Annotated in this window: 84 protein-coding genes, 2 tRNA genes, 2 pseudogenes and 1 other annotated feature (1 of these 89 running past the window's edge); of the genes and pseudogenes, 38 read left to right on the top strand and 50 right to left on the bottom strand. The window is 41.1% G+C overall.

Annotated elements, in window-relative coordinates; translation table 11 throughout:
• On the top strand, positions 1-588 hold the 3' portion of the coding sequence (gene purN / locus H6G86_RS15820; RefSeq protein WP_242064834.1) for a phosphoribosylglycinamide formyltransferase. It extends 135 nt beyond the left edge of the window; the window shows 588 of its 723 coding nt (coding positions 136-723); its start codon lies off the left edge, out of view; the stop codon is at positions 586-588.
• Positions 589-749: 161 nt separating this feature from the next.
• Here purN and H6G86_RS15815 read toward each other — a convergent pair whose 3' ends face one another.
• The 3 genes from H6G86_RS15815 to H6G86_RS15805 form a co-directional block, all read right to left on the bottom strand.
• Positions 750-2,168: an aldehyde dehydrogenase family protein gene (locus H6G86_RS15815; protein ID WP_190935120.1), complete on the bottom strand. Its 1,419-nt coding sequence runs from the start codon at positions 2,166-2,168 to the stop codon at positions 750-752.
• Between the two features lie 103 nt (positions 2,169-2,271).
• Complete coding sequence (locus tag H6G86_RS15810) at positions 2,272-3,315, bottom strand: nitrilase-related carbon-nitrogen hydrolase (protein ID WP_190935119.1); 1,044 nt, start codon at positions 3,313-3,315, stop codon at positions 2,272-2,274.
• A 25-nt stretch (positions 3,316-3,340) separates the two neighbouring features.
• Positions 3,341-4,102, bottom strand: a complete 762-nt coding sequence (locus H6G86_RS15805; protein WP_190935118.1) for a red chlorophyll catabolite reductase — start codon at positions 4,100-4,102, stop codon at positions 3,341-3,343.
• A gap of 178 nt (positions 4,103-4,280) precedes the next feature.
• On the opposite strand from H6G86_RS15805, the gene H6G86_RS15800 reads away from it, so the two are divergent.
• Positions 4,281-5,219: an NmrA/HSCARG family protein gene (locus tag H6G86_RS15800; RefSeq protein ID WP_190935117.1), complete on the top strand. Its 939-nt coding sequence runs from the start codon at positions 4,281-4,283 to the stop codon at positions 5,217-5,219.
• A gap of 32 nt (positions 5,220-5,251) precedes the next feature.
• Here the strand turns inward: H6G86_RS15800 and H6G86_RS15795 are convergent, their stop codons facing one another.
• Positions 5,252-6,028 carry a red chlorophyll catabolite reductase gene (locus H6G86_RS15795; protein ID WP_190935116.1) on the bottom strand — a complete coding sequence of 259 codons (777 nt, stop codon included), beginning with the start codon at positions 6,026-6,028 and terminating at the stop codon, positions 5,252-5,254.
• 590 nt (positions 6,029-6,618) lie between these two features.
• Between H6G86_RS15795 and H6G86_RS15790 the strand changes: the two genes are divergently transcribed.
• Positions 6,619-8,223 carry a sensor histidine kinase gene (locus tag H6G86_RS15790; RefSeq protein ID WP_190935115.1) on the top strand — a complete coding sequence of 535 codons (1,605 nt, stop codon included), beginning with the start codon at positions 6,619-6,621 and terminating at the stop codon, positions 8,221-8,223.
• 559 nt (positions 8,224-8,782) lie between these two features.
• On the opposite strand, the gene pbpC is transcribed toward H6G86_RS15790, so the two are convergent.
• Positions 8,783-11,167, bottom strand: a complete 2,385-nt coding sequence (gene pbpC / locus H6G86_RS15785; protein ID WP_190935114.1) for a penicillin-binding protein 1C — start codon at positions 11,165-11,167, stop codon at positions 8,783-8,785.
• 490 nt (positions 11,168-11,657) lie between these two features.
• Here pbpC and H6G86_RS15780 point away from each other — a divergent pair, with 490 nt between their 5' ends.
• Entirely contained in the window at positions 11,658-17,336 is a 5,679-nt protein-coding gene (locus H6G86_RS15780; RefSeq protein ID WP_190935152.1) for an alpha-2-macroglobulin family protein, read from the top strand.
• Positions 17,337-17,396: 60 nt separating this feature from the next.
• Here the strand turns inward: H6G86_RS15780 and H6G86_RS15775 are convergent, their stop codons facing one another.
• From H6G86_RS15775 to H6G86_RS15750, 6 genes are all read right to left on the bottom strand, one after another.
• Positions 17,397-17,498 carry a type II toxin-antitoxin system HicB family antitoxin gene (locus tag H6G86_RS15775; protein ID WP_190935113.1) on the bottom strand — a complete coding sequence of 34 codons (102 nt, stop codon included), beginning with the start codon at positions 17,496-17,498 and terminating at the stop codon, positions 17,397-17,399.
• Between the two features lie 236 nt (positions 17,499-17,734).
• Positions 17,735-17,995 carry a DUF7219 family protein gene (locus H6G86_RS15770; protein WP_190935112.1) on the bottom strand — a complete coding sequence of 87 codons (261 nt, stop codon included), beginning with the start codon at positions 17,993-17,995 and terminating at the stop codon, positions 17,735-17,737.
• Between the two features lie 450 nt (positions 17,996-18,445).
• On the bottom strand, positions 18,446-20,467 hold the full coding sequence (locus H6G86_RS15765; protein WP_190935111.1) for a GAF domain-containing sensor histidine kinase: 2,022 nt from the start codon (positions 20,465-20,467) through the stop codon (positions 18,446-18,448).
• A 323-nt stretch (positions 20,468-20,790) separates the two neighbouring features.
• Entirely contained in the window at positions 20,791-21,999 is a 1,209-nt protein-coding gene (gene cbiE, locus H6G86_RS15760; protein WP_190935110.1) for a precorrin-6y C5,15-methyltransferase (decarboxylating) subunit CbiE, read from the bottom strand.
• A gap of 168 nt (positions 22,000-22,167) precedes the next feature.
• Positions 22,168-23,376 (bottom strand): 4-hydroxy-3-methylbut-2-enyl diphosphate reductase, encoded by a 1,209-nt coding sequence (locus tag H6G86_RS15755; protein ID WP_190935109.1) that lies wholly within the window; start codon positions 23,374-23,376, stop codon positions 22,168-22,170.
• Between the two features lie 131 nt (positions 23,377-23,507).
• Positions 23,508-24,374 carry an SGNH/GDSL hydrolase family protein gene (locus H6G86_RS15750; RefSeq protein WP_190935108.1) on the bottom strand — a complete coding sequence of 289 codons (867 nt, stop codon included), beginning with the start codon at positions 24,372-24,374 and terminating at the stop codon, positions 23,508-23,510.
• Here H6G86_RS15750 and H6G86_RS15745 point away from each other — a divergent pair.
• Positions 24,295-24,513: a hypothetical protein gene (locus H6G86_RS15745; protein ID WP_190935156.1), complete on the top strand. Its 219-nt coding sequence runs from the start codon at positions 24,295-24,297 to the stop codon at positions 24,511-24,513. The two genes, H6G86_RS15750 and H6G86_RS15745, sit on opposite strands and share 80 nt — an antisense overlap.
• Positions 24,514-24,584: 71 nt before the next feature.
• Here H6G86_RS15745 and H6G86_RS15740 read toward each other — a convergent pair whose 3' ends face one another.
• Positions 24,585-26,012 carry an ammonium transporter gene (locus H6G86_RS15740; RefSeq protein ID WP_199338295.1) on the bottom strand — a complete coding sequence of 476 codons (1,428 nt, stop codon included), beginning with the start codon at positions 26,010-26,012 and terminating at the stop codon, positions 24,585-24,587.
• Between the two features lie 584 nt (positions 26,013-26,596).
• On the bottom strand, positions 26,597-26,920 hold the full coding sequence (locus H6G86_RS15735; protein WP_190935106.1) for a YnfA family protein: 324 nt from the start codon (positions 26,918-26,920) through the stop codon (positions 26,597-26,599).
• 211 nt (positions 26,921-27,131) lie between these two features.
• Between H6G86_RS15735 and H6G86_RS15730 the strand changes: the two genes are divergently transcribed.
• The 4 genes from H6G86_RS15730 to H6G86_RS15715 all read left to right on the top strand — a co-directional run bounded on the left by H6G86_RS15730 (position 27,132) and on the right by H6G86_RS15715 (position 34,461).
• The gene (locus H6G86_RS15730) at positions 27,132-31,862 is read left to right on the top strand and encodes a GAF domain-containing protein (protein ID WP_190935105.1); all 4,731 of its coding nucleotides are present in this window, start codon (positions 27,132-27,134) and stop codon (positions 31,860-31,862) included.
• A gap of 313 nt (positions 31,863-32,175) precedes the next feature.
• Positions 32,176-32,601, top strand: coding sequence for a DUF4363 domain-containing protein (locus tag H6G86_RS15725; RefSeq protein WP_190935104.1), 426 nt, complete (start codon positions 32,176-32,178; stop codon positions 32,599-32,601).
• Positions 32,602-32,737: 136 nt separating this feature from the next.
• A complete protein-coding gene (locus H6G86_RS15720) occupies positions 32,738-33,013 on the top strand; it encodes a peptidase (protein WP_190935103.1) in 276 nt (91 codons plus the stop codon).
• Between the two features lie 449 nt (positions 33,014-33,462).
• Positions 33,463-34,461, top strand: a complete 999-nt coding sequence (locus tag H6G86_RS15715; RefSeq protein WP_190935102.1) for an RNA polymerase sigma factor, RpoD/SigA family — start codon at positions 33,463-33,465, stop codon at positions 34,459-34,461.
• A gap of 195 nt (positions 34,462-34,656) precedes the next feature.
• Here H6G86_RS15715 and H6G86_RS15710 read toward each other — a convergent pair whose 3' ends face one another.
• Positions 34,657-35,295, bottom strand: a complete 639-nt coding sequence (locus H6G86_RS15710; RefSeq protein ID WP_190935101.1) for a HesA/MoeB/ThiF family protein — start codon at positions 35,293-35,295, stop codon at positions 34,657-34,659.
• A gap of 54 nt (positions 35,296-35,349) precedes the next feature.
• On the bottom strand, positions 35,350-36,183 hold the full coding sequence (locus H6G86_RS15705; RefSeq protein ID WP_190935100.1) for a hypothetical protein: 834 nt from the start codon (positions 36,181-36,183) through the stop codon (positions 35,350-35,352).
• 144 nt (positions 36,184-36,327) lie between these two features.
• Positions 36,328-36,383, bottom strand: a sequence feature (23S ribosomal RNA rRNA prediction is too short).
• 328 nt (positions 36,384-36,711) lie between these two features.
• Between H6G86_RS15705 and H6G86_RS15700 the strand changes: the two genes are divergently transcribed.
• The gene (locus H6G86_RS15700) at positions 36,712-38,265 is read left to right on the top strand and encodes a hypothetical protein (RefSeq protein WP_190935099.1); all 1,554 of its coding nucleotides are present in this window, start codon (positions 36,712-36,714) and stop codon (positions 38,263-38,265) included.
• 94 nt (positions 38,266-38,359) lie between these two features.
• Here H6G86_RS15700 and H6G86_RS15695 read toward each other — a convergent pair whose 3' ends face one another.
• The 4 genes from H6G86_RS15695 to H6G86_RS15680 form a co-directional block, all read right to left on the bottom strand.
• A complete protein-coding gene (locus H6G86_RS15695) occupies positions 38,360-39,793 on the bottom strand; it encodes a vWA domain-containing protein (protein WP_190935098.1) in 1,434 nt (477 codons plus the stop codon).
• 299 nt (positions 39,794-40,092) lie between these two features.
• Positions 40,093-40,158, bottom strand: a tRNA-OTHER gene (locus H6G86_RS15690).
• A gap of 32 nt (positions 40,159-40,190) precedes the next feature.
• Complete coding sequence (locus H6G86_RS15685; protein WP_190935097.1) at positions 40,191-40,934, bottom strand: hypothetical protein; 744 nt, start codon at positions 40,932-40,934, stop codon at positions 40,191-40,193.
• A gap of 527 nt (positions 40,935-41,461) precedes the next feature.
• The gene (locus H6G86_RS15680) at positions 41,462-41,662 is read right to left on the bottom strand and encodes a hypothetical protein (protein WP_190935096.1); all 201 of its coding nucleotides are present in this window, start codon (positions 41,660-41,662) and stop codon (positions 41,462-41,464) included.
• A 223-nt stretch (positions 41,663-41,885) separates the two neighbouring features.
• Between H6G86_RS15680 and H6G86_RS15675 the strand changes: the two genes are divergently transcribed.
• Positions 41,886-42,113 (top strand): hypothetical protein, encoded by a 228-nt coding sequence (locus H6G86_RS15675; protein WP_190935095.1) that lies wholly within the window; start codon positions 41,886-41,888, stop codon positions 42,111-42,113.
• A gap of 204 nt (positions 42,114-42,317) precedes the next feature.
• Here H6G86_RS15675 and H6G86_RS15670 read toward each other — a convergent pair whose 3' ends face one another.
• From H6G86_RS15670 to H6G86_RS15660, 3 genes are all read right to left on the bottom strand, one after another.
• Positions 42,318-43,814, bottom strand: coding sequence for an aldehyde dehydrogenase family protein (locus H6G86_RS15670; RefSeq protein ID WP_190935094.1), 1,497 nt, complete (start codon positions 43,812-43,814; stop codon positions 42,318-42,320).
• Between the two features lie 491 nt (positions 43,815-44,305).
• Complete coding sequence (locus tag H6G86_RS15665; protein ID WP_190935093.1) at positions 44,306-45,028, bottom strand: cyclase family protein; 723 nt, start codon at positions 45,026-45,028, stop codon at positions 44,306-44,308.
• Between the two features lie 271 nt (positions 45,029-45,299).
• A complete protein-coding gene (locus H6G86_RS15660; RefSeq protein ID WP_190935151.1) occupies positions 45,300-48,062 on the bottom strand; it encodes a PAS domain S-box protein in 2,763 nt (920 codons plus the stop codon).
• Between the two features lie 908 nt (positions 48,063-48,970).
• Between H6G86_RS15660 and H6G86_RS15655 the strand changes: the two genes are divergently transcribed.
• The 4 genes and pseudogenes from H6G86_RS15655 (at position 48,971) to H6G86_RS15640 (ending at position 56,807) form a co-directional block, all read left to right on the top strand.
• Positions 48,971-51,511 (top strand): GTPase family protein, encoded by a 2,541-nt coding sequence (locus H6G86_RS15655; protein ID WP_190935092.1) that lies wholly within the window; start codon positions 48,971-48,973, stop codon positions 51,509-51,511.
• Positions 51,512-51,564: 53 nt separating this feature from the next.
• Positions 51,565-52,385: pseudogene (locus H6G86_RS15650) on the top strand (Rpn family recombination-promoting nuclease/putative transposase).
• A gap of 215 nt (positions 52,386-52,600) precedes the next feature.
• Positions 52,601-55,576, top strand: coding sequence for an acetate and sugar kinases/Hsc70/actin family protein (locus tag H6G86_RS15645; RefSeq protein WP_242064833.1), 2,976 nt, complete (start codon positions 52,601-52,603; stop codon positions 55,574-55,576).
• A gap of 139 nt (positions 55,577-55,715) precedes the next feature.
• On the top strand, positions 55,716-56,807 hold the full coding sequence (locus H6G86_RS15640) for a hypothetical protein (RefSeq protein WP_190935091.1): 1,092 nt from the start codon (positions 55,716-55,718) through the stop codon (positions 56,805-56,807).
• An 88-nt stretch (positions 56,808-56,895) separates the two neighbouring features.
• Here H6G86_RS15640 and H6G86_RS15635 read toward each other — a convergent pair whose 3' ends face one another.
• Together H6G86_RS15635 and H6G86_RS15630 are read right to left on the bottom strand one after the other, a co-directional pair.
• Complete coding sequence (locus tag H6G86_RS15635; protein WP_114083171.1) at positions 56,896-57,075, bottom strand: CAB/ELIP/HLIP family chlorophyll-binding protein; 180 nt, start codon at positions 57,073-57,075, stop codon at positions 56,896-56,898.
• 252 nt (positions 57,076-57,327) lie between these two features.
• On the bottom strand, positions 57,328-57,822 hold the full coding sequence (locus tag H6G86_RS15630) for a hypothetical protein (protein WP_190935090.1): 495 nt from the start codon (positions 57,820-57,822) through the stop codon (positions 57,328-57,330).
• 412 nt (positions 57,823-58,234) lie between these two features.
• Here H6G86_RS15630 and H6G86_RS38690 point away from each other — a divergent pair.
• From H6G86_RS38690 to trpD, 4 genes and pseudogenes are all read left to right on the top strand, one after another.
• Positions 58,235-58,447, top strand: a pseudogene (locus H6G86_RS38690) (IS66 family transposase); the annotation flags it as partial.
• On the top strand, positions 58,411-58,554 hold the full coding sequence (locus H6G86_RS39990) for a restriction endonuclease (RefSeq protein ID WP_190935089.1): 144 nt from the start codon (positions 58,411-58,413) through the stop codon (positions 58,552-58,554). The pseudogene H6G86_RS38690 and the gene H6G86_RS39990, both read left to right, overlap by 37 nt.
• A gap of 163 nt (positions 58,555-58,717) precedes the next feature.
• Positions 58,718-59,599 carry a DNA adenine methylase gene (locus tag H6G86_RS15620; protein ID WP_190935088.1) on the top strand — a complete coding sequence of 294 codons (882 nt, stop codon included), beginning with the start codon at positions 58,718-58,720 and terminating at the stop codon, positions 59,597-59,599.
• An 89-nt stretch (positions 59,600-59,688) separates the two neighbouring features.
• Positions 59,689-60,756: an anthranilate phosphoribosyltransferase gene (gene trpD / locus H6G86_RS15615; RefSeq protein ID WP_190935087.1), complete on the top strand. Its 1,068-nt coding sequence runs from the start codon at positions 59,689-59,691 to the stop codon at positions 60,754-60,756.
• On the opposite strand, the gene H6G86_RS15610 is transcribed toward trpD, so the two are convergent.
• Positions 60,686-61,726, bottom strand: coding sequence for a retropepsin-like aspartic protease family protein (locus H6G86_RS15610; RefSeq protein WP_190935086.1), 1,041 nt, complete (start codon positions 61,724-61,726; stop codon positions 60,686-60,688). The genes trpD and H6G86_RS15610 overlap by 71 nt on opposite strands.
• Positions 61,727-61,971: 245 nt before the next feature.
• On the opposite strand from H6G86_RS15610, the gene carA reads away from it, so the two are divergent.
• From carA to H6G86_RS15585, 5 genes are all read left to right on the top strand, one after another.
• The gene (carA, locus tag H6G86_RS15605) at positions 61,972-63,138 is read left to right on the top strand and encodes a glutamine-hydrolyzing carbamoyl-phosphate synthase small subunit (protein ID WP_114083176.1); all 1,167 of its coding nucleotides are present in this window, start codon (positions 61,972-61,974) and stop codon (positions 63,136-63,138) included.
• Positions 63,139-63,288: 150 nt separating this feature from the next.
• Positions 63,289-63,654, top strand: a complete 366-nt coding sequence (locus H6G86_RS15600; RefSeq protein ID WP_190935150.1) for an STAS domain-containing protein — start codon at positions 63,289-63,291, stop codon at positions 63,652-63,654.
• A gap of 582 nt (positions 63,655-64,236) precedes the next feature.
• Positions 64,237-64,713 carry a Mini-ribonuclease 3 gene (locus tag H6G86_RS15595; protein WP_190935085.1) on the top strand — a complete coding sequence of 159 codons (477 nt, stop codon included), beginning with the start codon at positions 64,237-64,239 and terminating at the stop codon, positions 64,711-64,713.
• 95 nt (positions 64,714-64,808) lie between these two features.
• Positions 64,809-65,891, top strand: a complete 1,083-nt coding sequence (gene rlmB, locus H6G86_RS15590) for a 23S rRNA (guanosine(2251)-2'-O)-methyltransferase RlmB (RefSeq protein ID WP_190935084.1) — start codon at positions 64,809-64,811, stop codon at positions 65,889-65,891.
• Between the two features lie 86 nt (positions 65,892-65,977).
• Positions 65,978-66,280 carry a DUF1816 domain-containing protein gene (locus H6G86_RS15585; RefSeq protein WP_190935083.1) on the top strand — a complete coding sequence of 101 codons (303 nt, stop codon included), beginning with the start codon at positions 65,978-65,980 and terminating at the stop codon, positions 66,278-66,280.
• Positions 66,281-66,407: 127 nt separating this feature from the next.
• Here H6G86_RS15585 and H6G86_RS15580 read toward each other — a convergent pair whose 3' ends face one another.
• Both H6G86_RS15580 and truB read right to left on the bottom strand, forming a co-directional pair.
• Positions 66,408-67,256 carry an alpha/beta fold hydrolase gene (locus tag H6G86_RS15580; RefSeq protein ID WP_190935082.1) on the bottom strand — a complete coding sequence of 283 codons (849 nt, stop codon included), beginning with the start codon at positions 67,254-67,256 and terminating at the stop codon, positions 66,408-66,410.
• Positions 67,257-67,410: 154 nt separating this feature from the next.
• Entirely contained in the window at positions 67,411-68,295 is an 885-nt protein-coding gene (truB, locus tag H6G86_RS15575) for a tRNA pseudouridine(55) synthase TruB (protein ID WP_190935081.1), read from the bottom strand.
• A 269-nt stretch (positions 68,296-68,564) separates the two neighbouring features.
• On the opposite strand from truB, the gene H6G86_RS15570 reads away from it, so the two are divergent.
• The gene (locus H6G86_RS15570) at positions 68,565-69,074 is read left to right on the top strand and encodes a hypothetical protein (RefSeq protein ID WP_190935080.1); all 510 of its coding nucleotides are present in this window, start codon (positions 68,565-68,567) and stop codon (positions 69,072-69,074) included.
• 70 nt (positions 69,075-69,144) lie between these two features.
• On the opposite strand, the gene H6G86_RS15565 is transcribed toward H6G86_RS15570, so the two are convergent.
• The 4 genes from H6G86_RS15565 to H6G86_RS15550 form a co-directional block, all read right to left on the bottom strand.
• Positions 69,145-70,863 carry a hybrid sensor histidine kinase/response regulator gene (locus tag H6G86_RS15565; protein ID WP_190935079.1) on the bottom strand — a complete coding sequence of 573 codons (1,719 nt, stop codon included), beginning with the start codon at positions 70,861-70,863 and terminating at the stop codon, positions 69,145-69,147.
• 276 nt (positions 70,864-71,139) lie between these two features.
• Complete coding sequence (locus tag H6G86_RS15560) at positions 71,140-71,613, bottom strand: response regulator (protein WP_163927601.1); 474 nt, start codon at positions 71,611-71,613, stop codon at positions 71,140-71,142.
• A 52-nt stretch (positions 71,614-71,665) separates the two neighbouring features.
• The gene (locus H6G86_RS15555) at positions 71,666-74,008 is read right to left on the bottom strand and encodes an ATP-binding protein (protein WP_190935078.1); all 2,343 of its coding nucleotides are present in this window, start codon (positions 74,006-74,008) and stop codon (positions 71,666-71,668) included.
• A 312-nt stretch (positions 74,009-74,320) separates the two neighbouring features.
• A complete protein-coding gene (locus tag H6G86_RS15550) occupies positions 74,321-74,599 on the bottom strand; it encodes a TRADD-N-associated membrane domain-containing protein (protein WP_190935077.1) in 279 nt (92 codons plus the stop codon).
• Positions 74,600-74,773: 174 nt separating this feature from the next.
• On the opposite strand from H6G86_RS15550, the gene H6G86_RS15545 reads away from it, so the two are divergent.
• From H6G86_RS15545 to H6G86_RS15535, 3 genes are read left to right on the top strand one after another with little or no spacing between them, the layout of a single operon-like run.
• Positions 74,774-75,103: a helix-turn-helix transcriptional regulator gene (locus H6G86_RS15545; protein WP_242064832.1), complete on the top strand. Its 330-nt coding sequence runs from the start codon at positions 74,774-74,776 to the stop codon at positions 75,101-75,103.
• Complete coding sequence (locus H6G86_RS15540) at positions 75,100-75,906, top strand: pentapeptide repeat-containing protein (protein ID WP_242064831.1); 807 nt, start codon at positions 75,100-75,102, stop codon at positions 75,904-75,906. Before H6G86_RS15545 ends, H6G86_RS15540 begins: the two co-directional genes overlap by 4 nt.
• 52 nt (positions 75,907-75,958) lie before the next feature.
• Positions 75,959-76,402 (top strand): type II toxin-antitoxin system PemK/MazF family toxin, encoded by a 444-nt coding sequence (locus H6G86_RS15535; protein WP_190935076.1) that lies wholly within the window; start codon positions 75,959-75,961, stop codon positions 76,400-76,402.
• Positions 76,403-76,513: 111 nt separating this feature from the next.
• Here H6G86_RS15535 and H6G86_RS15530 read toward each other — a convergent pair whose 3' ends face one another.
• Positions 76,514-78,217 carry an alpha/beta hydrolase gene (locus H6G86_RS15530; RefSeq protein ID WP_190935075.1) on the bottom strand — a complete coding sequence of 568 codons (1,704 nt, stop codon included), beginning with the start codon at positions 78,215-78,217 and terminating at the stop codon, positions 76,514-76,516.
• 430 nt (positions 78,218-78,647) lie between these two features.
• Positions 78,648-79,571, bottom strand: coding sequence for a DMT family transporter (locus tag H6G86_RS15525; protein WP_190935074.1), 924 nt, complete (start codon positions 79,569-79,571; stop codon positions 78,648-78,650).
• 286 nt (positions 79,572-79,857) lie between these two features.
• Between H6G86_RS15525 and H6G86_RS15520 the strand changes: the two genes are divergently transcribed.
• A complete protein-coding gene (locus H6G86_RS15520; RefSeq protein ID WP_190935073.1) occupies positions 79,858-81,957 on the top strand; it encodes a cytochrome c peroxidase in 2,100 nt (699 codons plus the stop codon).
• Between the two features lie 419 nt (positions 81,958-82,376).
• Here H6G86_RS15520 and H6G86_RS15515 read toward each other — a convergent pair whose 3' ends face one another.
• Positions 82,377-83,555, bottom strand: a complete 1,179-nt coding sequence (locus tag H6G86_RS15515; RefSeq protein ID WP_190935072.1) for a GNAT family N-acetyltransferase — start codon at positions 83,553-83,555, stop codon at positions 82,377-82,379.
• Positions 83,556-83,755: 200 nt separating this feature from the next.
• On the opposite strand from H6G86_RS15515, the gene H6G86_RS15510 reads away from it, so the two are divergent.
• The 3 genes from H6G86_RS15510 (at position 83,756) to ptsP (ending at position 88,522) form a co-directional block, all read left to right on the top strand.
• Entirely contained in the window at positions 83,756-84,229 is a 474-nt protein-coding gene (locus H6G86_RS15510) for a hypothetical protein (RefSeq protein ID WP_114083191.1), read from the top strand.
• A gap of 491 nt (positions 84,230-84,720) precedes the next feature.
• Positions 84,721-85,917, top strand: a complete 1,197-nt coding sequence (locus H6G86_RS15505; protein ID WP_190935071.1) for a phosphodiester glycosidase family protein — start codon at positions 84,721-84,723, stop codon at positions 85,915-85,917.
• Between the two features lie 88 nt (positions 85,918-86,005).
• Positions 86,006-88,522, top strand: coding sequence for a phosphoenolpyruvate--protein phosphotransferase (ptsP, locus tag H6G86_RS15500; RefSeq protein ID WP_190935070.1), 2,517 nt, complete (start codon positions 86,006-86,008; stop codon positions 88,520-88,522).
• 128 nt (positions 88,523-88,650) lie between these two features.
• Here ptsP and H6G86_RS15495 read toward each other — a convergent pair whose 3' ends face one another.
• The 3 genes from H6G86_RS15495 to H6G86_RS15485 form a co-directional block, all read right to left on the bottom strand.
• On the bottom strand, positions 88,651-89,040 hold the full coding sequence (locus tag H6G86_RS15495; protein WP_190935069.1) for a hypothetical protein: 390 nt from the start codon (positions 89,038-89,040) through the stop codon (positions 88,651-88,653).
• Positions 89,041-89,266: 226 nt separating this feature from the next.
• Positions 89,267-89,563, bottom strand: coding sequence for a hypothetical protein (locus H6G86_RS15490; protein WP_190935068.1), 297 nt, complete (start codon positions 89,561-89,563; stop codon positions 89,267-89,269).
• Positions 89,564-89,748: 185 nt separating this feature from the next.
• The gene (locus H6G86_RS15485; protein WP_190935067.1) at positions 89,749-91,830 is read right to left on the bottom strand and encodes a TonB-dependent receptor plug domain-containing protein; all 2,082 of its coding nucleotides are present in this window, start codon (positions 91,828-91,830) and stop codon (positions 89,749-89,751) included.
• Positions 91,831-92,077: 247 nt separating this feature from the next.
• On the opposite strand from H6G86_RS15485, the gene H6G86_RS15480 reads away from it, so the two are divergent.
• Complete coding sequence (locus H6G86_RS15480; RefSeq protein WP_190935066.1) at positions 92,078-92,704, top strand: Uma2 family endonuclease; 627 nt, start codon at positions 92,078-92,080, stop codon at positions 92,702-92,704.
• Positions 92,705-92,715: 11 nt separating this feature from the next.
• Here H6G86_RS15480 and H6G86_RS15475 read toward each other — a convergent pair whose 3' ends face one another.
• The 10 genes from H6G86_RS15475 to H6G86_RS15430 form a co-directional block, all read right to left on the bottom strand.
• Entirely contained in the window at positions 92,716-93,639 is a 924-nt protein-coding gene (locus H6G86_RS15475; RefSeq protein ID WP_190935065.1) for a tetratricopeptide repeat protein, read from the bottom strand.
• Between the two features lie 285 nt (positions 93,640-93,924).
• Positions 93,925-94,260 (bottom strand): cytochrome c6 PetJ, encoded by a 336-nt coding sequence (gene petJ / locus H6G86_RS15470; protein ID WP_190935064.1) that lies wholly within the window; start codon positions 94,258-94,260, stop codon positions 93,925-93,927.
• Positions 94,261-94,798: 538 nt separating this feature from the next.
• A complete protein-coding gene (locus H6G86_RS15465) occupies positions 94,799-94,921 on the bottom strand; it encodes an ATP-binding protein (RefSeq protein WP_190935063.1) in 123 nt (40 codons plus the stop codon).
• An 898-nt stretch (positions 94,922-95,819) separates the two neighbouring features.
• The gene (locus tag H6G86_RS15460; protein WP_012407914.1) at positions 95,820-96,548 is read right to left on the bottom strand and encodes an ABC transporter ATP-binding protein; all 729 of its coding nucleotides are present in this window, start codon (positions 96,546-96,548) and stop codon (positions 95,820-95,822) included.
• Between the two features lie 303 nt (positions 96,549-96,851).
• Positions 96,852-97,076: a ferredoxin family protein gene (locus H6G86_RS15455; protein ID WP_012407913.1), complete on the bottom strand. Its 225-nt coding sequence runs from the start codon at positions 97,074-97,076 to the stop codon at positions 96,852-96,854.
• Positions 97,077-97,280: 204 nt separating this feature from the next.
• On the bottom strand, positions 97,281-98,492 hold the full coding sequence (locus H6G86_RS15450) for an ATP phosphoribosyltransferase regulatory subunit (protein ID WP_114080719.1): 1,212 nt from the start codon (positions 98,490-98,492) through the stop codon (positions 97,281-97,283).
• Positions 98,492-99,463: a J domain-containing protein gene (locus H6G86_RS15445; RefSeq protein ID WP_190935062.1), complete on the bottom strand. Its 972-nt coding sequence runs from the start codon at positions 99,461-99,463 to the stop codon at positions 98,492-98,494. Before H6G86_RS15445 ends, H6G86_RS15450 begins: the two co-directional genes overlap by 1 nt.
• 80 nt (positions 99,464-99,543) lie before the next feature.
• Entirely contained in the window at positions 99,544-100,356 is an 813-nt protein-coding gene (locus H6G86_RS15440; protein ID WP_190935061.1) for an inositol monophosphatase family protein, read from the bottom strand.
• An 87-nt stretch (positions 100,357-100,443) separates the two neighbouring features.
• Complete coding sequence (locus H6G86_RS15435) at positions 100,444-100,989, bottom strand: thermonuclease family protein (protein WP_190935060.1); 546 nt, start codon at positions 100,987-100,989, stop codon at positions 100,444-100,446.
• Positions 100,990-101,101: 112 nt separating this feature from the next.
• Positions 101,102-101,470 carry a 2Fe-2S iron-sulfur cluster-binding protein gene (locus H6G86_RS15430; protein WP_163927587.1) on the bottom strand — a complete coding sequence of 123 codons (369 nt, stop codon included), beginning with the start codon at positions 101,468-101,470 and terminating at the stop codon, positions 101,102-101,104.
• Between the two features lie 107 nt (positions 101,471-101,577).
• Between H6G86_RS15430 and H6G86_RS15425 the strand changes: the two genes are divergently transcribed.
• The 3 genes from H6G86_RS15425 to H6G86_RS15415 all read left to right on the top strand — a co-directional run bounded on the left by H6G86_RS15425 (position 101,578) and on the right by H6G86_RS15415 (position 103,625).
• Positions 101,578-101,662: transfer RNA gene (locus H6G86_RS15425), tRNA-Ser, on the top strand.
• Between the two features lie 640 nt (positions 101,663-102,302).
• Complete coding sequence (locus H6G86_RS15420; RefSeq protein WP_114080714.1) at positions 102,303-102,983, top strand: HEAT repeat domain-containing protein; 681 nt, start codon at positions 102,303-102,305, stop codon at positions 102,981-102,983.
• A gap of 75 nt (positions 102,984-103,058) precedes the next feature.
• Positions 103,059-103,625: a phycobiliprotein lyase gene (locus H6G86_RS15415; RefSeq protein ID WP_163927586.1), complete on the top strand. Its 567-nt coding sequence runs from the start codon at positions 103,059-103,061 to the stop codon at positions 103,623-103,625.
• A 448-nt stretch (positions 103,626-104,073) separates the two neighbouring features.
• Here the strand turns inward: H6G86_RS15415 and H6G86_RS15410 are convergent, their stop codons facing one another.
• Positions 104,074-105,597 (bottom strand): site-2 protease family protein, encoded by a 1,524-nt coding sequence (locus H6G86_RS15410; RefSeq protein WP_190935147.1) that lies wholly within the window; start codon positions 105,595-105,597, stop codon positions 104,074-104,076.
• A 171-nt stretch (positions 105,598-105,768) separates the two neighbouring features.
• Here H6G86_RS15410 and H6G86_RS15405 point away from each other — a divergent pair, with 171 nt between their 5' ends.
• Both H6G86_RS15405 and H6G86_RS15400 read left to right on the top strand, forming a co-directional pair.
• On the top strand, positions 105,769-106,503 hold the full coding sequence (locus tag H6G86_RS15405; protein ID WP_190935059.1) for an MBL fold metallo-hydrolase: 735 nt from the start codon (positions 105,769-105,771) through the stop codon (positions 106,501-106,503).
• Positions 106,504-106,654: 151 nt separating this feature from the next.
• Positions 106,655-113,017 (top strand): AAA family ATPase, encoded by a 6,363-nt coding sequence (locus H6G86_RS15400; RefSeq protein ID WP_190935058.1) that lies wholly within the window; start codon positions 106,655-106,657, stop codon positions 113,015-113,017.
• 195 nt (positions 113,018-113,212) lie between these two features.
• Here H6G86_RS15400 and H6G86_RS15395 read toward each other — a convergent pair whose 3' ends face one another.
• Together H6G86_RS15395 and H6G86_RS15390 are read right to left on the bottom strand one after the other, a co-directional pair.
• Entirely contained in the window at positions 113,213-114,163 is a 951-nt protein-coding gene (locus H6G86_RS15395; protein WP_242064829.1) for an amino acid ABC transporter substrate-binding protein, read from the bottom strand.
• A gap of 152 nt (positions 114,164-114,315) precedes the next feature.
• Positions 114,316-115,343: NAD(P)/FAD-dependent oxidoreductase (locus tag H6G86_RS15390; protein WP_190935056.1), on the bottom strand; the 1,028-nt coding region annotated here is incomplete at its 5' end.

The raw sequence follows: 115,343 nt of genomic DNA, 5'->3' as shown, positions 1-115,343 counted from the left end.
ATCCAAGATGGGCAGCTAAATGCTCAAATTCAAGTTTTAATTTACAATAACCCCTCGGCGAAAGCAGCCGTCAGAGCAGCCAATAGAGGTGTAGAAGCTGTTTTATTGAATCACCGCAACTATAAAATTCGAGAAGAGTTGGATGAGAAAATTGTGCAGACATTGCGGCGCTACGATGTGGAATGGGTGATTTTGGCGGGTTGGATGCGATTGTTAACATCAGTTTTCATGGATGCCTTTCCTAACAAAATTATTAATATCCATCCTAGTTTGTTACCTAGTTTCAAGGGAATCCATGCTGTAGAACAAGCCTTGGCATCTGGGGTAAAAATCACTGGTTGTACGGCGCATATCGCTTGTTTAGAAATGGACAGTGGCCCAATATTGATGCAAGCCGCAGTACCAGTATTGCCGGATGATACAGCAGAAACACTCCACGCCAGGATTCAAATTCAAGAACATCGAATTTTACCATTAGCGATCGCTCTGGCAGCTTCTTCGTCAAAGTCATTTTTTAACGAACCGCAGAGGCACAGAGGGCACAGAGAAAAGAAAGAGAAGGAAAACAATTGCTTAACTGAACTGTAGTGGTCTATAAATCAATACAGTTCAGATAAGAGCAAAACACTTGTAGAGACGGCGATTTATCGCGTCTCAAAACCCCAAAATTTTTGCCAGTAGTCCTTAAATGAACCGTATTGGTCTATAAGTTTTCGTAACGTGCATTAATCCCTGGTTGTTGATAGTATTTATGATTCATTATCAAACCACCAAGGGTCATTAGTCGCATTAGTTTTAATTAAAATAGCTTTTTTCCGCATGAACCGTTTCAGTGCTGCTGCACCCATACGCGATCCTCCCATCCCAGAGAATTTGAAGGCGTTTTTCTCTCCCTCGTGCATGATGGCGGTGAGTGCAGCATCGTTGATACTAATAGCACCTGCATCTATCTGCTGGGCAATTTCTAGGGCTTCAGCTTCTGAGGCAAAAACAGCAGCACTTAATCCATAAATTGAGTCATTTGCTAAAGATACCGCTTCTTCAACTGTGGAAAAAGGCATTATTGGCATAATGGGGCCAAAAGTCTCTTCGGTCATCACTTTCATGGAATGATCAACCTGGGTAAGTACTGTTGGACGACACCACCAACCCCCACCCAAGTCTTCAATTACACCACCGCAGTGAATGACTGCTCCCTTTTCTACTGCATCTAGGAGATGATCGCTAATAATTGCGGCTTGTCTTTCGGCAATGATAGGGCCAATTTCTCCACTTTCAACAGTGGGGTAGGCTAGCCCAAGGCGATGTGCTTTGGCTACTAATTGATGGTAAAACTTTTCAAATATGGATTCGGCAACATAAATCCGCTCAATTGATAAACACGACTGTCCAGTGTTGACGACGGAACCCCACAAGATGGCTGAGGTTGCTAATTCTAAATTGGCTGATTCTAAAACGATCGCCGGATCTTTTCCCCCTAATTCCAAAAAAGCCGGAATAAACCGTTTTGCAGCCGCTTCTGCCACTTTTCGCCCTGTTGCAACACTACCTGTAAAACACACTAAGTCTACATTGTCAATCAAAATAGATCCGGTTGCACCTGCTCCTTCAACAAAAGTTAAGACATCGCGCAATTTAGGGACGGCGTTGAGTGCTGTTGTCAGTGGTGCAACGAAGCGAGGAGCGATTTCACTGGGTTTGACAATGACGGCACAACCCGCCAACAATGCCGGAATGGTATCAATAGTTGATAGCAACAGTGGAAAATTCCACGGGCTAATTATCCCCACTAGGGGGTAAGGAACGGATGTTTGTTGCAAGGCGATAAATGGAATTGCTGTGTTTTTTGCAGAGTCTTGCAGCAATTCTGGCGCTAACCTACACCAGCGATCAATGCTAGAGAGGAAAGAGTCTATTTCTAATACTGACGTTGATAATCTTCCCGTATCATTTACCAGAGCTTCCGTTAAGCGATCGCGCTCTGATACTATCGCTGCCTTCCACTGCTGTAAAGCTTCAATTCTCCCCTCTAAACCCAGTTTTTGCCAGCTAACTTGTGCCCGGCGCGATCGCTTGCATTGCTGTGCCAGCAACCTTGGGGGTGGCGGGATAATTACATAGTCAAATTTGCCAGTTCTGGGATTACGGACTTCTATTGGTTTTGTCATTTGTCATTTGTCATTTGTCATTTGTCATTGGTCATTAGTCATTGGTCAATAATTAATAGTTATTCTCCCCCTGCTTCCCATTCCCAATTCCCAATTCCCAAATTCAAATTATCCCCAGTTGGGCTAACCGATCAATTGTGGCTTGCTGGGTTTGCAAAAAGTGTTTGCGGTCTATTTCTCCCTCCAGCATAGTATTAGCTGGGTAAAAGTGTGATTGATGATAACTTTCGGCGTATAGTTCAAAGCGTTGACGGGCAAGTAAATTATGTAACCCCGGTCGGCGGCGATCGCGGCGTAAGGCTCCTAAATCAATCTCGGCAAATGCTGCCATGCTCTCGCCTGCACCTGTTTCGGCTAAAACGATTCCGCGATGATCGATGATTTTAGAGCCACCATCAGCCGAAGCTATGGGGATGGCAATATTAGCGATACCTGCGGTATTAGCTGAAACTACATAAGCCATATTTTCGACGGCACGAGTAATTTTTGCCGCGTCTTTGGGAGTGAGGTTTTTGTTGTATACTTCCGAAGTGGAATGGACAAAAATTTCTGCTCCTCGCATCGCCAGACAGCGTGCCACTTCTGGATATAAAATTTCTTCTGATGCTAAAGCTGCTAAATTACCGATCGCAGTTTTGGCTACTGGGAAAACTCCCTCTAAACCATAGCAGTCAAGATATTTATCCCAAACGTCATGAGGAGTGGGAGCAAATAAAGAATTTAGCCGCCGATACCGCAAGACAATTGAGCCGGAGGGGTCAAGAATAAAGCAGGTTTGGAAGTACAATCCGGGAAAGTTTGGATCAACTTCGTAGGCATTACCAGCTAAAAAGATTTTATGTTTTTGGGCAATTTTACCCAGCGCCTCATACTCAACACCAGCCATTTCTATACAGGCTTTTTCTGCCCACCCAGCGAGACTATCTCCCATCGGAAAACCAGTGAGGAAATATTCTGGCAGTACAATTAAACGACAATCAAAGCCAATGAAAGCGATACTGGCAGCAATTTGTTGAGCTAGGCGGTTGATGGAGTTTTGCATGAGCGATCGCGCTTCGTGGCGATCAGTAGCTTGGTTGACTGCATGACAGGTAACTTGGAGTGCCAAGGCCCGGAATGAGTTGAGATTATCAGTATTATCTGCCATGCTGTATCCAAATTTTTTTACTACCTTATAGAATACGATCACCACCCCAGAGCGATCGCACTAATTTATCCGTCATTTCTGCCCCAAATAGCCGCACAGCAATTTGGTTGTCTGGGTCGCGTTCTGCAACAGTACGGCGCACAAATAAGTCACGCTCAGATAAAGCAGTCCGTTCTGATTCCGCTACTGGTTCAGCTTCATCTACCCAACCTAGCCAACGATCTATCATCTCATGCGCTACCGTGTGGACACGAGCAAGTGTCTCTTCTGTAACTGGACTGGTGTAACACAAACTAGTATGAGATTGTACCTGACGGATATACAGCGTTTTGCTAATATACTGCTGAAAACGTGAATCTTTCAGGAACGCCAAATATGTCTGGTTCACAGGTTCGTAGTAACGATCCAAATAGTCGAGGTCAGTGAATAGATCGGTGCGAGGGACGTAATCTATAAAAAAGAACAGTTCTGGAACTGTGGCACAGACAATAGCCAAATGAGGAACACGAATCTGCGACTTGAGCCAAACAGTTAGGTGCATATTGCAAAAGCCAGATTTAGGTTCGCGCAACCATGAATGCACTAGCCAATCGATTTCTGGGCCAGAGAAGGTATTGACTGAGCCGTGTGCTTCTCCAATCAAAGCAGTGTAGTTTTGAAAGTTCTCGGTAGACGGATCTGAATGTAATTCAAAACGAGCGTCTATTTTCTTACGGAGTTCATTTGTCCAACCCCACAACTGCTCAAATAAGCCTGTATTGTCTACATTAATTTGCTGCTCAATCACTGTTTGTACCTTTTTAGATCAGAATGCAAACAAACATAATATAAAAGCAAAAAACCAGCATCTAGCTTCTGCCAGAATTCTTTCACTGAGCCAAAACAACTGTAAATGGCGTGGAATTATTGTTTGCTTCTCCTGTCTTTGGATAAACTTAAATCAAGAACTTCGGGTAGAAGAGAGAATGTCAAATTTGGGCGATCGCACAGAGACAAACACCGATAAAGTTTTACTCATCGGAGTTACTGGCGGCACAGGTGGAAATATCGTCAAAGGATTTCTCGAACAGGGAGTTAGCAACCTGCGAGTCATCACTAGAGAAATTGACTTTAATCGTCCAACTCTTGCAAAGCTCAATGATGCCGGAGTTGAACTGGTAAAAGCCAACCTCGACGATGAAACTTCTCTCATAGCAGCCTTTGCAGGAGTTTCGGCTGTTTACTGCCACGCCACTTCTGCGGACTCCGCTAAAATTGACCCGCTAGAGGTGGAGAGAGCCAAGCGAGTTGCAAAAGCTGCCAAACAAGCTGAAATTAAGCACTTTGTCTACAATTCCGCAGGTGGAGCAGATAGGAATTCAGGAATCCCTCGCATTGAGCAAAAGTATCAAGTAGAGAAAATTCTCAAAGAAGCGGGCTTACCGACTACCATGTTGCGAGCTTGCTTGTTTATGGAGGAGTTTTGGAAGAAGTACACGCGACCTTCTATACTCAAAGGTAGTTTTCCGTTTTCAATTCAGCCAGATAAACCCCTTCATCTAATTACAACGAAGGACATGGGCCGCGTTGCTGCTTATGTAATCAAACATCCTACCAAGTATATTGGTCAAGAAATTGAGCTAGCTGGCGATGTGCTGACTCCAAAGCAAATGGCAGAGGCATTCTCTCAAGCGCAGGGGATAAAAGTTGTCCATAAAGAGACACCTGCTTGGATTTTCTTACTCTTGCTGCAAAAAGAACTGTTCGATTTGATTCAGTGGTATCGCAAAAAAGGTTATCAAGCCGATGTCTGGCGTTTACGAGAAGAAGAGTTTCCTGGACTTCTGACCACATTTAGGGAATTTTTGGCAGAAACCCACTGGTCAAATGCGGAACTCACCTATGAGAGTCTGCGATCGCATTAGTACCTGTGGTAAAAGTTTGTATCCAAATTTTCTTAACGATGCCTACTGCCTACACCACCCCAGAGCGATCGCACAAGTTTATCTGCCAACTCAGAACCAAACATCTGTGCGACAAATTTATTACCTGGATCGCGTTCAGCACTGCTACGGCGCAGCGCCAAATCACGAGCCGCCAAAGCTTTCCGTGCATCTTCTGACACTGGTTCAGCTGCATCTACCCAAGTTAGCCAGCGATCGAGGGTTTCGTATGCAAGGGTGCGAGTTAGTTCGAGGGTTTCCAAGGTGGGTGCGCCTGAGTAGCACAATTTAACAGGCGATTGAAATAATCGAAGATACAGACTTTTGCTGGTAAATACCTTGAGGCGCGAATCGTCTTGCAACTTTAAAAATGTTTGGTTAACTGGCTCATAGTAGCGATCGAGATGTGCCAAATCGCTTAAAAGCTCAGTTCGGGCAATATAATCTATATAAAATAAAATATTTCCATTTGGAAGTGTGCCAAACTCAAAAGCCAAATGAGGAACCTGGATATGCGACTTCAACCAAGTGGTGAGACGCATAGTACTAAAGTTTGATTTTTCCGGGTTTCCCAACCACGAATGCACTAGCCAGTCAATTTCTTCCCCAGAAAAAGCAGTCAGTGAACCCTTCATATTGCCATCGAGACTACTGTATTGCTGTAAATCTTCTACAGAAGGATCTGGATGTAACTGGAAACGAGCCTCTAGTTTTTGGTGGAGTTCTTTTGTAATTCCCCACAACTGCTCAAATACAGCCTTATTGTCTAGATCGCTTGGTTGCTGAGTCATAGTTTGAGTTTGCGGTTTTTCTATAAACTTTATATTTAGTTTGACATTTTTTGGATCTAGCTATTTGCCCATATCAAGTAACATATTCATCGAATTCAGGACTGTGATAAAAAGCCCATCAACTAAAGCATGATAAAGCTATTGCAGCAATCTGTATCAACCGATGATTCTTCATTTGGCTCTTAATTTAGATGAATATTTTCAAATAGATATATAGTAATTCGGTTTGATTTCTGAAAAGATACGTAGGTGTGTATTAACGATCGCGTAACACACCCAAGCCTCGATAATGATGCTTTACAAACTCCGTTCAAACACACTCTACAATACCTAATTCTGTTCAAAAATCAAATAGTAATTCTAATAATTAAATATTTTTTTTAAAACCAACTTATTAGGATTTAGTTTACATAATTAGCTAGAAAATGATTTTGAAATTTGCTTAATACATTATTCTAATAGTTTATTAATGTTGTTTGGAAAAGTTTTTCACACTATTTATTCGGTATTAATACTGAAAAAAAGGCTTATAGGAAGTGTTAATTTTAGTTAATACACAATTATAATCTCTCTAAAAAAACAATATAAAAATGCGCCTGCCTTACAAACTGAGATTTGTTTCTTCTCAACTAGTAACTGTAACAGTACTGCTGACATTACTCTTGTTTATTCCTCAAATTTGGCTTAACTGGCAAGTATACTATAACTTCAATAGTATTATTAAACATGAATTTAAACTACAAACACTGAGTGATGAAATTACTTATCTTGATGAAGTATTAACGATGTCAGCTCGGATGAATGCTGCTACAGGAAACTCTATCTGGGAAAAACGATATCGCCAATTTGAGCCTAAACTCGATATTGCTATTAAAGAATCTATCAAACTGGCTCCTAAAGCATATCAAAATGAGGATGCCCAAAAAATTGATGTTGCTAATCAGCTTTTGGTCGCAATGGAATATAAATCTTTTGAGTTAGTTAACAAAAATCAAAAAGAGATAGCACAACTACTACTTTCTAGCCGAGAATATGAAACTCAGAAACACATTTATGCTGATGGCGTTGCCAAAAGAAATCGTAATATTCTACTTCAGTTACAGCAAAAGGTTGATGAATATTATAAAAGAATATTTTGGGCAGTTTTAGAATCTGTTATAAGTTTAGTACTACTGATTCCAGCATGGCTTTTAGTATTGAATTTATTGCAGCAATACTTAAAAGATAAAAAAATTGCTCAAGCCGCCTTAGAAGAAACAAATTGTAGATTGGAAATGCAAGTGGCCGAGAGAACGGCAAAATTAGAACACAAAAATCTTCAACTAAAACAGACACTACAAGAATTACAATACACTCAAGTACAACTTGTTCAAACCGAAAAAATGTCATCATTAGGTCAGTTAGTTGCTGGTGTTGCTCATGAAATCAATAATCCAGTTAATTTCATTTATGGAAATCTAATACATATTAGAAAATATAGTCAGCAATTACTAACTTTAATTAACCTGTATCAGCAAGAAAATTGTAATTATAATCCAGAAATAACTAGTTTGATTAATAAGATAGATTTAGAGTTTATTCTTGATGATTTACCAAAAATATTATCCTCAATGGAAATTGGTACTGAGCGCATTTGTGAGATTGTGCTAACTTTGCGGAACTTCTCACGCCTTGATGAAGCAGAAATGAAACCTGTTGATATTCATGAAGGAATTAATAGTACGCTAGTAATTTTAGAGCATCGCCTTAAAAAAAATCATAAACAGCAAGAAATTGCAATAATCAAAAATTATGGGAATTTGCCTCTTATTGAATGTTATGCAGGAGGATTAAATCAGGTATTTATGAATATCTTAAGTAATGCTATTGACGCTTTATATGAACAGCAAGAGGACTATTTAAAAAAAGATGTTACAAAACATCTGAATTCTATTATTATCCATACTAAAGTTAAAGATGAAGATTTTGTAATTATTAGTATTAAAGACAATGGGATAGGAATATCAGAGAAAGTTAAGACTAGATTGTTTGACCCTTTTTTTACTACTAAACCTGTAGGTAAAGGTACTGGCTTAGGATTATCCATCAGTTACCAAATTATAGTAGAAAAGCATAAGGGAAAAATCAATTGCATTTCTGCACCTGGGAAGGGTACAGAATTTGTAATTGAGATTCCCATCAAGCAGATGCAATGAAGAAGGGGAAAGGGGAAAGAGAACCAGTAACTTAAAAGCAGGGGTTTCAAATATGGGCACTGCTAAGTTATCGCACTACGTGTCTTAAAAATATTCTTTTTTATTCGGGCTATTTAAAAATAGGGGATTTCTTTATACGTTGTGGGAAAAAGTTAAAGGGTAAAGGTTTTTTATTACCCCTTACCCTTTCCCCCTTTCCCTTTTTGGTAAGTAAATATAAACTCATTTGGGATCTTCTAGATTTTTAGGGCTAACCCAAGCGTATTAATTTATAGTCATATCTTTGACATAATCTTGCAATGGTTTTGTCAATACGCTCTGCAATAATTCACTCATCAAACCGTTTAACGGAACTAGGCAGGTAATTCCTGCCTTTTTTAATCAATGCCTTCTAGCAAGGTAAGGCATTAAGCTGTTACGCAAATAAGATTGCACATCAACTGGTGAGGTTGTCCTTTGTCCTTGGTAAACACTTTTGACAAATGACAAATGACAAATGACTAATGACGGTCTACACGGAAAATATTGCAATATGTAGGCGCGTTAGCTTACTCTTTAATTATGGGCGATTTCCCTTTACCTGAGAATTACTGATAGAAAATCCTCGACGAGTAGGTTTAATATTAGCTAATTCCACCTGAAAACTTACCTTATCAGTCATTTCACCACTTCTCGCTTCCAAATCCCACTTTCCAGGGCGCAAATTCCAAAATAAAGAATTAGCTGAATTTGTATCTAATTTTTCCCCATTTAGCCACCATTCAACAGACGCAGATTTATTTCCCGCTAGCTTAAATTCGAGTTTTTGCTTCGTTTCTTCACCTGGATACACTAAAAATAAATCGCCATGATGCGGGGACAAAATTCTCAAATTGGTAGAAACAAGACTCGATTGCTGTTGTTTTGCCAACCATTCGTTATACTCTGGTGGTAAGTTAAATTGCTTGTCACTTTCGTAGGCAATTTTATCTTCTGGATAGAAATATTCTTGCACCACTGAAGTACAATCTGGTGTTGGTCGTAATCCCGAAATTGCACAAATAGGTAATTGTATTAAACCTTCTGGAGGCGGAAAAGCTTCTGGTTCATGATGTTCGTGCAGGTGTAGCATAATCCGATTCCACAAAGGTGCAGCGCCTGTCACACCTGAAACTTGTCGCATCGGTTCACCGTTGAAATTGCCTACCCAAGTAGCGACGGTGTAATCAGTAGTGAAGCCAACTGTCCAAGTATCACGAAAATTGGAAGAAGTGCCAGTTTTAACGGCAACAGGAAAGGGCAAATTTAACACAGAGTTTACACCAAATGCTGTGGCACGAGCATGATTATCACTGAGGATATTAGTGATTAATTGCCATATCGTAGTTGAATTTTGGATGTTACATCGCATATTTGGTGCGCTTTCAGCGCAACTTTGATTTTGGATTGGAGAATTGGAAAATGCGCTTACTAAAGGGATAGACTCTCCAAGTCGTGCCATAGTAACGTAAGCTCTAGCTAATTCCCATAAACTGACTTCGCCGCTACCGAGAGTTAACCCTAAACCGTAATGTTCTGGGGTTTGATTGAGATTTTCAAACCCAAGTTGATGCAATCGTTCTAAAAAAGTCTGCACACCTACTTTTTCTAAAACCCTCACTGCGGGTACATTCAACGAATTTGCTAAAGCGATTCGCACCCGCACAGGGCCAAGAAAGCGTTCGGTGTAATCGGTTGGGCTATAAAGTCTCGCACCAGGAATAGAATAACGGGCGGGGACATCTGCCAAAATGGTATTTGGGCGAATTAAACCTTTTTCTAAAGCTAATTCATACACAAAAGGCTTGAGGGTAGAACCAGGTTGACGTAGCGCTTGCACTCCATCATTGCGTCCTAGTTTTGCTTGATTAAAGTAATCAGGCGAACCGACATAAGCCAAAACTTCACCAGTGTGGTTGTCAATCACCAACGCAGCTGCATCATGAACATTATTAGCGGCTAGGGAAGAAATTACCTGTTGCACCTGTGCTTCGACAAACTGCTGTAAAGGGCGATTTATAGTTGTGCGAATAACGGATTGATCCCCCCTAACCCCCCTTAATAAGGGGGGGATTAAGCCTTGCTTTTCAAGGGAAGTTGGGGAGATTTGATTGGCTAGCCAAAATAAAAAGTGTGGTGCGGCGATAATTCCCCGTGGGCGAGACTGAAACACAACTTTTTCGGTTTGTGTTCGGTCTGCGATCGCACCACTAATATATTTTTCCTCTACCATACGATTAAGGACGTATTTTTGTCGCTGCTTCAACCGTTCCCAATGTTCATAAGGATTAAAATATGTGGGATTATTGGGGATAGCGGCCAACAAGCTGGCTTGAGCAAGATTTAACTCACTCGCTGGGATAGAAAAATAAGTCTGTGCGGCTGCTTCTACACCATATATATTCCCGCCCATTGGTAGGCGATTAATATATGCAGAGAGAATTTCATCTTTATTCATCCCTGCTGTTAACCGCCAAGATAGCCAAATTTCTTGCAGTTTACCAGAAAAGCTGCGGGGGACGGGATCTAACATCCGTGACAGTTGCATAGTAATAGTGGAAGCGCCGGAAACAATTCGTTTCGCGTGGATGGCTTCTTTGCTGGCGCGGATAACAGCTTTCATATCCAACGCGCCGTGATGGTAAAAGCTGCCATCCTCGGCGGCTAAAATAGCATGGATAAACTGGGGCGAAACCTTACTTAGTGCGACTACTGATGTATGTTCTTGGTCACGGGTGAGCAATGTTCCTAATGGTAAACCATTGCGATCGCTAAATTGCATTGCCAACTGATTTTGGGCAATATCTGCGGCCCGAACGGGTGCAAAATACGGTAACAAGCGTATAATCAGGCAGATTACCAGCACAGCTAGGATAACTTTGCTACTGTGCTTAATTTGGAGTAGCGATCGTAAAATTAGTTTCATCAGGGAATCCCTGCCAAGAAAACCTACCTTAATTTTGACGCAGCGATTACATCTATATCAGTAAATATGTCAAATCCTTAATAATTTATTTGAAATTACTTAGCAGATGTAAATTAATATTTGCAGAAGTTAAATACTGATTCATAGTTAAGAATTGTAGTGATTTTTAGGAACAATCATACAGGATTAGTTATCTATGTAAATAAACATAGTAAAATCCAAACTCTATGTAAAAAATAGTCATATAGCATCCTTTATTTGTCTTGGCATTGCCAACTCAAGAAGATATGCAAAGTTTTGTTAGCTATAACTTGTGAATTTTTTATTTTAAATTACTAAAAATATGATTATCAGATTTTTACTCCGTTTGCACTATAAAATTGTCTATTTCTTCCTTAGCGTCCTTGGCGTTCTTGGTGGTTCGTTAAAAAAAATTAGCCGTTCCCCACGCCAGAAGAGAAAAATACAGTTTATTCTTCTCTTTACATTCATGCTAGCGATGACAGGGTGTAATTTTTTTGGTATCAACTCAAGTAAAGAACAACTCCCAGCAGTATCCCCACTTACACCACCAAAATTACCAGACTGGATTGAACAAATTAGTCCTATTGGCGATGCAAAACCTCTCAATCAAATTCGCATCCGTTTTAAAGAAGCTTTAATCCCAGTTGAAAGTCTTGATAGTCCAGAACAACAGAAAATATTAGAAAAATTTGCCCTTTGGCCGCCTTTACCCGGTCAATTTCGCTTTTTAACACCGCGTATGGTAGGTTTTCAAGCTGAGAAAGCATTGCCAATAGCGACAAGATTTCAAGTTACTCTCAAAGCAGGTTTAGCTGATTTAAAAAATCATCGCTTAGATAAAGATTTACCTTGGACTTTCAATACCGAATCTATCAACCTGACTAATTTACCCGGTGTCAATCCCATTGAGAAGGCTGATATTGAACCCATTGATTTACAACCAAAGCTACAGTTTACTTCCAACGTAGAATTAAATTTAACTTCCGTACAAGAAAAATTACACTTAATTCCTGAAGGAAAAAATAAGGGTGTAGGCTTCAAAGTCGAATTAAATAAAGAAGAAAAACCAGTAAAAAATGAAGAAGATCCTTTAGAAAAATTTGACCCTTCAGCCCGCAATTGGATTTATAATCTTATTCCACAGCAAAATCTCGAAAAGGCAACCCCTTATCGCCTAGTCTTTTCTCCCGGAATACGTCCTGCTTATGGTAATCTTCCTACAGAAAAAGAATTTGCCAGTAAGTTAGTCACTTATTCGCCTTTAGCATTCCAGAAAATTAACTTTTACGGACAACCAGATTCTGGTGGAACTTTTGGACGATTTATTAAAGGCAGTCCTCAGCTAGAATTTAATAACGTTTTACTGCCAGATTCAGCCAAAGAAAGTATTACCATTAATCCAGCACCAAAAGACATTTCAAGAATCATCCAAATAAATGATGAAGATAAAATTGTTGGCATCAATCCTTATGCGCTAGAACCTGCTAAAACTTATACAATTACCATCGGCGAAAATCTCAAAGATAAGTTTGGTCAGACTTTGGGTAAACCTATAACGCTTAAATATGATACTGGAGATTTAGCCGGGGATATCTGGGTACCATCAGATTTAAATATTTTCCCCACAGATAAAAATTTACAGCTAAATATTACTACCGGAAATCTGCCAGAGTCTAAATATAAAGCAGCTTATCGAGCAGTTAAACCGACAGATTTGGTTTATTTTAATAATAGTAGTGATTTATTACCACAACCTTCTGATTGGCAAAGCTTTAAGGTATCGGGTAAGAAGAATCAATCAGTTGATATTGCTGTTCCTCTGCGGGAAAAAATAAATGCAGCTACGGGAATGTTAGCTTATGGAGTCCAAGCCCGTACTAATAAATATCAGGAAAATGGTAAGGAACTGTGGCGAGAACCTACCACTTATGGCATGGTTGAATTGACGAATTTGGGCGTATTTACTCAGTGGTTCCCTGAGTCAAGCTTAATTCGTGTCAATCATCTGACAGATGGTTCGCCAGTTCAAGCGGCGGCTGTGGAAGTTTATCAATCAAAATTACAAGCAAAATCTCGCCCAGAACCAGTACCTTGTGCAACTGGTAAAACTGATGAAAATGGAATTTTTAGAATTGTTCGTGAAGGATTACAACAATGTTATTCTGGGAATGAAAGTTCTAGTAAATCACCACAGTTATTAGTAATTGCCCGTGAAAACCAAGATTGGGCATTCGCTAGAACTGAAGAATATAGCGGCGTTTATGGCTACGGTATTGATGCAGGTTGGCAAGATAGTAAGCCAGAATCACGCGGGGTAATTTTCTCAGACAGACAGTTATATCAACCAGGCGAAAAAGCTTGGTTTACTGGTTTTGCTGGCTTTTTGCAAAATGGCACAATCCAACAAGATAAAAATGCCGTTTACCAATTAACTTTAGTAAATCCTGATGGACAAAAGACCAACTTAGGTACACAAACTACAAATGAATTTGGTACGTTTTCTCTGGAATTGCCAATTAAAACTACTCAGCGCTTAGGCTACCATACAATCCAAGCGAAGGGTAAAAATGGACAAGAACTTTCTGGGGAATTTCGAGTGGCTGAGTTTAAGCCACCGAACTTTAAAGTCGAACTGAACTTAGATAAAGAATTTGCTTATATTGACGATAAAGTTGATATTAATGCTATCAGTAATTATTTATTTGGTGCGCCTGTAGAAGGTGGAGAAGCAAAATACTTTATTACTCGTCAACAGGCTAATTTTATTCCCAAAGGTTGGGACGAATTTACTTTTGGTCGGCAGTGGTTATGGCCAGAAGAATCTCCTAGTGTCTCTAGTGATGTGTTGCAAACTAATACCCAACTAGATGCTAATGGTAAAAGTAGTCAAACGGTGAGTGTGGCTAAAGATTTGCCATATCCCATGACTTACCAAGTAGATGTGCAAGTTGCAGATGTTTCTAATCTGTCTGTAGCGAATTCCAAAACTTTTACAGCCTTACCGAGTAATCGTCTAATTGGGTTAAAAAGTAATTTTATTACTGATGCTGGTAAGGCTTTTCCTATTGATGTGGTTGTTACCGACCCTACAGGAAAACCGATAACAGGTCAACGAGTGCGTCTAGAATTACAAGAGATTAAATACAGCAGTGTCACTCAATTAGTTGAAGGTAGCCGAACGGCAAAAAATCAAGTTGAATATAAAACAGTGGCACAAGCAGAAATTACATCTGCTAGTAATCCCCAATCGGTAAGTTTGACAGCACCGGAATCTGGTTCATACCGGATTAGAGTGAATTTTAGTGATGCAAAATCCGAATTAAGTGCCACAGATTTACAAATTTGGGCAACTGGAGAAAATCCTGTATTTTGGGGTTCGAAAGAAAAAGATGTCTTAGAACTTAAATTAGATAAACAAGAGTTTAAACCTGGTGAAACTGCTACTGTACTAATTCAATCTCCCTATCCAGATGCAGAGTTGTACTTTGCGGTGATTAAAGACAAACCCCTTTATCAGCAAATTACCAAAGTTCAGGGAAGCGCACCACAAATTCAGTTTCAAGTTACACCAGAAATGCTGCCAAATGCAGCCATTGAAGCTGTATTAGTAAGGCAAGGTAAACCTATCAGCCAAGTGGAAGTAGGAACTTTAGATAACTTGGTGAAGATTGGTTTTACACCTTTTAAAGTTAACTTAGAAGATAAGTATTTAAAACTGCAAGTTAAGCCAGTGCAAGCATCATTAGAACCTGGTGCAGAAGAAACAGTACAACTGGAACTGAAGGATAATCAAGGAAATCCCACCAAAGGACAGTTTACAGTGATGGTGGTAAATGAAGCGGTGTTACAACTTTCTGGTTATCGTCCGCCAAATTTAGTAGATACAGTTTATGCAGAACAGACAATATCTACCCGCTTTAACGATAATCGCGCAGATGTCATATTACAACCACAAGATGTAGCTAAACCGAAAGGTTGGGGTTATGGTGGTGGTTTCTCAACTGGTGCAGCTAATACTCGCACTCGCACCGATTTTAAAGCCTTAGCTTACTACAACGCTTCTGTCCTTACCGATGCAAATGGTAATGCACAGATAACTTTTAAACTCCCGGATGACTTAACTACATGGCGGGTGATGGCTGTAGCCACTGATGGAAATCTGCGTTTCGGAAATGGGGACGCAACGTTTATCACCACCAAGCCACTGCTAACTAATGCCATCTTGCCACAGTTTGCCCGTCCAGGCGATCGCATTCTCGCTGGTTTATCCGTCACCAATAACACCGGGAATACTGGAAATCTCTCAATTAATGGCGAACTTAGCGGTACGGTAAAGTTTGCTGACAAAAACCCCACAACTACTGCGTTGCAAACCAAAGCCGAATCTGCAACTCATGCTTATCGCTTTCCAATGGTGGCCGATAGCGTCGGAGTTGGTAAGGTTCGCTTTACCACTCAGCTAAATGGTACAGCCGCAGATGCTTTTGAAGTACCTTTGGAAATTAAGCCAGTTGAAATTACAGAACAAGTCGTTGAAACTGGTGTCACTGAAAAACAGGTGAAAATTCCCCTGAATGTTGATAAAAATACCTTCCCTGATGCGGGAGGTTTAGATATTCAGTTGGCGAGTACTTTAATACCGGAGATTCAAGCACCAGCAAACCAGGTTTTAAAAGATAATGATTTGCCATTTACAGAACCTGCTGCAAGTCAATTAATGATTGCGGCTAATTTGCAAACTATCGCCCAAAAATATGGTCGAACTTTTGCAGAATTTAATCCTAGCCAACAAGCTAATTTAGCAATCGAACAATTACAAAAACTCCAAATAGCCGATGGTGGTTTTGCTGCTTTCCCCGGACAAGAAAAATCTGACCCTTGGGTTTCTGCCTATGCGGGTGAATCTTTGGCTAAAGCTAGTCAGATATTCCCTAATTTAGTCGATTCTGGAATGCTATCTCGCCTCAAAACTTATCTGCAAAAAGTTCTAGCGAATCCTGGAGAATACGATTTTTGCAAACAACTACTCTGTAAAAGGCAACTGCAAATTAATGCTCTAATCGCCCTAGGAGATTTAGGAGATAAACGCAACACTTTTCTCGCAGATATTTATGAACAGCGCAATAATTTTGATTTAGTAACTCAAATTAAACTAGCGCGATATTTATCTCAATTTCCAGAATGGCAAGATGAATCTCAACAATTAGTAAACAAGCTGCAACAGAATATCTATGAAACTGGCCGCACAGCAGTTGTGAGTTTACCCAGCAGTTGGGGATGGATGAGTTCATCTACAACGACGCAAGCGCAAGCTTTACGCTTATTTATTGCCAAGAAAAGTAAACCCGAAGTTATAGATAAGTTATTCCAAAGCCTTCTCGCACTGCGACGGGATGGCACATGGCAAACTAACTATAACAATGCCCAAGCCTTAACAGCTTTGGTAGAATATAGCCAACTGCAACCTACACCACCTAATTTTGTTGCTACAGTGCAATTAGCTAGTAATAAGTTAGGAGAAAATCGCTTTGAAGGTTATAAAAACCCTAGCTTACAACTAATTGTGCCGATGAATCTATTACCTCGTGGGCGTAATGATTTAACGCTGCAAAAAGCAGGTAATGGCACTTTACACTATCTGGTTGCTTATAATTATCGCTTGCAAGGAAATCAACCAGGCAGATTTAACGGTTTACGCATAACGCGAGAAATTAGTCAAGTAAATGAAGAGAAAGTTTTACAAAAAACGGGGATTTACGCTTTCGATAAACCCTTGACTTTAACATCTGGACAGGTGTTTGATATTGGTTTAGAAATCATCGCCGATCGCCCCGTAGATCATATAGTAATTAAAGATCCGCTACCAGCAGGTTTTGAGGCGGTGGATGCAAGTTTTCAAACTACCACGGCTGCATTACAAGCAAAAGCCGATAACTGGGAACTTGGCTTTAGAAATATCTACCGCGATCGCATTATCGCCTATGCTGATCACCTGGAACCAGGAGTTTATAGCCTGCATTACTTAGTCCGTTCTGTCACCCCTGGGACATTTTCCTGGCCTGGTGCAGAAGTTCACCTGCAATATGCACCAGAAGAATTTGGGCGTACTGCTGAGTCTACATTGATATTGGAGAATGGAAAGTAATTATTCATCTTCCAATGGCTCTAGGTAAAGTTCTATTGCTTCTTGGATATTCTCTAATGCTTATTCTACTGTTTCTCCTTCGCTTATACAGCCAGGAAGTGAGGGAACATGGACAGTGTATCCGCCTTCGTCACTGGGTTCTAATACAACTTTCAGTTTCATAACTTCGCAATCAACTTACTTTTCTATTTTTAATGATTTTTAGTCATCACATTGTAATTGAAGCATGAAAATTTGAAAGGAGCGATGCCTACGGTGGGCTACGCCTACGTATGATCCCAACCACCTAAAATCAGGTGTATATTCGCAACTTGTTACACAGCAGATGCTGCGCTGTTAGAATGATGAAAAGTTCACCACATAACAAGCAGCATCTGGTATTACCTTTATGAGTAATTTCAGGATTTATCTGGTGGTTCCTCACCAATGAACAATGCTTTTTTACTGTGCTTCAACTGTTTCCAAAGTGCTTTAATTTGTTTATAAGCATCTTCTGGCTCAAGCTTTCCAGATGTTTCTAGACTGGTAATATAGCTAACTTTTTGAGCAAATTCTTGAAGGTTTGCATTAAATACTAAATTCTCTGGCTTAACTTGACCATAATAGCGACTACGAAGGTAAAGAAATTTGTTTTTGTCGTTAATATTAGACTCGTCCATTACTTCACCCCCAATAAGTGACTTTTAGCAACGATAATCACAACAAAGATCGCTTCCATGAAGAAATTGCCGCAATTATTGTGAACGATGAGTGAGTCTAAAAGGGAACACAAAATAAATTATACAGCAACTAGCTATTTATTAGCTGTGATGATAATAAGACTTTTGAATCATGCACATTAAGCTTAGACTATACCAGTTTCTGGTAATAATGTTGCAAGATTGAGTGGCTCTAAGCTTTCTATGTCCTCTGGATTAGCCTACAGCAAGCCGCTTATAGGGTTGAAGTTGCTCACGAAATATATAGGCGTAAACTAAATTCCCCGGTGTTAAGCAGGGGAATTCTGTTAGGGCGATGTCCATCTCGTACCACCATTTGCCCAATCATCGCTGCAATAACTCCAGCACACCGAAAGAACATCGGTAGTTATACAAAAGATACAGCCAACTTTAAGGTAAAGAGTCAATTGATGTTATTCTTGACTGCTGAAAATTCTGAATAGGAATTTCAATTTGAAATTCAGTTCCCTTACCTAATGCAGAGATACAATTTAGTTTTCCCTGGTGCTTTTCGACAATAATCTGATGACTGATTGATAACCCTAAACCAGTTCCTTGACCAACAGGTTTAGTAGTGAAAAAGGGATTAAAAATTTGTTCCTGAATCTCTGACTTCATACCAGGGCCATTATCTTTGATACTAATTAAAAGCCTCTCGTTGTCTACAACTAAAGTCTTTATTTGAATAGTTGGTATCTTAGTTGCAGACTGCCAATATTGCATATTATCCTTTAAGGCATAAATTGCATTATTGATAATATTCATAAAAACCTGATTCAACTGGTTGGCATAACAACTAATCTTAGGCAGATGACCATAATCTTTAACTATCTGAATATCAGGTAATTTATTTAGTAGTGTCAACTGATGATTTAGAATCATCAATGTATTATCTATGCCTTCATGAATATCTACAGATTTAATTTTTGCCTCATCTAGTCGTGAGAAGTTGCGTAAGCCCAGAACAATATCTGTAATTCGCTCACTACCTGTACTCATAGATGCCATTAACTTAGGTAAATCGTCACACAAGTACTCTAGTTCGATAGATTTTATTTTGGCTTCTATGGTGGGATTTATTTGGGGATACTGCTCTTGAAAAACTGCAATTAAATCTAGTAAATCATTGATATACTGATTTGCATATCTGATATTACCAGCAATAAAACTCACTGGATTGTTAATCTCATGGGCAATCCCTGCTACCATTTGTCCTAGACTTGACATTTTTTCACTATGAACCAGTTGAGCTTGTGTTTTTTGTAAATCCAGCAAAGCCTTTCTTAATTCAGATGTTCGTTCTAAAACCTTTCGTTCTAACTCATTGTTAGCCTTTTGTAAAGCTGCTGCGGCTCTGTAGGTTTCTGTAGCAATACTGGCAATATGGGTGGCAGTTTTCAGAACTTCTAGATGATGCTGATTCGGATGACAAGGAAATTTATGAGATATAGCAAATGTTCCTAAAACTTCGCCAGTTTGCGAAGTAAAAGGTGATGACCAACAAGCTCTGATGTTATAACTCAAAGCGAAATCTCGGAAATCAGCCCATAAAGGATCATTAGCAATATCAGTAGCAAATACTGAATCTCCTCTATAAGCAGCAGTACCACAAGAACCACAACATTCACCAATCATCAAACCATCAACACCCTTAGCAAATTCTTCTGGGAGAGTAGGTGCTGCTCCTCCCCGCAACTGCCGCTTCTCTTCATCTACAACTAAAATAGAGCAATATGCCCCAGGTAATTGTTGCTCTAGCAAGATACAAAGGTTATTAAAAATTTCATATAGGTTGACTCCAAACGCAACTTGTTCTAAAACTTGGCTTTGGGTGTAAACTAACGCTTCTGAACGCTTGCGTTCAATCGCTGTTGCTAAAATATGGGTTATAGATTGTAAAAAATGAACATCATCTGAAGAAAAAGTTCTTACCTCAGTAGCATATACTTCTAGCAAACCTAAAGGCTTACTCTCACCTGGAATTAGCACAGTCAAACCAGTAACGCTATCACCAGGAGAGGGAATAGTTAAATCATCGATCTGATAATTGGGTGTGTTACAATTAACAATTAGCTGAGTATTATCCAAGAATTTTTGTACTTGCTGATTAGTTGTGATATTAATATCAGCAGAGTCGGTTTCTAAAGGTTTCTCCCCAACTCTAGCTACTTGACGCAAAGCATTACTATCTGAAAGTACTTGCCAGATTCTACTGTATTTAACATTGAGTATTTGAGCTACTAAACTAACTGTATCTTGGAACAAATATGATAATTCCAGTCCTGACAATGCTTTTTGTCCAAGTGCATTCACTGCGGATTGATAGCTGAAATTCATCGATGAATTATCAAAATCATGCCAGTTATTGTTTGACTGATTTGTTTTGCTTGATGCCTGTAAATTTAAGTTCATAAACGAATATATTATTTGTTCTGCGTATCTAATAGTTCCCTAAAAAACTTAGAATATCCATCTACTTTTCAAAACTTTAAGATAATGGAATATTTATAAATCAAAGATAAAGTAGGTTAAGCACATCTAAAATAATCTTGACAAAAGCATTAGCTTATGTGTGAAAACAATAATCAGATTTATCGTTTAATATGATGTCCGGTTAATTACTTTTGAGATGTTATTGCTTTTGCCCTTGGCGTATCTTCTCCGCAATAAGAAGGGTACAAAACAAAGTAAGCAGTTAATTAGCTGGCACATTTTCAGATGCCGCACAAATCAAATTATTTTACAACTACCCATTGCGTGACAGGTGCCATTGCCCGCCAACCCAAAAATTTACCAATAGGTTCCGCCCGTTGAATAGCAACACGAGTTAAATCGCCACCGACTTGTTTATGCCATTGAAATAAAGTTTGCTCACCCTCTACCGTCACCACATTTGCCACCAAACGCCCACCTGGCCGCAGTGCTTCCCAGCAAACATCAAAAAGTCCCGTTGCTGTAACCCCACCACCAATAAAAATGGCATCTGGTGCTGGCAAATTTTTCAGGGCATGGGGCGCTTTCCCTTCAATGATTTGCAGATTTGGAGTACCAAGAGTGGCGGCATTATCGGCAATATAGAGTAGTCTAGATAAATTTTGCTCGATCGCGATCGCTCGACACCGAGCATTACTCCGCATCCATTCGATGGAAATTGAGCCACAACCCGCGCCAACATCCCACAACAACGCTCCCGGTGTGGGAGCCAATGCTGCTAGAGTAATCGCCCTAACTTCACGCTTCGTTAACTGTCCATCGTGGTGGTAGGCGTTATCTGGCAATCCTGGTAATCTTGGTAAAGGAATAACCCCAGTATCAGCAATACAATAAACTGCGATCGCATTCAAAGCCGCAATTTCAGTCTCACTCCAAGATGCAGCTGTGCCTTCTATAATTCTTTCATGATTGCCGCCCATACGCTCCAAGACGGTAATTTTGCTGCCACCATAGCCGCGATTTGTCAAAATTTTCGCAACAATGGCGGGTGTGTCTTTCCCTTCGCTCAAAATCAATAGTCGCGCTTTTGGGTAAATGTAAGACTGGAGTAGGGAGGATGGACGACCATTCAAACTCAAGGTTTCTACTTCAGTTAAAGACCATCCCACCCTGGCACAGGCGAGGCTAAAGGCTGAAGGTGCGGGGATAATCGTCATTTCAGAAATGGGAATTCGCCGCATCAAGGTGACACCAATGCCGTAACACATCGGATCGCCGCTTGCGAGTACGCAGATTGACTGACCCCGACGCTGGATAATTTCTTCTACAGATACGCTAATGGGAGATGTCCAGACTAGTTTCTCACGCCCATCGTCTGTAGGGAGCATTGCCAAATGGCGATCGCCTCCGACGATTACTTTAGCTTGATCGACTAGAGAACGAGCGATCGCACTTAACCCCTGTAATCCATCTTCCCCAATGCCGACGATAGAAAGCCATTTCTCTGTCATACTAATTCATGATTAATCCTTTATCGATTTATTGAATTTCTCATAAATTTTAAAAATAGTGAACACTACTACTTTCTTAAGCTACTTTTGAGGGTTAGTAGTAAGGACTTCAGTCTTTATTTTTTCAGCACTCAATTCCTTACTAATAACTTGCTTACTTGATCACTGTTAAACCAGAGCTGCTGTTGCTTTCACAGCAAAAATCTTCTCAATCACATCTTCTACAACCTTATCTGGCGTGGAAGCACCAGAAGTGATTCCCACGACAATTTCACCATCTGGCAACCAGTTTTTTGTAGTTATTAACTGCCCATTTAATTGCCGATGTTCTATAGAATCTCCTGATTGAATCCGCTCAACAGTATCAATGTGATAAGAAGGTATTCCTCGCTCAAAAGCAATTTGTTGCAATTGAGTAGTATTCGATGAATTAAACCCACCAATTACTACCATTAAATCCAAGTTATGTTCCACCAATTCCAACATTGCATCTTGCCGTTCTTGGGTGGCATCACAAATAGTATTGAAGCTTTGAAAATGCTGATTTAACTCGATAGGGCCATACTTTTGCAACATAGTCCGCTCAAAAAGCTTCCCGATTTGCTCAGTTTCGTCTTTAAGCATTGTAGTTTGGTTAGCAATGCCAACTCTTGTTAAATCTTGATCGGGGTCAAATCCTGCTGAACAAGCTTTAGCAAATTTTGTCAGAAATTCTTCACGGTTGCCACCATTGATAATATAGTCAGCAACATATTGTGCTTCTTGCAAATTCAACACAATTAAATACTTGCCAGCAAAAGAACTAGTTGCAACTGTTTCTTCGTGCTTATATTTACCGTGAATTATTGATGTATAATCTATTTTTTTGTGCTTTTCTACTGTATTCCAAACTTTAGATACCCAAGGACAAGTTGTATCAACAATTTTGCAGCCTTTTTCGTGAAGGATCTGCATTTCTTGAACGCTAGCTCCAAAAGCGGGTAATATCACTACATCACCAGTGCCAACAACAGAAAAGTCTTTATTCTTTCCTTCAATGGGGATGAATTCTACTTCCATCTCCTGCATTCGCTGATTTACAGAAGGGTTATGGATAATCTCGTTAGTAATCCAGATGTGTTCTGTGGGGAAGTGCTGACGGGTTTCGTAGGCCATGGCCACAGCCCGTTCTACACCCCAGCAAAAACCAAAGGCTTGTGCTAGTCTGATCGTCACATCACCCCGTTGCAGGATGTAATTGCGATCGCGAATTTCTTGAATCAAGTTACTCTGATATTCAGATTGCAACTGGGTAGCAACTTCTGCTTGATGACCAAAGCCCTTGCGATTGTAATTTTCTGAATGTTGCAGGCTGCGCTTAAAAGCTTTTGTATCCATTAGATTTGTCTACTTCAACCACTATTTTTTATTTTCTCGCGCCCAGACGAGATTTATACACAGTTGTATTCAAAAATATTATCAGAGAGGGGGAAAGGGAAAAGGATAAGAGGTAAAAGGATTTCATGCCTTTACCCTTTACCCTTTAACCTTTTCCCCTCTTCTTCTTGCTGGGATTTTAATTCGATTTCGCCATAAATCTGCAATGCAGAACGCCAAACTATATACCCTTCGGGACTTAAATGTAAGCCATCAGTAGTAAATTCGCGGCGGAGATTTCCTTGCTTGTTAGTAAACAGGGGATATAAATCAAGATATTTGACACCTTTTTTGGTAGAAATACTTTGCAGTTGCTGATTCAACCCTTGAATGCGAACATTGGCAACAGCTAGAAGTTTATCTCGTCCTTTCCAGGTTGCTTCCTCTGCCCCATGTGGCAAAATCGATTGCACAACAATTTGCGCTGCGGGATGCCTCTTTCGGAGGTAATTGATAATTTGTCGCTGATTATCTAAAATTTCCTCGTTGCTCACCCCCCGAATTAGGTCATTAATGCCAATCATCACAAAAATGACCTCTGGTTTGCTGCGGTCAAATATTTTCAACCTGTTTAAGAGTCCATTACTGGTTTCGCCAGAAATCCCTTGATTGAGCCAAGTTTTACCTTCGGGTAATAACTCAGGGGGAAACCATAAACTCAGAGAATCTCCCGCCAGGATAGTTAAATGCGGAGGACGTTGGTCAGCAGCGACCTTGGCTTCTTGCTTGAGAATTTCTACCCACTCTTGGTAAGTGAGTTGATGACGGCGACCCAAATCAGGTGTAGCAATTTGGGTTGAGTTGTTCAGGTTAATTTGTTCTGGGGATGTAACTATCCCAAAAAAAGCGGCCAATTTCTGCTGTTGCCAAATTAGCAGAATGACCGCCAACATTAGGATGCCGTTGGTTAACAGCGAGAAAAATGCCCAGATAGGAAAGGTTTTTGCAGAAGTAGACACGACTAGCGAAATTTACCAATTATTTGAATCAAATTTTAACGCTAGCGATCGCAAATTACACAATCTTAAATTCGGGAGTGGGGAATGGGGGGCAGGGGAGCAGCGAGCAGCGAGCAGGGGACAAGAGGTGAGAATTTGAAACAAGTCTTTCCCCTTGTCCCCAATTCTCCTTGTCCCCTAGTCCTCTTCCCAATTCCCACTTCCTACTAACTAAGTCGGACGATCGCCAAACTCGGAATTGTAACCTTCTTCGCCGTGTTCGTTGATATCCAAACCTTGCAATTCTGCTTCTTCTTTAACACGCAGTCCAACTGTAGCATCGATAACCTTGAGAATAATCCACGTACCAACACCTGCGATCGCGTAAGCAATGGCAATTGCTGCTAGTTCAATTCCCAATTCACCAAAATTACCACGCAGCACTCCGTCTTTACCTGCGGCGTTGACTTGAGTTGTGGCAAAGATGGCTGTTAAAATTGCCCCCACTGTACCACCAACGCCATGCACCGGATAGGTATCTAAAGCATCGTCAATTTGCAGCTTGTGCTTGAAACTTACAGCATAGAAGCAAACAAAGGCGGTGATGAAACCAATTAAAATCGCTGATAGCGGTGTCACAAATCCGGCGGCGGGAGTGATACCTACTAAACCAGCAACGGCTCCTGTCGCTGCTCCTACGGCTGTTGGTTTACCCCGTAAAACTGCTTCCAAAATTAACCACATTAAAGCTGCTGCCGCCGCCGCCGTATTGGTGGCAACAAAGGCTGTTGTTGCTAAATTTGTTGTGAAGTTACCAGAAGTTCCACTAGCAACAGATAGGGCACTCCCAGCGTTGAAACCAAACCAACCAAACCAGAGCAAGCCAGCACCCAGCAAGATGAAAGGAACATTGTGCGGCGGGCTAAGGCGATCGGGATGGGTTTTCCGAGGGCCAAGGACGATCGCTGCTACCAGAGCAGAAATACCAGAACTAATATGAACCACTGTGCCACCTGCAAAGTCGAGGGCACCCAATCCACCATATAAACCCAAGAATCCACCTTTCGCCCATACCATGTGGGCTAGAGGGGCGTAAACAAAGGTTGACCACAGCAGTACAAACAGCGAATAGGCGCGGAAACTCATCCGCTCAACGAGCGCCCCAGAAATTAAAGCTGGGGTGATAATGGCAAACATGGCTTGATAAATCGTGAATGCCTGGTGGGGAATCGTTCCGGCATAAGAGACTACATCAGCATATTTAGGGTCTGCTGCTTTGAGTGCATCTTCATAAGGCAGGTGCGGCAAGTAGCCTTGAGTCTCTAAACCGACACCGTTCAACCCAAACCATTGCAACCCACCGATGAAAGGCAACCCTGGTGCGAAAGAAAGACTATAACCCCAGAGAATCCAGGTAACTCCCACGATCGCCATCAAGACAAAGCTCATCATCAATGTGTTTAGGATATTGCGCGATCGCACAAATCCACCATAGAAGAATGCCAATCCTGGTGTCATTAACAGCACGAGTGCTGCTGAAATCAGCATAAATGCCGTATCTCCAGTATCAGCAGCAGGTGGAGCAGCGGCTGGTGTTTGGGCAAAAGCATTGCCCATCACAGGTACTCCCAAAAACAGTAGGGTGATAGCCCCAATCATCACAACTTTCTTCAACACTTCTTTTTCTTCCTAAGCACCAACGATTTGTATCCTTAACTACATTTGATTACTTTTTGCTACATATTTTTGTCTTAAAAGTTACTTAACTTTAATTTTCTGGAAATGTTAACAAAAATATAATCCTAATTGTAGTTGCCAAAATCGAACCAAGGGTGTACAGATGCAGTGATTGCATCTTTTTGTGCAGGATAGCATTTTATGCAAGCGCTACAAAACTCCAAATTTTAGTTACTTACTGTTACAAATCAAGATACTTGTAAAAATTGATAATAATTATCAATTTTCAGAAAATTTGTACAAATTTATCATGAATTCTCTTTATATCTACGCATTTATGCGGGAGATATACAGATGGTTGCTTATCTTCGGCTGGTTATTAAAAAAAACCTTGGTGATTTTTGGTCAGGTAATTATGTGTTCAGGGAATTCTAGCAAAAAAACATCCCATCTCCAGATAGCACAGATATGGCATCCAACAAATATACAAATCATTTGGGATAATTTATTTTTTGTTAGTCTCTAAAAAGCGAGTATTACAAAATTGATTAATCTAGAAGTTTTACTCAAAGTCTGGGTGCAAACATGATAATTAGAACACTCATTAAAGCTAAACATGCTCCGATGAGATCGTAGCGGTCTGGAGTTACACCGTCTACCTTCCAACCCCAAAACATTGCTATTGCGATAAACACACCACCGTAAGCAGCATACACTCTGCCAAAATTTGCCGATTGAAGAGTTGCAATAATCCCATAGAAAGCTAAAGCAATTCCCCCCAATATGCCCCACCAGAACGGCTTACCTTCTCGCAACCACAACCAGATTAGATAGCCTCCTCCAATTTCAAATAAACCAGCCCACAAAAAATATAGTAGAGACTTAATCATTTGACAAATTTATGCATCAGCTAGAACTCAGTGAAATTACGCTAACGCTTTTAACTAAACTATTGTCATTAATTGAAGTAAGTTTATTGACCTGGGCATTGGCATTGGATATTAGGTATTAGGCATGGTGGGCAATCTCCTTGTCTCCCCTTTAATCTCCCTCATTTCCCTGCTTCTTCCCCAGCCCCCAAAATGTAGATAAGGCTTAAGGATGAAAGCACCATTACCTAATAACGAAATACAGAGAATCGAGACACTTTTGGAGTATAAAATTCTCGACACACCATCTGAAGCTGCCTTTGATGACCTCACCCGTTTAGCCTCGTATATTTGTCAGACTCCTATTGCCTTAATTAGCTTAATTGATACAAATCGCCAGTGGTTCAAGTCAAAAGTCGGTTTAGATCCCCTAGAAACACATCGAGATTTCGCATTCTGTAGCCATGCTATTTTACAGCCTGACGTTTTTGTTGTGCCTGATGCAAGAGATGACGAAAGGTTTGCTACCAACCCACTGGTTACATCTGACCCAAATATTAGATTTTATGCTGGTGTACCTCTGACTAACCCTGAAGGATATGCTCTAGGAACTCTGTGTGTGATTGATTACGTACCACGAGAACTTACTCCAGATCAGATAGAGGCATTACGAGCATTAGGTCGTCAAGTCATCAAGCAACTGGAATTGCGCCGAAATTTAGCAAGTTTGGTACTTGTTACCAAGAAAAACAAACAGACGCAGAAGGTAAGCAAACAATTTTTTAAAAAGATTGCAGCAGGTTTTGGTGTCGCGTCGGTAATTTTAGTTTTGATTGGTGTAGTTTCCTATCAAAATACAACAGTATCTATCAACGATCACACTATATTAAAAAATACTTCTCAAAAAATCAACAGTTTAGAAGAACTACTGTCTCAAATAAAGAATGCAGAGACTAGGCAACGTAGTTACATTATTACTGGAAAACAAACTTATCTAAAATCCTATCAAGCATCACTTGCCAACGTCGAGCAAGAAATTGCCAAACTAAAAAATTTAAGCACAGATCAACCAAACCAACAAAAGCAGATTGCAACGCTTGAATTCCTGATCGCAGCTAAACTTATTGAACTAAACCAGACTATCGACTTACGCCAGAACAAGGGATTAGAGGCGGCGTTGCAGGTAATACTGACAAACAAAAGTCAAAATCTCATGGATGATATCCGCAAGGCGATCGATGAGATAGAGAATGAAGAAAGGGGTCAACGTCAGCAACTTTCACAAACAGCACAAGCTTGGACTCGCAAAACAACAGTGACAATTGCGATCGCTATTTGCCTAAGTTTTATCGTTCTTGCTGTAGTCTACTACTTCATATATCGTGAGGTAACAGAGCGCAAAAGGGCAGAAGAAACCTTAAATCAAGAACGCAATTTTATCTCAGCAGTTCTTGATACAGCCAGTGCGTTAGTAATAGTTCTCGATTCTCAAGGGCAAATCGTTCGTTTCAATCAAGCTTGTGAGCAAATAACAGGTTACTCCTTCGATGAGGTGAGGGGTAGGTATTTCTGGAACTTATTCCTACTTCCTGAAGAAGTAGAGTCAGTCAAAGCAGTTTTTGAGCAATTGCTAACTGGTAGAGGCTTTTTGGAGCATGAGAACCATTGGGTAATTAAGGATGGTAGTCACCGACTGATTGCCTGGTCGAATACCTTCTTAAAAGACTATGAAGGATCGGTGGAATACATTGTTGGCACTGGCACTGACATCACTGATCGCAAACGAGTACAACAGCATTTAACTGCACAATATGCTGCAACCCGCGTTTTGGCAGAGTCTACCACAATCAACGAGGCTAACCCCCGAATCCTGCAAGGAATCTGCGAGAGTTTAGGATGGGATTTAGGTGAAATTTGGATGGTCGATCAGCAAACAAATGTGCTGCGTTTTATTTCCATCTGGCATAAAGCATCCCTGGAAGTGCAAGAATTTGAAGCACTGAATCGGCAAACCACATTTATAGAAGGAATTGGACTACCTGGGCGTGTTTGGGCTAGTTCTGAAGCTGTTTGGCTTACTGATATCGTCACGGATCTTAATTTTCCTTATTTTAAAATCGCGGCTCAAGTAGGGCTACATGCAGCTTTCGGTTTTCCAATTCGGACTGGTAACAAAATTTTGGGCGTGATTACCTGCTTCAATCGTGAAATCAAACCTCATGACCAAGATTTAGTCAACACGATGAATTCTATTGGTGAGCAAGTGGGCCAATTTATTCAGCGTAAGCGGGCTGAAGAGGAATTACAACGCCAAAACTTGCGATCGCAACTTTTTACCGAAATCACCCTCAAAATTCGCCAGTCTTTGCAAATCGAAGAAATTCTCGAAATCACTGTCAAGGAAGTGCAAAAGATTCTCCAAACTGACCGAGTTTTAATCTATCAGCTTTTACCAGATGAGTCTGCAACCTCCGTTGTTGAAGCAGTAATTTCTGGCTTACCAGAAATCAAAGAGCAAAATATCACCGCCCCTTACTTACGAGCAGAATATCTGCAACAGTACTATCTACAAAAGTACCGTCAAGGAGAGATTTTAGGACTGGCTGAGTTAGATTTACTCGAAGTCCAACAAAGTGACCTGAAATTAATCCAACAGTTTGGGGTCAAAGTCAACTTTGTTGTACCTATTTTAGTCAAAGAAGAACTTCGCGGTTTGCTCATAGTCCATCAGTGTGATGATTCTCACCAATGGTCTAGTTTTGAAACTCATCTCTTGCGGCAAATAGCTGACCAAGTAGGCATTGCTTTAACCCAAGCTCAACTTTTAAAAGCAGAAACTCGTCAGCGAGAAGAACTTGAAATTGCTCGTCACCAAGCGGAATTAGCTTCTCAGACTAAAAGTGCTTTTTTGGCAAATATGAGTCATGAAATTCGCACTCCCATGAATGCTGTCTTGGGGATGACCAGTTTGGTTTTAGATACTCCCTTAAATCCAGAACAACGAGATTTTATTGAAACAATTCGGATTAGTGGAGATGCCCTTTTAAGTTTAATCAATGAGATTTTGGATCTTTCCAAACTTGAGGCTGGAGAAATGGCTCTCGAAACTCTAGATTTTAACCTATCCACTTGTGTTGAAGAAGTGGTAGGGTTATTGGCTCCATCAGCCCATAGTAAGGGGTTAGAAATTTCTGCACTACTTTATAGCAACGTCCCTATTTACCTCAAAGGTGATGCTAGTAGGTTACGGCAAATTCTGATGAACCTAATTAGCAACGCTATCAAGTTCACTAACTTTGGTGAAGTCGTAGTGCAAGTAGAATTGCGATCGCCTTTGGCAAAGCCATCCCTTTCCTCCACAACAGCCACCATCTATTTTGCCATTACAGATACAGGTCTTGGCATTAGCCCTGAAGACCAACACAAAATCTTTACGCCATTTACCCAAGTGGATGCTTCTACCACTCGCAAGTATGGTGGTACCGGTTTAGGATTAGCCATTTGCAAACAACTGGTGACTTTGATGGGAGGAGTCATTGGCGTGGAAAGTCAGAGGGGGAAAGGATCTAAGTTTTGGTTTGAGGTGCCTTTTGTCAAACAACTTGAACCTGTTTTGCCAAACTCCGATAGCTTCTTGCCTGCGACACGTTACACGAAGGTCAAGAGCGAAGGCAGATTTTTGAACAATCGCCGCTTGTTAGTGGTAGATAGTAATGCTACTAATTGCAAAATTATCTATCATCAAGCTACCGGTTGGGGAATGCAGGTAGATCAAGCTGACAGTATTGCTGCTGCCCTCGAAGCTATTCAGGAAGCTTGTGAGCGTGGTAATTCTTATGATGTCGTCTTGCTTGATATGCAAATGGCTCAAACTTCTAGCATAACTTTAGAAGAACAAATTAAGGCTAATTCTGCAATTGCTAAGATACCTTTGATTATACTCACCTCTATTAATCAACGCACTCAATTGCAACGAGCGCTCAAAATAGGATTTGCTGCTTATTTAGTCAAACCCGTTAAGCCGTCTCGACTCCTTGATACCATTATGACTATTCTAAAAACTCAGCCTCAACCAGAAGAAGGGGCTAAAGGAAGAAGGCTAGAGGCTACCACAAAAATCTCAAGTACAGAAACTTCCAGCATTCTTACTTCCTCTGCCCATAACCCCTCTACTCAATTCCAGTTAAGAATTCTCTTAGCTGAAGATAATTTGGTGAATCAAAAAGTCGCCCTGAAGCAACTTCAGAGTTTAGGCTACAAAGCCGATGTTGCTGCCAATGGAGAGGAAGTTTTGCAGCTATTAGAAAAAATTCCTTATGATTTGATTCTAATGGATTGCCAAATGCCAATTCTTGACGGTTTAGAAACCACAAAAGAAATTCATCGTTGGCAAGAAGACGCTTTTGCTCTGCGTCGTCGTCCTGTGGTGATTGCGATGACGGCCAATGCGATGAAAGAAGACAAACAAATGTGTCTCAATGCAGGAATGGATGACTATCTGAGTAAGCCAGTGTTTAAAGAAAAATTGGCTGCCACTCTAGAGCATTGGACAGGCGTTATCCTCTCAAAGCAAGAGCCAGTTGTTGAAGAACAGACAGTTTCCACCACAAACAACGACACAATTAACCTAGCAATTGATTGGGAACACTTGCATCGGATATCGGAAAATGATGGAGAATTTGAATTAAATTTATTGCAAATATACCTTAAAGATGTTGAACCCCGTTTAGAGACCATCATTGCAGCGATCGCATCTGATGACTTTGGGCAGATTGCGCGAGAAGCTCATCACCTTAAAGGTGCTAGTGCCAATGTTGGAGCCACAGCTATGTATCTAGCAGCTGACAAACTAGAAAAGTTAGCTTACGAGCAAGAGCTTAGAGATGCTACTAACTTAGTTTTAGAGTTAAAAGAATTTGTCAACTCTATGCAAGACTTTTTAACAAGAAAGAGTTCAGTCTGAATTCTGTATGAGTAGTCGATAAATATGTGAGTTTAAAGTCCCACACTAATTAATTTTGAATTCTACATTCTTTTTAATTATAAATAAAGTAACAAATAACACCTAAGCTACTTATCAAAAATAATGAGGTATTAATTCCAAATTAATATAGAAAAACAGCCTTGATACAATCGTACCAATAAAAAATTGTATAAAAAACTTTAGCATTTACAGAAAGAAAGCTAGCATAGAATCTTCCTACACCTCCAGCAACTTTAGCTGATATAGTAGCTGATACCGTCATTACTTGGCGACTTATCATTCAAGAGGTCTTATGAAACGCTTAATCTACATCATCCCTGTTACTGCAATTAGCTTACTGACATTGGTAGGATGCAACAGCGATCAAAAATCCACCACCCAAACTCCTACTACCACTGAAACCACTAAGACAACAACGGCATCAAAAAATCCTAGTGCTACGCAGGGAGGTTTTGATACTTTGATCGGTGTCGTTACAAATACAAAAACTGCGGTGCAAGCCGGAAACTTTGAGAAAGCTCAACAGGAATTTAATAAGTTTGAAAATTCTTGGTCTAAAGTTGAGGATGGTGTCAAAACTAAATCTTCAAAAATCTATAATGTAATCGAAGATGCTGCGACCCAGGTGAAGGGTTCGCTAAAAGCAAAAGATAAAGCGAAATCTCTTCAAGGGTTACAAACACTTGAGACAAACATCGCCACTGCTTCCAAAAAGTAAGATCAAACTAACATAGAGCAGGAGTTAAAAGACAAGATACATCAGGAAAAAAGTCTTTATATCTAGTTTTGAGACAAATAATTCTGTAGTTTATCAAGTTGCAAACTGCTATAGTTTCCACTGGAGATTTTGGATAATGCGTTCATTTCGCAAATATCACCGGACTCTGGCAATTATTTTGGCTTTACCGCTTGCTGTAACATTGTTAACCGGTATTGCAGCTACCCTGGTAGGTGAGTGGTCAGCTAATATTGGAGTTCCACGTAGTCTACTACTTTCGATTCATCGTGGTGAAATCTTGGGTTTACAGGGAATTTACCCGATTTTGAACGGACTAGGGCTATTAGGGTTGTTGGTTACTGGATTAAGTATGACTAGTTTGTTTGGTAGAAAAAGGTCAAAATCTGAGTAAGGATTAATCAAAAGCGATCGCAGTCTTTTAAGATATCAAGTCAGTTCCCCTGCGATCGCAAAAGTGAAATCAAACCATAATCCATTGTCTCCAGTGTTGCAAAAGTCATTGTAGAAGAAGTTCTTAGAGGTATTGCTCTGCTTTAGAATGGACTAGAATTTGGACAGACATAACTTTTTCAATTCTTTGACAAGCTCCTGTAACATCAAGCTATTAACTTAAAAAATATTGCTTTTAACAAAATAACGACCCGTAGCAACAACTAAAAAATATTTCAAATTTCTGGACTTTTAAGTTACTCAGTACTGAGTGCTGAGTAAAAAGTAAAATTAGGACAAAAACGAAGCAAGTAGCCTGGATTTAAGGGAATACAAAATGTTTTGCTACTGCCAAGAGGATTTTTAAACCATCCTCTAAACCAACAAATATTTTTGAAGGTTCAAATAACTATGAATAATCTATCTTACAAGTATCTAGAAGAAAGTAATAAACAGGAGAAACTTTTATATACTGCTGATACAGTGCGTACTTATCTTCGCGAGATTGGACGGATACCTTTATTAACTCATGAGCAAGAGATTAATTTCGCCAAGCAAGTTCAAAAAATGATGGCTTTACTAGCTACGAAAGAAAAATTAGCTATCCAATTAAAACGTCAACCAACACAAAAAGAGTGGGTTGAAAATATAAATATGGGTGAAAATTCACTGCTACAACAGCTACATCAAGGACAACAAGCCAAGCAGAAAATGATTCAGGCTAACCTGCGACTTGTAGTATCTATTGCTAAGAAGTATCAAAGACATAACCTAGATTTTCTTGATTTAATTCAAGAAGGAAGTTTAGGCTTAGAACGAGGAGTTGAGAAATTTGACCCAACTAAAGGGTACAAGTTTTCAACTTATGGCTATTGGTGGATTCGCCAGGCAATTACACGAGCGATAGCCGAACAAGGACGTACTATCCGCTTGCCTATTCATATTACAGAAAAGCTGAACAAAATCAAGCGGATTCAACGTGAACTAACTCAAAAATTAGGTCGTACTCCTACCGCAATTGATATCGCCGAAGAACTATCTTTAGATCCAAAACAAATTCGAGATTATTTACTTTTAGCACGTCAACCTGTCTCTCTAGAATTACGAGTTGGCTCAGACAAAGATATAGAATTACAAGATATGTTGGAGGATAATGGACTCTCCCCAGAATTATATGCTGAACAGAAGTTTCTTCAACAGAATATTCAAAATTTATTGTTAAAATTAAATCCCCAGCAACGAGAAATATTAACTTTACGTTTTGGTTTAACAGATGGAAATGAACTTTCTTTAGCAGAGATTGGTCAACGTATGGGTATTAGTCGAGAGCGAGTGCGACAGATAGAGCAACAAGCTTTGGGTAGTCTAAGAAGACATAAGAATAAGATACACAGCTATCTAGCTAGTTAATTCGTAATTCATGATGGGCTACCCTCCGCTAGGCTGACATAATTAAGGAGATTTATACCCTGCTACGAAACTTACTGCGACTTGACTGAGCGATCGCCGAACGTCTTGTTAGTTGGTATGCAACTTAAATCCGCAGAGTTTGGTAAATCGTGATGGGCGATGCCTGTGACAAGGTGCTAAGAGCGTCTAAGCAATCTACAAAAACAGAGATTGAACAGTCAGATCCTTCTGGGTGATGCTGAAGTTATGTTGTTCTGTTGTCGCAATGAATGAAACGATCGCTTCACACGCCACTGCAACGGTTAACATAACCAGGTTTCGCGCCAACGGATAATCACAGACATCATCATTAACCTCAGAAGGAACGCGATAAAGGTCATTCCAAATCACCTCTGCATAATCTGCTGATAGTCCAGCATGAAGGCAGGGTACGCTTAATTTTTCAGCATAATCTTTTACTGCTTGACGTGCCACGCTATTGTCAAACACATCAACAATTAGCTGGCTGTCTTGAAGTAATTGATTTGTATTTGCTGCTGTCAACTCCTTTGTTTTGGCATCAACTTTAGTACCAATTGCTCGATATAAATTGTTCGCCAAAATCTTCGCTTTGAACGCTCCCACATCGGAACGGTAGTAAGGCTGAGTTGAAAGATTGCGCTCCTCAATGCGATCGCGATCAATCACTGTAAGTTTATCAAAACCAGACCGAGCTAAGTTTTCCGCTATGTTAGCTCCTAATGCTCCAGCGCCACAAATAGTTACAGGATAGTTTTTCAACTTTGCCATCACAGCATTGGTGCGGTAAAGCTGTTCGTGAAAAAAGATACTCATAATAATTCGTAATGGGCTACGCCCCGCTTCGCTAACGTAATTCGTAATTCGTAATTAATACTCTTGGTGTTCCATTACACCTACTAAGGATTGCAAGTCAAAATCGCGATCGCGTCCACTTAGGCAAATACCAGAACTGACAACAGTCAAGTCTGTTTTTGCGATCGCACTACCATGGCGAACACCATCAGCAGTTGTCCAATCGACTGTCCAATAATCGCTGCGATCGTGGAATTGATTTAAGGTACCACCGCCCATTTGCAATGCCTTTCTCAATCGCTTTTCATCTTGTTGGGGTTGAGTAAATCCATCAATGCGCCGAGTTGCTAAATCGTACACTGTGCGGATTTCTGGAGTAATACCTTTAAACTGTAATTCTTCAGCAGGAATGAGTTGCTTAATAGCAGATTGCAGAGTTTCAGAAATTGCCGGATCGGTACGGCGATCTACTTCCTCGAACCAGGATGAATGCCCATTCCATCGGGCAATGATTTGTTCAAAGGCGATACCTTCAGTTACTAGATGCACTGCGATCGGCTTAACTACCTTCAACCGTTGACGCATATCTACTTCATTCACAGGGTATGCTAACCAAGTTTGTTTTTGCAGTTGGTGTGCTAATCGCAGCCGTATTTGAGGAAAGTGTTGCAGGTATTCTGCAATTTGGGGTAAGTCTGCTTCTTCTATAACCGTTGCTGTTTTCTCATCCACAGCCTGAAAGATGCCCCAACCTTCAAATTTACTGGGCTTTGGACTGAAGGTGTAGATCATCCCGGCTACCCGTGTGCGAACTCGTCCACCTTTGACACAGGGTGCTAGGAATTGGGTTGTAGACAATTGTGCTTGTGCGATCGCAATTTGGTTGATTAGCTTAAATATGTGAGTCATAACTAATACCAATTTTAAAAAATAAGGCTACCAATGCAACCCTAAAAACCGTGATGAAATCTCACTTTATTAATTACGAATTAATATAATTCTGCGTGCAAGTTGGTGGAGCATTGCGTGTTCTCAGTTATTAAAGGGACTCCGCTGGTGAGTTGTTACACACTCTTTTAAGGATGGCTACTTTTAAGCCTACCTCCCAGGTTCTTCGTACTCCCCGTTCACACACGCCCACTGTATTTGACAGTGTTACTTTTCCTCTCGTACTAGTATGTAGGCTCCAAGAGTTGGGGCACGCAGAATATTAATATAATACAATATACTACACAAAATTGGAAGAGATGAAAAGAGGGATTTTGGAGTAGAGCGATCGCTGCCACTTCATATACACTCTTCATGTCGCTTATCAGGATCACCTCCTTGGTTTGAGAAAGGATTTGTAGCTATAGTGTTAATTTATACCAAGTTTAAATATTTTATGTTACAAATGGTAATTTAGACTTGGGCCTAATAACAAATAGGTGAGCGCTTATGAGTAATTTGTTTAGAGACTTTCCTTGCGACTGCGATTATCACGGTGAAGCTCATTTTTTATTAGATGAGTTAACTTTACTTGTAAACGTTACCTTGCAGTTAAGATTTACAGATGCCACAGAACTAAAGTTAAAAATAATTTTGAAAGATGATAATAAAGATGAAAATGGCTTTTACTCAGGTATAAATATAAAATTACGTCAAGCTAACAAACAGGCTATTCTTATTCAAGAAAAAGTTATTTTAATGGGTATAGCACATATGCCCAATTACAATTCACCACTCATAAACTTCAGATGTTACCAAATGTTTATATACTCCGGCTGGGATTCCAATTTGTCTTTAGAAGAAGATTTTAGTGATTTAGTTCGGTTAAAGGCATATCTCAATGATGATGTCTCTTCATCAGATGAAATTTTCGGAGTTGAGTTTCAAGGCTTACCGAAGAAACGCGATAATAATTTAAATTTAGCAGAAATGCAGTCTTTCAGCCCATACTGCTTTTTAAATAGTCACTATGAACTAAAATGTGGTAAAAGCTATGTAATACACAGTCAAGATTCATTTAGAAAACCGAATATAGAAACATTCTACAGATTTAGCTTCATAGATATATTACGTTCTATTAATCCTCCGACTAATCAAAGTTTATTAATACACAAGATTCAAGAGCTTGAACAAGCAATGTTTGAGTGTTGTGCTTTTTTAAGCATACTTTGTGACTATGAAATTATACCAATTTACTATGAATTTATAATTTATTCAAAATCCCTAGATAAGGAAATTCAAGGAAAATTAGTTCCTATACAGGAAAAAGTAAGGATTTCTAGATTATCAAAGGCATGGCCAACGCACGGTGTTTCTATACATCATAATGCTGAAGCTTTCCTAGAGTGCTGTCCATTGGATAAGCAACTTAGTAATGGTATTCTTCAGCTTAAGACAATAGTTTTGGATGTCACTTCAGAATTAAAATTATATGCATCTTGTTCTGCGATTGAGTACTTCTACTCTTACTGGTTAAAAAAGTTGGGAGGTATTCAAGAACTTGAAAATGCATTGATTCAAAAATCACCTCTTTTGCCTTCAAATAGAAATTTTCAGGACTTATTAAATGAGGCGAAGAATGCAAATGGTAGAACACCACCTCTTTCCTTAACAATTCGATTTTTTCTTGATTCTCTAGGAGTTAGTTGGAATAAATATATCAAGACATCTAAGGGAACACCTGATTTTTTGAATATAAGAAACAATTTGCTGCATGGAAAATATACAGATGCAGAACTTCCAATAATTTATTCTAGTCAAGTTGCAGAGGGTATAGCACTAGAAGCCATGCTTCATATCTTAAAAAAAATATCTAAATCTGATACAGATTTTTACACCGATATTCCTATCGGAGAACCAATAAATAACCATAGAATATTACCTGATGGTTGGCCGGAAGTAGTCCAAGCTTTAGATATGTTTATAAATGGCGATCAGGATGAAGTCTTCTGGTCTTTGGAGACTAGGAAATTATGGCAGGAGTTTCGTAATAATTATAAATAATTTCGCTAATTAAGAACGAACCGAGTTAGGAGTAGCAGGTTATAAGTATAGCATTGCCCACCATAGTTAAATGATAGGCAAGCTACTTATAATCTCATTTATCCGATCGCACAGGCAACGGTATATCTAGTATCTCCATCAGCAAATCCAGACGAGAGGGGCGCGTCAGGAGTGGGACGATGTTCGGCAAACTGTAGTAGTCACCTGCGAAAGTGAACGTATCTACAGGTGCTTGTTGCTGCTTCAGTTGACTCTCCACCCAGTTGTAATGAGTACCCACACGGACAATCACCACATTGGGCATTATCGCCAACTCCCGGCAGTAGTTCTTGTAGACTTCACCGAAGTAAGGAGCAGCATTTTCGCCCTCATCCGTCACTAAGATAATCTGGTCAACCACCTGCTTCTTCTTCCGCATTGCTTCCAATGCACAGCCGATGCTAGTACCACCGCCTGCATTGATGTGCTGGAAGGCACGCTCCCAGTCGGTCAACTCCTTGCCTTTTGCTGTAACAGCGTAAGGAATGGTGTCGAAGGCGTAGACAAATAGTTCTGCCTTAGTGATACCAGAGATTAGGGCAGCAAGTTGCTTACCGATCGCGATCGCATTTTCCATTGAACCAGACTTGTCCACCAATAAAGCAGTTGGACGAGCGATCGCACCACGCCGCTTTACCTGTTCGTTTGTCACCTTTTCCAGTTGAGCAACGGTGTCTGCGTCAAAATCTCCTGCGTCTGCGGCAATCTGTGCTTTGAATGCTGAGACACGCCCACTCTTAGACGCTGCTTCCAGCTTGGAATCAATCAGCTTCTTAACTTGTGGATGATCCATTGCACCTCTAGTCTGGAGAGACTTGAGGTTGTTGATCGCCTCTTGAGGAGTCATGCTATTGATCAACGCCACCAATACAACTGGTGTAAGTTGCTTGATTGCACCAATTGCGATCGTATATGGAATTTTGAACTCCACAATCAGCCGTGCCTGTTCTACAGCATTTTCTGCCTTAGCCAGCTGCTTCAGTACATTTGCTAAGGAACCCTCTGGAGGACTATCACCAAACAGAATCGCATTTGCGCGTTCATTTGGCTTGATGTGCAGTGAAGCATATAAGTGCTTCATTGCTTTACGACCTCTGAGCGCAGCACGATCGAATAGAGCCGGATTGCTTTCTCGTGTCTTCAAGTAACGCCGTACCGCAGTGCGAGCGGAACGAGGCAGTTTATTCTGCTGCTGCTTCATGAAGTCCACCACACGAGCCACTTGATAGGGTGGAAACTCTTGCAGCATCATAAATCCAGCATCTCGGTGTTCAATTAAATTGCTGGTTAGTAAATAAGCTAGGAATACTTCTTTATGGTCGCGGACATCACCATGACGCTGATACCAGACTGCTAAATGTCCGTAGAAGATGGGATCGAGTTCAACAATTAACTGATGAATTTCTGCGACTTGCTCAAGCTTGCGGTGAGGAGTTGTGAGCAAACTGTTGAGCATTTCCAAACGCAGGTTACGTTCTGCGGTTTTCATTATGAACCTCCTCTAGTTGTGATGGATGAGGAGGCAGATGTTGCACGCGCGGCAACAACTGCCGATAAATTTGAATTTCTATGTAGTAGTCCTGATTAGTATGTGAAATTCTCTGTCTTTTTTCTTCACCTTCGTGTCCTTTGCGTCCTTTGCAGTTCGTTTAAAAAAAGTAATTTTCGCAACTTAAATATAGTTTTTTAAACGAACCAGGAAGACACGAAGAAAAGACCGAAAGAGAAATTTTCATAAATCATTAATGAAATAAGATCACCTCGTGCAAGTCGAAAAAGCTGTTGATTCACACACGGGATTTGAACCCATAGTTGCTTGATTTCTCAAGTGCCTTACCATTCGGCTAGTATGTAAGCTTATCCAGTTAGGGCACGAAGTGAAAATTTTAAGTTTTAGAAAGTTGATTTAAAATAAATCGAATTTCTTTCTTATTACACTGCTGTTTCTTAACAGCGTAAATCATTCGACCTGTATATGCCACAGAACGATGAATTATACCTTTGACAGCATCCGTCACATAATGAGTGGGTGGCGATGGCAAATCTTCAAAGGTAATTAAATACCAAATCTCGTTTAGCTTCTGGTATTGATGATAATTATCAATGATGACAATATCAGTTTGTTCCTGCTTTTGCTTCTGCTTTCGAGGTATTTTCTCGGCTGCACAAAGAATTCCGGTTTCAGGATGGATATAGAAGCGATCGCGATAGCTTGTATTTAGCTGATTTCGATACCCTTGATAAGGCTTGCGATAAAAACCACCATCAATTATTTCCACATGCCGTTCAACGTAGTCCCACACATGATCGATAACATGCTGTCCTGCCATTGTGCTGGGATCTAATCGTTGACACAGTTGGCTGTAAACGTCATTCCAAGGCTGTCCGACTTGCGATGCCTGCGGCGGGCTACGCCTACGCAAAAACCGACGCAGAGGACCGAGATGGTCTGAAAGATACTTAGATTTATTTATTGGTTTAATCAGGTAGGGATTCAACAATCCATCCTGACTTGCATCCTGGGTGATTTTGTATAATTGCTTCTTAAAGCCAGTCACCTTTTTGAGGCTAATTCTTCTCCCACCGCGAGGACGCTCAATCACAATCTCGCTCAAACGATGTTCGCTCATATCTCACGTTGTTTAAATGCAGTTGTACTAATTGAGTTGTTATTAAACATGAGTTAGCTAACATCATTGAACTCACCTCTGTATTGAGTAAAGGTTATAGATAAATCAATACCTTTGCCAAAATAAGAGCCTAGAAAAATTTTGGCAAAACTGGCAAAATTACCCATACATAAGCGTTTCCCTTAAAAGGGAGTTTGTCATCTCAAACCCTTATACTGCGGTCAATACGTTAAAAAAAACCTTGTGGGAAACCTTAAAGGAATTTTTAGAACTTATTGTTTTTGTCAAACCTCAGAGGACAGCGAGTTAATAGTGAAAGCGTCATCAACCCACCCTCGTAAATTGGCGAAGGTATTGATAAATACGATTTAAATAATTGAAATTCCGCACAAGTTAGCAAAGCAGTTTTCACAGTTGCCTATACCAGTTTGGCTACGCTCCCATCAAAGGGAGCGACAGGAATCGAACCTGCATTCCGTTGCCGGATGGTGTGTGTAGACTTCACAAGTTAGGGCGCGGAATAAAATTTAACCATAGACAGCTTCAGGGCGAACGATCAAATCACCACTAGGACGACGATCGATTACGTAAGCAGAAAGGCGATCGCTATTCACATCTAAATGCCGAGCAATCCGCTCCTTCACTGCCACATCATTCATCCCTGCTGCAATTCCCAATTGGGTTTTTGGGACATCAACAGAACGTCCTTCAAATCGAATATGAACCATTCCAATCACCTCCTGTTTGAATTACGAATTACGAATTACGAATTCGTATTAGTGGATCTGATCGGGATTGAACCGATACCCTCCCTGTGAGAGTTACACTCACACCTCATGCAAGTTGAAAAAGCTGTGGTAACACCGCAGGAATTGAACCTGCAACTTATCGTTTTAGAGACGATCGCTCTACCATTGAGCAAGTATGTAAGCTTTTTCTGTTAGGGCACAAGTGACATCCGGGATCTCTACCGTTAGAGCTACAGACCCAAGTTTGGATGATTGCGATGCTCTAAGTGAGGTTATTGCAACCTTCAATAGAAGTCAAAGCAAATGGAGCCGTCGGGAATTGAACCCGAATCCTGCAACCGTCCGTTTGTTGGCTTCGGAGCAGTCGAACCCCAATCGCGGCCCCAAACAGTGGCATCTATGCAATTGTCTAGCTTCTGATAGGTTTTAGTTTTGCCTTTGAGGAGGCTTTTCTTTTCATACTACAAATGTAATACAGACTCTACATAATGTCAAGGGGATACTACAAATTTTGCAATCCAATGCGTGCTATTTAGATTCTCTCTTCTAAAAGCCTTACTCCCCTTCCCTACAAGGGAAGGGGCTGGGGGTTAGGTCTTTTTTCTACTCAACTGAAAATCGCTGTATTACTAAATTAACTGCGGTTATCTATCTGAGCGCGTTGCAAACTTCCAGAAAAGTCAACATAAACACTTTTCCATTCTGTGAAAACATCCATTGCAGTAGTTCCAGCTTCGCGGTGTCCGTTACCGGTTTGTTTCACACCCCCAAAGGGCAAATGTACCTCTGCGCCGATAGTAGGGCCGTTAATATAGGTGATACCTGCCTCGATGTCGCGCATAGCAGTAAAAGCCCGGTTGATGTCGCGGGTGTAAACTGAAGAAGAAAGACCGTAATTGCTATCGTTGAGAATTGCGATCGCTTCCTCAAAGGAACTAACCTCAATTAATGCCACTACTGGCCCAAATATTTCTTCACGGGCGACTCGCATATCGGGAGTTACATCATCCAAAATAGTTGGTTGAAAGAAGTAACCGTTTTTCAATGAGCCTTCATTGGCAATTTCTCCACCAATTAAAACCTTTGCTCCTTCCTCACGGGCGATATCCAAATACTTGCTTACCTGTTGGAGTTGCTTTTCATTGATAATCGGGCCAATATCTGTATTAGAGTCAGTGCCAGCACCCAAGCGTAACTTACTAGTACGCTCGAAAAGCATGGCGGTAAATTTTTCTTTGATATCACGATGCAAAATCAGGCGACTAGTAGCCGTACATCGTTGACCGGTTGTCCCAAATGCTCCCCACACTGCTCCATCGAGAGCAAGTTCTAAATCGGCATCTTCCATCACTATTTGGGCATTTTTACCACCCATTTCCAGACAGACACGTTTGTGAGTGCGTCCGCAAGTAGCGCCAACAAAAGCACCCGTTTCTGAAGAACCAGTAAACGATACCAAATCTACATTGGGATGCTCAACTAAAGCTTTCCCCGCTTCTTCTCCTACACCATGCACCAAGTTAATTACTCCTGGTGGTAAACCTGCTTGTTGGAAAATTTCAATCAATTTAGTTGCACAGGCTGAGGTATCTTCGGCAGGTTTGAGAATAACTGTGTTGCCACACACCAAAGCTGGCATAGCTTTCCAGCAAGGAATTGCTACAGGAAAATTCCAGGGAGTAATTAAGGCACAAACTCCGATAGGCATTCGCACAGTCATAGCGAATTTATTAGACATTTCCGACGGTGTAGTTTGCCCAAATAGTCGCCTTCCTTCGCCAGCACTGTAAAAGGCACAGTCAATACCTTCTTGCACATCGCCCCTAGCTTCTGTCAGAGGTTTACCCATTTCCCGACTGATTAACTGGGCAAGTTCTTCTTTATGCTGGAGTAATATTTCCCCGACGCGAAAGATGTATTCTGCCCTCGCTGGGGCCGGGACTGTGCGCCAACTGCGGTAGGCTTTACGGGCGGCGGCTACTGCTGTATCTACATCATTAACTTGCGATCGGGGGAATGTGGCAACGATTTCGGTTTTGTCCGCAGGGTTGCGACTTTCTAAAGTTCCTTCCCCTACAGCATTTAACCATTGACCATCGATGTAATTGCGGCAAGATAGCGGAGTTGTCATCTTAAAAATCCCCGGCTGATGATCTAGTGAAACTTGTGTACTAAGTACAGCATTTCATTAATTCTTAGCGAATTAAATGTGGCAAAACTCTGCGTACCTATGCGTTTATCTTATTTTTCACAGTATCTGGAAAACCTCTCTTCTAAAAGGCTACGATGTACACACAAGTCTGAAATAGCTCATTAACCAAGGTTTTACCCCACCCTAACCCTCCCCTTATAAAAGGGAGGGAACTAGATTTCTTTTTTCCCCCCTTTATAAGGGGGGATTAAGGGGGGTAATTTGACTTGTGTGTACACCGTAGCTCCTAAAAGGAGAGAGACTTTGAATTTTTCCCCTTTCCGCGTCGGGAAGAGAGTTAGGTTTTCGTCGGCTTTCCTCTGCGTTAAAAAACGCTAAGATTTGACACAAAGCTGTACTAAGTTTGCTTGCTTTCTAGGTTATCCTCAAGTTTAAAAAATTGGTGTGAGAAGCAAATATCGATATAAAAATTAAGGCACTAACGCCAAGATACCCACAGGAGAACCAGAACCACCACGCAACCGCAGAATCCCGATCGCTAGAGTAGTACCTTTGGGTGGTAACTGATCCAAATTGGTGAGATTTTCCAAAACAATACGCGGTTTTTCCAATACCAAGCGATTAGTAGCAAAAGTGTTATCCTGTCCTGGGTCTACACCATGAGTATCAATTCCTACCCCAGCAATTTGCCGTTCCTTCAGTAAGAATTGAGTTGCATCGCTACCAAACCCTGGAAAATGAGCAATACCTTGAGCATCATGATTTAGAAATGCACTTTTATCAAACCACTTTTTTTGCCAACCAGTATTCAGTATAACTACGCAGCCTTGAGAAATTTCGCCGTATTCTTCTTCCCAAGCCACAATATCAGCAATAGTCAGGGCATAATCAGAATTCACGGCTGTGGCTTGACGAATATCTATGACCACCGCAGGTACAACCAGAGATTGGGCGGGGTATTGGTCAATTCCCATACTATCGCTATGAAAGCTGTTAGGAGCGTTGATATGGGTAGCACTATGTTCCCCCAAGGCTAAACGTCGGAGGTAATAGCCATCATTATTTAGTTCAGCCACAGTTTCAAATTCTACTGTCGGATCTCCAGGCCACTGGGGAATATCTATGTCAATCACGTGACTTAGATGAATAACGCGTGTGTAGGTGATACTATTTTGACCTTGGGGTTGTATCATCCCAGCCTTCTACTTTACTTGTATTCAGGGATTTTTTTAAAGGTGCTATCGCCTGTGTTGGGCTATGCCGACGCAAAGATAGTACTACCATTACAGAGTAATTAAAGTGTAATATTTCTAGTCTTAACCCCCCATAATAGTACAAATAATCCCCCCAATTCCTGTAAATTTTAGGTTTTTTGGGGGGTCAAATGTTGCAGCAAAAAGTGAATTAATCTTAGTTAACAACCAATAGGTTAACTTTTTGGTTAAGAAAAGATTAAAGTTATATTTATGTTGAAGGTTGCTCATGTCGTGGAATCATGATGACAAACTCCGCACCTTCTCCTGGTGCTGAAATACACTGGATTTGTCCGCCGTGTTTTTGGACAATAATTTGGTAGCTAATTGATAATCCCATACCCGTGCCTTTACCCACGGGTTTTGTAGTAAAGAAAGGATCAAATAAGCGTTTGCGTACTTCTTCAGTCATGCCTGGGCCATTGTCAGCAAAGCTAATGATTACACGGTCTTCTTTGATAAGAGTACGAATGCGAATCTGAGGAGAAGTCATTTGTCCTTGGTCGTTTGTCCTTTGTTTAGAGTTATTTACTAATGACAAATGACTAGTGACAAATGACTCTTCTAAAACATCGATCGCATTTGCCAGCAAATTCATAAATACCTGATTCATCTGTCCAGCGTGACAGACTACTGGTGGTAGGTTGCCATAGTCTCGGATTACTTGAATTTCGGGATATCCTGGTTTGGCTTTCAGACGATTTTGCAACAGCAGTAAGGTGCTATCAATACCTTCATGAAGATTTACTGCTTTCGTGCCGTCTTCATCAAGGCGAGAAAAATTGCGTAAAGATAGGACTATCTGCCGAATGCGTTCGGCTCCCATGTTCATGGAATCCAGAATTTTCGGCAAATCTTGCTTGAGAAAGTCTAAATCTATGTTGTAGATTTGTTCGTGGATTTCTGGTGTTGGTGGGCAGTAACTCTGTTGATAAAGTTCTACCAAGTGCAATAAATCTTTGGTATATTCACTGGCGTGGCTAATATTGCCGTAGATAAAATTGACGGGATTATTGATTTCGTGGGCAATACCTGCAACCAATTGTCCCAAACTGGACATTTTTTCGGTTTGAATGAGTTGCGCTTGAGTGTGTTGAAGTTCTAGTAATGCTGCTTCTAGTTGCTGGGCTTTGTCTTGGGCTGTTTGAGCAGCAATGCGACTTTGGGTGTAGAGTTTAGCTTGGTCAATAGCGATCGCTATTTGCACTGTAACTGCCTGTAGTAATTCTACTTCGTTGTCTAGCCAAGGCCGGAAGCCACCACAAGAACCACAGCTAAATGTGCCTATCTCACCAGATTTGGTGTGTACAGGTAGCGACATAAAGGCAGTGAAACCAAAATCCTGCAAAAATAGCTGTGCAGTGCAATCGCTTACAGTCTCAACATCATTAATACGGATAATTTCTCTATTCAAGGTTTTGCCTGCGATGAGTTCGATTTCTGCACTAGTTGCTTCTTGCTCGTCAAGCAGACAGGGTAAAAAAGAACTTTTCGCTTCGTATACTTTCTCCCAATGGGTAACTTCAGCATCTTGCCGATACCAAAAGAAGGCGCAGCGATCAATCTGGAATAAGTCACGGATCTCCCGCACTGCGGTTTCCACAATATAATTGAGATCCAAGGAAGCTCGAATCTGGTTAGAAAGACGATTGAGTAATGCTTCCCGTTGGGCACATTCTCTCAGTGCAACTTCTGCTTGTTTGCGATCGGTGGTGTCATAGCAAATACCAACGAAGTTTACAATATTACCATTGGCATCTCTAATAGCAGATGAGTTGCTTGTATGCCATCGCCAACTGCCATTTTTGTGTTTTACCCGATATTCAATTGCGTCTTGCTTTTCGGTTGTTGTCGCAATTCTTTGGAAATAATCTGCACAAATAGACACATCGTCAGGATGCACAAAGGGAACAAAAGATTGACCTTCAACCTCTGCAATCTCATGCCCAAGAATTTCAGTCCAGTTTGGAGAAACGTAAGAAAATATCCCCTCAAGGGTCAGGGCAAAAATAACGTTATTGGCATTTTCAATAATGGTGCGAAACTTGGCATCGCTTTCGATTAATGCTGTTTGTACTTTTTCGCTGGTGTCGTGGACAAGAACTATGATTTGCTGGTCTGGTAACGGCAATAACCTAGCTTCAAAATTATTATTCTCTTGTGAGAACGGTAAGGTATATTCAAAACTGACTGAAGATTGAGTTTCGAGTACTTGAGTTATTGCTTGCTGGAAGCGAGCGCAGATAGCAGTCGGTAGGCATTCTCGCAAACTCTTGCCCTGACAATCTTCTGTTAAAATGTACGGGTTATCAATCTTTCCTGGTTTGTAATCCAGAATACTTCCATCAGCATTGATACGAAAGTACAAATCAGGAAGCACTTGCAAAATCGCTGTAAATTCTGATGTTTTTTGGCGTAACTGTGATTCAACTACTTGGCGTTTTGCAGTTTCGGCTTGTAGTTGCTTTTGTGCTTTTTTTAATTCTGCCGCCTGTTTTTGTTCTGTTAATTTACTAAGACGACGAGATGAAGTTGTAGGTGCCGAGCAGTCTTCTCGTAGGGGTAATCGCACTTCTGTTACATCCACACAATAACCGATGTAACCCGCAAAGCTGCCATCTGCTGAAAATCGTGGCGCAGCTGTATCTAAAATCCAGCGATATTTGCCATCAGACCGACGCAGGCGATATTGCCTCTGGAAAGAATTATACGTTGCAAATGCTTTTAAGTATATATTTTTACATCGTTGTCGATCTTCTGGATGGACGCTACCAGCCCAGATATTGCTTATCTCTTCTCGTCGAGCAGATGCAGGCCCGCCTTTTCTTAGATGGGTTCCAGTAAATTCCAGCCAATTTGAATTTAAGTAGTAATAAAGTGCATTGCATCCAGCCATCCAAATCATCAGAGGAGAAGTGTCTGCCTGCTGGCAAAATACTTTTTCATCCTGTTGTATTACTTCCTCTTGAACCATGATTGGGTTAATGTAGCTCTGCACCTTTTTAGAAAACACTTTTGCCTGCCTGCTATGCCTAAATTATTAAGGTAATATGTCTGAAAATAGAATTTGTTAATAAAGGGATATCATCTTGATTGCGGTCTGTTATTTTATCTTAATACTTTATTTATTTTTATATCTTTAACAATTGCTTTTCTCTTGTAAATAAATTAAAAAAATGCTGAAGTTATCATTAAGATTAACTTCATGATTTTTGGTGAAATTTAAAATATTTATCTGTTAGGAAAATTATTTAACTATGTTTATTTTTAAAATTCCCTTAAAATTCATCTAAGCTATGTAATCACATAGCTCAAAACCTTATTTAGCTTCACAAAAACTATATGAGTCGCTATGAGGCGATTACATCTTTATCAGAAATTCATAATAATCCATAATTTCATATCAAATAAATATTGATTTTTTATCAAGAAGAATTCAGCATGAATTAAAGTCCTGGCGACTATAAGTCACGACTATACAGACAAAACCCACCTCCGTGGATTTGAAAGTTTTGATTTTTCATGTTTTCCGTGTAGGTAAACTTTGCTTGTGTAGTAGTGAACTATATTCACCTAATGCTTTTCAGAAATCGTTTTAAAATTACTGGTCTACAACGATTTAATGCCCACATCTATACTAAGCATTTTTCAGGAATTTTGCGTATAAAAGCTTACTTTAAATATCCTGAATTCCTCTTCAATTTTTCCTGAAAAACCCGATTTTTCAAGATTGTCTTGACTGTTCAAAATGCTTCATTCCAAAATCGCAAATTAAATGAGAGAGATGCTAAATGTGATATCAACACGTTATAACAATGGCTAGCGATCCTATTTTATATGTTATAAAGCTCACAGAAATTCATGTTAGGCGGGAACTACTTTATGGAACCAGATAAGCTGGGCCGTTTTAAGGAGTACGGCGAATTCATCCTCCGAAAGATAGATTCTGTGCCCCAGCACCCTTCAAAACAAGAAGATTGGGTTCCAGCTAGTCTTGATGACTGTCTCCTACGTTTACGGTCAGCGGCCCAGAAAACTGTAGACCTGGCAACTTCACCTGTCAAAATTGGGGTGATGGGGGAATTCAGTAGTGGGAAAACTTTACTTTTAGGCAGTCTAATCGGATATGCAGATGCTTTACCAGTCAGTGAAAACCCTACTACAGGTAATGTTACCGCAATACACATCATCCCGCAAGACGACTTTGCAACCACCCAATTAAGTAATTTCACTGTAGAGTATCTTTCTCACGAAGGGGTACATGAGTGTCTACGCTTCATGCTAGGAGAAGCCCATAAACGCACGACAGCAGCAGGACTTCCTCCAATACCAGTATCGAAACTCAACTCTGGCAAAGATATTATTAGCTGGTGTGAAGAGGCTTGGAATAGTAGTAACAATTTGGAGCTACGTTATTTACTCCGAGAATTGGTATTATTCCTGCGGGCTTATCAAGCTTATGGGGAAGTGATGTGTGGTGGGCACTACCAGATTGATGCTACCACCGCCCGCGAAGGGCTACAGCTGGTCGAACAGCCAATGGCAATCCAAAGTCTAAAATTTGAGGATTTACCTCCAGCGCATATCCGATTACCAAGTCAACCCCAGAGGCTACCAACAAAGTTATTGCAGAATAGCTTTCCACTAATCCGTCGCGTAGATATCGATGTGAAAATCTCACGCGAGATTTGGGATTTTACAGGTGCAGCGAAATTTATTCTCATCGACTTTCCAGGATTGGGGGCTGCTAATTCGGGAGCAAGGGATACCTTTTTGTCACTGCGAGAACTAGCAGAAGTACAAACAATTTTGGTATTGCTAAATGGTAAATCTCCTGGAAGCGATCGCGCCAATAAAATTTTCACCATGATGCAGCAGCAGCGACCAGGACAAGACCTAAAAGATTTAATTCTCGTAGGTGTGGGTCGCTTCGATCAACTCCCCCTAGACAGTGAAGGTGGCGAAAGAGAACTTGACCATTTGATTGAAGATAGCCATTTAAAAGAGGAAACCGTTTTCCAAAAACTCAAAGTTCTGCAAACTACCATTGATGGTGCAGAAGCTTTTACAACCCAAAAAGACCGGATAGTTTTACTGTCGCCACTGTTGGGACTAGCTGAATTAGCAAAACGTTCTACTACAGTCAAAGCAGGTTCACCAGATTTTTTGGCTAACTTGGACTATCCCGATTACCTAGATCGGTCTAAACGCCTACAAGATAAATGGGAGCTATTAAGTGAACGGCTGTTAGAGACCGATCCCCGCAGTAATTTAGGTAAACAGCTAGGTTACTTTGGTCAAGATGGGGGACTTAGTAAGCTACGGGAATTGATTCAAACCCACGTAGCGACTCATGGTTTGAAGCAACTATATGAAGATACTCGGAGATCGGCTGATGTTGTGAGCCAGCAACAAGATCACTTGAAGGACATCATAGATGAAATTCACGAGCAAGGCATCCCCACAGGAGACAGTCCCGCCTTTATCGAGTTGCGCTTTGTGGTCGAAAGTCTGGATAAAATCTACAGGAATTTTCAAAAAGATTTAGGGACAGAACCACTTAAAGATCGGCGCGGTGTTGTCGTCAGCGATGTAGTTAAAGACGAACTCACTTTTAGAATCCTCAATTGGAACCAGTGGACTTTACTCTTCAACAAAGCCAACAATGGAGCGATCGCTCTAGCAGAATCTAAAGGTGCAGCCGGGAAATTATTTGATCGAGGAAACCGTGTAAATAGTTCTCTTCCAACTAAAAGCGATGATTTTTATCCAGTATTTGAGAAAACCGTTAAAGAAGTAGAAGATTTTGCCCGCGATCGCATTCATCAAGCAGTGGTAGATTTGTTGAACCAATTGTCAAATTATGTAGCCCCAGAACGCGAACAATTGCAGGTATTTTTCCATCCAGATATGGAACAACAAATTGAAGAAAAATTTGGTTTTGAAGATGCCGATCTCTTTTACAAATTATTACTAGGATGCGATCCTAACGAATGGAAGGAAGCAATCATCTCGGAAATCAGTAGTAAAGATAAAACAGTTGCACCTGAAACCATCTTTCCTCTAGCGCGTCAAGACGAGAAACACAACGTTGGTCAAATCTTTGACTGGGCACCAGAAAAAAGCCAAGGTTTATCTAGATCGAGCAATCACCAACTTTTAGTACTACGGCTGCGAGATGAAATCACTGCTAGCGCTAGTCTCCATCTTGTACAGTATGTTAGCGAAGTTAATCAGCAAATTAATTCAGAAATAGCAGGCATTTTGGATCAAATTATTCCTAGTTTGCAAAACCTTTCAAAAAAAGAAACTTTGCTGAGATATTTGGCGGCTGGGGACTTACCAACTGAGATAGCAATTCCTACTTGGTTGCAGATTATTTCAGAACTTGCTGCTGTTTCTTACTTAGATGATTTGAGATAAGCTAACTCAGAAAGCGACTGATTGCGATCAGCTACGGTTATGAGGATGTATTTGTGAGACGTGATGCAATTTTTTATGCAATTTTCAAGCGTGTCACAGGATTGTTTTTCGAGTTAGTAGAACACACCAGCCGAAGCTAGTAGCTATCGCTTTGAATCAGTTGAAGTTAAAGAACCAACATTTCGGATTGATGGGGTATTTTTACCTCTACCTGATGCAACATCTCAAATGATCTTTTTTGCTGAGGTGCAATTCCAAAAGGATGAGTTACTCTACCATCGGTTTTTCTCAGAATCCATGCTGTATATATATCGTAACCCATCGCTTTACGATGACTGGTACGGGGTAATTATTTTACAGTCTCGCAGCTTGGAACCGGAAAACACTACTATTCATAGATTGTTACTGAACAGTTCCCAAGTACAACGGATTTATTTAGATGAGTTAGGTAGCCCTTGATGAGCAAAAAGTAGGTATCAGTTTGATGCAGTTGACTATTGCCTCAGATACTCAAATAGTGCAAGAAGCGAAACGTTTAATTGAGCGGGTGCAACAAGAGCAGATAAATGTCTTGGCTAAGAAGGAGATAATAGATGTAATCACAACAATTGCAGTTTATAAATTCGCAAACTTAAGTCGTGAAGAGGTAGAAGCAATGTTAGGAGTTAAGTTAGAAGAAACTAGAGTTTATCAAGAAGCGAAACAAGAGGGACTAGAACTAGGACTAGAACTAGGACGAGAACAAGTAAAACTTGAACTTGTACCTCAGTTTTTAGCTCTTGGTATGTCGATGGAAGAGGTTGCCCAATTACTTAATTTAACTATCGAACAAGTAAGACTTGCAACTGAGCAAGAATCTTCAACATCAACTTAGTAAGTGCCGTAATTTTCATAGCAATGCCTGCTTTGGGCTACGCCTACGCCCTTTCATATAAAAGCGTAGCCCACATAGATATCGCGCCAAATAAAAAGCCAGTGCTAAAGAGAATCAGTGGTACAAGACTAAAGATTCTCTAAATTTGTAATTGTATGATACAACATTACAGTTTTTAGCCAGCTAGAAAACATACAACAGAAACTGATACTATAATGAACCCTTTTCAACTCAACAAATATAATGATCGCGAACCAAGCGAGAAACAACAAAAAAGATTTCCCGGATGGTTTGCTTTAGATTTTGGTACATCGAACTCTACAGTTACACTTTTCGATCCAATTGAAGTACCGATCGCAGAAATTCTCCCCAAAGAACAAGAAATGCGGTTGCGCGATCGCTTATCACAATGGCTAAGTTCTCCCGCCTCAGTCGCTTTACCAGATGTCAGCGATGATGATTGGGCAAAGTTCATCACCGAAATTAGCAAAAACCTGGAGATAGATCCAAGAAAGTTGAGTGAAGTATTTGAAAGTGACAATAAAGAGCGATTTTTGGAAGCAATTCGCCAAATTGAGCTTTCTTTAGGAAATAGCGAGAGATTTCGCCGTGCTGTCAGCAAAAAACTTTACCAAATCTATCATGAGGTGTTCCGCGTCCCTACTCTAGAGTCGCAAAATCTGATCCCAGTTGTGCTGGATATCGATCGCCGCGATACGGAAATTCCCAGCGAATTGGAAATTTCGCAGCTAGGGGACTTAAAACTGCGGATGGGTAGGGAAGCTAGAGATAACCGCAAAAAAGCGATCGCTCAAGGTACAAGCGGTTCTTTAAAGGAAATTATCAGCAGATTTCACCATTCGCCCAAGCGCTATTTTGGTCAGGAGCGATCGTTTTCAGTTATTTTGGATGGTGAAGAAAAAATAATTACCGCAAATCAACTGATTCAATCTGCTTGGGCACATTTAATCGAGTTAACTGAAGATTACCGCCAACGCGCCCAACGCAGGTTTTCCGAAGGAACTTTTTTGACAGCAGTTGTCACCTACCCCACCGTCGCCCCACCAGTTGTTCGCAAAGAAGTTAAGGAATTTGTTGAGCAATTGGGGATCGATGATGTCCAAACTGCTTATGATGAAGCCGTTTCTGTGGCAATATTCTTTTTGTGGCGAGAATTTGGCGGTAATCTGAATATTGGCATCGAGTCATTCAAAACTCGTTGCCGTCAAGTAGGAAATAAATGGTCACAAAATGTCCTCGTTTTGGATATCGGCGGCGGAACTACAGACTTAGCTTTAATTGAACTGACTTTAGAAGATAAAACCCCTACTTTTGCTGATTATGAAGATCGAGGTTTAGGAGGACGTTACTATAAACTCACTCCCAAACTATTAGGTTCATCTGGTCATTTACAGTTAGGTGGTGAGCTAATTACGCTGCGAATTTTTAGATTATTAAAAGTTGCGATCGCAGACTTTTTATTGACAGCAGTAACAACAGGTGATATTGAAAGCGAAAAGCTAGAAGATTTAATTAGCTCTGAATTAAACGAACGCTTTTTAGAACAAGGTAAATTCAAAAATGGCAGTCTTTTAAAATGTCTAGATAAAGAAAATCCAGAAGGTGATATCGCTTACAAAGATGCCCTAGATACTGCCGAGAAAGTATTACCCACTCGTTGGCAACAAACACCCCAACGCCTGCAATCCTTTTATATCCTTTGGGATCATGCAGAAGCAGCTAAACTTAAACTTGGGCAAAAAGCACCAGCAGATAATTCTCTATTAACCTTCACACTTACTGAACAACAAATTTCCGAACTACTTACCCAAAGTACAGTTAAATTGCAAGTCAAAGATCCAAATAGCATCTGTGTCACCCTAGATAACCATCAATTTGAACGAGCCGCCGTTGCAGGAATTAAAGAAGCAATTGGTATTGCTAAAGGATTGATGGAAAGTCGCTTGCGTCCCGATGATCTCACCAAAGATTCTTGGAATTCCCAAAAAGTTGATTGGTTAATTTTGTCTGGAAAAACTTGTAATTTAGACATAGTGCAGCGCCAAATCTACCAAGAATTCAGTAAGTCTCCATATTTTGTGTGGAATCCAGAACGAATTACCTTTGTGTTGGAATTTACCAAATTAGCTACCTCTGCCGGTGCTTGCTATGCCGAGAAACTGCGAAGATTGAGATTCGATCCAGAAGAGTCTAAAAGCTTGCTGCGTAAGGGAGCTAACCAACTAGAAATAGATGTTAAAAACCTGTTTTATTATTTGCCTTGCAACTTCAAACGCAAAACCCAAAGTAACGATTTACTAACTATATTTAAAGCTGGACAAGAACTCTATCAACTCGCACCTTGGGAAAGTGTCGCCAAGGTTCGTACTGCATGGCAAGGAATCCAATTAACTAATATTATTTACCGTCAAGACTACGAAGATGGAGATTTACGACTATGGGGTAGCTTCGACGGTAAAAACCTCATGAATAAACTGGGAATGCAAGAAGCCGAGTTTCTGAAAAAAATTAAAGTCCAGTTTGAAATTGACCAAACCCTTGAATTTAATGTGTTGCTTTGTCAGGGTAATCCCCATTATTTAATTGATATCCCTGGCATTGAATTAGAATCGGTTGTTTCAGAAACATCACCGTTATTTGCTGATGGTAAATTAAACTGGAATATCGCCGTTGAACGTTTAAATAAAGACTTAAATGATGGTGATATTGCCGTCAATGTTATTGAGTCAGCAACTGTCGATCAACCAGATGCCTATCATCTTGTCTTTGAAGTAGGAAATGATGGTAGTAAGTTGTTCCAAAAATTTCACTATCTGCGCGATGGTGTGACAGAACCAGGAATTGGGTTAATTAGTAATCCTTTACCTCCCTTCCCACAAACAGGCCAACACACCTTCTATATTTATCAAACAGATTCAGAAACCAACAGCAAAAAATGGATACGAATTGGCGCACTCAGCAAACCAGATGTGACAACAGATTACCCTTGCCAATATCGTGTAACTCTAGACAATCAAGGTATCCTACGGATGCACGCTGGTGAAGTACCTTACTGGACATCAAACAGTCAGGAATGCCTAAAAGAAGAAGGATGTGTTTATATTGCTGAATTAGAATTGCAACCTAATGAAGTTGATAAAGAACGCGACCCATTTTGCGGTATACATTAACATCTTGCATTAAACCTTTGCGTTCCTCTGCGTTGAAAAAATTAAGATTTTTAAACGCAGAGGGGCGCGGAGTAAACGCTAAGGGGCGCAGAGGTTTGCCAAGTTTAATTCGCTACGAAAATATTTGGAGGTGAGATTCATGCAGCACTTGCGTCAATTATTAGAGATAGAAAACTCAGAGTTAGCCCAGTTACTGCGGTTTAGTTTGTATGGACTGGAGGCTACTTTAAATCAGGCTCGCACAGAATTACCATTAGATCCAGGATCTAAAATATGCGATGAGGTGCTGCAAGAACTTCATAACCTGTTGGAACCTGTACCTCCACAGCAAAATACTGGTTGGGAAGATGCGCCAGATGATTTAAAACTAAGTCACCTGCGGGAAGTTTTCGATGCTGACTCAGAACTTAAGTATTATTTGGGTAATTCCCAACTGCAAAGCACAACAGACTCTGATTTGTGGAATGAGATTCAACGCAAGCTGCTGCGAGTACCAGAAGATTTGGCTGCAACTTGGCGATCGCGCACTTTAGATTTAGCTCAAGAAGTTGGTGCGATCGCAGATAATTCTAATCTCTATCAACTTCCCTTTATCCGCGACGAAATTATCTACCCCGGTCTTGGTGGTACTGTTCAAGCTCAAGGATTAACTCTGTATCAACAAGCACTTTCCATCCCTCAGAAGATACAAGGGAATGCATCCGATTTACCAGCAGCATTCCTATTTTTATATATGAATTTTATCGAAATAGACCCAGATTTACATCATGCTTTAAAGAGCGTTTTTAGCTTTGATGTCATTTCCTTACACTCCAAACTAGAACAGCGCGATCAATATATTGATGCTTTAAGCGATCGCTTCCAACGCACTCAAAAAGCTGAGAAAAACACTGATCCCCTGTCAATTCTCCGTGCTTGGATTGACATGGACGAAGCCATACATTCCTTAGTATTTATACCACCGGCTGAACGCTATTCTTGGTGGGGAAAGCTACAACATGAATCACGACGCATTTTGAAGAAAGTCGCTGATGAGGCAATTAATGCAGGTAATGAAGTGCGAATTCGCCAATTGTCGGGACTTTATGCGGATATCTGTGCTTCATCCAAAGATGATTTACAACTAGAATGTGGTGGTATTCCTGGTGAAGTATTAACTTGTCTTCGAGTATATGCGCGAATTAATCAGGAAGAATCCCCAGGCCGTGTAATATTTCGCTCATCACGGTAAGAGAATTTCCCCATAAAGGAAAGGCAGACGATTTTACGAATCGCTGCCTTACCCGATCATCTTAATGAAGCTATAAAAACGTTTAAATCTATAGAATGCCCCAGAAGTGTAAAATTCCTTGACCAGAAAAGACTTCAAGCGCAACAGCAGATAAAAAGCCAATCATTGCAAAACGACCGTTCCAGTTTTCGCTCTGAGGAGTGAAGCCCCAGCGCAAAGCATTGGGATCTTGTGAAACTGAAGGCGTAGTCTTTTTAACGTCTGCCATAAATAATACTCCGAGCTTTTATGTTGTAACAGTTATAACTGCCTGTAAAGTAATGTAACAGGTTTTTACGGAAATGCAACATAAACTCTAGATAAAATTTATAGATAAATATTACGGGCACGTAATATTTATCTTAGATAGTTTGCGATCACTTATGTACAGCAACAAGAGGATATATCAGTGTCACAAAAACCGTTAGAGTGGACAAGGCTTCAGTCTTGCTCACTCTACTCGGCTATGCTTGCTCCATCCTTAGTCTGATACTCGACCCCATGTAGGAGCGATTAACTGCCCGGCCAATCCTCCTTTTTGACCAATCGCAAAAACCTGGGTTGCTAGGAGTATTCTTCCTTTTTTCTCAGTCTCGGAGATTATAAAATTATATGTAACCGTGCCGGTAGAGAAAGGGATCGTAGCAATACCTGTACCATTTGTTGCTACCGAATAAGTTCCATTCGCCACCGGGGGAAGATCGTTAATGTTTCTAGAACAATTAGGAATGGGATTGCCACACGGTAAGTTCGCTATGAGGTCCACAGTTAGTCCACCTTTGCCATCGAAGGTTATCGGTCCTAAGCTGGCAACATTAGCACTGTTGTTGACATAGGCATAATTTCCCTGAAGACTGGCCTTTGTGAAAGTCTGATCGCTGGCCATAGCAGACTGAGCAGTGTAGATACCCAGTATGACCAGAATTACCGCCATTACCTTGAAAATATTCCTCATTTGAGCAGATTTATTTTGCATTTTTCTTACCTCGCTCTAATAACTAAAAATTGAGATTCCCCACTTGGGGCATGACACAAAAGCTTAAAGACTAGCTCAAGCGCAACCGCTACATGAAACGGTTAGCTCTCTTGGCTGCTGTCAGGTGTCAGTTGCAACAAAATTTTGTTCTGGCTGGGATAAATATAAGATTTCCCACCAGTCAGATTTTGTAGTAGCAAAACTATTTATTAGACTGGTTTTATCGGTCTAATACCGCTAATTCGGATGATTAGACAGAAAAACCGCGCTCTAACATCCCCAAATAGGCAATTACATTGTGATTAGTGGAAATACTACCACCATTAGGTAGATTAAACTGTAAAATTCCGTATTTCTTCCAATTGACACAACTGGTTATTATACATCAAATAATCAGGTGTAAAGGTATGTTGAACTGTTGTGGGAACTGGGTCAAATAGAAATTGGGGTGGGAACATTAGTAGCCACAAATGAAAGAATAGATGGTACAGTGGCTCAAAGTCTTGATAGCCTAAAAGAGTGGATAAAACAAACCCAACCCAATATCCATTCGGATGAAACACCTTGGATAGTCAAAGGGTTAAAAGGATGGTTATGGATTTTTACCAGTTATATTTATATGCTCAAAGAGCAAACAAAGGAGTATTTATTACTATCTATAATTTTACTCAAGATGCAAAAAATTATGTATTAGACATAGATATAAAGGTTGTACTAATAGATAGTCAATAATTAGCATAATTGATGATTTTTCGCAATGTAGTTTAGGTGTATTAACAATGTAAATTTATGAGATTAAAAAGATAGATTCAGACTATTTTTTAGACAGTTGAATTGTCTTTTTTTCTAAATATTTGAATAATTAAATATATTTTAAGCCATAAAAATTACTTTTATGTTCAAAAGTCCTCTCCGATATCCTGGTGGTAAGTCAAAAGCAATAAATCAGATAGCTGAATACTTACCAGAGAGCTTTTCGGAATTCCGAGAACCTTTTGTAGGTGGTGGTTCTGTATTCATTTATTTAAGACAAAAGTTTCCCGATATCAAGATTTGGATTAACGATTTAAACCGCGAACTCTTCTTATTCTGGAAAATTGCCCAATCTAATATAGCTCAGTTAGTTAAAGAAATTCGAGATATTAAAATCAAATATATAGACGGTAAATTACTCTTTAGAGATTTAACTAGTGTAGATGTCAATAATTTATCTGATTTAGAAAGAGCAGTTCGCTTTTTCGTACTCAATAGAATTACTTTTTCAGGAACTGTAGAATCAGGCGGTTTTTCTGAACAAGCTTTTCATAAAAGATTTACTGATTCTTCAATAGAACGGCTAGAAAAGTTAGAAAACATTCTATCAGAAAATGTCCAAATTACTAATTTGGATTACAGCCACCTATTAAAGCCAGAAGGAGAAGATGTATTTTTATTTTTAGATCCACCATATTTTAGCGCTAAAAAATCAAAGCTATATGGTAAAGATGGTGACTTGCACACATCTTTTGAGGATCAGAAATTTGCTGAACTTTTGCAACAATGTCATCATCGCTGGCTAATTACCTATGACAACTCAACGCAAATTCTAGAAAATTTCCAATGGGCTAATATCTCAGAGTGGGAATTGCAGTATGGGATGAATAACTATAAGCAGAGTGGTGCGGCTAAAGGAAAAGAGTTATTCATTACTAACTACGAAGTCAAACTTGATTTGGAAAAAAAATCACAAGTTCAGAATCTTGGTAATCCAGCTTTGCAATTAAGCCTTGAGATTTAAACCTAACTTTAATAGCAACCAATTTTCCGGTAGTATAGCTCCCATACCCTTCATACCTAGCTACACCTACCAAACTACAAACCTTAGCTATGAAAACTTTTCCAATCCCTGCTCAAGAATCGTCTGTTAGCTGGTATATGTTACTGCAACAATTAATAGATGGCCAATCCTTGTCTCGTACTCAAGCTGCTGAATTGATGCAAGGTTGGCTCAGTGAAGCGGTTCCCCCAGAGTTATCAGGCGCTATTTTAACAGCGCTGAACTTTAGAGGCATTTCTGCCGATGAATTGACTGGTATGGCTGAAGTCTTACAATCTCAATCTTCCGCACTCAATACTCACCATTCATCGCTCACCAATGTAATAGATACTTGTGGCACTGGTGGAGATGGTTCATCAACCTTTAATATTTCTACAGCCGTTGCTTTTGTTGCCGCAGCATCTGGTGTACCCGTTGCTAAACACGGCAATCGTTCAGCTTCAAGTCTCACGGGGAGCGCAGATGTTTTGGAAGCCTTGGGTGTAAACTTGAGCGCATCCAGTGACAAGGTGCAAGCCGCACTACAAGAGGTGGGGATCACTTTCTTGTTTGCACCTGGTTGGCATCCAGCGCTGAAAGCAGTTGCCCAATTGCGGCGGACTCTCAGGGTACGAACGGTGTTTAATTTGCTGGGGCCGTTAGTAAATCCTTTACGTCCCACTGGGCAAGTGGTGGGGTTATTTACTCCCAAACTTTTGGCGACTGTTGCTCAAGCATTAAACAATTTGGGCAAGGAAAAGGCGATTGTGCTGCACGGGCGAGAAAAACTTGATGAGGCTGGGTTAGGAGATGAAACTGACTTAGCGGTGTTATCAGATGGAGAAGTGCAGGTAACTACCATTAATCCCCTAGATTTGGATCTAACACCTGCCCCCATAGGTATGCTTCGGGGTGGCGATGTCCAGGAGAATGCGGTGATTCTCAAGGCGGTACTCCAAGGTAAGGGAACTCAGGGACAACAAGATGCTGTTGCCTTAAATGCATCGTTGGCGCTGCAAGTAGCAGGTTCGATCGCACTTCTCGACCATGCCCAAGGGATTAAAATCGCTAAGGATATCCTACAAAGCGGGGCAGCTTGGACGAAGTTGGAGCAGTTAGTTGAGTTTCTGGGGGATTAATTTGCGATCGCAATTGCGGGCGAAATTCTACGACATTACGTTTGATGGTGACATCGTAGTTGCCAAAAAAGTCATGGCCTAAAAGTCCAGTTTCTAGTTCCGCACCTGCGATCGCTACTGGTACTTTATTCACTATTACCCCACCAAGTGCCATCGAATTAACATAGCCCACAGGGAATTCTACAGCCCTAGAACTTGCGGTATTTGCCTTAGCTCTCCCTACTGTCACGATTCCCAAAGCATTGGCCATCTGTTGGGTGATGACAGTGCCACTGGCTCCCGTATCCACAATCATCTCAAATTGTCGCTGTCCATTGAAAGTGACTTCGACAATTGGTGTTCCACCAATCCGCCTTTTAATCGGCGCTGTAAATACTTCCTGATCTGGAATTACTACTGCTGATGAGGGCAAACCTGGCTCTGTTGGTAACGGCTTTGTTTCTTGTGGAGGCGAGGTATACTTTGGTGTAATTGTTGTTTGGGGAACCACAACCACTATCCTCTTCGGTTCGGCAAGACGCAGAGGGCGAGGAGTAGCTTGTTGTTGAGCGTATTTAATTTGGCGGCGATATTCAGTAATTTTGGTTTGAGCGATCGCAAATTCTGGGCTTTGTCGTCGAACTCTTTGCATCAGCGCGATCGCATCCTGGTACTGATTCGCCACCAAAATCCAATCACCCGGAGATTGAGCAGAACGGCTGATACTCCAAGCGCCAACCGCTTTGTCTAGCCCCTGTTCAAAAAGACTTGGTTCGCTTTCAGACGGCTCTAGCGGCTGTACTTCTGGGGTAACTGCTGGTGTTGGTGATTCAACGGCAGGTTCTACTGATGCCAAATCGCCAATTGGCGCGGGTTGCTCATTGCCACCAGTCACAGTGTTCCGTTTGTCTTCACTACAGGCAACACACAAAACCGCAAGAGCGCTTGATACTAAAATTAGGGTTGCACGGGATAAAAAAGACTGAAGCATAATTAATTTTAACCACCCAAGCTTTGTCAAATCCACTCCCGCCACTTTAAATTCCCACTTTAATTTTAATTAACTATCCAAAAAACTCCTAATTGCTCAACTCATGGGATAATTAACAATCGCAGTATTGAAGAATAGGTAATGGGAAATGGGGAATAGCCAATGGGGAAGAGTTTAGTACCAGCCCAATCCCCAATTCCCAATTCCCAATTCCCAATTCCCAATTCCCAATTCCCCAATTTACTATGCCCCTGACTGACGCAATACCTGCTTTACTTGTCTTGGCAGATGGAACTACTTATCGCGGTTGGTCTTTCGGTGCGACGGGAACCGCGATCGGAGAAGTGGTGTTTAACACTGGCATGACCGGATATCAAGAAGTTCTGACTGACCCTAGTTACTGCGGTCAAATTGTCATTTTTACCTATCCTGAATTAGGCAATACTGGTATTAATCTTGAAGATGAGGAATCAGATGGCCCCCAAGTGCGGGGTGCGATCGCCAGAAATATTTGTCAAAGACCAAGTAACTGGCGATCGACACAATCCTTACCAGACTACCTCAAACAAAATCAAGTACCAGGGATCTACGGCATCGATACCCGCGCTCTCACCCGCAAAATTCGGATGTTTGGAGCCATGAACGGCGGCATTTCCACAACCATTCTCGATGAGGCGGAATTGCTAGAACAGGTACAGGCAGCTCCCAACATGGCGGGATTAAATCTGGTTCGAGAAGTCACCACATCAACGGCTTATGAATGGTCAGAACCCACAATTCCAGCTTGGGAATTCAACTGTGAGGCTGCGGAAAATCTTGGAGAAGCCTTTACCGTTGTTGCCCTTGACTTTGGCGTAAAACGCAACATTTTGCGTCGCTTAGTAAGTTACGGTTGTCGGGTAATTGTTGTGCCTGCTGATACGCCACCAGAAGAAATCCTCAATTACAATCCAGATGGTGTGTTTCTTTCTAATGGGCCGGGCGACCCGGCTGCCGTCACTGGAGGGATTGCAACTGCCAAAGCGCTTTTGTTAAGTCAAAAACCCATTTTTGGTATTTGTATGGGGCATCAAATTTTAGGTCATGCGTTAGGGGCAGAAACCTATAAACTAAAATTTGGTCATCGTGGTTTAAATCAGCCTGCGGGTTTACAACAACGGGTAGAAATTACTAGCCAAAACCATAGTTTTGCTATTGACCCAGATTCTTTACCTACAGCAGTTGTGGAAATCAGCCATCTGAATTTAAACGATCGCACCATTGCCGGGGTACGTCACAAATCTCTACCTGTATTCTCTGTACAGTATCACCCAGAAGCCAGTCCTGGCCCACACGATGCTGATTACTTGTTTGAGCAATTTGTTCAAGCCATGCAAGCAGCACGTCAAGCCGCAACAGCCGAGGTTAAGTAAAAATGGGGAATGGGTTACTAGCTAAGGACTAAGAAAAAGTTTTTCAATGCCCAATGCCCAATGCCCAATGCCCAATGCCCCAAAAGATTGTAGACAACTTGCTCAAAAACCATCTATACTTGAGCGTTCACTTTAACTCATGAGGAGGGAATTATTGCTGAGCCACTGAATCTAACCGTTAGCCTGAGGGGTACTCGTGAAGTCCGGGATAACTGCCAGCTATTCCGCCTCACAGGTTTGTTAGATGCCTTTTCTGAACCCACATTTCGCAAAGTGCTTGGCAGCAAGATTGAAGAGGGCCCTAAGCACATTATTTTGGATCTCTCACAAATCGACTTTATTGATAGCTCTGGCTTGGGCGCTCTGGTGCAGCTAGCCAAGCAGGCTCAAACTGCTGAAGGTACTTTGCAAATTGTCACGAATGCCCGCGTAACTCAAACGGTCAAGCTTGTTCGTCTAGAGAAGTTTCTCTCCCTGCAAAAATCAGTTGAAGAAGCTCTAGATAACGTCAAGTAGTCTTGGTTGCTTGAACCGAGAGACTAATTCAGCTATCCAGATTCAACATCGGGTAGCTTAATTTTTAAAACTTCTGGCAGAAAACCTCTCTCCTTGTGAGAGAGGCAAAAAGCCAGTTGCGCTATTATTATGTTTAAAGTAGAGCAATCAAAAAAATATCTATACCAAGTGATTGCTGTGTAATCGCTTACTAGAACATTCGGATTAATAACCAAGTCTGAAAAAGTTGTAAAAAATACAAATTTTGCAGATTTGTCTATAGATAAACTTGACTTGATACTGTATAGTTAAAAATTGTCACTTACTAAGTAAGCATAGCAATGCTATCTAGTAACGGGGTGTATTTGATGTTCAGATTCTACCCTATCTTAGACACAGACTACAAGAAGTAGGCGAAATTTGGTTTACAAGGCGTTGACATCAGGGTGATTTTAAATGCCAACTCTCAATCAAAAAGATGAAATTAAAAAGTAACTTTGATAGTATTGATTATACTAAGTATACTATCATGGCATACTTCAAAAAAATCAGTCTTTGCGAAGAATGCCTGCCAAATCTAGCCCGTCAAGGAATGATTTATTTGTGAAGTCACAGGAGGAACTATTAGATGGACAAGATAAAACTCCCAAGCAGAGTTTATCTTGGACTGAAGCACTCTTGGCAACCACAGGGCCATTCCAACAGATTTCCCTCTCACAAGTGCAACAAATTTCTCCTACTGCTTTAGCATATTTGGGGGATGCAATTTATGAGTTGTATGTTAGAATGTTCTATCTGCTGCCATTGCAGCGGTCAGGAATTTACCATAGTCTGGTAGTGGAGCAGGTAAGAGCAGAAACACAAGCGCTACATTTGCGATCGCTAACTCCTCATCTGAGGGACACCGAATTAGAAATTGTCCGACGGGGTAGAAACGCCGCGACAGGCCGCCCTAAGCGACTTAATCCCGAAATTTATCAACAGGCAACTAGTCTAGAAACGCTAATAGGCTATTTATATCTCACTGATTACCAGCGTCTAACCGAACTGTTGCAAATGCTTCATGTAGAAAAAGGGTGAAAACTCAATTTCACAACAATAGGTACAGCAGTAGATTAGGTTCCAGAAATTACGGTAATCGGTATGTTCAACCATAAGCTATATCCATAAATCAAATGCAGAATAAACCGAGAAAAATCATTAACACTTCTACTGGCGAACCCAATCGTGGTAAACCTATAAAAATTAAGGGTAAGCGTGTTGTTAGTAATCCCACGCGCAACCCCCGGAAAATAGATAGCAACCCCATTTCTGTTGCTAATCCCACTCGTAATCCCCGGAAAATAGATAGCAACCCCATTTCTGTTGCTCCCATTCGCAATCCCCGGAAAATAGATAGCAACCCCATTTCTGGCAATTCCCGACAACGAAATAGCAGCTTCTCTCAGCCGTCTGTATCTACACAACCAATAGAAGAAGATAACGATCTCATCTACGGTCGTCATCCAGTATTGAGTGCGTTGCAAAATCAACGCAATCTTAACCGCATCTGGATTACTACCCGTCTGCGCTACGATCCCAGCTTTCACCATTTTCTGCTGCAAGCTAAGGAAAATGGCACCGTTATTGATGAGGTTGAACCCAAGCGCTTAGACTATCTTACCAATGGCGCTAATCATCAAGGTGTGGCAGCACAAACTGCTCCCTACGGCTATATCGAATTAGCCGATCTCATTGAACAGTCTAAATCTGTAACCGATCCCGTTATTGTAGTGGCTGACGGAATTACTGATCCCCACAACTTAGGAGCAATTATTCGCACCGCCGAAGCAATAGGCGCTCAAGGATTGGTAATTCCCCAAAGACGGGCATCTGGGATCACTTCCACTGTTATGAAAGTAGCAGCAGGCGCTTTAGAAAACTTTACTGTATCTAGAGTTGTTAACCTCAGCCGCGCCTTAGAAGAATTAAAAGAAGCTGGCTTTTGGATTTATGGTACTGCTGCAAGTGGAAGCGAACCCGTGCATACTGTAAATTTCAAAGGCCCAATCGTTTTGGTAATCGGTTCAGAAGGCGAAGGTCTGGGTATGTTGACTCAACGTTCCTGTGATTTCTTGGTATCGATTCCTCTGCAAGGTAAGACTCCCAGCCTGAATGCCTCTGTAGCAGCAGGGATGGCGCTTTATGAAATTTATCGTCAGCGATCGCTAAATACGCTGTACTTAGATAAGTTACAAAAAATTTCTTTGAAAAAATAACAGTAACAGAGTATAAAGAAATGTAAAAGATAATAAAGCACCATATCGTTTAACACCCTGTAGACGTTTATAAATCGGCGAAAAACATGAAAACCCTTTGGCATAACCTCAAGGAAGTGTTGATTAACACATTCGACACCATCGGCCTGGCTTGGTGGGTAGAGATTGTGACGCAAAATCCCCGGTGTACTTACTACTTTGGGCCATTTCTGACTTCTTCTGATGCAAAATTTTCAAGCGTTGGATACATAGAAGATTTAGAAGTCGAAGGAGCTACGGGAATTACTGTGCGTGTCAAACGTTGCAAACCTAATACCTTAACAATTGCTGAAGACTTGGGGGAAAGATTTGACCGCAAAGTACAGCCTGCCTTTGGCGGTCAGATTTAAGTTAGGCGAAAATTAAGATAATTCGTAATTCGTAATTCGTAATTCGTAATGGGCTTCTCTACGAGACGCTAACTTAATTTCGAGTTCTAATTGCGAATTATGTGGTTCAGAGTTAAAAACTCTGGGACTATTTAATACCAATTACCTGCGGATGTTCTTCCAGCCAATGGTCAATGTCATTCAGCACCAGCTGGGGGACTTCCCACGGGAAAAGATGAGCGGTATTTGAATAGCACTGCCACTGAGAATTTTGAAGGTTTCGAGCAGTTTCTAGGCTCGAATCAGATGTGATGTGGCGGTCTTGATCGCCAGCAAGTACCAAACTAGGACATTGTATTTGTGGCAGTTCTGGAAGCCGATTGTATCCTGACTGAATGGCACTATAGAGGGCGCGAGTAGCAGCAGGAGAGGTTTGCAGATAAGCTGGTACTGCTTCTTTGGCGATGTATTTGTAAGTGGTAGATGTATGTTGTTGGACTAAGTAGCGGAAAAGCGATCGCTTGCCAAAAGTTTCAATATTCCATCGCCAACTCGGTTTTATATAGTTTAATAGGCCAGCAACGCCAGTATATAAATTATCCTGCCAAGTGATGCTCGGATGACTACCACAGGGTTTTGCGGCTGTCGCTACCAAAATCAGCCCAGTAACGCGCTCTGGTAAACGCAATGCCAGTTCCATTGCCAGAATGCCCCCAAGTGACCATCCCAATACTAGGCATTTTTCAATATTTAAGCGATCTAGCAGCGCTTCTAAATCAGTTAAATGGTCAGTCATAGCAAAATTGCCATTCCAGTGACTTTTGCCATATCCGCGTAAATCAGGGGCAATAGTCTGATAGCGTTTTGATAAATGATTGGTGAAGACAGAAAGACTACGACCAGTACCAGGATGACCATGTAAACCTAGAATGGGGAATCCTTGACCTTGGATGTAAACATTGAGACGTGCAGCACTGGTAGGATGGCGATCGCTCATTACTTGCCATTCTCCTGTCTAGCGAACACAGCGATCGCTTCAGTCCTTTGTGCCGTCCGCTCTATAATCACCTCAATCTGGCCTAACCTTTCTTGCATAGTAGTTCGTTATATTATTCTTCTTGACAAATGACAAATGACCAATAACTAAGATTTTAAGAAATTGGTTCAAAAACCATTTGAGGGATCAACACTTCATCTTGTAATTGCCCAATACCTAAAAAGCAAGTCTCTTCATCATAAACTCGCACTATTGTAGGAACATCAAAAGTTAGAGAAATTCGCTGACCTTGACACCACTTTTGAGCAGATGTTGCTGGTAAAGTAACAGATGACAAATGTTTTAAGGCTGCATCTGGACAAACGGGTTGAAATATTCCAGCTTGTAGTTGTGCTTCTAAATCAGTCAATGTGAGACTATCGGTTAAATTGAAACCACTACTTTCGGTACGAATTAAAGCCGCAAGAGTGCCACCAGTTTCTAAGTTTGCACCCAAGTCACGAGCGATCGCTCTAATATATGTACCAGAACCGCAGGCGATCGCCACATCCAATTCTGGGAAATCTCCTTCTCTCCAGTCCAAAATATCTATCCGAAAAACTTCCACTGTTCGCACTGGAACTTCCACCGTTTTCCCTTGGCGTGCTAAATCGTAGAGACGTTTACCATCCACTTGGATTGCACTATAAATAGGTGGTATTTGCTCAATTTTGCCTTCAAATTGTACTAATGCAGTTTTTACCTCTGCCAAACTCAATCCAGCACAAGGTTGAGAAGTGATGATTTCACCTTGCAAATCATCCGTTGTGGTACGCACACCCAGGCGAATAGTGGCTTTGTAAGCTTTGTTTTCTGGCAGATATTGCAATAATCTTGTGGCTTTACCAAGGGCAATTGGTAAAACCCCTGTGGCGGCTGGATCTAAGGTTCCCGCATGTCCGACACGTTTGAGGCGCAACAATTTTCGCACCCGCGCTACACAGTCGTGGGAAGTCCAGTCAAATGGTTTGTTTAAGTTGAGAAAACCTTGAAATAACACAAAATCAATACTTACAGCTTCTAAACTCTATTAAATACTTATTTAAGGCTCAAAGCATTAATATTTGGTAATTAAAGCTTAATCAAGCATTAATTGATACATGCTAACTACTTTTAAGACATCCTGTAAGCACTTTACCGAATAATACACACAAAATGCAGATAACGCCGAGTATGTACAGTAAATACCACATTGTCACTTATAAGTGACAACACATAAAATACTTTTACCAAAATAATTATCGATAGGGTTTTATAAACATAAATTAAATGAAAAAAGCAATTTTCAGTACTACATTAATTCTTTGTTCTATGTTGATTGCAAGTTGCAGTGATGGCAATAGTACTTCTCAACAAAATAAAGTTAATCAAGCAAATACTGCAACAACTACTCCAGCTAATTCTGAATCTATTTCTGCAAATAAAGGAAAGCTAAATAACATCGAAGTTGGTAAAAAAACTAGTAATCCAACATCAAAAGAAAAAACACCTATTAAAAATAATAAAGCTAATGAAATTTCTCACAATAACCCAATATTTGGGACGATCAAAGACATGCAAAATGGAGACTTAAAATGCTATGTTACTGTTTTAGATAAAAATGGTAAGTTATATGAAGGTGTCGGGGCAACATTTGAGGTTTGCGAACCAGAGAAATACGTCAACAAAAAAGTAAAGATGTCTTATGGGCTAGAGAATGTCAGTGATTGCCAAAGTTCTGAGCCTTGCGGTAAAACAATCAAAGAATGGCTGATTACCAACATACAAATTCAAGAGTAAGAATCACAATATTTGTTTTTAAAATTGTAAGTAATGCAGATAAGCTATAAGTACTATATACTTCTACAAATCAAGTTGATGATGGGGAAAGTTGATCGATTGGGAATACCTTTGGTAAGCTGACTGTAACTTTAGTTCCTTGCCCCACTTCACTAAATAAGGTGATATGGCCACCATGTAATTCTACACAGCCTTTAGCGATCGCCAATCCTAAACCCGTACCAGGAATTGTATCAACGTTGCTTCCGCGACAGAAGGATTGAAACAAATTTTCTTGATCTTTAATCGGGATACCAATTCCCCGATCTTGGATGTAAAAGATCACCTCTGATTCTTTACCGATCAGGTGAAACTCTACAGTTCCTCCATCTGGAGAGTACTTAATTGCATTAGACATTAAGTTAATAAAAATTTGCTGCAACAGCCCGCGATCGCCCCAAAAGCCTTGGGTATGCCCAGTAATTTGAAAAATTAATTCGTGGCGATCGCCTGTTGTTTCTCGCTCTTGTTCTATAAGATCGGCAAAGAATTGCAGTAAATCAAGCAGAATTGGCTTAAACTTAGGTTTTTCTAGTTCAAATTGGTTAACCAGAAGCATATTATCCACGAGTTTGGACATATACCTTGCTTTCTGTTCAATAATTCCTAGAAACCTTTGTTGTTTAGACTCATCCAGTTGTTGGTTATGTTTTGCCAAAGTTGATGCAGCCGCCAGAATTGAAGTTAGTGGCGTTCGATATTCATGAGAAACCGTTGCAATAATTTGGGATTTAAATACATTGAGTTGCTTTTCTTTGGCAAGGGCTGCTTGAGTTTGGGCTAGCAATTCAGCTTGTTGGATAGCGATCGCTAATTGTACCGAAACTTCATTGAGCATTTGGGCATCATCAGTTTGCCAATGTCGTTCTCCAGAATTTTGGTGAGCAATCAACAAACCCCAAAGCTTGGGAGTTGGGTTCCCATTGTTGCTCAAATTAATGGGAACTACTAGATTTGCATTAGTATTAAATTGCTCTTTCAGGCTGACACAATTACACAACCCAAGCTCATAAATATAAGGGATTGGGGATTGGGGATTAGTCAGGGGAGCAGGAGGAAGGGTGCAGAGGAGAGGAATTTTACCCCTGCTCTCTGTTCCCTGCTCCCCTGCTTCTTCCTCAGCCGCGATGCGATCGCACAATGCTACAGTGCGGAATGACTCAACTGATGAAGCAACTATTTTACCGTCAGTATCTGGGGTGAACTGATACACCATCACGCGATCGCACTTCAGAAGTTGCTGTACTTCTGCTACAGCTGTATTCAGAATTTGCTCTAGGTTAAGAGACTGGCGAATTCGTAAAGCAGTTGTAGCAATTAAACGCTGCCTTTCCTGAGTTTTGCTGAGTTGGGCTTGCAAGCATGATTGCTTAATAGCGTTTCGGACTGCTAGTTGCAGTATGTCCTGTGTCAGATTATGCTTAACCAAATAATCTAGCGCACCCCGTTTCATGACTTGCACAGCCACCTCTTCATCGCCCCGCCCTGTCAACATAATCACAGGAACAGAAGTCTTAAATATCTCCTGCTGCATCTGATCGAAGAGTTCTATCCCACTCATATCAGGTAGGCAAAAATCCAGCAGAATGGCATCGCATCGGATTTTTTGGCACAAAGCAAGTCCTTCTTCTGCACAGTCAGCCTCAAATATCTGGTAGGACTGGTGCGGATCTTTCAACAGATATCGGCGATAGATTTTCCGATCTGCTGCACAATCATCAATGATGAGTAGCGTCCTTATGTCCAACATATACAGGTATGAGGATCGGGAATGTAGATCCCTTTTATCCAGATTGGTTTTTATTGCATAATTCTAAAAATAATATAAAATAAGTATAAATAAAATCTAAATTCTTTAGTAATCCTAAAGAAACATCAAATACTCAAAAACAGAAAAATGGGGAAAAGGAATCTAGCAGAGACAAACAGACACAGTGACTCAAAGAAGAAAATGTCTCTGTGCCCTCTGAACCGTCTCCTTTATTATCCTTTTTTCCCTACTGCCTCATCAACAGGCAATAAAAAATTAATCCAAGACTGGCGGCATATTGGCTTCAAGCCAATAATCCACAAATGCCTGGATCGTCTTTTTTAGTTCCTGAGCATCCATCGGTTTTACCAGATATCCATTTGCGCCCTTTTGGTAGCACAACTCAATATCCTTGGGATTTGATGATGTGGTAAAAACAACGATGGGGATTTCCTTGAAACTCTTGTCTTGCTTGAGCCGATCTAGAATGTCACGGCCATCAATACCTGGCAAATTCAGATCGAGCAAGATCACAGAGGGTCGTAATGCTACTTTAGAGTTGGGTAAGTTTTCGCCTTTGCTATGGGCATCGCTCCCCTGTTGATACAGGAACTCTAAAACCTCATCCCCATTAGTACAACGATGTATGGGGTTCTGGACGGACATAAGCCGCATCAGACGTTGTAGCATCCGAAAATCTTCATTGCTGTCCTCAACAACAAGCAGAGGTTCATGAAGTTTTTTTGTCATTCGTGGTCTTAAAAGAGCTTAACAAAAATACATATTTGGTTATTATCTTAAACTATTCCAGCGTGAAATAGAAAATAGAGCCAACACCTACGGTAGATTCAACCCAAATTTGGCCGTTATGAAGCTCAACAATCTTCTTAACAATAGCTAATCCTGCACCTGCTCCTCCACCGTACTTTTCCTGAGAGTGCAGTCGCTTGAATAATCTAAAGATAGTTTCTAAGTGATGCTGTGGGATGCCAATACCGTTATCTCGGATATAAAAGATTGGGGATTGGGGATTGGGAATTGGGGATTGGGGATTGGGGATTGGGGATTGGGGATTGGGGATTGGGTTAAGAAAAATCTTCCCTAGTCCCCAGTCCCTAGTCTCCAGTCCCTCATCTAAGTAGCCAATCTCAACCCATTGCTCTGCTTTATCGTTGTATTTGAAAGCATTACTAAGGAGGTTACTGAAGACTTCATTAACGAGAACTCGATCGCACTGAATTATTGGTAAAGGCCGAGGAATGCGAATATCCACAAGCCCAGAGCCTTGGCGACTAGCATGAAAGACATTAATTACTTTGTTGAGCAATTCGTTGAGATCGGTTGCTTGCTCTCGGAGATGTGCTTGTCCTAACTGCGATAGTCGCAGCAAAGCATTAATCAGAGTTTCCATGCGTACAGATAAGGACACTACTGTTTGCAAGCACTCAATTCCGTCATCATCTAATACTTGGGCATAGTCTTCTAGCAGCACCGTCGAGAAGTTATAAATGCCCCGCAAAGGTTCTTTGAGATCGTGAGAAGCAGCGTAGGCAAAGGATGCTAGTTCTTGGTTACTGCGTTCTAACTCCAAGTTGATTTTCGCTAATTCATCCGCTTTCGAGAGGACAATACCAACGATCGCATTACTCAGAGCGATCGCACTTTCAAGTTCACACCCTTTCCAAGGTAAAGAAGTTAATCTAACCGTTTCTTGCCATTGTTCAAAGGATTTTCGGGGAGACAGGGTATAGCTACCATCTCCCTCGGCTTTAATCGATTCTTGGGGATTTCCTGCCCAGTTTACTGTTTGGATAACTTCAGGGCGGAACCAAAGAATATAATAACGCCGGACTTTAGAAATTCGCAGCAGCAGCAAACCACTGGCAGTATCTTTAAATATGAGTGCTTCTGGATAAACCTTTGGCAGAGAATCGGTAGAAAATAGGTTATCACTAACTTGAGTATCTGCCCATTCAATTAACGCCCGCACCTGATCAATATTTGGTGTTGCTCCCACAAGGTTAATTTCATTATCCAGACAAACCGCCGCTCCAGAGGCACTGACAAAATCCAGCAAGCGGATTTCCGGTTTGATTAAGGCATCGATAAAGTTGTCTGCTTGGGAAATGGACTCAAGGAATTCAGACTGTAGCGATTTGAGCTTTACCTTATAGTCCCATTCCGAAGAACTAATTTTGTGCGCTAATTCTGAAGATACGATTTGTCCCAAAAACTCACACATCTTGCGTACTTCGTAGGAAATATACTTTGTCGTTTGATGATGGCAAGATATTAATCCCCAAAGTTTCTGCTCTTGAATTAGCGAAATCACCAAAAGAGCCTTCACTCCCATATTTTGATGATATTCAGCACAACACCAATCAAAACTTCTTAGCACAGAGTAGCTTAAATCAAGATGCTGATGTGTTGTCGGATTTTGCGTTGGAACTAGCTGGACAGGTTCGGCTGTTAAATCGGGAAGAAATCGCAGAAAGCAGCGCGTGTATAACTCCCTAGCCTGCGCTGGAATATCCGTAGCGGGATAATGAAGTCCTAAATAAGGTGATAAATCTTCCCGTTTTACTTCTGCAACTACAGAACCCGCTTGCGACTCATCAAATTGATAGACCATTACCCGATCAAAACCGATGATTTTTTGGACTTCTTCTGCGACTAGGTGCAGAAATTCTATCAGGTTTGATGTGGTTTGCATTTTTGCGATCGCTTCACCTGCCAAAGCATGAAAGCCTAAAAAACTCACCTCAGATTTTGAGTCAGTCGGTTCTAACTCCAGAATCACAGCCTCTTCTGTACGATGAGCGATCGCATCAAAATCTTGTTCTCTATACGAAGTATTTACTAATACTTTAAAAGCATTCGTGCTACCAATTTTTTTTACCAAGCACTGCTTTACAGCTTCTACTTGTTGAGCTTCTAATAAATAGCTCAATGGTTTACCAAGCAAATCTTTTGGCTCTTTACCTAAATAAGCTTGGGTATTGTTGCTAACTTGCAGTATCTCTAACTGAGTACTGAGTGCTAGTAGTACACCATGAGGTTGAATAGAGCCAGGTATATGGATAGGTTTGCGATCGTGGTTAGTCAGAGCAGTCGCTTGGGTAGTAGTATTTTTAGGCTGGCTCATAAATCAACTTATGTAAAGCTGAATTTTACAATAGCGCAATTAAATGTCACATTTCTTTAAAGTATATGCCGATAAGGATGAATGCGATCGCATATCATTTGTGCTTGTTATGGTTTTTACAGTAACTGAGGCATGGATAAAATCAGGAGGTGATGAGGGAGATAAGGGAAGTAATAATTCAAAGTAAGAAACTTCAGTATAAAATTTCTTACTTTGCCGACCATAGCAGAGCGACATGAAGCTAAAGGTGATTAGCGCTCATCTTTTTTGTCCTACTTACATCCCGATTTAGGCTTCGCTTGAGCCGCGAAGTTAGTTGTAATCCTTAGTAAGTTTTGTCAGGCGCTCGATTTTTCTATTAGCATCCCTGGACAGGGGAATATAGAGTCCAGTAGAAATTAGCCCTGTTACGGCTGTCACATTAGCTTGTGTGGTTTTGCCTGAAAGTATGAGAAAACCTGCCAATAAAGTCATACCAATGGCAGCGGCAATCGCCACACAAGATAAGATATAGCTCAATCGAGTCTGATACAGATGTTCTTGATAGGTTTTCCGTTTCATCTCTTCGTAAGAATTAGTTTGGTGTGCCATGAGCTTGAATTCGTGGTGGTATATGACCAAAGATAGTTGCCTAAAAAACTCACCCCAATAAAATTTAGGGTAATATTTTTACTTTACACTAAAATTTTCAACGCAACAAACAATGCCTAATTTTTTTTAGGCAAAAGTGCTAAGGTAGGAATTGTAAGGACAATAGGCAAGTATATGGAACGCATGAAGGCAGTCTCACGGATAGCGACACTCCGTGAGAAGGAAAAGCTAACTCAGCGCCAATTAGCTGAACTATTAGAGGTTACTGAGAATACAGTCGCCAATTGGGAAACGGGCAGGAGTAGCGTCGAATGGATTGATAGAGTAGTCAAATTGTGCAAAATCTTTGCTTGCTCGCCAGAGGATCTGATTGAATATGTCGTAAACACAGAACCAGCAGAAACATCTTTGGCATACCTACGTGCACGCTTAAATTCTGGTAAAGCAGCCGCACTAAATCAGCAAAATAGTGATGAATCTTCGGAGTTGAGGGCGCACCAATGATGCAACTAGTGGTTGATGCTGACTTGTTATTTGAGTATCTAATGTACCGACAGGAAGCTGAGAACTTAGTGGATATTATCGAAAAGCAACAAATTCAATTTATTATCACAGATATTGGGTTGAATAAAATTGGCTCATTAGCAAAGAATATGCCTTGCCCCGATGTTGCTGAAAAATTTGTATCTGCGATACAAGCAAAAATTTCAGTCTGTCCGATCTCTGATTTAATGGAGCAAGCAAACTCACTCAATCTTAAAGATCCTGAATCTGCGTTTGAGGTTGCCTGTGCAATTTTTATGGGGGTTGGCGCAATCATCACACGCAACCCCCAAAACTTTGATGGGGCTGATTTACTAATTCGGCCAGTGGAAGATTTAGAAAAGCTTTTAGAACTAGAAAAAAAACTAGAAAAACCCTATTTACCTCGTTTAGCAGTATTTCAACCTCTAACCCAAGAAGTTGCTAATCTCAGTGCTAGTAAACTACGTGAATCTGAATTTTTTAGTATAAAACAGCACAATATTTCTGGTAAGCTGCGTGAAGCTGAACTACATGGTACTGATCTACATGGTGTTGACGTGCATGGTATGGATCTGAGTGGTGTTAACCTGAGTTGTGCTAACTTATATGGTGCTGACTTAAGTGGTGCTAACTTAAGTGGTGCTAACTTGCGTGATGCTGACTTAAGTGGTGCTGACTTGCGTGGTGCTGACTTGCGTGGTGCTGACTTGAGCGGTGCTGACTTGAGCGGTGCTGACTTGAGTGGTGCTAATCTAAACATGACCCACGGAAGTTACGCCTAAAGCTCCTAAAGCTAGTACAGCACAGTGTAAATAAAGCAACTATTCAAAAACCGTGAGAAGGTTACTTTATGTTCAAGATAGAGGCGATATTGTCAAGTTAAACTGTGGAACTACAACGCAAATTACGGCTGATTCTATCCGACGTGTATTAGCATTAAGAACATCAGGAATGTCATTTGAAGATATTGCTAAAACACTTAGTGCTGAACTAAAACCTCAAGGGCGTGAGCAGATGGGCTATCGTCCTTTTTTAGTTATGTTGCCATTAAAATACAATCAAATGGCTTCCATAGTTCTAATTTGTCCAATTACTAATCAAAAAAAAGGTCTTAACTTTGAAGTTCCGCTTCCTGATGGAATGATAACCAGTGGCGTAGTGTTAGCCGATCAGATCAAATCACTAGACTGGAAAGTTAGAAAAGTTTTGTTTGTAGAGAGAGTTGAAGAGGATCTAATTGAAGAAGTGCAAGCAAGAATTGAACCTCTGATTTTATAAAGGTGCAAATAAACTCTACAGACGTAATTAATTACGTCTGTATAAATCAAATAAAAATCATCACATGCAGCAATGCAACACCAATATCCAACATCCAAAACCCGAAGCTGACTATGGTGTTAGGAACTTTTTTTTTGCGAATTTGGCTCCTTTGATATCCAGCAATTGTGTTAATTCGGTTGTATTTAATGACTTGACAAGACTTAAACCAAGAGACTTACTAGAAATGCTTTGAGTGTAGGCGGCGTTAAGATAAGGGGTGTATTGCGACTTTCCTGCAACGTAGGTTTGGAAGAAAGGTAAACTCAAAACATTCATGTAACGACGCGCTTGAGAAGCATCGCCAATCATATCAGTAGGTAATGCTACTTGTTGATTTGCAGGATTGCCATTACCAATAGTGGAAAAGTGAGTACCACCTACAAGCATGACGAGATACTTGTGTGAATTCGCAAACCAGGAGAAAGGTAAAATTTGCTCAGATAAAGCTGGTGCAACAGTATCATCACTACTGCTGACAATCATCACTGGAGTTTTGATTTGACTTAAGCCAGCTTTGCCGAAAATAGAACTAGTAATGGGATTAACTGCGATCGCAGCTTTTACTCTCTCATCCCGCAGGTTATAATCCTTGCCAGACTTGCTGATGCTCAATTCTAAAGCGCGACACTGGAGCAGTAAAGACATATTCCAGGTTTTTTGCAGTGCTGCTGGTTGACAGTCTTTTTTTAGCTGCTCAAAGTTGATTTTCGCGCCTGCCAGGGCCAAGGCTGTGTAGCCTCCCAAAGATTGACCAAATATTCCGACTTGTTGCAGATTTAAGCGACCTTTAAACCTTGAATCAGATTGATTACCTTTTTCCAATTGATTCAATATATATGTGACATCCAAAGGTCGGTCTTGAAATTCACCTGGTTCTGCTACTTCAATGGCGTGTCCCTTTAGCAGAGAACGTAATTGTTTAGTATCGCTACCAGGATGATTGGGAACGACAACAGCGAATCCGTAAGAAGATAGGTGCGTGGCTAAATATTGAAAGTTGCTGCTATCTAAACCCAAGCCGTGAGAAATCACAATTACGGGTGCAGTATTCTGGACATTGGGAATGTAAACATCAGTTAATAAAAGCCGATTGCGTCTTGAGTCGAAAAATTTTAGGGTGTACTTTTGCGATTTAAACTTGCCAGGAACCTTCAAATCAGGCAATTGCGAGAGATTTGGTTGTGGAGTGGTAGCAGCTTCTATTTTAGACTCTTGGGAAACTGCTGCGATCGCACTATGGGTTTGGTTAACAAGTTTCTCTAATTCCGTAGCTATTTCTAAAGTCTCTGCAACATCAAGACGAATGCTGCTGCTAGGATATTTACGCAAAACATTCAAAAGTGTCAAGCCTCCCGATTCAGCAGAGGCTGAAATTAGCGCCGAACGCAAATTACCAAATCCTGGTTGACTGGTTTTAATGACTTGCGCTAACCGATGCAGCAAAAATTCTCCTTGCGGTGTGTAGAGAAGTTGCGAAAGTACTACCGGACTAACTTTCACACGATTAAGTAAAATCCGTCGCAATTCTGGAAGCTGTTGTAGAGAAAGATATTGCTGATACGCTGCCAAATCTTCGTTAATTACACCTGTTTTGGCATAGTTTTCTAAAGTGTTGACTGAAATGGAAAGCTCTAAGGCTGAATAAGATGCATAAATCCGCTCTGCTGCCAAGACAGAATTACTAATTCCAAACGTTGGCAGCAGTGTTGAAAGAACCAGCAATAGGGAATTCTTTCTGAGGCTGCTGGCCCAATTACCAAACAAACTATTCATCGCTCAACTGTTTCGGTGGTCTGTTTTTATCAGGTGTTGGCTTTGGTAGTTATTCGGACACCCTGCTTGGTTTACTTTAAGTTTTTAGCCTCAATTTTCTCAAAACAGAATTTAGGAGTCAGCCGTTATAATTCAGTATGAATTTTGTATGACTTGCGAATGTAGAAAGCTTTATCTGACTCCTGAATTCTGATTTATGAATTCTTCTTCAAGAATTTTTTTCTTGGCTAGAAAGTCAAAAATTAGATCCTACAGTGTCACACAGATGGGTAAAGTATCCATCTTATAATGGGTGACTCTCGTAGTTCGCCTTCACTATCAAATCATAACAAATAAAAAATACTCTGCCTCAGTATTTATGTTGTAGCTTTGAATGTTGCACGGATTCTATAGCTAAATAAAACAGTAAAAATCCTGAAAATCCTTACTACTAATCAGCTTTCCCTAATGCGATCGCTACTGAACCTGTAACTACTAAACCGGCTCCCAATATTGCTACCAAACTGAAGTGTTCTGATGGTATCCAATCAGGTGCAATAACTGATACAACTGCAACTGCTATTAATGTCACAATGGGAGCTAAAGCTATTACGGCACTTACTCGTGATGCTTCCCAATGTTCTAATGATTCGGAAAAAGCACCGTAAGCGATTAAAGTATTAAAAGCACAAAAAAGCAACATTCCTAAATGGAAAGGATCGAGTATCAAAAGTGATTTTACTTTGGCTAGAGGAGTGAATAATAAAGCACACCCTCCATAAATAATCAGCATGATGCTGGCGGAAGATAAAGATTGTAATAACTGCTTTTGTGCTAAAGCATAAATAGCCCATGACGTTGAGCCTAGGGCTATAAAAACACTACCTAGTAGATATGTGCCATGCGCTGTAATTAGATTCGTTAGTTGTTCACGAAAGAATAAAACATAACCGCAAATCATTACACTGACACCAATCCATTGATACAGCCGATAACGTTCTTTAAAAATCACTAACCCTCCAAAACCTAATAAAAGGGTAGATAATTGAATCAGAACTTCAGCGTTAGCAGGTGATGTTAGTGATAAACCTTGGGTAAAAAAGAAGTAATTAATGCCTAAGAATAGTGTAGCGATCGCTAATAATTTCCAAGAAGACGAACGTAGTTGTTCTAACTTTGGTAACTTGCCACGTATTCCTAAATACACAGCAAGTAGTAAAAATGATATCGAAAATCGAAACCAAACGACGGTATAGACATCAAGTACTTGCAGAATTACTGCCAGAGCAATAGGTAAAATTCCCCACAATAAAACCGTTAATAGCGATAATACTAGCCCTAAGCGCCAGCGACCAGAACTTTGATGTAGTGACATTCAAGTATCCTACTCAAAGTAGGGCTGATGATAAGTTAAAACGTATCTAATTTGCATGTTTAAATTTTACAATCTTTTATTGACAATCTATCTTAATAGCTTAGTAAAAATAAATTAAATGTAGAACAGCTTATTGACCTGACTCAATTTATTTTTAGTGCTAAATGATGGCGTTTCTTGTTCATAGAAAATTTGTAAATAGCGTAATTACTTTACATTAATATTAAAATTCAGGGTTACACGTAAATGTATAATTTGTTTCAGTTTTATTTTAGTACAAAGCATTATGGGGTTTCTACTCACCTTAAGCTTAGTAATTTCTATTACGAGCTTATCCATTTACTTAGTACTGACCTCAAAAAGTCGATTTTTACTCAAATCTATGGTGACAAAAATAAAGCGCCAAGAGTGGAGATTCAAATATGGCAAGCTTAACTACCTGAGATCAAGATTTTTAAAGACTATAACAATTGCTGTCATTATTATGGCAGCAATAATAGCTGGAAATACTGTCTCGGCCCAGGTTACGCCATCGCCTCTACCTTCGCTCAAAAGCATATCGGTTCCAGAACCGGACAATCTGGGAGACTTCGTAAAAGACAAAGTAGCCGCCATAAAGTTAGGAAAAACTCTTTTTTGGGATATGCAGGTTGGGAGCGACGGCATAACCGCCTGTGCTAGTTGTCACTTCCATGCTGGGGCCGACAATAGATCCAAAAATCAGATTGCTCCTGGACTTTTACGGATTAACCCTGATGGTACGGAGAATCCAGATGCGGTTTTTAATGTTGGTGGTCTACCAAACTACCAACTCAAACCAGGAGATTTTCCTTTCCATAGTAACGATGTCAGTTCTTCTCAGGGGATTTTCAATAGTAAGTTTGTTGATGTCACACCTGGTAATGCACAAGACCAAGTAACAAACGAGCCAGATCCAGTGTTTAACGTGGGAGGCGTTAATGTGCGCCGCGTCGAGCCGCGTAATACTCCAACCGTGATTAATTCAGCATTCAACTTCCGCAACTTTTGGGACGGAAGGGCACAAAACATCTTTAATGGGGTGAATCCCTTTGGTTTAAGAGATCCTAATGCTGCGATCGCCAAAGCAGCAAACCCAAATAAACTAGAATTTGTCAAAGTCAGTCTGAAAAACGCATCTTTGGCATCCCAAGCGGTTGGCCCACCACTCAGTTCCTTTGAGTCATCTGCTGATGGTCGAACTTTTCAAGAAATTGGTGATAAGTTCGGGCGAATTGACAAAAGATCCCTCAGCGCTGGTAAAGGTAAAAAGCTCCCCCGAAAACTTGCGAAAAAGTTATTACCTCTAAGACCCCTAGGTAAGCAGGTAGTACATCCACAAGACAGCGTTTTAGGTGCAGATAGTAGATCGCCCAAACCCGGACTCAAGGATAAAACTTATGGGCAGCTAATTCAAGATGCTTTCAAGCCGGAGTGGTGGAAGTCTAATCAACTGATCCAAGTTGATGATGAAGGTAGAAGGACTTTTGTCAAAAAGCCCGATCGCTCCTTGGAGACTAATGAGTACACATTAATGGAGTACAACTTCTCGCTATTCTTTGGGCTGGCAGTTCAGTTGTACGAGTCTACGCTCATTGCCAATGATACGCCCTTCGATCAGTTCTTAGAAGGAAAAGATAATGCCCTAACTCCTGAGCAAAAACAAGGGAAACTACTGTTTGAGGGCAAAGCTTTCTGTATTGCTTGTCACGTAGGCTCGGAATTGACAGCTGCTTCAGCAAGCAATGTGGCTAAAGAAGGACGAATCAAACGTGCGCCCTTCCCCCCAAATTCCCCTGAAGACACTGGCTTCTTCAATATCGGTGTCACACCTGTTACAGAAGACCCTAGTTTGGGTGGTAATGACGCTTTCGGTAATCCGCTTTCAGAAGCACGATTGGCTCAGTTAGGGAAATTCCAGCTTCTTCTTGGCGAAAACCCTCCCATCCTGAATCCACCGTTGAATTCTAGTGAAGCTGTGTTTGCAGCCGGAGGTTTCAAAGCACCTGGACTTCGCAATGTGGAACTTACTGCTCCCTACTTCCACAATGGAGGTTATGGAACCTTAGAGCAAGTGGTTGATTTTTACAATCGGGGTGGTGACTTAGGGTTTCTTCCCCCACTGGGTCTCTCAGAAGAACAAAAACAGCAATTAGTCGCCTTTTTAAAAGGTCTGACTGATGAGCGAGTTCGGTGTGAGAAAGCACCTTTTGACCACCCGCAACTGTTCGTCCCCAATGGACATCCATCAGGTAGCTCTACATCCGTTATGAATGACGGTACTGGCAAAGCTACAGATAGTCTATTAGAAATTCCTGCTGTTGGTGGTAAGTATGGTTGTGATGGTACTCCAAATTTCTTGAGCTAACTAGCCATTTTCTATTACCTTAATCAAAGAAAAATCATAAACCTTTATTTTTAATAGGTTTAGGTTGGATTAAGGAAGGAAATTCAACACCAACGAAAACTACTTTTAACAAGGGGTTTAAGACAAGGAGCTTAAGCCCCTTGTCTGTTTAAGTAAGTCAGAGTAAGTGAGGGAGATAAGGGGATGAAATAACCAATGCCCAATGCCCCATGTCCCAATACGTTTCAGTTAAGGCTAAAACTCTTTGTCAAAGTCAATTTTTTTACGAACCACAGAGACGCAGAGGGCACTGAGAGAATAAAGAAATGCTTAACTGAACTGTATTGCCCAATGCCCAATGCCCCATTCACAATGCCCCATTCACAATGCCCCATGCCCAATGCCCCATTCCCAATGCCCAATGCCCAATTCCCAATTCTTTAAAAGAAATCAGCCATCCAAGGCGAAGCACCGGCAAATATTTGCGTAGCTGCTAAAATAGCCGTTTCTGTACCATTCAGTTTTCCCGCTATTTGCAAATGGTAGGGGGTAAACAAGCTTGAATATAATGCTGCTAATTCCCGGATATCTAGCTGCAACTCACCTTTTCCACCTTTTATGACTTCACCACGTCCGTTGGCGACAGAAAGAATAAATTTACCATTATTTCCAGTTAGCAAATTATCTTGAATTTCTAAGTGCAATTCGGCTTGGATTCCCGGTGGATAACCACGCAATTCCAGCGCCTTGACTGCATCTATTATCCGCAGCAACCAACGACTCGTAGTCTTAATCTTGGCAGTTTGCTCTGGTAGCAGCAATGTCAGGGAATCAATTGCAGAACTCTTCCATCGCACCTGTTGAATTTGGGAACGATGACTTGCTAGAAAAGACCAAAAACTTTGTGCAGCAGCAACTGTACTCAGTACCCAATCTTTGACGAAGAGGATTTCACCATTATCTGTTCGCTCTTGAGTAAAGATGATGTAGCCTTGGGGTTGGTCTTTAGTACCAATCAAATAGGTATAGACTATTTCCTTATCATTTGGTTGAATTATTCGTTCCCAAATTGCTGGATGTCGGTCTAAATATCCATGCGTTTGTCTCGCCTGCTGCTGATATAGCTCATGAAAGACTTGATGATTGATGCTTGCTACTAATTCTAAAGGTAGGGGTTGCTCCCGTACTTGGATATTCTGGGTAGCAATCTCCCAAATACACCAGCTACCCCCCTGCTCATAACCTACTTTTCGGTACAAGCTTTGAACAGCTGGATAAAGAGCGGAAATTACTATACCTCTATCGTAAAGTTCTTTGAGGGTGTGCTGCATAAGAGCGATCGCAGCCCCCGAACCCCGATATTCTGGAGCAATTCCCACTACGGCAATTCCTGTCATTGGTACACGTTGACCACCCCACCACTGACCCATGTCGAGAGTTGCTAATCCACCAGCTACTTGCTCTAATCTCCGAATAATACGGAAATTTTCTACGCCAATCATGTTGATGTAAGCTTCCTCACCACCAAGGGCGCTGATGAAACACTGTTCAAGGATATGTTCCAATTGCTGGATATCCTGTGGATGGGCGAGAGTGCTGTATTCAAATTGAGCCATCATCTCTGATACCACTAGTATTACAAAACCATCCGCCAGTTATACAGAATACCCAACTGGATTCTGACTCCTGACTCCTGAATTCTGTTTGATAAATATACTATGCGATCGCGCGGTTCGGACAAGATAGGAATACCATATTGAAATTTAATTTGTATAGCTGGGCACTCTAGATTAAAGAAACATACTGGAAACTTATTCTTATGTCCACGACCTCAATTAGTGCAACACTGGCACAAACACAGAGAGATGCTGTGTTCCAAGCGATCGCTACGATTAAAGAAAACTTACCATTTTTAGTTGATTTGAGTGCAGATGACCGAAAAGCTTTACCCAAGATGGGAGATAAAAGTCGGGCGTTTGTAAGCAAAGCATTAGAAGTAGCGACGCAAAACCCAGAGTTCTTACCGCGATCGTTTGACATAGATGAGATGCGGAAAGATGTGCAGTTGTTTGAAGCGTTGTATCCACTATTGCTCTCGTTGACACAATTGCAAGATTTGGTAGATGATACATCCTTGGCAGTAGGCAGCGAAGCTTATGCAGCAGCTTTGCAAGTATATAACTATGCTAAAGTCAGTGGTCAGGGGACAGGTTTAGATACGATGGTTGAAGAAATGGGGCAACGATTTTCTCGTAAAAATCGGAAAGTTAAGTCTCAACAGGTAGCACCGTAGGAAATAACTCATCAATTGCACTGTTGAAGTGCAAGTTTAAAGCTCAAAGCTTGAACGTTCGAGCAAAAAGGTCGGAGTTCCGAGTTCAAAGGCTCAACGTTCGAGCAAAAAGGTCGAAGTTTCGAGTTCAAAGGCTCAACGTTCGAGCAAAAAAGTCGAAGTTTCGAGTTCAAAGGCTCAACGTTCGAGCAAAAAAGTCGAAGTTCCGAGTTCAGAGGCTCAACGTTTGAGCAAAAAGGTCGAAGTTCCGAGTTCAGAGGCTCAACGTTGAGATTTTGAGAGCGATCGCAAAAGCATTTAAAATACAGTTCGGTTAAGATCCCTAATGGATCTGGTTTTTCAAATCATCTATACTTGGTTTTTACTGTCAATGTAGAAGTCCCATAGCAATCCTAAATGATCTCCAGATCCCCGATTTCTTGAAGAAGTCGGGGATATAATTTTAATTTTTAACGAATGATTTAGAATTGCTATAAATCAATCAAATACTCATGAATGTTGTAATAAATTTATTGCTTTTTTTGCTGCCAATTCTGAGTAGCTTTTGGATTGCCCAAACTTTCAACCCTTTATCTTCTTATCAGCCTCTCCATGCTATAGACGGAGCGGCTTTATATAAAAAAGAATTACCCAATGGGAATGAAGCCTATTTACAAGTTATCAATCTTCGCAAAATACACATAGACCAAATTATCGGGGAAGTAGATAATATGGGTATAAATGAGGGTAAATATTATCAGGGAGAAAGTAAATATCACAGTCCTTTTTTCAAAAGACATTTGTTTTCTGAAGTTGCAGAAGAATATAAGAAACTCTACTCAAATAACGTTTTCTCAATAATTAATTGTTCTTTTTTTGAGCAATACGAGTCTAGTACTCAATTATCTTTTCCAATTAAATTAAATGGTGTAGTCATCAGTGGTGGTAATAGCCCTTATGGGCCAATAAAACAACCAAAAGATAAATACTATAGTAATATTCGTCTCAAAGCTCTAGTCTGGGATAATAAGCAGGCATACATTACCGATTACAACCAGGTTAGCGGCGCACCTCTGAACCAAAATAGAGTCAAAAATGCAATTGTCACTTACCGATACAGCGATCATCCAGCAAAAGTCTTAGCCCAAAACCAAGCAAATAAGTATCAAGTCATCGGTACTCTAGACAAAGATGGTGTTAAAGGTGACGAGTTATTGTTGATTATGACGGTGAACAAAGCAACTCTGGATGAGGCAGCCGATTTATTACGTAAATTAGGAGTTAAAGGCGACATCATTACTGTTGACGGCGGCAGATCAACTTATTTGTTCAATTCCCAGAACGGAAATATTATTGTTCCCCAACTTTCTAATCCGCAAGAAAATCCTGCCTTCCGAAACCTTCCTCATTATTTGGGATTCCGTAAGACAATTAAAAATCAGGTTGCACCAAAAATCCTGATTGGTCAGCTAACTGCTAAAGTACTTCCCAAGAAGGATCAGCCCTTTTTAATATTGTGGCAAGATAATTTTGATAGCGATGTCTCGATTAAGCTGTACTATGGAGACAAACTTATCCAAAATATTTCTTCCCGTACCGCTAGCGATGGTGTTTATGAGTGGATACCACGTATTTCTGTAAAAGAAGGCTATTTTATTCGTATTTCTAGCTGGAAAGACCGGAATATCTTCGGGGACTTGCAATTGTGATCAGGATAAACGCTGTTTTTAGCGGTGCGGAATGGGAAACTGTAGTGGATAACGAGCTAAACGCAAACCTCTTAACAAGTTTGGCGGTATGGCAGCGATCGGAATTGTTATCGTCTCTCACAGTAAACAACTAGCTCTAGGTGTGCGGGAACTCGCCGCGCAAATGGTTCAGGGCCAAGTTTCCATCGCTGTTGCAGCAGGTATTGAAGATCCTGAAAATCCATTGGGTACAGATCCGATTCAGGTTTATGAAGCGATCGCTTCTGTTTTCTCTGATGATGGTGTTTTGGTATTGATGGATTTGGGTAGTGCTTTGCTGAGTGCAGAAATGGCCATTGAGTTTTTGCCAGAAGCACAGCAACAAAAAGTGTATTTGTGTGAAGCACCTCTAGTAGAAGGTGCAGTAGCTGCTGTTGTTGCGGCGGGGGCTGGTAAAAACATTCACCAAGTCATGGCGGAAGCACGCGGCGCACTCCTAGCAAAAGCAACTCAATTGGGTGTAAGTCCGTTGCCAGTTGTCAGTGACAACATCGAAGTAAGAAATTCAGAATTTCCCGTCAAAGAAATCCGGCTAATTGTCAGCAATCGCTTAGGATTACACGCCCGTCCCGCAGCCCAGTTTGTGGGAACCGTCGCCCGGTTTCAATCCCAAATTCTGGTGCAGAATTTAACTAGAAATACTGCGCTAGTTCGGGGTGACAGTATTAACCAAGTCACCACTTTAGGGGTGCGTCAAGGAGACGAACTGCTAATTACTGCCGCCGGTTCGGATGCAGATGAAGCACTAGCGACATTACAGGCATTATTCGCAAATAATTTTGGTGAAGATAATGTTGCTTTGAACTCTCCACCAGTATTTCACCATGAAGTTACCCCAGCAACTCACGGCGAACTTTCGGGAATTGCCGCTTCTGCGGGAGTAGCGATCGCACCTGTGGTTAATTATCAACCCACTCACATTACGATTACGGAATATCATGTAGACGATCCGGAATCAGAGTGGCAAAGAGTACAAGCAGCAATTCAAACTGCTCGACAAGAAATCCAAGCAGTTTTTTCACAAGCATCTCTGCAAATTGGTGACGCTGAAGCCGCTATCTTCGATGCCCAATTACTATTTTTAGAAGATCCAGTATTGTTGGAAGCGGCTCATCAGCATATTTTAGACCACCATATAAATGCTGAAGCGGCTTGGCAAGCCGTAGTCGATAAGGTGGTAACTTCCTACCGAACACTTGAGGATGCTTATCTGCAAGAGCGAGTTGAGGATGTTATTGACGTAGGGCAAAGGGTACTACGATTACTAGCTGGGAATGCTCCTGCAAACTTGCATCTTTCGGAACCGGCAATTTTAGTGGCGACTGATTTAACCCCCTCAGATACCGCTAGACTAGATCCGAGAATGGTGTTGGGTATTTGTACAACTTCTGGTAGCGCCACTTCCCACAGCGCCATCATCGCCCGGACATTAGGTATTCCAGCAGTTTTGGGAGTGGATTCCCAGGTGTTGCACTTGGCAGATGGTACACTCATGGCCCTTGATGGTGAAAGTGGCAAAGCTTGGGTAGAACCAGAATCACATATCCTAGATTTACTGGAGGCAAAGCGAGAGGCTTGGCAAACTGCCCAACAGGAAGCACAAGCAACGGCACACCAGCCAGCAATTACTCTTGATGGTCGGCAAGTTAGTGTTTTCGCCAATATTGGTAGTATAAATGATGTCCAAGTTGCTGTCGCTAGCGGTGCAGAAGGAGTGGGATTACTCCGCACAGAGTTTCTTTATTTAGATAGGACAAGCGCCCCTACAGAAGAAGAACAACTTGAAGTGTATCAGGCGATCGCCCAAGTTTTAGATAATCGTCCACTAATTATTCGTACTTTAGATGTCGGTGGTGATAAGCCACTTCCTTATCTGAGAGTAGGGTTTCCAGAAGCGAACCCTTTCTTAGGCTGGCGGGGAATTCGTTTCTGTTTAGATCATCCAGAACTCTTCAAAACTCAGTTACGGGCAATTTTGAGAGCCAGTGTGGGACACCAAATTAAGATCATGTTGCCGATGATTGCCACTGTGACAGAGGTACGTGCAGCTAAGGTAATTTTGGGTGAAGTGCAGGCTGAATTAAACCAAGCTGGTATTTCCTTTGATGCAGCGATGAAAGTGGGGATTATGGTAGAGGTTCCGTCAGCAGTTGCGATCGCAGATCAATTAGCAGCTGAAGTAGACTTCTTTAGTATAGGGACTAACGATCTGAGTCAGTATGTCATGGCTAGCGATCGCACTAATCCCCGCGTGGCAAATTTGGTTGATGCACTACATCCAGCCGTGCTGCGAATGGTGCAGCGAACTATCAAAGCTGCCCATGCTGCCGGCATTTCGGTAGGATTATGTGGAGAATTGGCAGCAGATACATTAGCAACACCAATTTTATTAGGTTTAGGGCTGGATGAGTTGAGCGTCAATCCTCAAAGTATACCTGGAGTGAAACAGGCGATCGCTCGATTAAGTATAGTTGAGAGTGAAGCGATCGTGGCATCAGCATTACAACAAGATTCCGCAGTTCATGTCAGAGAAATAATCTCAACTTCAGTTATTCCCCCTGCATAATATTAATTCGTAATTGATATCCATAATTGAATTAGTTGTATCTTTAGACCCCAACTAATTCAAGATCACCAATAATTACGAATTACGTTAGCGTAGCGGGGCGTAGCCCATTACGAATTACGAATTAATTAAAATCTGATTCCCAGTTGCCCGTTAAAACCACGAATAGAATTGTAACCAGCACCAACAAAAACGTTATCAGTAGCACCTACCTGAACACCACCGGAAACTGCAACACCTTTATCTTCTGAATAAAGTCCAACTCCTACATAAGGTGAAATGACAGGCAAACTGATAAATTTCAAAACATCTACTCCCGTAGTGCCATCAGGGCCAGTTCCTAGCTCAACCCCAAAATTTAAAGCTCTAGCGCCTACAGCATAAGTTATGTCACCATCTTTTCCACCGACTGAAACCCAAGGTTGCGGTACAAGTTGAGCCGATGCTTGACTTGGGGCAAATAAAGCTAATAAACCAATAGATGTAATTAATGTTTTCGCAATAATCGCTATTTTCACGTTGTTTTCCTACGTATCTTAATTGTTTTGTCAAAACTACCCCTACTATTAACTAGGGTTTGTCTGTGATGACTAATCGTGACGGATTGAACCTCTTACGAGTGCCCGATAAATTCAAGGATTATTTTGGTAATGTAGCGTTTGCAGCCGTAATTTTTAATTATCAAGCATATTTGCTGATTACTTTCTCAAAATACTTAAATGCTTTCACAAAAGTTCATTTGGCTTACTCAAAAGTAGACACATCTCGCAGCAAACCAGGAATTTCTCCTTGAGAGAAAGGAAACTCCAGCAAAGTTTCTCTAAGGCCCAAATATCCAGATTCAGCAAAAGATAAAAGCATTCGTGAAAGCGCTAGCCAAACCTCCGGTTCGTATTCCCAATCACGATAACGTGAAGCATGAGCGGCAATTGAACGTAACGCCCAGAAATAAGAATTCCGCACCACCGAACCACCTTTCTTAAACTCTGGTAAATCATCGTGGTGGATAAAAAGTATTTGATTGTCAATTCTAGCTCTCATCGCAATTTTAGATTTTAGATTAAAAGTAAATCTTAAATAGGGTGCATTACGGCTTTAGCCTAACGCACGATGTTGCATAGTGACCAAAAAACTCGTCTTTTCTCTGTGTTCTCTGCGTCTCTGTGGTTCAATAAATAACTTTTAAACCGCAGAGTCACAGAGAACGCAGAGAGAAAAGCAGACACCTAAAAATTGGCGCTTAAACCCACACGAAAAGTAAATCCAGGGCTATAAATGCGATTAACTCGCTCATATTGCTCACCGAGGAGATTTTCTAAGTAAACTGTCAATCCTACATTGCTAGTTACAGGTACACGACCGCTCAAATCTAAATTTACGAAAGAAGGCGAAAAATCTGTAATCGTGTCACCAGGGTTTGTAAAAAAGGCTCTGCGAGTGCCACTGTTGTAGGTAACATACAAATTAGCCTGCCAACCTGAATTTTGATAACCCACACCAGTTTGCAGTACAGAGTAGGGAATCAAACCTAACTGTAAACCTCTCTCTGAGCCTGTTTTTATTTGAGCATCTGTATAAGTGTAGTTGAGGAAAGTTGACCAGCCAGCCGCAATTCTTAATTGCAATGCAACCTCTAAACCATTGGTATTTACTAGTCCAATGTTTTCCCATCTGCCGGCGATGACTCCCAAGCGATCGCCTATACTACTACCAAAGTAAGTAAACTGTCCAATCAGATTATCTGAAAAATTGACATCTACTCCCGCACTCCAAGTAGAGCCAGTTTCTGGTCTTAAATCAGGGTTTGGTTCCCAACCATGAACTGTATCATAAACATACAACTGATCTAACCCAGGATTGCGTTGTGCCCCTGCCCAACTTCCACGCACTGCTACTAATGGTGTGACGGCATAACGTAACCCAACACTAGGGTTGAGATAATTTCCAAACTGGCTGTCAAAACTTTGCCTCAACCCTAAATCTATCAGAAAATTATCGCTAATATTCCAAGTATTGACAGCAAATAAAGCTGTATTAAACAAACTCCTATCTTCAGTTTCATTAGTTGCAATCCTACTAGGATTCGTACTCAAAACATCACCGTTTAAATCGGTGTTTTTCAAATCTAATCCCCAGCGCAATTCATTATTGGAAGTAACTTTCCACTCATGGTCTACCCTGGCTGTAAGTTGTTGTGTATCTAAAGCTCCTGTACGGTAAAATGCTCCTGTAGGGCCATAAGTGCTGAAATAATCTTGGTTATAACCAATTGAGGTAGTAAGATTAGAACTTTCGCCATTACCTAGTCGAGTTTTCCAAGATAAGCCAACGTTTAAACCATCGTGGTCTAATCTATCTCTTTGCAGAGGGAAACCAAAATAAATTAAGCCGCGACGACTGCTAAGTGCAGTAACATCTAAATTCAATGAATTTTTTTGATCTAAATCTAATCCAATGCTACCGAAGTAGGTACTTGTAGCTGTATCTGCATTTGATAAAAATCCCTGTTCATCACGATTTGCTGCACCTACAGGCACGCGATAACGATTATCTGTAAAGAATCTTTCAAAGCTAAAGTTATATTTAACATTATTGGATGAAGCACCATAAGTCACTTGTTGATTATTTAAACTCAATGAGCCAAATTCTGCACTAGCGCTCAATTGAGGTTTACCATAACCTTCCTTGGTGATGATATTCACAACTCCCCCAAAGGCTGAGGAACCATACAAAGCGGAAGCTGTACCGCTATATAATTCCACTCGTTCAATCGCCTCTACAGGAATGCTATTTAAGTCAGTTCCACCATGATAAGTGTTGACATTATTGTTAATTGTTCTGCCATTAATTAGAAATACAGACTGATTAATTGAGGCTCCACGATAGTATGTACCTGTGTGAATATCTGCACCATGACCTACGTCATTGATTGCAAAACCAGGCATTCTTTTTAAGATATCCGCTAAACTTGTAGCACCCTGCTTTTGAATTTCTTCTTTATCAATTACATAAGTTGGTGTAGATTGAGGTAGGTAGTCTGGTTCCGCGATCGCTTCTATAGAAATGTCTGCATCATCTGTATAATCTGGCTGAGTTTCTGGATTAACTTCACTCGGTGCAGATTGTTGAGTTAATAATTCGGCATTAGTGGAGGGTAGCTCAACTTCATTCAAACTCTGAATATCGGAAATGACTTCGGTTGATTTATCAGTATTTCTCTGCTCAATTTCACTCTCAGCAGCAAAGCTAGGAAATGCTATCAGTAAACCCGGTAAAGCAACTGTTAGCAACAAAAAATCTTTTTTCACGTTCTCTTTCACACCAAGTAAAAACAGTTACCACGTAGTATTCTTGCTGTAAAAGTAAAATCGTGTCAAAAGACACGCTGTCATATTTCCACAGATTTAGATTCTCAACTTTTTAAAAAAGTTGGGAATATTGTTGTTCAAAGATGAGTCAGTATTGCTATATAATTTGCTATTACATACTAACTATGAATTACGTTAGCATTAATAAAACTGGACGCTTCATAAACAGAATAAAAGGCAATAATTTATGATTCAAGCCTTACGCAAAGTAGTTACATTTGATGAATTCATTGCTAAATATCCCGACAACACAGGAAAACGTTATGAGTTGCATGATGGAGTAATTGTAGAGATGCCGCAACCTACAGGCGATCATGAACAGATTATCGTATTTTTAGTTCAGAAACTTATTCTAGAATATAGTCGCATCAACTTACCTTATGGCATCCCGAAAATAGTGCTTGTAAAACCGCTTGAAAGTGAATCGGCTTACTCACCAGATGTACTGATATTAAATCTTCCTAATTTGGTAAATGAACCTCTGTGGAAAAAAGAATCTACTGTAAGCCAAGCGGAATCAATACCTTTAGTAATTGAGGTAGTGAATAGCAATTGGCGTGATGATTATTTAAAAAAAGCTGCTGACTATGAGGCTGTAGGCATACCAGAATACTGGATTGTAGACTATGCTGCTTTAGGCGGTAGGCGATTTATTAGCAACCCCAAACAAGCAACTGTCTCGCTTTACATCTTAATTGAGGGAGAATATCAAGTCAGCCAGTTTCGAGGTACTGATCGCATTATCTCACCTACTTTCCCAGAGTTAAACTTAACCGCAGAACAGATTTTTCAAGCTGGTGGATACCCTGTATAGTCTTTACACTCTTACAAAAGAGCGATTTCCGTTGCAGACGAAATTTGTTGTCGCAGATTCTTCAGTAAATCTAAAGTTTTTTCGTAAGCAACTTTTTTTCCTTGCTGTCCATAGTACTCAGATGCTTTTTGTAAATCAGATATAGCTCCTAAATGATATCCTAAGCGATAGTGAGCTACTCCCCGATTAACGTAAGCCTGGGCATTACTGGGGTTGAGTCTGATGACTTGAGAAAAATCACGCACTGCACCAGAGTCATCTCCATTTCGGCCGCAAGCACAAGCCCGGTTAAAATACGCTCTATAATCGTTAGCATTGAGACGAATTGCTAGATTAAAGTCGAGCATCGCTGCTTGGGTATCTTGTAAGACAAAATGCGCCAAACCTCGGTCATTGTATATATCTGCAAGCAGTAAGCTAGTAGTTCGGGGAATTTGAGTTAAAGCTAAATTAAAGTCAAGAATTGCCTCCGAGTCTTTCCCATCCCCTGCAAAGGCTAACCCTCGGTTGTAGTAAGCTCGAAAATCGTAGGGTTTAAGTGCAATCGCTAGATTATAATCAACTATGGCACCGGAATAATCCCCTTGTATGTAAAGTGCCAAACCCCGGTTCAGATAAGCCTCAGAGTCATTAGGTGCAAAATTTATAGCTTGGGTACAATCTGCGATCGCTTGATGGTAATCTTGTAATTGAAGATAAGCAAGACAGCGATCGCTGTAAGCTACAGCAAAATCTTTCTCAACTTCAATTGCCTGATTAAAACTCTCTATTGCTTCCTGGTAATTACCGCTCCGCATCTTATCTACACCTAATTCCAAAAAGTTACTCGCCGTAATTTTGGTAATGGCAACGGGTGCTGAATGTGCAGATAAAGTCAAAAAACTGAGAGAAAAAGCAATAATTACACCGATAAATAATCGCCAGAAATTACTCATAGTACCAAATTAGGATAGGTCGTACTGTTTGATGTTCTTGGAACAGTCTTTTTATCAAGACTATATAATCCAAAATTGGTATAAGCATCCTATTTGACAATTTTGGCAAACCTAAAATTAGCGGGACAAAAGCCCCGCTAATTGTTAATTTTTGAAGTTATACCAATTCTATGTGAGACTGCACTTTATTCACGTAGGAGCAATTCATAAATTGCTCCTGCAATCTGTAGTTTTACATCAGTCTTCTAAGCGCATCTTCATACAGAAATGGTATTAGATTTTAATCTACTTCCAGTCCTTATCTGCTTGTGAAAGCACGTAAGCAGCTACATTTTCAATTTGGTCAGCTTTTAAACGTTTGCCGAAGGCAGGCATAGCATTTTTACCATTTGTAACTTGGGCAATAATTGCCTCTGCTGAGTACAAACCATACTTTTCCAAAGCTTCCTTCTTCAGGTTTTTTGCTGCTTGAACCAGATTCTTACCTCCCGCATGACAAGAAGCACAATTAGCACTAAATACTTTAGCTCCACTAACGGCATCTGCTGCCAAAGCTGGGCTACTGAAGGCAAAGGTGAAGATTGCTATGCCTAACAGTATGACTTTCATCATTTTTTTCATTTCTTGTTCCCTCTACAATAGCGGCTTATTTGATGCAATATCTTCCATAATTGTCAGTTGAGCCGCTCTGATAGTCAAACGACGTACTGTCAAACTTCGCTTTAAAGCTTTGGGTTTTTGAGTGTTTTGGATTTTAACACAAAGTTATATATAGCTACAAATTATTTTTCATTTTTTTCAGAAAACATGAATCAGTTTATCTGTGACTTAATATGTCTTTATTAAAACTAGAAAAACTGATTAATTAGGCACAAAAAACTACTTATCTTGAGCAGTATTTGTGCAAAACTTTCAACCCTAAATTCTTAGGGACTCCAAGTAAAAAACATTCCAAAACTGACGCAAAAATTCTCTCTATTTCTTCTATCTCTGTGTTCTCTGCGCGGCAGTCGCTCATGGGGGAAACCCCCAAGACCGCGCTGCCTTGTCTCTGTGGTTTGTTTATTTGGATAATTTATTTCTTGGAAATCCCTTAAAACTTCTAGCTTGAGTATTGCCAGATATCTGTAGTTATTTATAAAAAAATAACTTTAAAATTTTACACAGGTAGTTCAATTAGAAATTCAGTACCTTCACCAATAACCGAGCTAAAACTCAATTTCCCACCGTGGGTTTCTTCAACAATCTGCCGAGCAATGTCTGACGACAAGCCGCTTTGCATCTACTTCGGCTTCAACGCCTTTGCAGCACTCAATGAGTTGAGTAATTCCTCTAGCTGTTGAGTAACCGAATTTGTGAGTGCGCCTAACTTATCACTGACCCGATACAATTTCCAGCTACGCTTGCTTAATGGAACCTAATGCTTCTCCTCTACGCAATGCCATAAAAAGAATGGATGAGCTAGGAGAGCAACCCTTAACGAACTATGTGTTTTCTGTTTGATTTCTAGCCAGTTGTGATGAAGCGGTGACGCTTGCTCTGCTTGTTTACTGCATCCACCATTTAAGGTAGTTTACAGAGCGTGAGCGTCAACAACTGGCCATTGGGTGGGATTTTTGAGACGGGAATCGATCCCTTGTAGAAGTTTCTCAATGTCCCAGTAACCCTGCTGATATATCAATTAAAACTGGAACATAAAAATTTTGGATGCCAAATTGCCAAAAGCACTCAATCAATTTTGATTAGGGTAAACATAGGCGTTTTTATACCATAAAAAACGTCCCAGATTTCCTCTAGAGCGACTTTGCAGTAGTTATTTTGAATCGGAATTATATCAAAAAGTGATGCAGAGCTTTATATATAGGAAGTTTAGTACGTCCTCTTGTTCAATTGGGGTTCTGGCAAATCCGGTTAATTTGCATTTTTATAATTTTTCCTGAATGAATGTCCTGTTTTACCTTTTGACTTGCTGTAGATGTGATTAGAAACGCAAGGATTATTGGGGAGAATTCTTTGAGCATCGAAAACGACGGTCGCGGCAGTGGCAGGAATTGTTATAGCTTTTGTATTAGTTTATAGATAGCGTAGGCACAGACTGCCTTCGACATCGCTATCGGCTCGTGAAGTTTCCTTATTTAAAGTGGTGTTATGTTGAATGGGGCAAGAGTGATTAAAGATGGTTAATGTCTTTTACCTGCTCCCAGATATAGTTCACCCACTTTAGGATCGTTCAACAGTTCTTGACCAAGGCCCGATATAGCATCGCGTCCAGACTCCAGTACATAGCCGCGATCAGCCATCTCTAAGGCTTTACGGGCATTTTGTTCTACTAATACGATCGCAGTTCCCGCCTGATTAATTTGTTTAATCTGCTCAAATACTTGTGTCACTAAGATCGGGGATAAAGCAGCAGATGGTTCATCCAAAATCAGCAAACTAGGTTCCAACATCAAAGCTTTACCCATCGCTAGCATCTGGCGTTCTCCTCCAGAGAGAGTACCAGCCCGTTGACGACGGCGATCGCTCAGTTTGGGGAACATGGTAAATATTTTATCTTTAATTGGTTTCAGGGGAACATTAAGTACAAAAGCACCCATCTCCAAGTTCTCTTCAACACTGAGAGAGGGGAAAACATTGGCGATTTGCGGTACATAGCACATTCCTCGTTGAACAATTTCATTGGACTTTAGCCCCACGATATTTTCACCTTTGAAGGTAATTGTGCCTGTGTGGGGGATCAAAAGCCCAAAAATTGCTTTTGCCAAAGTAGATTTACCAGCACCGTTGGGGCCAATCACTGTTACCAATTCTCCTGGGGCAACCAGGAAATTCACACCTTGCAGGATATCTACATCTTTGATGTATCCAGCATGGACATTTTGTACATCTAGTAAATAGTCATTTGTCATTTGTCATTTGTCATTTGTAGTTTGTCATTAGTCAAAAATAGTAAAAGGGGCAGGGAGCGTGGAGCAGTGGGAGAAACCCATAAATTTAATTTATGGGCTTGAGGCAAGGACGTATTATTTCTTATGGCACTTTCCGCTCAAAATAAATATTTTTACTTTTGAGAATAAATAAATTTATTTGCTCTGAAACCCTTGTGTCAGTATATTTCCAGTATCTTCCCCCTGCCCGCTTCCCTCTGCTCCCCTGCCTCTTTGGTCAACAGTCAAGTCAAAAAATAACTATTGACTGTTGACTATGGACTATTACGGAGTTTTTTGCAACTCCGGTCGTTCTTCTGCCAGAATCGCCCCTTCTACTGGGCAAACTTGGAGACATATACCACAGTCGATGCAAGTGGCAAAGTCAATCCAGTACCAATCTGTTCCCTTGGCATTTTTGCCTGGGCCATCATGAATACAAGCTACTGGACAGGCATCTACGCAGTCAGCTACGCCTTCACAGACTTCTGTAACAATTGTGTGCGGCATGTTCTCGATTCCCTCTTTTCTGTATCGGCTATTTCTAGCCTAGCAGGGGAGGCAGGGGAGTAGTGAGCAGGGGAGCAGGAAAGATTAGGGGACGAGGGGACAAGGAGGGTAAGGGGAAATTATTGAACAAGTCTCTTCCTTGTCTCCCCCCTCTTCCTTGTCTCTTCTCTATGTCCCATGCCCCATGCCCCATTCCCAACTCACTTAACGCAATGACTCAATTTTGGGTGAACCATCAGCTTTAATCCAAGCAATTTGAGCTATGCTGCGATCGCGTGCATATTGGCGAATAGCGTCTGCATCCCTTCCCCCTAAATCAATTTCTACCCGCACTAAATGGGTGGAATCTCTAAGTTTTTGCGCGTAGGCAAAGGCAGGGGCGTTAGCACTCGCAGTCTCTGGTACTACTAACCAGTTACTCGCTGGGGTTACTTGCGGTAATTGTTGAGTAGATAACAAAATTTGGTATAAATCTTCGATGTTGAGTCCAAAACCAATTCCGGGTATATTTTCTCCTTGGGGATGATATAGACCCAAAAGCTGGTCGTAGCGACCACCACGCCCTAAAACTCTGGCTTGGGATTCGGTGTCGTTGACAACTTCAAAGACAATACCAGTGTAGTAATCTATGGTCTGGATCAGGCTGAGATCGAGGATTAAAGGAAATTTTTTCTCTGATTCTAGTAATTCTACTAGGGATTTGAGGTTATTCACTGCCTCTCGCTGTTCTTCGTCTAGATCCAAACTACTAACTTTTTGTAACACGTCTGCACTGGGGCCGCGCAAATCCAGCATGATTCTGGCGCGATCGCGTAGTTTGTCACTCAAGGGTAAAGTATCTATGGTAATGCGGTCGAGATGAGCGATCGCACTGCGAACTTTATCCTGTAAATTAGCCGGAAATGCACTCAGGAGCGATCGCGTAATTCCCGCTTCACCTAAAATTAAGTGCCATTGTCGCAAACCCAATGCTGCTAAACAATCTGCGACTAACAGCAGTACTTCCGCATTCGCCAGCAATCCGCCAGCACCTAACAACTCCACCCCAGCTTGATAAAACTCTTGCTGGCGATTATGCCTACTTTCCCACGTGCGGCGAAACACATTGGCGTTGTAGTACAACCGTTGCGGATAAGTTGCATTTGCCATGCGAGTGACAACAGTACGAGCAATGGATGCTGTTAATTCTGGACGTAGCCCTAATTCATCATCTTCGCCATTTTGTAGTTGAATCACCATCTGGCGCTGAATTGCTTCCCCTGCCATCAAGGTATCCATACGCTCTAAAGTTGAGGTGATAATCCTGTGATATCCCCAACGATGAAACACCTGCTGTAACCGATCTTCAATCCAGCGTTTTTTCTCCACATCCAAGGGCAATAAATCCCTGGCACCCGATGCTGGTTGATACACCATTATTTTTTCTTCCCACCAAACAAACCACCGAACAAACCACCACTACCAGATTTATCTGGTTGCTTATCTCCATTATTGGCGGATGAAGTCACCTTATGATCGCTAGGGTGTTGTGCTAATGCCTTATCTATTTTAGGTTTCCATTGCAGAGCCATTTCGTCACTGGGATCTAGCTTTAAAGCGTTTTCAAAGTGGATTTTTGCCATTTTTAGCTGATTTTGCCTCAAATACACCATTGCAATCAAGCTATGGCAGCGACTATTTTTAGGTTCTAGCTTCAGGGCATCTTGCAACTCTACTTTGGCTTGGGCAAATTGGTTTTTGTCAATCAAAGATTGAGCGCGACGAACATACTGTTCTACAACCGTGTCTTCTTTTGGTGGCGCTGGTACTGGCGCTGGTACTGGTTCTGGGAGTGTATTTTTTGGTGTACTTGGTTGAGGTGTACCTGATTGAACTTTGGGTTGAGCAGGTGGCGGCGCGGCGGATGTTTTGCTTGCACTCCGCATTAAATAGACTAAATTCAACTCACTAATTTGGGCAAGGACTTGCTGCACTTGGTCTAAAGAATCATATTGGCTTTGAGCTAGTTTAGCGATCGCACTTTTATAGACATGATCGAAATTAGGTGACTTAGCTAACTCTTTAGCCAAATCGGTGGTGAGAGTTAACGAAGCAGACTCTTGTAACAAGCGCTTGCCGATTTGCGACAAAATTAAAATATATTCCGTGCGAGTGCGATCGCCAGCAAGTTTTTCGTAAGCTGGGTTAACCAACTTTGATAACAATTCGTTTCCTAGCTGTTTTTGTTCATCACTTTCAGTAAATCTACTATCCGGGTGTAAGCGGCGGGCAATTTGGAGATAGCGTTTCCGAATCTCTTTGACATCCGCATCAACTGGAACGCACAATATTGCGTGATGATCTATGAAATCATATTTAAATAATCCACGATCTATTTTGAAAGACATATAGACTTTTTGCACCAAAGGAGCAGTTAGATTCCTTTTAGTTTACCCAAAGTCGGAGGGAAAGCCCCCACCCCCATGTGCTATACCCAGGCTGACAGTGGCGGAACCTGTAACAGTTCGTTACTGAGGGAGTCGTGAATATAACCATTTGTGGCCAGAATTCTACCTGACTCAATTTTGACAGGGGTGCCATTGTATGCAGTGACTTTGCCCCCAGCTTCTTGTAACAAAATTATCCCGGCGGCAATATCCCAAGGAGAAAGCCCTCTTTCCCAGTAACCATCGACACGCCCACAGGCAACATAAGCCAAATCTAGCGATGCTGAACCGCTACGTCTAACCCCTTGCGTAAGGTGGGTAAGGTGACTAAATTCTGCGTAGTTGTTATCAGAGGTTTCACGGCGATCGTAGGCAAATCCAGTTACTAGTAGGCTTTTACTCAGTTCAGATGTTGCTGAAACATTGATGGGACGACGGTTTCGCGTTGCTCCCAAGCCAGCACCAGCGCGGAATAGCTCATTATGGAATGGGTCATAAATTACACCAACTTCTGGAACGCCATTAATTAACAGCCCAATAGAAACTGCAAAAAATGGGTATTGATGGGCGTAGTTGGTTGTGCCATCTAGAGGATCTATTGCCCAGAGGTATTCATTTTCTTGATTACCTAATTTGCCTGATTCTTCAGCGAGGATAGAGTGCTGGGGAAAATGGCGACGCAAAATTTCTAAAATCAACTCTTCTGAAGCTTTATCAGCAGCCGTGACTAAATCACCAGGGCGACCTTTTTCAATAATTGCGTCTTCTAACTTACCCAAGTAACCCTGCAAAATAGCACCAGCAGCTAAGGCTGCTTCTGTAGCAATATCTAGAAAAATTTGTATATTTGTCATTTGTCATTTGTCATTGGTTCATCTCCTCCCATTCCCCATACTTCGACTGCGCTCAGTACAAGTTCCCAATTCTCAATTCCCAACCTTTCAAAGATTTTGGCGGCGAAACTCGGCGGGAGTAAGGCGCATGGGTTTTTCTGGGTTCCAGATTCCTTGGCCCATGAGTCTAGCCCATTGTTGGGCACGTTCTAAACGCTGGTCATATTTGTGGTTAGGCGATCGCCCAACAAACATTGCATTGCCTTGTTTAACTAATTCTTCATTCAATAACACCTTATTTTTCCATACATAAGCTAGAGTTCGCCCGATTTTATCTTTTGCTTCTAAATCAAACTCCAGTTCGACCAATTCTTCTGCACCACCAATAAGATTCTCTAACTGTTCTTTTGCTGCTTCTCCCCAAGGTCTCTGTCGCAAATCTGGTGCATCAACGCCAACTAACCGTACTTGGGAAATCAAATTCGGTTGTTCAGCCATTCCTAACACTTCCAAACTTTGCCCACTAACTACCCGCGCTACTTTCACCTGAGCCTGATTATTTGGCAACTGGTTTTTACTTTGGCAACTCACCAAGAGCAATAAGCAAACCAAAATAGTTATTTTTCGTACCCAGTTACCAAGACTCCCAACCATCACAAATTCTCCTACGGTCGCTGCTGCGCCTAGCGAGCAGAACCTCTTGCCCTTTACCTCCTGCTCCCTGCCGCTTGCCCCCTGCCCCCTGCTCCCTGCCTTCTTCAATTGTTTATTCCTCATCTAACGGTAAACCCGCTTTTACTTTCCCCTTAGCAAAATAGCGTCCAAACTGGAGTTCGTAGACTTCATCTTCGTCTTGTGTCTCTACTTCCAAGTCAGAACGGGGATAACTCACACACAAAAGGGCATAACCTTGCTGACGTAAATCTGGCGACAATCCGATCGCCTCTGGTTGATAAATTTCTCCCGACAATACCCTTACAGCACAAGCGGTACAAGCCCCGTTGCGACAAGAAAACGGTAGTTCCACACCTTGTTTTTCGGCAGTGTGCAGGATGTAGCGGTCTTCTGGCACTTGTAGGGTGTATGTTTTGCCAGTGGCGCGATCGCGAACTTTAATTGTGTATGTACGAGACATCTGGATTTGCGTTGTAGAATTAGGACTTTCAGATTCAATCTAAGAATATCTTTCTTTATCTTTGCATTTTCTGGGATTCTATAGTATGATCGTAACTTGTGGCACCTGGAGAGGTGGCCGAGTGGTTTAAGGCGCAGACCTGGAAAGTCTGTTTAGGGAAACTTAACGGGGGTTCGAATCCCCCCCTCTCCGTTCTGAAACCTAGTCTAAATATATAGTTTGAACCAGACTTCTACAAATGGTCGGGTTACATAAATCGCGGGATATTGCCAAATATATTCTTAAAATTTCTTTGAAAGTGGGTTCGCCTTCCGCAGGAAAGGTGTCTTAAAAACCAATGTGATTCAGCTAAGGCTAAAAACCGAAACTGGCATAGGTTGGGAAGCCACTGCGCCCTTGCGGTTTTTACGACTTGTTCGTGGCTAGTTCCAAGCGAGAAGCAAGTGGCGTTTGAGTAACGAAACCCACATTTTATACTAGTAAACTTTATACCTACAACTAAAGTTTTCATTAATACTTCTTTCCTCCCCCTGCCCTTCAAGGGTAGGTTTTTTAGAATCTCAAAAATAGTTGAGAAAATTCTCAATTGTTTAACGTGGTTTGGTCATTTCAGGATTTAAGCATCGGCTGAAATAGCCAAAAAATGACCAAATACAAAATACCTACCCTTGAAAGCTGCCCTCTGCCCCTTGCCCACTCTTGTAACATTTATTTATTTTTCACTCATAATTGAGTCATTTTGTAAAGTCGCCAAACTCCTACTTCACGATAGCGACAGCCTGATGAAAGGATCGAGTAAATTAAGATAAGTAAAGAAAATGCTTTGAACTACATGACAGCTCTCAGCTTACAAGAAATTTCTACTCAGTTAGAAAGTCCGAACTTACGCGATCGCATGGTAGCTCTTGCTAATCTGCGTCATGTTTCTCCTGAAGAGGCAGTCCCTTTAATTAAAAAGGTACTAGACGACGAATCTTTGCAACTGCGATCGATGGCAATATTTGCCCTTGGAATCAAGCCAACACCAGAATGTTATTCAATTTTGGTCAGAATTCTCGAAAATGACCCCGATTATGGCATCCGCGCTGATGCTGCTGGTGCTTTAGGATATTTGGGCGATGCCAGAGCTTTTGAAGTGCTTTCACGGGCGTTTTATGAAGATACTGATTGGCTAGTACGCTTTAGTGCAGCTGTTTCTCTAGGTAACATTAAAGATCCCCGTGCCCGTCAACTTCTTCTTCAGGCATTGGATAGCAAAGAAGTAGTGTTGCAACAAGCTGCAATTTCTGCGCTCGGAGAAATTAAAGATATTGAGTCTGTCGATCAGATTCTACGCTTTGCCCAATCTGATGATTGGTTAGTCAGACAACGTTTGGCAGAAGCTTTGGGTAATCTTCCCACTCCCAAGAGTGTCTCAGCTTTAAAATACTTAGAAAAAGACAATCATTTCAACGTTGCTGAGGCAGCCAGAATTGGCCTCAAGAAGCTTGAGGAAATAGGCAATCAAGCTTAATAATATTAGAGCCTCCTGCTACCTTTTAATAATTAAGTGGGAATTTTAGCATTTTGATGCAGGGTAATTTCATTCATGAATATTGAAGAGTTTTTTCAGTTAAGTGCTGGTAAATGGTTTTCTCATCGGACTAGTCAACATTTGGCTTTGAATGAATCTGAGCATAGCAAGTCAGACATTATCATTGAGACTTTAGCAGTAGATCATCCAGAAGCGATCAAACTGTGTCAACAGTACGAAATTAATCCTAGTTCCGCCTCCTGTGCTATCAAAATTAACTGGAATGGCACAATGGAAAAGGAGCAAACAAAACATAGTGGTTCAACTGTGTTAGTTTCAGTACCCGATGCAGATAATCCGTCTGAAGGCAAGTTACTGCGGGAAATAGTTGATGCTGAGAAAACTCCAGTTGCTGGACACTACAAATTTGACAGTGATGGTGCTTTAATCCTAACTATAGAAGATGAAAACATCTGGTCAGAGGAGCGCCTGTGGTTTGCTAGCCCCAATTTGCGAATGCGGGTAAATGTCCTCAAGAGTTTTGGTGGATTTAGCATTACTTCCTTCACTTCTGAGATTCGTATGGGTGGTTTTCCACCTGCTGCGAAAGCTTCCGAGGCAGCTAATTCAGTATCGAGTTAGTTGTAGCGTATTTTGCCTATTTAGGACTTACGCAAAACTATACGCGCTCAGGGGCAATTTATAAATTGCCCCTACCTAGAAATCAGGGTTTAGTTAAACTGTGTCCTTGCTAGGAATTGCTTCTGGCAAACGGCTTGAGGTATTAATGTGTAATTTCACCCAAACAAAAAAAGGAATTGCTAACAGTTGAGTTGTGGATGAAAAGACAATTAGGCAGTAATTGAGCGATCGTATAAAATGCCCATTAAAGCGCTATCTAAAAATCAGGATAAACTATAGCCAGTACTAAAAATTCCATATTGAAACATGGGATTTTATAAAAAACCAGTTAACATTGAATCTTGAAATTAGTGAAGAATAATTCTGTTTCAATCAAAAATACCAAGCTATGGTTAATTTCATAGTTGGGAAAAATATATCTAGATTTTTATGGCTGCGTTGCTACTTTTTAAATTTGCAAAAAGTTAGCGATCGCTTGCGGTAATGGCAAAATAATTACAATCAACAAAGCCATTGCCAGTAATCCCCAAATATCACGTTTGTTATCCAATTCAGTGACATCATTCAGTGCAGGCTCATCAATCAACGGCATAAATAATAAGATAATCGCCCACATCAAAAATTCTTCCCGAATTAATGAAAGTAATAGCAAGAGGAGGCGAGCCACTTGACCAATCATAATCGCAACTCGTTGTCCAAACATTGCATGGACAATGTGGCCTCCATCAAGTTGTCCCACAGGCATTAAATTTAACGCCGTCACAATGAGTCCGATAAAACCAGCTACTCCAACTGGATGCAAATCAAGGGCTGATTTTGCTGTTAACTGACTTCCCAAGGCTAGCTTCGACAGTAGCGCTAGTAAGATGGAATATTTGGGATTAAGGGCATCAGGATTCAAAAATCGGGTTTTTTCTTCAATCAGGGGAACCACCTCAGAATGAGCCAAGCCCCATATTAGTAATGGCAAGGTAACAACAAAGCCTGCAAGTGGCCCAGCGATACTAATGTCAAATAATGCTTTGCGGTTGGGAATAGGACTACGCATCTGAATAAATGCACCGAAAGTTCCCAAAAAGAAAGGCATTGGAATAAAGTAAGGCAACGTCGAGCGAATTTTGTAGAATTTAGCCGTCAAATAATGCCCAAGTTCGTGAATCCCCAAAATAGTCATTAAACCTAAAGCATAAGGTAATCCTTTGAATAGGACATCTGGGTTAGATAGAACTTTGAACAAAGAGCCCATTTCCCATAGAGGCGGAAGAGAAGTACCAGCAATTTCCACTCCCACCAAGGTAGTAGTTATCAAAGTCGCTACTAGTAGTAGAAGTGCTAATCCTGGTCGAGTTAAGCGTTCTTGGTCGCGTCGGGGTGTATTTCTCTCTTTAGCAGCCTGAATATTAGGAACCAGCACAAAGAAAGGTTTGTCATTTAAACCTTCTTGAAAGATCAACACGAAGCGATCGCCAAATTGTGCTTCAATATTAGTCTTAATCTGCTGGTAAGCGTTGCTGGCTTTAGTTCGCAACTGACCCCGGCAAATTACGGCTTGTGGTCGATACTCAATATTTTGAACGTAATATACAGACCAAGGAAAACAATTTCGCAGTTGAGTTTCTTCTGTTGGCTCAATGGGACGCACTAATGGTTCTGGGGTAGGCTGGATAATCGGCTGTGATTCTGAGGCTTGGGCTGGAACTTCGGTTTGTGTATCTCTTGGCACTCGCCGCCCCCCTAGAAACAATATCCAGTACAACACTGTGCAGACAAATAACGACGAAACAATCAGCCCTGGTGGTGGAGGTTGTTTCGCCCCATATATCAGTGTCCATCCACTTAACAATAATGCTGGTGTCATTAAAACCAGCCACAACAACCATACTGGCGTTCGAGTGATGTGAGCGACACTGTGCTGCACCATTAGATAAGTAGCTAGCCCCAGTAGGAGGATAAACAGAAACCAAAATGCCATGTTATCTTCAGTAATTTTGACAAAACGCCCTACCAGTAGCTTCAGCACCATAGCATTAACTACGAGGCAGACCTCAAATCCCAATTTTTTCAGATGGTTACAGTTTAATTCTTCAGAATTTCTACACTGTAACCAGATTGTCCACAACTCCTCAGTTCCGGTTCTTTGATTATGTGCCCTTTACCTCAACAGCCAAGTCATACAACTAAGCCACCACGGGCTGTCTTTCCTCAAGAAATTCCTAGCGGAAGTTCCTTGCAATCAGACTTCGCACAAGATAGCATTTTTGCTTTCCCACCCAATCGGGACACATTAGGGGGAACCTCTTATTTTATTGTAAGAAATGAAGGCAATATCCTCATAGATTGCCCTGCCCTAGACCAAACAAATCAAGACTTTTTAGCAGCGCATGGAGGGGTGCGTTGGTTATTTCTCACCCATCGAGGTGCTATAGGCAAAACTGCTGAAATTCAGAAAGCCTTGGATTGTGAAGTCCTGATGCAAGAACAAGAAGCTTATTTATTACCAGGCTTACCCGTAACTACCTTTAGTCAAGAATTTACTCTTGATGCGGCAGTCAAAATTATTTGGACACCAGGTCATTCTCCCGGATCATCTTGCCTACACTACAGTAAGCTTGGAGGTATATTGTTTTCTGGTCGCCATTTGGTTCCTAATCAGAAGGGCGATGCAGTACCATTACGGATAACTAAAACCTTTCACTGGCCACGACAAATCAACAGTGTTCAGTTATTATTAGAACATTTTACACCAGAAACTCTCAGGTACATTTGTCCCGGAGCTAATACAGGTTTTCTTAGGGGCAAGCGTTTTATAGATCGAGCTTATCAACACCTCACCTCTCTGGATTTACCAGCTTTGCTGCGGATGCAGCCTCTTATTTAAAATAAAGACTTCTTCACGAGTATAAAAAACTTATCCTAATGCTCAATACTCAATAAAGTATGGTTCTTTTTGATACTGATGTAAAATATAATTTAAGGAAGATGCTGTCTGGGGAATTCTAGCGTTAGACAAGGAATTCTGGTAAAAATTTATGAGTGCAAAAGTTGATGCAACTGTAAGGATCGCTGGCTACCAAATTATAGAGCAACTTTATTCTGGTTCTCGGACTCAAGTGTATCGGGCAATACGAGAATGCGATCGCCAACCAGTTGTCATCAAGCTCTTAAAACGAGAATATCCAAGTTTTAGCGAATTAATCCAGTTTCGCAACCAATATGCGATAGCTAAAAACCTAGATATTCCCAGCATCATTAAACCTTACAGCCTAGAACCCCATCACAATGGCTATGCCCTAGTTATGGAAGACTTTGGTGGCATCTCCTTGCGACAATTTACCCAAAGACAACCACTGAGCTTAGAGGAATTCCTACCCATTGCCTTGCAACTGATAGAGACTTTACACCAGTTGCATCAACAGCGCGTCATTCACAAAGATGTCAAGCCAGCTAATATCCTGATTCATCCTGACACCAGAACAATTAAGCTAATTGACTTCAGTATTGCCTCGCTGCTACCACGAGAAACTCAAGAAATCCAAAGTCCCAACGGACTGGAGGGAACCCTAGCGTATTTGTCGCCAGAGCAAACTGGACGGATGAACCGAGGCATTGACTACCGCAGCGACTTTTATTCATTGGGTGTAACTTTCTTTGAACTACTGAGTGGAAAACTGCCTTTTACATCTCACGATCCGATGGAGTTGTTACATTGTCATATCGCCAAACAGCCTGACTCTATCTGTAATCTCAACCCGGAAATCCCCTTGATGTTGGGAGAGATCGTTTGCAAGTTAATGGCAAAGAATGCCGAAGATCGCTACCAGAGTGCTACGGGACTCAAATATGACTTAGTATTTTGCTTAGAACAATGGCAAAAAACAGGTAAACACACATGGTTTGATTTAGGACAGCACGATATCAGCGATCGCTTTCTCATCCCTGAAAAACTCTACGGACGGGAGCAGGAAATAGAATGCTTACTGGAGGTATTTGGGCGGGTTGCCAATGGTGCAGTGGAACTGATGCTGGTGGCTGGCTTCTCTGGCATTGGTAAAACTGCTGTGGTGAATGAAGTGCATAAGGTTATCGTTCGCTGGAACGGCTACTTCATCAAAGGGAAGTATGATCAGTTCAACCGCAATATTCCCTTGTCTGCTTTTGTACAAGCTTTACGGGATTTGATGGGACAGTTGCTCTCCGAAAGCGACACCCAGTTGGAACAGTGGCGAAACAAAATTCTGTCCGCAATCTCTGAGAGTGGACAGGTGATAATTGAAGTGATTCCAGAATTAGAACGGATTATTGGCACGCAACCGCCAGTACCAGAATTATTGGGAAGTGCTGCACAGAACCGCTTCAATCTGCTGTTTGTGAAATTTATTCAGGTATTTGCTACAAGAGAGCATCCGTTAGTAGTGTTCCTCGACGATTTGCATTGGGCAGATTTGGCATCTCTCAATTTGATGAGGCTGTTAATGGGTGAAATCTTAAAGGGTTATCTATTAATTATTGGCGCATACCGTGATAATGAAGTGTTTGCGGCTCATCCGTTAATGGTAGCCCTGGAAGAGATTGAGAAGGGAGTCACCGTCAGCACCATTACATTAGCTCCTTTGAGTCAAACAGATGTGAATCGTTTGATTGCCGATACATTGAGTTATTCAACAGAAGTTGCCCTGCCGTTAACCGAGCTAGTTTATCAAAAAGCCAAAGGTAATCCGTTTTTTACAACCCAGTTTCTCAAGGCATTACATGAAGATGGACGAATTACCTTTGATTGGGATATAGGTTTGTGGCAGTGTGATTTGGCGCAAGTACCCATACACACGGCAGCTTGTCTTCAGACATCGCTTTCTTTAACGGATGATGTCGTTGAGTTTATGGCAATTCAACTACAAAAGTTGCCACTCGAAACTCAGGAAGTTCTGAAATTGGCAGCCTGTATCGGTAATCAATTTGATTTGGCGACATTGGCGATCGTTTTTGAACAGTCTCCAACCCAAACGGCAAAAGTTTTGTGGAAAGCGTTGCAAGAAGGGTTAGTTTTACCACATTGTGATGTCTATAAGTTTTATCAAGAGTCAGAAGCAATAATAGAATCTTCTGACTTGGGGATTCTGGATTCTGGTTCCTGTGTTTACACATTTTTGCACGATCGCGTCCAACAAGCGGCATATTCTCTCATCCCAGAGGAGCAAAAACAGGCAACTCATCTAAAAATTGGCCAGTTACTCCTGAGTAATACCCCCGAAGGCAACCGGGAAGAACGCATTTTTGAAATTGTCGGTCAACTTAACGTTGCAGCTGAATTAATTACCCAACCCGCAGAACGTCAAGCATTAGCGCAATTTAACCTGATGGCAAGCCGCAAGGCTAAGGCAGCGATCGCCTACACTGCTGCCTGTAAATATGCCCAGGTGGGCATTGGGTTACTCGCCCACAACAGTTGGCAGCATCAGTATGAGTTAACCCTAGCACTCTATCAAGTTGCCACAGAAACTGCCTATCTGAGCGGTGATTTAGAGGAGATGGCAGCCAATGCCCATCTTGTCCTAAATCACGCCAAAACTCCATTAGATAAAATCAGCGTCTATGAGGTGAAAATTGAGGTATTCACTGCTCAGGGTTATTTTGCCAAAGCGATCGCAGCAGCACTTACCATTTTAAAGCAATTGGGAGTGGAACTACCCACAGTGCCTACCCAGGAAGATGTGGCAGTGGCCTTGAGTACCGTCTTAGATGTAATTGGAGAGCGATTCCCTGCCGAGTTGCTCAACCTCAGCGATGCAAGGGATGCAAACATCCTGGCAGCAGCTCGAATTTTGACATCAGTAGCACCCTGCGCTTATCTGTCCCAGCCACAGTTGTATTTACTGGTGATTTTAAAAAAGGTTTATTTATCTGTCGTCTATGGTAATGAATCAACCTCGACCTTTAGCTATGCCTCTTATGGAATATTGATGTGCGGTGTATTCAAAAACGTCGAATTAGGTTATGAATTCGGTCAGTTAGCCCTCGACCTACTATCGCGTTATCAAAATTCCGAATTGAAAGGGAAAACTTTATTATTAGTCTACTTATACACAAGGCATTGGAAAATGCACCTGCGGGAGTTATTACAACCCTTGCAGACTGCTTATTGTAGTTGTTTAGATGTGGGCGATTTGGCTTTCGCGGGTTACTCTGCGTATAACTACGGTTTTTACTCGTATTTTTCAGGACAGAATTTAACACAGCTAGAGCCGGAAGTTGCTGGTTATTGTGAAGCGCTCAAGCACCTGAAGCAAAATCTAGCTCTGAACTATTCCCAATTGATTCGACAAATTTTGCTGAATTTAATGGGAGATGCGGATGATGTTGTGGTGTTGAGTGGTACAGCCTACAATGAACAGCATCAACTTCCATTACATGAAGCAGCAGGCGATCGCACCGGATTAGCATTGCTATGGATTAACAAACTTGTTGTATCGTATCTGTTTTCCGAGTTTGAACAAGCCGTAGAACAAGCTAGGCAAGCGAGACAATATTTAGATGCGATCATTGCTTTTTTATATGTACCCATCTTTCATTTCTATGATTCTTTAGCCCAACTAGCATGGTTTGAGCAACTCTCAGCCCTAGAACAGCAGCAAATAAAAGAATACATTACTGCCAACCAAGAAAAACTTAACTACTGGGCTACCCATGCACCAATGAATTTTCGACACAAATTTGATTTGGTGGAAGCCGAGCGGTATCGAGTATTGGGCAATCGGGCAGAAGCAATTGAATATTACGATCGCGCCATCATTGGAGCCAAAGAACAAGGCTATATTCAAGAAGAAGCACTAGCCAATGAATTAGCTGCCAAATTCTACCTCAAGTGGGGCAAAGAGCAGATTGCTCAGTCATACATGACTCAAGCCTACTATGGTTATGCTCGTTGGGGTGCAAAAACGAAAGTCGTCGATCTAGAAAAACGCTATCCCCAATTACTCACCCCCATCCTTCAGCAAAGTCCTTCTCCTCTCTCAACTAACGAAACTATCTTTGCCTTGGGGAGTCTCACCTCCACCAGTTCTGGCAATTCCAGTAGTAGCAGCATTTCTGTTGCTCTAGATTTAGCTAGTATTCTCAAAGCTTCCCAAACCCTATCTGGCGAAATCGAACTGGAAAAACTGCTTTCAGTATTGCTGCATATCGTCATTGAAAATGCCGGAGCAGATAAGTGTGTGTTCATGCTTTTGGAATCAGGGCGTTTGCTAATTCAGGCGTTAGCACAGCTTTCTTTTGGTATCGGATCTGTAGAGTATATGGGAATTACTCATATTGATTTTTACCCAAAGTTGCTGAATCCACAGCCAATTGAAGACTCTCAGGATGTGCCAGTTGGCTTAATTAATACCGTCAAACGCAGCTTAAAACCAACAGTAATTATTGATGCCACAGTGCATCCTCAATTCATCAACGATCCTTATATTCAGCAACAGCAGCCCAAAAGCATCTTGTGTAGCCCAATATTACATCAGGGGAAGTTGCTGGGCATATTGTATCTGGAAAATAACCTGACAAATGGAGCCTTTACAAGCGATCGCGTCGAACTGCTGAACTTGCTTTGCGCTCAAGCGGCAATTTCTCTGGTGAATGCCCGACTTTATCGAAATTCCCAAAACTATGCTCAACAGTTGACGCAATCTCTAGCAAAATTACAGGCTAGTGAAATCCGCTTCCAAAATTTGGCGAATAATATTCCTGGGATGGTGTACCAATTCCGTTTGGCAGCCGACGGTTCAACTTCAACACCTTACGTTAGCTCTGGCTGTTTTGACTTGTATGGATTAGAGCCAGAGTTAGTGATGGCAGGGATACACAGCCTTTACGCTATGAATCATCCTGACGATCAACCAGCTATTGCAAAAGCGATCGCGTACTCTGCCCAAACTCTGACACCATTTGAGCAAGAATGGCGCATTATCCTGCCTTCAGGAGCCGTGAAATGGATTCAATCTGTGGCTCGGCCAGAGCGACAAGCCGATGGTGCAATCTTATGGGATGGGGTGGTAATTGATATTAGCGATGTCTACGACGAGCTTCGCTTACGCAAACAGGCCGAAGCATCTCTAGCCAAAGAACGAGAGTTCTTGAATGCCATTATTCAAAATATTACAGATGGGATTGTTGTTTGTGACCCTAATGGAAATTTGATCCTATTCAATAACGCAACCCGTGAGTTTCATGGCATATCGGTAGAATCATTACCACCAGAGCAATGGGCACAACACTTCGATCTCTATCAAGCTGATGGTCAAACACCCCTATCAACAGCAGAAATTCCTTTGTTTCGCGCCTTGCAAGGGGAAATAGTTGAAAATGCAGAAATGGTAATTGCACCGAAGCATGGTTCTAAGAGAATTTTGTTAGCAAGCGGACAAGCGATCGTCGATTCTTTAGACAATAAACTTGGTGCAGTAATTGTGATGCGAGATATTAGTGAACGCAAACAAGCAGAACTTACTTTACAGCAAAAATCACTTGATTTGCAACAGGCGCTAAACGATCTACAAAATGCCCAATTACAAATAGTCCAAAGTGAAAAGATGTCTGCACTGGGTAACTTAGTTGCTGGTGTCGCTCACGAAATGAATAATCCCCTCGGTTTTATTGCTGCCAGTCTCAAACAAGCTAAACCTACTATTGCTGATATTATCGAACACTTGAAACTGTATCAAGAAACTTCACTCAGCAAGAACGATCAAATCAAAGATCATGCAGTCGAAATTGAATTAGATTATACCTTAGAAGACTTGCCCAAGATGATTGATTCAATGTCTATGGCGTGCGACAGGTTAAAAAAAATCAGCACCAGTTTAAGAACTTTCTCTCGTGCGGATCAAGATTACAAAGTGCCTTTCAATATCCACCAAGGTATTGATAGCACTATTTTAATTTTGAAACATCGTCTGAAAGGTAATGAACTATGCCCTGCTATTGAAGTTGTCACAAACTACGGTAATTTACCTCAAATTGAATGTTTTCCAGGGCAGCTCAATCAGGTGTTTATGAATATTTTGGCAAATGCGATTGATGCTTTAGATGAGTCAACTCTTGGGCGGAGTTTAGCAGAGATTCAAGAAACTCCTAACCAAATTATAATTACAACCTCAGTCGAGAATAATTTAGTGAAAATTTCCATCGCTGATAATGGTAAGGGAATGAATGAACAAGTTAAAGAAAAAATATTTGACCATTTATTTACTACAAAAATTGTTGGTAAAGGAACTGGGTTAGGGTTGGCGATCGCTCGGCAAATTGTCGAAGAAACTCACGGTGGTAATCTGAGCTGCACTTCTGCACTGGGGCAAGGGACAGAGTTTGTCATTACCTTACCAGTTAAAACTGTGACATTGGATTCATAACAATAAAAGAGTTTTGCTAGAGGTTTAATATACTCTCAAATTTCTTCACCATCAATACTAAGCTATTACGCAAATAAGATTGCACATCAACTGGTGAGGTTATCCTTTGTCCTTGGTAAACACAAATGACTAATGACTAATGACGGCCTAAACGGAAAATATTGCAATATGTATGCGCCTTAGCTTAACTACAGCCTACAAATCTTTCTGGGGAATATCTTCGTGAAACTCTATCATCAATTGCATGGTTTCCACAGCTAAATCACGTAAGTCTCGATTTAGAAATACAACACCTTGAGAACCAAACCAACGGTCAAAAATCGCAACATATTTGGGGTTATTGTTGACAAATCCTTGCATAAACTTGACGAGGGAATAGTTCACTGAATCGAGGAATTTAGAGTTATTCTCAGGAACCATACAAGCAATTCCTTCTCGTGAATAGGGACGAGGAGGTGCGATCGCAAAACTATCTTGATTTTTTGCTGTTTGTAACCATCCCTCTAAAAGAATGCTATCGGATGCAAAAGCGTCAATTTTACCCTGTTCCAAAGCCGCAAATCCTTCTGCTCTAGTCTTAAAATATACAAGTCTGGCTTGGGGTTGTATCTGCTTGATGGCTTGTTCGTTGGTAGTTCCAGCCAGCACACCCACACGCTTGTTAATGAGAGATTCAGGTGAACCTAAATTGCTATCCTTCTTAATTAAGATTTGAGTACCTGTGACACCATAGCTGATTGAAAAATCAACCTTTTTATCTCGCTCCCAAGTAAAACTACTAGCATCACAGATAATATCAACTTGTCGATTAATTATCTTGGGAATTCTTTCTGCTGGGGTAACTCCAACTAATTTAAGTTGAATTTTCTTGCCTAATTCTTTTTCTAACTGCTTCTGGATCAAAGTCAGCATATCCACAGAATAACCAACCAATTTTCCTTGGCTGTCAGAATATGCAAAGGGTAAAGCATCTCTACTTGTACCTGCCGTTAATACTCCTGTCCGTGCTACTTTTTGCATCACAGTTTCTGCCCCTGCAACACCAGGTAGGGATGCTGATAATATCAAACCGAATATTGCACTATATATCTTCGACTTAGTAAAAGCAGGTAAACACGAGAGATTTATTTTAGTACTAACAAACATATTCAAATATTTGGGCATCCACAGTATCAAAGTAAAAAAATTATCTCTGTGAATTGCCAAGTAAGCAGTTCTAGAAATGATTCTTCACATTAGAGACTTAAAGGAAACCTTTGGACTGGCAATTATACCTTGTATTAAAGGAGATTCCCTACCTACTCTTTTTTATCATCATCTCCCAACATTTTCAGTAATTTTCTCGCAGCTAGAATACCTACAACCCCTGCACCGACTATTTCCGCTGCTTGCACCACTTTTTTCCCCACATCATGAGGGTCAAGGTGGTGATGGAAAATCTCTTCATCCACCCATTCTGTTGTTGCTTTAAAGTCGTGAATTGGTGTTGGCAATAGCGTTAAATAAGTGCCTTGACGGATTAAATGCCCAGATTCGCCTGCAACTTCAAAAACATTGAAGAGGTTAGCAGCAGCATCATTTAACCCCAATTTCAAAAGGGTTCCCCGGATGTTAACCTTAACAGGTTTGAGGTCTTCTCCTAGAGCGATCGCTTTCAAATTCTGGGCAATATTTGCTCCTTGCTGATAAGCCACTTGAGCCGTAGGCGGTAGCGAATTATCCTGAACTGCTGCACAATCACCACCGACAAAGACTTCTGGGAAATCGAGTAATTGTAAGGTGGGAGTAACTAAAGGGCGATCACGACGATCTCGATGTTCTTTAGGAATTGGCAAATCTTTAATCAGTGGATGGGTAGAAGTGCCAGCAGTCCAAACTGTAGTATGTGTAGCTAATGTCTCAATTTGATTGTTACGCTTATATTGAATTGAGGTGGAACCAATAGCAGTAGCTTCTGCTTCCACAATCATCTCTATTGGCACAGCACGTTTATTCAATTCCCGTTCGGCAATTTCACGCAATGGGTTATTTATATCGCCATCAAGGATTTCTTTACCATGATTGAGTAATACTACACGAATTTCACTTGAATTTCCTCCCAAAGCGCTATACCAATGTGGTAGAAAATCAGCTAGAGTTGCTGCCATTTCTACACCACTTGCACCACCACCAACAATGACTACTGTTAATAGTTTTCGGCGTTGTTCTAAATCTTCAGTTTGGACGGCTTTTTGCAAACAGTCACGTAAATGTCGGTCAAGAGCGATCGCATCTGCTTGCGTCCAGAAAGGAAAGGCATTAACATTCGCACCTTCAACTTGATGAT

The sequence above is a fragment of the Nostoc sp. FACHB-133 genome, from assembly GCF_014698055.1.
In the GTDB taxonomy this organism is placed as follows: domain Bacteria; phylum Cyanobacteriota; class Cyanobacteriia; order Cyanobacteriales; family Nostocaceae; genus Nostoc.
Note: the sequence above shows the minus strand (reverse complement) of the source record. Positions and strands in the feature narration are given on the sequence as shown.

What these genes read in the sequence shown, in the direction of transcription:
- rlmB (WP_190935084.1), top strand. Translation starts at nt 64,809, where the DNA reads ATGCAGAATAAACCGAGAAAAATCATTAACACTTCTACTGGCGAACCC.
- H6G86_RS15660 (WP_190935151.1), bottom strand. Translation starts at nt 48,062, where the DNA reads ATGGTTCAAGAGGAAGTAATACAACAGGATGAAAAAGTATTTTGCCAG.
- H6G86_RS15480 (WP_190935066.1), top strand. Translation starts at nt 92,078, where the DNA reads ATGATTCAAGCCTTACGCAAAGTAGTTACATTTGATGAATTCATTGCT.
- H6G86_RS15730 (WP_190935105.1), top strand. Translation starts at nt 27,132, where the DNA reads ATGAAAGCACCATTACCTAATAACGAAATACAGAGAATCGAGACACTT.
- H6G86_RS15665 (WP_190935093.1), bottom strand. Translation starts at nt 45,028, where the DNA reads ATGATACAACCCCAAGGTCAAAATAGTATCACCTACACACGCGTTATT.
- H6G86_RS15710 (WP_190935101.1), bottom strand. Translation starts at nt 35,295, where the DNA reads ATGAGTATCTTTTTTCACGAACAGCTTTACCGCACCAATGCTGTGATG.
- H6G86_RS15745 (WP_190935156.1), top strand. Translation starts at nt 24,295, where the DNA reads ATGACCGCCAACATTAGGATGCCGTTGGTTAACAGCGAGAAAAATGCC.
- H6G86_RS15770 (WP_190935112.1), bottom strand. Translation starts at nt 17,995, where the DNA reads ATGGACGAGTCTAATATTAACGACAAAAACAAATTTCTTTACCTTCGT.
- H6G86_RS15705 (WP_190935100.1), bottom strand. Translation starts at nt 36,183, where the DNA reads ATGACTCACATATTTAAGCTAATCAACCAAATTGCGATCGCACAAGCA.
- H6G86_RS15505 (WP_190935071.1), top strand. Translation starts at nt 84,721, where the DNA reads ATGAATGTTGTAATAAATTTATTGCTTTTTTTGCTGCCAATTCTGAGT.
- H6G86_RS15765 (WP_190935111.1), bottom strand. Translation starts at nt 20,467, where the DNA reads ATGAACTTAAATTTACAGGCATCAAGCAAAACAAATCAGTCAAACAAT.
- H6G86_RS15415 (WP_163927586.1), top strand. Translation starts at nt 103,059, where the DNA reads ATGAATATTGAAGAGTTTTTTCAGTTAAGTGCTGGTAAATGGTTTTCT.
- H6G86_RS15670 (WP_190935094.1), bottom strand. Translation starts at nt 43,814, where the DNA reads ATGACAACTCCGCTATCTTGCCGCAATTACATCGATGGTCAATGGTTA.
- H6G86_RS15475 (WP_190935065.1), bottom strand. Translation starts at nt 93,639, where the DNA reads ATGAGTAATTTCTGGCGATTATTTATCGGTGTAATTATTGCTTTTTCT.
- H6G86_RS15585 (WP_190935083.1), top strand. Translation starts at nt 65,978, where the DNA reads ATGAAAACCCTTTGGCATAACCTCAAGGAAGTGTTGATTAACACATTC.
- H6G86_RS15510 (WP_114083191.1), top strand. Translation starts at nt 83,756, where the DNA reads ATGTCCACGACCTCAATTAGTGCAACACTGGCACAAACACAGAGAGAT.
- H6G86_RS15560 (WP_163927601.1), bottom strand. Translation starts at nt 71,613, where the DNA reads ATGACAAAAAAACTTCATGAACCTCTGCTTGTTGTTGAGGACAGCAAT.
- H6G86_RS15640 (WP_190935091.1), top strand. Translation starts at nt 55,716, where the DNA reads ATGCAGCACTTGCGTCAATTATTAGAGATAGAAAACTCAGAGTTAGCC.
- H6G86_RS15655 (WP_190935092.1), top strand. Translation starts at nt 48,971, where the DNA reads ATGGAACCAGATAAGCTGGGCCGTTTTAAGGAGTACGGCGAATTCATC.
- H6G86_RS15445 (WP_190935062.1), bottom strand. Translation starts at nt 99,463, where the DNA reads ATGTCTTTCAAAATAGATCGTGGATTATTTAAATATGATTTCATAGAT.
- H6G86_RS15790 (WP_190935115.1), top strand. Translation starts at nt 6,619, where the DNA reads ATGCGCCTGCCTTACAAACTGAGATTTGTTTCTTCTCAACTAGTAACT.
- carA (WP_114083176.1), top strand. Translation starts at nt 61,972, where the DNA reads ATGCCCCTGACTGACGCAATACCTGCTTTACTTGTCTTGGCAGATGGA.
- H6G86_RS15740 (WP_199338295.1), bottom strand. Translation starts at nt 26,012, where the DNA reads ATGATTGGGGCTATCACCCTACTGTTTTTGGGAGTACCTGTGATGGGC.
- H6G86_RS15555 (WP_190935078.1), bottom strand. Translation starts at nt 74,008, where the DNA reads ATGAGCCAGCCTAAAAATACTACTACCCAAGCGACTGCTCTGACTAAC.
- H6G86_RS15725 (WP_190935104.1), top strand. Translation starts at nt 32,176, where the DNA reads ATGAAACGCTTAATCTACATCATCCCTGTTACTGCAATTAGCTTACTG.
- trpD (WP_190935087.1), top strand. Translation starts at nt 59,689, where the DNA reads ATGAAAACTTTTCCAATCCCTGCTCAAGAATCGTCTGTTAGCTGGTAT.
- H6G86_RS15545 (WP_242064832.1), top strand. Translation starts at nt 74,774, where the DNA reads ATGGAACGCATGAAGGCAGTCTCACGGATAGCGACACTCCGTGAGAAG.
- H6G86_RS15430 (WP_163927587.1), bottom strand. Translation starts at nt 101,470, where the DNA reads ATGTCTCGTACATACACAATTAAAGTTCGCGATCGCGCCACTGGCAAA.
- pbpC (WP_190935114.1), bottom strand. Translation starts at nt 11,167, where the DNA reads ATGAAACTAATTTTACGATCGCTACTCCAAATTAAGCACAGTAGCAAA.
- H6G86_RS15565 (WP_190935079.1), bottom strand. Translation starts at nt 70,863, where the DNA reads ATGTTGGACATAAGGACGCTACTCATCATTGATGATTGTGCAGCAGAT.
- H6G86_RS15610 (WP_190935086.1), bottom strand. Translation starts at nt 61,726, where the DNA reads ATGCTTCAGTCTTTTTTATCCCGTGCAACCCTAATTTTAGTATCAAGC.
- H6G86_RS15460 (WP_012407914.1), bottom strand. Translation starts at nt 96,548, where the DNA reads ATGACAAATGACTATTTACTAGATGTACAAAATGTCCATGCTGGATAC.
- H6G86_RS15755 (WP_190935109.1), bottom strand. Translation starts at nt 23,376, where the DNA reads ATGGATACAAAAGCTTTTAAGCGCAGCCTGCAACATTCAGAAAATTAC.
- ptsP (WP_190935070.1), top strand. Translation starts at nt 86,006, where the DNA reads ATGGCAGCGATCGGAATTGTTATCGTCTCTCACAGTAAACAACTAGCT.
- H6G86_RS15720 (WP_190935103.1), top strand. Translation starts at nt 32,738, where the DNA reads ATGCGTTCATTTCGCAAATATCACCGGACTCTGGCAATTATTTTGGCT.
- H6G86_RS15540 (WP_242064831.1), top strand. Translation starts at nt 75,100, where the DNA reads ATGATGCAACTAGTGGTTGATGCTGACTTGTTATTTGAGTATCTAATG.
- H6G86_RS15795 (WP_190935116.1), bottom strand. Translation starts at nt 6,028, where the DNA reads ATGACTCAGCAACCAAGCGATCTAGACAATAAGGCTGTATTTGAGCAG.
- petJ (WP_190935064.1), bottom strand. Translation starts at nt 94,260, where the DNA reads ATGAAAAAAATGATGAAAGTCATACTGTTAGGCATAGCAATCTTCACC.
- H6G86_RS15520 (WP_190935073.1), top strand. Translation starts at nt 79,858, where the DNA reads ATGGGGTTTCTACTCACCTTAAGCTTAGTAATTTCTATTACGAGCTTA.
- H6G86_RS15530 (WP_190935075.1), bottom strand. Translation starts at nt 78,217, where the DNA reads ATGAATAGTTTGTTTGGTAATTGGGCCAGCAGCCTCAGAAAGAATTCC.
- H6G86_RS15455 (WP_012407913.1), bottom strand. Translation starts at nt 97,076, where the DNA reads ATGCCGCACACAATTGTTACAGAAGTCTGTGAAGGCGTAGCTGACTGC.
- H6G86_RS15515 (WP_190935072.1), bottom strand. Translation starts at nt 83,555, where the DNA reads ATGATGGCTCAATTTGAATACAGCACTCTCGCCCATCCACAGGATATC.
- H6G86_RS15465 (WP_190935063.1), bottom strand. Translation starts at nt 94,921, where the DNA reads ATGCAAAGCGGCTTGTCGTCAGACATTGCTCGGCAGATTGTTGAAGAA.
- H6G86_RS15420 (WP_114080714.1), top strand. Translation starts at nt 102,303, where the DNA reads ATGACAGCTCTCAGCTTACAAGAAATTTCTACTCAGTTAGAAAGTCCG.
- H6G86_RS15435 (WP_190935060.1), bottom strand. Translation starts at nt 100,989, where the DNA reads ATGGTTGGGAGTCTTGGTAACTGGGTACGAAAAATAACTATTTTGGTT.
- H6G86_RS15780 (WP_190935152.1), top strand. Translation starts at nt 11,658, where the DNA reads ATGCTAGCGATGACAGGGTGTAATTTTTTTGGTATCAACTCAAGTAAA.
- H6G86_RS15405 (WP_190935059.1), top strand. Translation starts at nt 105,769, where the DNA reads ATGTGCCCTTTACCTCAACAGCCAAGTCATACAACTAAGCCACCACGG.
- H6G86_RS15400 (WP_190935058.1), top strand. Translation starts at nt 106,655, where the DNA reads ATGAGTGCAAAAGTTGATGCAACTGTAAGGATCGCTGGCTACCAAATT.
- H6G86_RS15815 (WP_190935120.1), bottom strand. Translation starts at nt 2,168, where the DNA reads ATGACAAAACCAATAGAAGTCCGTAATCCCAGAACTGGCAAATTTGAC.
- H6G86_RS15775 (WP_190935113.1), bottom strand. Translation starts at nt 17,498, where the DNA reads ATGAAACTGAAAGTTGTATTAGAACCCAGTGACGAAGGCGGATACACT.
- H6G86_RS15645 (WP_242064833.1), top strand. Translation starts at nt 52,601, where the DNA reads ATGAACCCTTTTCAACTCAACAAATATAATGATCGCGAACCAAGCGAG.
- H6G86_RS15550 (WP_190935077.1), bottom strand. Translation starts at nt 74,599, where the DNA reads ATGGCACACCAAACTAATTCTTACGAAGAGATGAAACGGAAAACCTAT.
- H6G86_RS39990 (WP_190935089.1), top strand. Translation starts at nt 58,411, where the DNA reads ATGGTTATGGATTTTTACCAGTTATATTTATATGCTCAAAGAGCAAAC.
- H6G86_RS15800 (WP_190935117.1), top strand. Translation starts at nt 4,281, where the DNA reads ATGTCAAATTTGGGCGATCGCACAGAGACAAACACCGATAAAGTTTTA.
- H6G86_RS15570 (WP_190935080.1), top strand. Translation starts at nt 68,565, where the DNA reads ATGAAAAAAGCAATTTTCAGTACTACATTAATTCTTTGTTCTATGTTG.
- H6G86_RS15440 (WP_190935061.1), bottom strand. Translation starts at nt 100,356, where the DNA reads ATGACAAATATACAAATTTTTCTAGATATTGCTACAGAAGCAGCCTTA.
- cbiE (WP_190935110.1), bottom strand. Translation starts at nt 21,999, where the DNA reads ATGACAGAGAAATGGCTTTCTATCGTCGGCATTGGGGAAGATGGATTA.
- H6G86_RS15490 (WP_190935068.1), bottom strand. Translation starts at nt 89,563, where the DNA reads ATGAGAGCTAGAATTGACAATCAAATACTTTTTATCCACCACGATGAT.
- H6G86_RS15635 (WP_114083171.1), bottom strand. Translation starts at nt 57,075, where the DNA reads ATGGCAGACGTTAAAAAGACTACGCCTTCAGTTTCACAAGATCCCAAT.
- H6G86_RS15685 (WP_190935097.1), bottom strand. Translation starts at nt 40,934, where the DNA reads ATGAGCGAACATCGTTTGAGCGAGATTGTGATTGAGCGTCCTCGCGGT.
- H6G86_RS15700 (WP_190935099.1), top strand. Translation starts at nt 36,712, where the DNA reads ATGAGTAATTTGTTTAGAGACTTTCCTTGCGACTGCGATTATCACGGT.
- H6G86_RS15410 (WP_190935147.1), bottom strand. Translation starts at nt 105,597, where the DNA reads ATGGCATTTTGGTTTCTGTTTATCCTCCTACTGGGGCTAGCTACTTAT.
- H6G86_RS15620 (WP_190935088.1), top strand. Translation starts at nt 58,718, where the DNA reads ATGTTCAAAAGTCCTCTCCGATATCCTGGTGGTAAGTCAAAAGCAATA.
- H6G86_RS15810 (WP_190935119.1), bottom strand. Translation starts at nt 3,315, where the DNA reads ATGGCAGATAATACTGATAATCTCAACTCATTCCGGGCCTTGGCACTC.
- H6G86_RS15395 (WP_242064829.1), bottom strand. Translation starts at nt 114,163, where the DNA reads ATGTTTGTTAGTACTAAAATAAATCTCTCGTGTTTACCTGCTTTTACT.
- H6G86_RS15715 (WP_190935102.1), top strand. Translation starts at nt 33,463, where the DNA reads ATGAATAATCTATCTTACAAGTATCTAGAAGAAAGTAATAAACAGGAG.
- H6G86_RS15450 (WP_114080719.1), bottom strand. Translation starts at nt 98,492, where the DNA reads ATGGTGTATCAACCAGCATCGGGTGCCAGGGATTTATTGCCCTTGGAT.
- H6G86_RS15735 (WP_190935106.1), bottom strand. Translation starts at nt 26,920, where the DNA reads ATGATTAAGTCTCTACTATATTTTTTGTGGGCTGGTTTATTTGAAATT.
- H6G86_RS15680 (WP_190935096.1), bottom strand. Translation starts at nt 41,662, where the DNA reads ATGGTTCATATTCGATTTGAAGGACGTTCTGTTGATGTCCCAAAAACC.
- H6G86_RS15580 (WP_190935082.1), bottom strand. Translation starts at nt 67,256, where the DNA reads ATGAGCGATCGCCATCCTACCAGTGCTGCACGTCTCAATGTTTACATC.
- H6G86_RS15695 (WP_190935098.1), bottom strand. Translation starts at nt 39,793, where the DNA reads ATGAAAACCGCAGAACGTAACCTGCGTTTGGAAATGCTCAACAGTTTG.
- H6G86_RS15525 (WP_190935074.1), bottom strand. Translation starts at nt 79,571, where the DNA reads ATGTCACTACATCAAAGTTCTGGTCGCTGGCGCTTAGGGCTAGTATTA.
- H6G86_RS15630 (WP_190935090.1), bottom strand. Translation starts at nt 57,822, where the DNA reads ATGCAAAATAAATCTGCTCAAATGAGGAATATTTTCAAGGTAATGGCG.